At 71.9% G+C, this 86722-nt stretch carries 83 protein-coding genes and 1 pseudogene (1 of these 84 only partly in view); 45 read left to right on the forward strand and 39 right to left on the reverse strand.

What is annotated here, in order from left to right; translation table 11 throughout:
- A protein-coding gene (ppk2, locus tag ABZ880_RS24450; RefSeq protein ID WP_361266516.1) for a polyphosphate kinase 2 crosses the window boundary here: on the forward strand, positions 1 to 139 show its 3' end. The gene continues 665 nt to the left of window position 1, outside the view; the window shows 139 of its 804 coding nt (coding positions 666-804); its start codon lies beyond the left edge, outside the window; its stop codon occupies positions 137 to 139.
- Between the two features lie 5 nt (positions 140 to 144).
- Here the strand turns inward: ppk2 and ABZ880_RS24455 are convergent, their stop codons facing one another.
- Genes ABZ880_RS24455 through ABZ880_RS24465 form a run of 3 tightly spaced genes read right to left on the reverse strand, consistent with a single transcriptional unit; the run spans position 145 to position 2976 of the window.
- A complete protein-coding gene (locus ABZ880_RS24455) occupies positions 145 to 1026 on the reverse strand; it encodes a universal stress protein (RefSeq protein WP_361266518.1) in 882 nt (293 codons plus the stop codon).
- Positions 1023 to 2045: an alcohol dehydrogenase AdhP gene (gene adhP / locus ABZ880_RS24460; RefSeq protein WP_361266520.1), complete on the reverse strand. Its 1023-nt coding sequence runs from the start codon at positions 2043 to 2045 to the stop codon at positions 1023 to 1025. The genes ABZ880_RS24455 and adhP overlap by 4 nt, the downstream gene beginning before the upstream one ends.
- Before the next feature lie 25 nt (positions 2046 to 2070).
- A complete protein-coding gene (locus tag ABZ880_RS24465; RefSeq protein ID WP_361266522.1) occupies positions 2071 to 2976 on the reverse strand; it encodes a universal stress protein in 906 nt (301 codons plus the stop codon).
- A gap of 165 nt (positions 2977 to 3141) precedes the next feature.
- Here ABZ880_RS24465 and sulP point away from each other — a divergent pair, with 165 nt between their 5' ends.
- Positions 3142 to 4854, forward strand: a complete 1713-nt coding sequence (gene sulP / locus ABZ880_RS24470) for a sulfate permease (RefSeq protein ID WP_361266524.1) — start codon at positions 3142 to 3144, stop codon at positions 4852 to 4854.
- Between the two features lie 5 nt (positions 4855 to 4859).
- On the opposite strand, the gene ABZ880_RS24475 is transcribed toward sulP, so the two are convergent.
- Positions 4860 to 5072, reverse strand: coding sequence for a hypothetical protein (locus ABZ880_RS24475; protein WP_361266526.1), 213 nt, complete (start codon positions 5070 to 5072; stop codon positions 4860 to 4862).
- Between the two features lie 199 nt (positions 5073 to 5271).
- Here ABZ880_RS24475 and ABZ880_RS24480 point away from each other — a divergent pair, with 199 nt between their 5' ends.
- Entirely contained in the window at positions 5272 to 5736 is a 465-nt protein-coding gene (locus ABZ880_RS24480; protein WP_361266528.1) for a cyclic nucleotide-binding domain-containing protein, read from the forward strand.
- On the forward strand, positions 5733 to 6392 hold the full coding sequence (locus tag ABZ880_RS24485) for a CBS domain-containing protein (protein WP_361266530.1): 660 nt from the start codon (positions 5733 to 5735) through the stop codon (positions 6390 to 6392). Before ABZ880_RS24480 ends, ABZ880_RS24485 begins: the two co-directional genes overlap by 4 nt.
- Positions 6393 to 6402: 10 nt before the next feature.
- Here the strand turns inward: ABZ880_RS24485 and ABZ880_RS24490 are convergent, their stop codons facing one another.
- On the reverse strand, positions 6403 to 6999 hold the full coding sequence (locus tag ABZ880_RS24490; protein ID WP_361266532.1) for a hypothetical protein: 597 nt from the start codon (positions 6997 to 6999) through the stop codon (positions 6403 to 6405).
- A 203-nt stretch (positions 7000 to 7202) separates the two neighbouring features.
- Between ABZ880_RS24490 and ABZ880_RS24495 the strand changes: the two genes are divergently transcribed.
- The gene (locus ABZ880_RS24495) at positions 7203 to 7904 is read left to right on the forward strand and encodes a response regulator transcription factor (RefSeq protein WP_361266534.1); all 702 of its coding nucleotides are present in this window, start codon (positions 7203 to 7205) and stop codon (positions 7902 to 7904) included.
- 40 nt (positions 7905 to 7944) lie between these two features.
- On the opposite strand, the gene ABZ880_RS24500 is transcribed toward ABZ880_RS24495, so the two are convergent.
- Complete coding sequence (locus tag ABZ880_RS24500) at positions 7945 to 8739, reverse strand: universal stress protein (RefSeq protein WP_361266536.1); 795 nt, start codon at positions 8737 to 8739, stop codon at positions 7945 to 7947.
- Positions 8740 to 8752: 13 nt separating this feature from the next.
- The gene (locus tag ABZ880_RS24505) at positions 8753 to 9076 is read right to left on the reverse strand and encodes an Arc family DNA-binding protein (protein ID WP_361266538.1); all 324 of its coding nucleotides are present in this window, start codon (positions 9074 to 9076) and stop codon (positions 8753 to 8755) included.
- On the opposite strand from ABZ880_RS24505, the gene ABZ880_RS24510 reads away from it, so the two are divergent.
- Positions 8991 to 10304, forward strand: coding sequence for a transposase (locus ABZ880_RS24510; protein ID WP_361266540.1), 1314 nt, complete (start codon positions 8991 to 8993; stop codon positions 10302 to 10304). The two genes, ABZ880_RS24505 and ABZ880_RS24510, sit on opposite strands and share 86 nt — an antisense overlap.
- Positions 10305 to 10458: 154 nt before the next feature.
- Here ABZ880_RS24510 and ABZ880_RS24515 read toward each other — a convergent pair whose 3' ends face one another.
- The 3 genes from ABZ880_RS24515 to ABZ880_RS24525 all read right to left on the reverse strand — a co-directional run bounded on the left by ABZ880_RS24515 (position 10459) and on the right by ABZ880_RS24525 (position 14566).
- Positions 10459 to 12834 carry a glycosyl hydrolase family 65 protein gene (locus ABZ880_RS24515; protein WP_361266542.1) on the reverse strand — a complete coding sequence of 792 codons (2376 nt, stop codon included), beginning with the start codon at positions 12832 to 12834 and terminating at the stop codon, positions 10459 to 10461.
- 89 nt (positions 12835 to 12923) lie between these two features.
- Positions 12924 to 13799 (reverse strand): universal stress protein, encoded by an 876-nt coding sequence (locus ABZ880_RS24520; RefSeq protein ID WP_361266544.1) that lies wholly within the window; start codon positions 13797 to 13799, stop codon positions 12924 to 12926.
- A gap of 212 nt (positions 13800 to 14011) precedes the next feature.
- On the reverse strand, positions 14012 to 14566 hold the full coding sequence (locus tag ABZ880_RS24525; RefSeq protein ID WP_361266546.1) for a hydrogenase maturation protease: 555 nt from the start codon (positions 14564 to 14566) through the stop codon (positions 14012 to 14014).
- A gap of 278 nt (positions 14567 to 14844) precedes the next feature.
- Here ABZ880_RS24525 and ABZ880_RS24530 point away from each other — a divergent pair, with 278 nt between their 5' ends.
- Positions 14845 to 15696 carry a universal stress protein gene (locus tag ABZ880_RS24530; RefSeq protein WP_361266548.1) on the forward strand — a complete coding sequence of 284 codons (852 nt, stop codon included), beginning with the start codon at positions 14845 to 14847 and terminating at the stop codon, positions 15694 to 15696.
- Positions 15697 to 15711: 15 nt separating this feature from the next.
- Here the strand turns inward: ABZ880_RS24530 and ABZ880_RS24535 are convergent, their stop codons facing one another.
- The 4 genes from ABZ880_RS24535 to ABZ880_RS24550 form a co-directional block, all read right to left on the reverse strand.
- Positions 15712 to 16575 carry a thermonuclease family protein gene (locus ABZ880_RS24535; RefSeq protein WP_361266550.1) on the reverse strand — a complete coding sequence of 288 codons (864 nt, stop codon included), beginning with the start codon at positions 16573 to 16575 and terminating at the stop codon, positions 15712 to 15714.
- Positions 16576 to 16770: 195 nt separating this feature from the next.
- Positions 16771 to 18498: a GAF domain-containing protein gene (locus ABZ880_RS24540; RefSeq protein ID WP_361266551.1), complete on the reverse strand. Its 1728-nt coding sequence runs from the start codon at positions 18496 to 18498 to the stop codon at positions 16771 to 16773.
- Between the two features lie 120 nt (positions 18499 to 18618).
- Complete coding sequence (gene gap / locus ABZ880_RS24545; protein WP_361266552.1) at positions 18619 to 19647, reverse strand: type I glyceraldehyde-3-phosphate dehydrogenase; 1029 nt, start codon at positions 19645 to 19647, stop codon at positions 18619 to 18621.
- A gap of 121 nt (positions 19648 to 19768) precedes the next feature.
- On the reverse strand, positions 19769 to 20458 hold the full coding sequence (locus ABZ880_RS24550) for a response regulator transcription factor (RefSeq protein ID WP_361266554.1): 690 nt from the start codon (positions 20456 to 20458) through the stop codon (positions 19769 to 19771).
- Positions 20459 to 20718: 260 nt separating this feature from the next.
- On the opposite strand from ABZ880_RS24550, the gene ABZ880_RS24555 reads away from it, so the two are divergent.
- A complete protein-coding gene (locus ABZ880_RS24555) occupies positions 20719 to 21384 on the forward strand; it encodes a DUF4389 domain-containing protein (RefSeq protein ID WP_361266556.1) in 666 nt (221 codons plus the stop codon).
- On the opposite strand, the gene ABZ880_RS24560 is transcribed toward ABZ880_RS24555, so the two are convergent.
- Both ABZ880_RS24560 and ABZ880_RS24565 read right to left on the reverse strand, forming a co-directional pair.
- On the reverse strand, positions 21385 to 22299 hold the full coding sequence (locus tag ABZ880_RS24560; protein WP_361266558.1) for a universal stress protein: 915 nt from the start codon (positions 22297 to 22299) through the stop codon (positions 21385 to 21387).
- A 146-nt stretch (positions 22300 to 22445) separates the two neighbouring features.
- Complete coding sequence (locus tag ABZ880_RS24565) at positions 22446 to 23369, reverse strand: carbamate kinase (RefSeq protein WP_361266560.1); 924 nt, start codon at positions 23367 to 23369, stop codon at positions 22446 to 22448.
- Between the two features lie 255 nt (positions 23370 to 23624).
- On the opposite strand from ABZ880_RS24565, the gene ABZ880_RS24570 reads away from it, so the two are divergent.
- Positions 23625 to 23912 carry an SHOCT domain-containing protein gene (locus ABZ880_RS24570; RefSeq protein ID WP_361266693.1) on the forward strand — a complete coding sequence of 96 codons (288 nt, stop codon included), beginning with the start codon at positions 23625 to 23627 and terminating at the stop codon, positions 23910 to 23912.
- Between the two features lie 57 nt (positions 23913 to 23969).
- Here the strand turns inward: ABZ880_RS24570 and ABZ880_RS24575 are convergent, their stop codons facing one another.
- Positions 23970 to 24965, reverse strand: coding sequence for a nitroreductase family protein (locus tag ABZ880_RS24575; RefSeq protein WP_361266562.1), 996 nt, complete (start codon positions 24963 to 24965; stop codon positions 23970 to 23972).
- Between the two features lie 533 nt (positions 24966 to 25498).
- Between ABZ880_RS24575 and ABZ880_RS24580 the strand changes: the two genes are divergently transcribed.
- The 4 genes from ABZ880_RS24580 (at position 25499) to ABZ880_RS24595 (ending at position 29688) form a co-directional block, all read left to right on the forward strand.
- Positions 25499 to 26713: a globin domain-containing protein gene (locus tag ABZ880_RS24580; RefSeq protein ID WP_361266564.1), complete on the forward strand. Its 1215-nt coding sequence runs from the start codon at positions 25499 to 25501 to the stop codon at positions 26711 to 26713.
- A 32-nt stretch (positions 26714 to 26745) separates the two neighbouring features.
- Positions 26746 to 27123: a hypothetical protein gene (locus tag ABZ880_RS24585; protein WP_361266566.1), complete on the forward strand. Its 378-nt coding sequence runs from the start codon at positions 26746 to 26748 to the stop codon at positions 27121 to 27123.
- 139 nt (positions 27124 to 27262) lie between these two features.
- Positions 27263 to 28882 (forward strand): oleate hydratase, encoded by a 1620-nt coding sequence (locus tag ABZ880_RS24590; protein WP_361266568.1) that lies wholly within the window; start codon positions 27263 to 27265, stop codon positions 28880 to 28882.
- 383 nt (positions 28883 to 29265) lie between these two features.
- Entirely contained in the window at positions 29266 to 29688 is a 423-nt protein-coding gene (locus ABZ880_RS24595; RefSeq protein WP_361266570.1) for a pyridoxamine 5'-phosphate oxidase family protein, read from the forward strand.
- Between the two features lie 246 nt (positions 29689 to 29934).
- Here ABZ880_RS24595 and ABZ880_RS24600 read toward each other — a convergent pair whose 3' ends face one another.
- The 4 genes from ABZ880_RS24600 to ABZ880_RS24615 form a co-directional block, all read right to left on the reverse strand.
- Complete coding sequence (locus tag ABZ880_RS24600) at positions 29935 to 30375, reverse strand: pyridoxamine 5'-phosphate oxidase family protein (RefSeq protein WP_361266572.1); 441 nt, start codon at positions 30373 to 30375, stop codon at positions 29935 to 29937.
- Between the two features lie 215 nt (positions 30376 to 30590).
- On the reverse strand, positions 30591 to 30992 hold the full coding sequence (locus ABZ880_RS24605) for a DUF779 domain-containing protein (RefSeq protein ID WP_361266574.1): 402 nt from the start codon (positions 30990 to 30992) through the stop codon (positions 30591 to 30593).
- On the reverse strand, positions 30992 to 32509 hold the full coding sequence (gene adh / locus ABZ880_RS24610; RefSeq protein ID WP_361266575.1) for an aldehyde dehydrogenase: 1518 nt from the start codon (positions 32507 to 32509) through the stop codon (positions 30992 to 30994). Before adh ends, ABZ880_RS24605 begins: the two co-directional genes overlap by 1 nt.
- Before the next feature lie 108 nt (positions 32510 to 32617).
- The gene (locus ABZ880_RS24615) at positions 32618 to 33859 is read right to left on the reverse strand and encodes a GAF domain-containing protein (protein ID WP_361266577.1); all 1242 of its coding nucleotides are present in this window, start codon (positions 33857 to 33859) and stop codon (positions 32618 to 32620) included.
- Between the two features lie 210 nt (positions 33860 to 34069).
- Here ABZ880_RS24615 and ABZ880_RS24620 point away from each other — a divergent pair, with 210 nt between their 5' ends.
- From ABZ880_RS24620 to ABZ880_RS24630, 3 genes are read left to right on the forward strand one after another with little or no spacing between them, the layout of a single operon-like run.
- Positions 34070 to 35347: an iron-containing alcohol dehydrogenase gene (locus tag ABZ880_RS24620; RefSeq protein ID WP_361266579.1), complete on the forward strand. Its 1278-nt coding sequence runs from the start codon at positions 34070 to 34072 to the stop codon at positions 35345 to 35347.
- Between the two features lie 10 nt (positions 35348 to 35357).
- Complete coding sequence (locus tag ABZ880_RS24625; RefSeq protein WP_361266581.1) at positions 35358 to 36728, forward strand: histidine kinase; 1371 nt, start codon at positions 35358 to 35360, stop codon at positions 36726 to 36728.
- A gap of 37 nt (positions 36729 to 36765) precedes the next feature.
- A complete protein-coding gene (locus ABZ880_RS24630; protein ID WP_361266583.1) occupies positions 36766 to 37443 on the forward strand; it encodes a response regulator transcription factor in 678 nt (225 codons plus the stop codon).
- 18 nt (positions 37444 to 37461) lie between these two features.
- Here ABZ880_RS24630 and mftM read toward each other — a convergent pair whose 3' ends face one another.
- The 4 genes from mftM to mdo all read right to left on the reverse strand — a co-directional run bounded on the left by mftM (position 37462) and on the right by mdo (position 42450).
- A complete protein-coding gene (gene mftM / locus ABZ880_RS24635) occupies positions 37462 to 38370 on the reverse strand; it encodes a mycofactocin oligosaccharide methyltransferase MftM (protein WP_361266585.1) in 909 nt (302 codons plus the stop codon).
- Positions 38367 to 39875 carry a VWA domain-containing protein gene (locus ABZ880_RS24640; protein WP_361266587.1) on the reverse strand — a complete coding sequence of 503 codons (1509 nt, stop codon included), beginning with the start codon at positions 39873 to 39875 and terminating at the stop codon, positions 38367 to 38369. The genes mftM and ABZ880_RS24640 overlap by 4 nt, the downstream gene beginning before the upstream one ends.
- 29 nt (positions 39876 to 39904) lie before the next feature.
- Positions 39905 to 41080, reverse strand: a complete 1176-nt coding sequence (locus ABZ880_RS24645) for a MoxR family ATPase (protein WP_361266589.1) — start codon at positions 41078 to 41080, stop codon at positions 39905 to 39907.
- Between the two features lie 77 nt (positions 41081 to 41157).
- Positions 41158 to 42450, reverse strand: a complete 1293-nt coding sequence (gene mdo / locus ABZ880_RS24650; protein WP_361266591.1) for an NDMA-dependent methanol dehydrogenase — start codon at positions 42448 to 42450, stop codon at positions 41158 to 41160.
- Between the two features lie 303 nt (positions 42451 to 42753).
- Here mdo and mftA point away from each other — a divergent pair, with 303 nt between their 5' ends.
- The 11 genes from mftA (at position 42754) to ABZ880_RS24705 (ending at position 53195) form a co-directional block, all read left to right on the forward strand.
- Positions 42754 to 42867, forward strand: a complete 114-nt coding sequence (gene mftA / locus ABZ880_RS24655) for a mycofactocin precursor MftA (protein WP_361266593.1) — start codon at positions 42754 to 42756, stop codon at positions 42865 to 42867.
- Between the two features lie 7 nt (positions 42868 to 42874).
- The gene (mftB, locus tag ABZ880_RS24660) at positions 42875 to 43165 is read left to right on the forward strand and encodes a mycofactocin biosynthesis chaperone MftB (RefSeq protein WP_361266595.1); all 291 of its coding nucleotides are present in this window, start codon (positions 42875 to 42877) and stop codon (positions 43163 to 43165) included.
- Positions 43162 to 44421 carry a mycofactocin radical SAM maturase gene (mftC, locus tag ABZ880_RS24665; protein WP_361266597.1) on the forward strand — a complete coding sequence of 420 codons (1260 nt, stop codon included), beginning with the start codon at positions 43162 to 43164 and terminating at the stop codon, positions 44419 to 44421. Before mftB ends, mftC begins: the two co-directional genes overlap by 4 nt.
- The gene (mftD, locus tag ABZ880_RS24670; protein ID WP_361266599.1) at positions 44418 to 45608 is read left to right on the forward strand and encodes a pre-mycofactocin synthase MftD; all 1191 of its coding nucleotides are present in this window, start codon (positions 44418 to 44420) and stop codon (positions 45606 to 45608) included. Before mftC ends, mftD begins: the two co-directional genes overlap by 4 nt.
- 1 nt (position 45609) lies before the next feature.
- Complete coding sequence (gene mftE / locus ABZ880_RS24675) at positions 45610 to 46380, forward strand: mycofactocin biosynthesis peptidyl-dipeptidase MftE (protein WP_361266601.1); 771 nt, start codon at positions 45610 to 45612, stop codon at positions 46378 to 46380.
- Positions 46377 to 46610: a hypothetical protein gene (locus ABZ880_RS24680; protein WP_361266603.1), complete on the forward strand. Its 234-nt coding sequence runs from the start codon at positions 46377 to 46379 to the stop codon at positions 46608 to 46610. Before mftE ends, ABZ880_RS24680 begins: the two co-directional genes overlap by 4 nt.
- The gene (locus ABZ880_RS24685) at positions 46607 to 47392 is read left to right on the forward strand and encodes a mycofactocin-coupled SDR family oxidoreductase (RefSeq protein ID WP_361266605.1); all 786 of its coding nucleotides are present in this window, start codon (positions 46607 to 46609) and stop codon (positions 47390 to 47392) included. Before ABZ880_RS24680 ends, ABZ880_RS24685 begins: the two co-directional genes overlap by 4 nt.
- A complete protein-coding gene (gene mftF / locus ABZ880_RS24690) occupies positions 47389 to 48930 on the forward strand; it encodes a mycofactocin biosynthesis glycosyltransferase MftF (protein WP_361266607.1) in 1542 nt (513 codons plus the stop codon). Before ABZ880_RS24685 ends, mftF begins: the two co-directional genes overlap by 4 nt.
- 80 nt (positions 48931 to 49010) lie before the next feature.
- A complete protein-coding gene (gene acs / locus ABZ880_RS24695) occupies positions 49011 to 50996 on the forward strand; it encodes an acetate--CoA ligase (protein WP_361266609.1) in 1986 nt (661 codons plus the stop codon).
- Between the two features lie 144 nt (positions 50997 to 51140).
- Positions 51141 to 51731, forward strand: a complete 591-nt coding sequence (locus tag ABZ880_RS24700) for an adenylate kinase (RefSeq protein WP_361266610.1) — start codon at positions 51141 to 51143, stop codon at positions 51729 to 51731.
- Positions 51732 to 51923: 192 nt separating this feature from the next.
- Positions 51924 to 53195 carry an alpha/beta hydrolase-fold protein gene (locus ABZ880_RS24705; RefSeq protein ID WP_361266612.1) on the forward strand — a complete coding sequence of 424 codons (1272 nt, stop codon included), beginning with the start codon at positions 51924 to 51926 and terminating at the stop codon, positions 53193 to 53195.
- Between the two features lie 10 nt (positions 53196 to 53205).
- Here ABZ880_RS24705 and ABZ880_RS24710 read toward each other — a convergent pair whose 3' ends face one another.
- Entirely contained in the window at positions 53206 to 53412 is a 207-nt protein-coding gene (locus tag ABZ880_RS24710; RefSeq protein ID WP_361266614.1) for a hypothetical protein, read from the reverse strand.
- 452 nt (positions 53413 to 53864) lie between these two features.
- Between ABZ880_RS24710 and ABZ880_RS24715 the strand changes: the two genes are divergently transcribed.
- Entirely contained in the window at positions 53865 to 54287 is a 423-nt protein-coding gene (locus ABZ880_RS24715) for a pyridoxamine 5'-phosphate oxidase family protein (RefSeq protein ID WP_361266616.1), read from the forward strand.
- Positions 54288 to 54291: 4 nt separating this feature from the next.
- Here ABZ880_RS24715 and pflA read toward each other — a convergent pair whose 3' ends face one another.
- From pflA to ABZ880_RS24740, 5 genes and pseudogenes are all read right to left on the reverse strand, one after another.
- The gene (gene pflA, locus ABZ880_RS24720; RefSeq protein WP_361266618.1) at positions 54292 to 55038 is read right to left on the reverse strand and encodes a pyruvate formate-lyase-activating protein; all 747 of its coding nucleotides are present in this window, start codon (positions 55036 to 55038) and stop codon (positions 54292 to 54294) included.
- Positions 55035 to 57293 carry a formate C-acetyltransferase gene (pflB, locus tag ABZ880_RS24725; RefSeq protein WP_361266620.1) on the reverse strand — a complete coding sequence of 753 codons (2259 nt, stop codon included), beginning with the start codon at positions 57291 to 57293 and terminating at the stop codon, positions 55035 to 55037. The genes pflA and pflB overlap by 4 nt, the downstream gene beginning before the upstream one ends.
- Positions 57294 to 57603: 310 nt before the next feature.
- A pseudogene (locus ABZ880_RS24730) lies at positions 57604 to 57946 on the reverse strand (hypothetical protein); the annotation flags it as partial.
- A gap of 215 nt (positions 57947 to 58161) precedes the next feature.
- Complete coding sequence (locus tag ABZ880_RS24735; protein WP_361266622.1) at positions 58162 to 58788, reverse strand: DoxX family membrane protein; 627 nt, start codon at positions 58786 to 58788, stop codon at positions 58162 to 58164.
- Positions 58789 to 58979: 191 nt separating this feature from the next.
- On the reverse strand, positions 58980 to 59810 hold the full coding sequence (locus ABZ880_RS24740) for a universal stress protein (protein WP_361266624.1): 831 nt from the start codon (positions 59808 to 59810) through the stop codon (positions 58980 to 58982).
- A 241-nt stretch (positions 59811 to 60051) separates the two neighbouring features.
- On the opposite strand from ABZ880_RS24740, the gene ABZ880_RS24745 reads away from it, so the two are divergent.
- Positions 60052 to 60450: an STAS domain-containing protein gene (locus tag ABZ880_RS24745; protein WP_361266626.1), complete on the forward strand. Its 399-nt coding sequence runs from the start codon at positions 60052 to 60054 to the stop codon at positions 60448 to 60450.
- A gap of 20 nt (positions 60451 to 60470) precedes the next feature.
- Here ABZ880_RS24745 and ABZ880_RS24750 read toward each other — a convergent pair whose 3' ends face one another.
- A complete protein-coding gene (locus tag ABZ880_RS24750; protein WP_361266695.1) occupies positions 60471 to 61463 on the reverse strand; it encodes a nitroreductase family protein in 993 nt (330 codons plus the stop codon).
- 268 nt (positions 61464 to 61731) lie between these two features.
- Between ABZ880_RS24750 and ABZ880_RS24755 the strand changes: the two genes are divergently transcribed.
- The 3 genes from ABZ880_RS24755 (at position 61732) to ABZ880_RS24765 (ending at position 65457) form a co-directional block, all read left to right on the forward strand.
- On the forward strand, positions 61732 to 62301 hold the full coding sequence (locus ABZ880_RS24755; RefSeq protein WP_361266628.1) for a hypothetical protein: 570 nt from the start codon (positions 61732 to 61734) through the stop codon (positions 62299 to 62301).
- A 202-nt stretch (positions 62302 to 62503) separates the two neighbouring features.
- Positions 62504 to 65125, forward strand: a complete 2622-nt coding sequence (locus tag ABZ880_RS24760; RefSeq protein ID WP_361266630.1) for a LuxR C-terminal-related transcriptional regulator — start codon at positions 62504 to 62506, stop codon at positions 65123 to 65125.
- A 113-nt stretch (positions 65126 to 65238) separates the two neighbouring features.
- Entirely contained in the window at positions 65239 to 65457 is a 219-nt protein-coding gene (locus tag ABZ880_RS24765; protein ID WP_361266632.1) for a hypothetical protein, read from the forward strand.
- Positions 65458 to 65504: 47 nt separating this feature from the next.
- On the opposite strand, the gene ABZ880_RS24770 is transcribed toward ABZ880_RS24765, so the two are convergent.
- Complete coding sequence (locus ABZ880_RS24770) at positions 65505 to 66914, reverse strand: DUF2252 domain-containing protein (RefSeq protein ID WP_361266634.1); 1410 nt, start codon at positions 66912 to 66914, stop codon at positions 65505 to 65507.
- A 234-nt stretch (positions 66915 to 67148) separates the two neighbouring features.
- On the opposite strand from ABZ880_RS24770, the gene ABZ880_RS24775 reads away from it, so the two are divergent.
- The 8 genes from ABZ880_RS24775 (at position 67149) to ABZ880_RS24810 (ending at position 74395) form a co-directional block, all read left to right on the forward strand.
- A complete protein-coding gene (locus tag ABZ880_RS24775) occupies positions 67149 to 67844 on the forward strand; it encodes an HdeD family acid-resistance protein (protein WP_361266635.1) in 696 nt (231 codons plus the stop codon).
- A gap of 118 nt (positions 67845 to 67962) precedes the next feature.
- Positions 67963 to 68433, forward strand: coding sequence for an SHOCT domain-containing protein (locus ABZ880_RS24780; protein WP_361266637.1), 471 nt, complete (start codon positions 67963 to 67965; stop codon positions 68431 to 68433).
- Positions 68434 to 68466: 33 nt separating this feature from the next.
- A complete protein-coding gene (locus ABZ880_RS24785; RefSeq protein WP_361266639.1) occupies positions 68467 to 68913 on the forward strand; it encodes a hypothetical protein in 447 nt (148 codons plus the stop codon).
- Between the two features lie 89 nt (positions 68914 to 69002).
- Positions 69003 to 70397, forward strand: a complete 1395-nt coding sequence (locus ABZ880_RS24790) for a hypothetical protein (protein WP_361266641.1) — start codon at positions 69003 to 69005, stop codon at positions 70395 to 70397.
- Positions 70398 to 70593: 196 nt separating this feature from the next.
- Positions 70594 to 72216: a sulfatase-like hydrolase/transferase gene (locus ABZ880_RS24795; protein WP_361266643.1), complete on the forward strand. Its 1623-nt coding sequence runs from the start codon at positions 70594 to 70596 to the stop codon at positions 72214 to 72216.
- Positions 72217 to 72357: 141 nt separating this feature from the next.
- Positions 72358 to 73350, forward strand: coding sequence for a dihydroxyacetone kinase subunit DhaK (gene dhaK, locus ABZ880_RS24800; RefSeq protein WP_361266645.1), 993 nt, complete (start codon positions 72358 to 72360; stop codon positions 73348 to 73350).
- A 39-nt stretch (positions 73351 to 73389) separates the two neighbouring features.
- Positions 73390 to 73992, forward strand: a complete 603-nt coding sequence (gene dhaL, locus ABZ880_RS24805) for a dihydroxyacetone kinase subunit DhaL (protein ID WP_361266647.1) — start codon at positions 73390 to 73392, stop codon at positions 73990 to 73992.
- Positions 73985 to 74395 carry a PTS fructose transporter subunit IIA gene (locus ABZ880_RS24810; protein ID WP_361266649.1) on the forward strand — a complete coding sequence of 137 codons (411 nt, stop codon included), beginning with the start codon at positions 73985 to 73987 and terminating at the stop codon, positions 74393 to 74395. The genes dhaL and ABZ880_RS24810 overlap by 8 nt, the downstream gene beginning before the upstream one ends.
- A gap of 6 nt (positions 74396 to 74401) precedes the next feature.
- Here ABZ880_RS24810 and ABZ880_RS24815 read toward each other — a convergent pair whose 3' ends face one another.
- Positions 74402 to 75040 carry a TetR/AcrR family transcriptional regulator gene (locus ABZ880_RS24815; RefSeq protein WP_361266651.1) on the reverse strand — a complete coding sequence of 213 codons (639 nt, stop codon included), beginning with the start codon at positions 75038 to 75040 and terminating at the stop codon, positions 74402 to 74404.
- Between the two features lie 117 nt (positions 75041 to 75157).
- On the opposite strand from ABZ880_RS24815, the gene ABZ880_RS24820 reads away from it, so the two are divergent.
- Entirely contained in the window at positions 75158 to 75919 is a 762-nt protein-coding gene (locus tag ABZ880_RS24820) for a glucose 1-dehydrogenase (protein WP_361266653.1), read from the forward strand.
- Positions 75920 to 75929: 10 nt separating this feature from the next.
- On the opposite strand, the gene ABZ880_RS24825 is transcribed toward ABZ880_RS24820, so the two are convergent.
- Positions 75930 to 76625 (reverse strand): glycoside hydrolase family 75 protein, encoded by a 696-nt coding sequence (locus ABZ880_RS24825; RefSeq protein ID WP_361266655.1) that lies wholly within the window; start codon positions 76623 to 76625, stop codon positions 75930 to 75932.
- A gap of 413 nt (positions 76626 to 77038) precedes the next feature.
- Here ABZ880_RS24825 and ABZ880_RS24830 point away from each other — a divergent pair, with 413 nt between their 5' ends.
- Both ABZ880_RS24830 and ABZ880_RS24835 read left to right on the forward strand, forming a co-directional pair.
- Positions 77039 to 78010, forward strand: a complete 972-nt coding sequence (locus ABZ880_RS24830; RefSeq protein WP_361266657.1) for a fibronectin type III domain-containing protein — start codon at positions 77039 to 77041, stop codon at positions 78008 to 78010.
- Between the two features lie 168 nt (positions 78011 to 78178).
- On the forward strand, positions 78179 to 78733 hold the full coding sequence (locus tag ABZ880_RS24835; protein ID WP_361266659.1) for a hypothetical protein: 555 nt from the start codon (positions 78179 to 78181) through the stop codon (positions 78731 to 78733).
- A gap of 12 nt (positions 78734 to 78745) precedes the next feature.
- Here the strand turns inward: ABZ880_RS24835 and ABZ880_RS24840 are convergent, their stop codons facing one another.
- Positions 78746 to 79297 (reverse strand): PadR family transcriptional regulator, encoded by a 552-nt coding sequence (locus tag ABZ880_RS24840; protein WP_361266661.1) that lies wholly within the window; start codon positions 79295 to 79297, stop codon positions 78746 to 78748.
- Positions 79298 to 79538: 241 nt separating this feature from the next.
- Entirely contained in the window at positions 79539 to 81554 is a 2016-nt protein-coding gene (locus ABZ880_RS24845; RefSeq protein ID WP_361266663.1) for an NADPH-dependent 2,4-dienoyl-CoA reductase, read from the reverse strand.
- A 115-nt stretch (positions 81555 to 81669) separates the two neighbouring features.
- On the opposite strand from ABZ880_RS24845, the gene ABZ880_RS24850 reads away from it, so the two are divergent.
- Positions 81670 to 82857, forward strand: a complete 1188-nt coding sequence (locus ABZ880_RS24850; RefSeq protein ID WP_361266665.1) for a M20/M25/M40 family metallo-hydrolase — start codon at positions 81670 to 81672, stop codon at positions 82855 to 82857.
- A 56-nt stretch (positions 82858 to 82913) separates the two neighbouring features.
- Here the strand turns inward: ABZ880_RS24850 and ABZ880_RS24855 are convergent, their stop codons facing one another.
- Positions 82914 to 83282 (reverse strand): hypothetical protein, encoded by a 369-nt coding sequence (locus ABZ880_RS24855; RefSeq protein ID WP_361266667.1) that lies wholly within the window; start codon positions 83280 to 83282, stop codon positions 82914 to 82916.
- Between the two features lie 103 nt (positions 83283 to 83385).
- Positions 83386 to 84261, reverse strand: a complete 876-nt coding sequence (locus ABZ880_RS24860) for a hypothetical protein (protein ID WP_361266669.1) — start codon at positions 84259 to 84261, stop codon at positions 83386 to 83388.
- A gap of 281 nt (positions 84262 to 84542) precedes the next feature.
- On the opposite strand from ABZ880_RS24860, the gene ABZ880_RS24865 reads away from it, so the two are divergent.
- Positions 84543 to 86624 carry a SpoIIE family protein phosphatase gene (locus tag ABZ880_RS24865; RefSeq protein ID WP_361266671.1) on the forward strand — a complete coding sequence of 694 codons (2082 nt, stop codon included), beginning with the start codon at positions 84543 to 84545 and terminating at the stop codon, positions 86622 to 86624.
- The last annotated feature ends 98 nt before the right edge of the window (positions 86625 to 86722 follow it).

Genomic DNA, 86722 nt, shown 5'->3' on the forward strand with positions numbered 1-86722 from the left:
CCACCTGCTGAGCACCCTCCCCTATCACGAGGTGACACCGCCGGTGCTGAAGCTGCCACCGAGGCCGCCGTCGACCGGCTACGAGCGCCCGCCGCGCGATCTGCAGACCTACGTCCCCGATCACGCGGCGAGCCTGTAACCCGGTCACGCCCGCTGCGGTACGACGGCGACCGGGCAGGCGGAGTGGTGCAGCACCGCGTGGGCGACGCGGCCGAGCTGGAGCCCGAAGTGCCCGTCGCGCCGCTTGGCCCCGACGACCAGCAGATCGGCCCGGTGCGAGGCGTCCACCAGCACCCGTCGGGCGTGGCCCTCGACGGTGCTGCGGTGCACCTCGACGTCGGCCGGTAGGTCCTGCAGTGCCTCCTCCAGCGCCTCGACCGCCCGCTCGTGGTGCAGTCGGGCGGGTTCCCCGGCCATCAGCGGGTGATCGGTGCTTTCGTGCGCGGGGCACCGCCATGCCCGTACGGCTTCCAGGGGCACCCCGCGGCGCCTCGCCTCCTCGACCGCGAAGCGCACGGCCGGGGAGTCCTTCGCTTCCTCGCCGACGCCCACGAGGACGCGGCCGCGGGTCCCGGGCGTGGCCCGGTTGTCATGGCCGCCGCGCAGCACGATCACCGGGCAGTCGGCGTACGCGGCCACCGACAGGCTGACGGAGCCCAGCAGCCGTTCGGCGAGTCCGCTGCGGCCGCGGGTGCCCACCACCAGAGCGGAGGCACGGCGCCCCTCGCTCACCAACGCGTACTCGGGCTCCTCCGGCAGGACTTCGGCTGAGATCTTCAGGTCCGGGTGGCGGTCGCGCGCCCGCCGGGCGGCAGCCTCGACGATGTCGTCGGCCAGCACGTCCTCGGACGGCTTCGCGAGGTCTGCGGAAAGCGCGGTGCCCTCGTAGCGCTCCCACAAGGAGGCGTACACCACCCGCAGCGGCACCCCGCGCAGGGCGGCCTCGTCGGCCGCCCAGTCGACGGCCCGCAGGCTCGGCTCGGAACCGTCCGCGCCCACGACCAGCGGCTGGTCCATCGTCGTCATCCCTCCTGGCCGAACTCGAACACGATGCGGGCCTTGACCTGGCCGCGCAGCACCTCGTCGATGGACTCGTTGACGGCGGTGAGCGGACGGGTCTCGTGGATGACCTTGGTGCGGCCCGCCGCGTGCAGCTGGAAGACCTCGGCGAGGTCCTGCCGGGTGCCGACGATGGAGCCGATCACCGAGGTGCCGTTCAGGACGGTGTCGAAGATCGGGACCTGGATGGTGCCGTGCGCGGGCAGGGCCACCATGACCAGCTTCCCGCCGCGCCGCAGGCCGGAGTTGACGGCGCTGAACGCCGCCTCGTTCACAGCGAGGGCGATCGCTGCATGGGCGCCGCCGTGCTCCTTGAGCACCTGGCCGACGTCCTGCTTGCGGGCGTCGATGACGAGGTCGGCGCCGAGTTCCGCGGCGAGTTCGAGCTTCTCGTCGGTGACGTCGATCGCCGCGACGGTGGCTCCGGCGATCTTGGCGTACTGCAGCGCCAGGTGACCGAGCCCCCCGATGCCGGAGATCGCGACAAGCTGCGTGGGCTTGACGTCCGCGACCTTGAGCGCCTTGTAGGTGGTGACGCCGGCGCAGGTCAGCGGGGCGGCGTCGACGGCACTGACGCCGTCGGGGACCGGCTGGGCGAAGTCGGCCCAGGCGAGCATCTTCTCCGCGTAGCCGCCGTCGCAGCCGTATCCGGTGTTGATCTGCTGCTCGCACAGCGTCTCCCAGCCGGACAGGCAGTGCTCGCACCGCCCGCAGGCCCGGCCGAGCCACGGCACGGCGACCCGCTGTCCGACGGCGAAATGAGTGACGCCCTCGCCGAGCTTCTCGACGAGGCCGACGCCCTCGTGGCCGGGCACGAACGGCGGGTTCGGCTTGACGGGCCAGTCGCCGTGGGCGGCGTGGATGTCGGTGTGACACAGTCCGGAGGCCTCGAGACGGATGCGGACCTGGCCCGGGCCGGGCTCCGGGTCGGGGCGTTCCTCGATGACCAGGGGCTCACCGAAGGCTCGTACGACCGCTGCCTTCATGGGTTCAACTCCTCGGGAGTGGGCGTCAGTTGTGGGCGACGACCGCGACGGGGGCGGTGGCGTGGTGCAGTACGGCGTGGGTGACGGGACCGATGTGGGCGCCGAGCGGGCTGCGCCGGATGCGGCGGCCGACGACGACCAGCGAGGCCTCGTGCGAGGCGTAGACCAGGCGGTCGGCGCCGCTTCCGGCCCGGGACTCCTCCAGGACCTCGACGTCGGGGTACTTCCGGCGCCAGGGGCGCAGGGCCGCGGCGAGGGCGGCGGACTGCTCCCGGGTGATCTCGTCGTACAACTCCGGGTCGGCGGACAGGCCGTAGGCGTAGTACGGCGGCAGGTTCCAGCCGTGGACGGCCCGCAGGACGGCGGAACGACGGGCGGCCGCGTCGAACGCGAACTCGATCACCGAATCGTCCGGGCCGGCGGGGTCGAGGCCGAGTACGACGGGCCGGTACGGGGTGGCGGCCGACGGGATGCCCGCCGGGTCCTCCTGGTGCTCGTCCGCGGCCTGCTCACCGGCGCGGACCAGGACCACGGGGCGCTCGGTGTGGGCCACGACGGCGAGGCCGACGGAGCCGACCATGAACCCGCCGATGCCGCTGAGCCCGCGGGAGCCCAGGGCGAGCAGTTCGGCGTCCTCAGCGGCCTTGACCAGGATCTCGGCGGGTCGGCCGCTCGACTGCTCCATGGTCACCTCGACGCCGGGATGGCGCAGCCGGAGGCCCTCGAGGGTCTCGCGGGGAATACGTTCACTCCAGTGCTGCTGGGTCTCGGCGCCGAGCAGCGGGGCCTGGGCCATGGGCTCGGGCACGGGCTCCCACACGTGGACGATCTTCAACGGCAGGCCGCGCAGCTTCGCCTCGCGAGCCGCCCACTCCGCCGCGGCCCGGCTCTCCGACGAGCCGTCCAGCCCTGCGACAACAGTGCGCACCATGACATGCCTCCGAATCGGGTCTCTGCCTCCAGCCTCGGTGGCAGGGGGGCCGCTGTTGCAGGGGCCGCATGTCCCCGACCGCGGCCGACCGGCCCAACGCGGCGGCGCGGCGGGTCCGTCGCCGCAGGCGAGGGCATCCTTTGAGGAAGCGGCGAAAGGAGACCCATGTCCCACGGCTCCGGCGGGCACGCCTCGTGGTGGCGCCGTCTGACGCCCGGGATCGTCGCGCTGGCCGGTTACCGCCGCTCCTGGCTGCGCGGCGATCTGCTGGCGGGGGTGACGGTGGCCGCGTATCTCGTGCCGCAGGTCATGGCCTACGCAGGCGTTGCCGGTCTGCCGCCGGTCGCCGGGCTGTGGGCGATCCTGCCCGCGCTCGCCCTGTACGCGGTGTTCGGCTCGTCGCGTCTGCTGTCGGTGGGCCCGGAGTCGACCACCGCGCTGATGACGGCGGCCGTGGTGGGCCCGCTGGCCGGCGCGGACCCCGACCGCTACGCCTCGGTCGCCGCGGCCCTCGCCGTCACGGTGGGCCTGCTGTGCCTGGCGGCCCGGCTGCTGCGCCTGGGCTTCGTGGCCGACCTGCTCTCCCGCCCGGTCCTGATCGGCTATCTGGCGGGCGTGGCGCTGATCATGATCGTGGACCAGCTCCCCAAGCTCACCGGCGTGCCCATGACGGGTTCACGGTTCTTCCCCCAACTGTGGTCATTCGTACGGCACTTGGGGGACGCGCACCCGGCCACCGTGCTGTTCTCCGCCGTCACGCTCGCCTTCCTGTTCACGGTGGCGTGGCTGCAGCGCGCTGTCCCCGGCCCGCTGCTGGCAGTCGTGCTGGGCACCGGCGCCGTGGTCGCCCTCGACCTCGACGAGCGGTTCGACATCAAGGTGATCGGCGACGTCCCGGCTGGGCTGCCCGGCTTCGCGATGCCGGATCTCACCGAGCTGCCGCACCTGGTGCTGCCCGCGCTCGGCGTCCTGCTCGTCGCCTACACCGACTTCATCCTCACCGCACGGGCCTTCACCGGCGGCGACGACGAAGGCCCACCACTCGACGCCGACCAGGAGTTCCTGGCGCTTGGCGCGGCCAATCTGGGGGCGGGCTGTCTGCACGGATTCCCCGTGAGCAGCAGCGCCAGCCGCACCGCGCTCGCCTCGTCGACGGGCGCCCGCAGCCAGGGGTACTCGCTGGTGGCGGGCGTGGCGGTGCTCGCCGTCCTGCTCTTCCTCAGCCCCCTGCTGACGCGTACGCCGTCGGCCGTCCTGGGCGCCCTCGTCGTCTACGCGGCCGTCCGCATGATCGACCTCGCGGGCTTCCGCCGCCTGGCATCCTTCCGCCGGCGCGAACTGCTGCTGGCCCTCGGCTGCCTGGCCGGGGTGCTCACCCTGGACATCCTCTACGGCGTGATCGTCGCCGTCGGCCTGTCCGTGGCCGAGCTGCTGAGCCGGGTGGCCCGCCCGCACGACGCCGTCGAGGGGCTGGTGCCGGGCCTGGCCGGCATGCACGACGTCGACGACTACCCGAAAGCCCGCACCATCCCCGGCCTGCTCGTCTACCGCTACGACTCACCGCTGTTCTTCGCCAACGCCCAGGACTTCCACCGCCGCGCCCTGGCCGCGGTCGACGAACAGACCGAGCAGGTGCGCTGGTTCGTCCTCAACACCGAGGCGAACGTCGAGGTGGACATCACCGCCCTGGACGCGGTCGACGAACTCCGCCGCGAACTCACCCGCCGCGGCATCGTGTTCGCCCTCGCCCGGGTGAAGCAGGACCTGCTGGACGACCTGGAGGCGTACGGGCTTGCGCAGGCGGTGGGCAGGGACCTGATCTTTCCCACGCTGCCGACCGCCGTGACCGCGTACCGTCAGTGGGACGGCAAGGGATAGACCCTTCAGCTCTTCACGGGCGTGCGCACGACAGGCCGCTCCGGCAGTGGCGTGGCCCCCGGTGTCCCGGTGCCCGTCTGCCGCCGCGCGGCACGGCGCCACACCGAGCGCAAGTACAGCGCGTCGAGCGCCGCGCTGAGCACGAAGGTGACGGCCATCGCTGCCACCAGGAGGACGGCGAACTGCCGCCAGAACTCCGGAGTCAGGCTCGTACCCATGATGTTCCACCCCTTTCCGCTGCGCCGGATCGCTCTCTCACCATCATCGAACCGCGCTACGAGGGGTGGCACAGGGTGCCACAGGGGTGGAGCCGGCCGCCGGGTGGCCCGGCCGTGGGGCCGGGTGGCCCATGGCCCGTGCCCGGCCGCGCGCACACGCTGGGAGTGGCAGTTCCGTACGCCTTACTGGAGGCACGTCATGAACGCTCCCGCCACCACGAGCATGCCGCGGGCGCTGGCTGTCGAACAGCGGCAGCGGCTGATGGGGATCGCCCGGGAGGTTTCGTTCCCCGAGGGCACCCGGCTCTTCGAGGAGGGCGGCCGCGCCGACCGGTTCTGGATCATCCGTACCGGCACGGTGAACCTCGACATGCGTGTGCCCGGCCGCCGACCGGCCGTCATCGAGTCCCTCGGACACAACGAACTCATCGGCTGGTCCTGGCTGTTCGCCCCCTACACCTGGCACCTCGGCGCCGAGGCGGCTTCCCCGCTGCGGGCGTACGAGTTCGATGCCGCCGCCGTACGGGAGATCTGCCAGGAGGACCCCGAGTTCGGCCGGACCGTCGCCCGGTGGGTGGGCGAGGTCGTGGCCCACCGCCTGCAGGCGGCCCGCGTCCGGCTGCTGGACCTGTACGCCCCGTACGGCAGCGGGAGCCTGCGGTGAACGCTGCCCCGCACATCGTGAGCGACGTGATGACCCGCACCGTCGCCGCCGTCGACCGCGCCGCCGCCTTCAAGGACATCGTGCGGACCCTGCAGGACCGCAAGGTCAGCGCGGTCCCCGTGGTGGACGGCGGGGGGCGGGTCGTGGGGATCGTCTCCGAGGCGGATCTGCTCCCCAAGGAGGAGTTCCGCGACAGCGATCCCGACCGGTACACACAGCTGCGGCGGCTGTCCGACCTCGCCAAGGCCGGCTCGGTCACCGCCGGAGAGCTCATGACCGCCCCCGCCCTCACCGTCGGCGCGGACGCCACACTCGCGCAGGCCGCGCGGACCATGGCGCGGGCCCGGGTCAAGCGGCTGCCGGTCGTCGACGAGTCGGGGCGTCTGGAGGGCATCGTCAGCCGGGCGGACCTGCTCAAGGTGTTCCTGCGCGACGACGAGGAGATCGCCGAGGAGGTGCGGCGGGAGGTCGTGTCCTACCTCTTCCCGACGCCTTCGTCAACCGTGCTCGTGGAGGTGCGGGACGGCGTCGTGACGCTCGGCGGCCGGGTTCGCGACACCTCCCTCGTACCGGTGGCCGCACGCCTGGTCCGCGCCGTCGAGGGCGTCGTGGACGTGCGGTTCGCCCTGGACGGGCCGGACCGGACCGCAGAGTGACCTCCACGCCTCAGCCTGTCGTGTGCCCCCACCGCCGTCCGACCCGCTCCCACTCGGCGCCCCACCGCTCGGTGGCCCGCCGCTGCACGCGCAGCCGCACCATCTGACCGACGCCGAGCACGGTCATCCCGGCGACCAGCGCGACTCCGGTGCCGGCCAGCACCACACGGGTCATCGCCTCGGCACGGCCCACGGGTGCCGACACCAGCCGGCCGTGCCCGTCGGTCCACGCCGGCACCGTGCTGCCCGGCTTCGCCGTGGGCTTCACGTCGATCGTGCCTGTCCGCACGGTCGCCTTCCCGTCGCTGCGGTCCGTCCAGCGCACCGTCGCCAGCACCCTGTCGTACCTGATGCCGGTGACCACGTCCCGTCCGCTGCCGGGCACGGTCTTGACGAGCACCGCGGACACCGGCAGGCGCCCTGCCCGGTCGTGCTCCACCGCCCGCTGCGCCCCCTGCGCCCCGACGACCCCCGCGAGGACCGCGAGAACCGTGGCCGCCGTCCAGGCGAGCAGGACGATCCACGCCTCCACCACATCGCTGTGCCGCCGCAGCGGATTGCTGCGCCAGCGCCACCCCAGGACCTTCGCGTGTCTGGCCTTCCGCATCGGTCACACCCCCTCACGGGCGCAATGAGGACGGACACATATAAAAGGTCTCACCAAGGCCTCGCATTCGGGAGGGGCTACCGGTCCTCCGAGCGCACGAGTGGGGCCGGTCGGCCCTAGTGCGTCCCGCCCCGGCGAGTGATGATCGTCGTGACGCACGCCCGCAGTCCGTGCGCCATACATCCGGGGAACAAGGGGTCGACATGGCCGAGGCACGCACCTTCACCGCGCAGGACCCGATCCGCGTCTTCCTGCTCGACGACCACGAGGTCGTCCGACGGGGAATCGCGGACCTGCTGGAGGCCGAGCCGGACATCACGGTCGTCGGGGACGCCGAGAACGTGGAGCACGCGCTGGTGCGGGCTCCGGCGGTCCGGCCGCACGTGGCCGTTCTGGACGTACGGCTTCCGGACGGGGACGGCATCTCGGTCTGCCGCGAGCTGCGCAGCCGGATGCCGGAGCTGGCGGCGCTGATGCTGACGTCGTTCGACGACGAGGAGGCCCTGCTCGACGCCATCATGGCCGGGGCCTCGGGCTATGTACTCAAGCAGATCAAGGGCTCCGACCTGGTCTCCGCGGTGCGCACGGTCGCCTCGGGCCAGTCGATGCTGGACCCGGCGACGACGGCCCGGCTGATGCGCTCCCTGCGCGCCGAGCCCGCGGAAGTGCCCGCCGTCGCACCGGAGTTGGCGGGCCTGTCCCCGCGCGAGCGGGAGATCCTCGCGCTGATCGGGGACGGCCTCACCAACCGCGAGATCGGCAAACGGCTCTATCTGTCGGAGAAGACCGTCAAGAACCACATCTCCCGGCTGCTGGCCAAGCTGGGCGTCCAGCGCCGTGTGCAGGCGGCGGTCCTCGCCACGCACCTGGAGCAGCCCGAGCAGGGGGACCGTCCCGTGCGGTGATCCACGGCGTCCGGTGCTCACGCCTTCCTGGACGGGACGCTCACGCGTTCCTGGACGGGACCAGCGCGACAGGGCAGTGGGCGTGCCGCAGGATCGCCCGGCCGTCCGGGCCGGACAGTGCCGCCGTCGTGCCGTTGTGCCCCCGTACACCGACGACGACGAGCTGGGCGCCGACGCTCGCCTCCGCGAGGGCCCGGCGCCTGCGGCTCCGGGACGGCCAGGAGCGCACGGTGACGTCCGGGTACTTCGCACGCAGGCCAGCCAGGGAGCCGCCGGCCGAACGCCCGTCGTGCAGATGATGCAGGACCAGCAGATCCGCACCGCGCCCGGCGGCCTCGGCGAAGGCGAACTCGGCGGCTTCCCGCGCCGCCGTCGACGCGCCGTCCGCCAGGACGACCGGACCGGTCCGGCTCTGCCTGCCGCACACCACCAGCACCGGGCAGGAGCCGTGGACGCTCAGCCGTCCGGCGACCGAGCCGCGCAGCAGGCCGCGCAGGCCGCGCACCCGACGGCTGCCCACCACGGCCAGCGACGCGGCACGCGCCTCGGAGTTCAGCACCGACGCGGGTTCGCCGAGGAGGACTTCACGGGTGATGGCCAGCTGCGGTGCCACCTTGCGGGCCCGCCACTCGGCATCGGTCAGGGCCTCGTTCACTCGGTCCCGTACCCCCGCACCGGCCGGATCCCAGGGGGCCACGCCGGCCGGCACCGGCTCCGAGGACCAGGTCAGGGCATGCGTCAACTCCAGTCCCACCCCGCGCCGTTCGGCCTCCCGTGCCGCGGCCTCCACGGCCGCCAGACTCGACGGCGAGCCGTCCACCTCGGTTTGGGGCACGGTGCCCGGTCCTTCAAGGTCGGGGTGAATGCCCGCTCCCGCGTTGCGGGGCAGGGGTAGTCGAAACGCCGTCAGGACGATTCGGCGTTCCGGAAGGCGCGGTGCCGAGGCAGACCTCGATGAAGTGCAGGATCTCAGCGTTGAGGGACCGCCGGTCCGCGGTGGCCCGGGCGGTCAGCCGGGTGTGGAGGTCTTCCGGGAGTCGGAGGTTCAGCTTGATCATGAGACAAGAGTAGGGCCATAATGGGGCCATGGCCAGGTTTCGCATGTACCCGACGAGCGAGCAGGCGGGCATCATGCTCAGGCACTGCGAGCACGCCCGGTTCGTGTGGAACATGGCCGTTGAGCAGCACTCGCACTGGCGCAAGCACAAGGCGCACCACCGCCCGGACGGCAAGCAGCACGGAGCCCCCGGGTTCGCCGAGCAGTGCCGCCAGCTCACCGAGGCCCGGCGCGAGAACGAGTGGCTGCGCGAGGGCAACGCCGATGTAATGCAGCAGGCTCTCAAGGACTTCGCACGGGCCAAGAACGCCAAGTTCACGTCCGGGTTCGGTGCGCCGACCTGGCGCAAGCGGTTCAAGCACGAGGGCTTTCGGGTCATCGGTACCGACCGGGTGCCTGAGTTCGAGGCGGACGGCTCCCCGAAGCTGAACGCCAACGGCGCGCAGGTCATGGGCCGATCCGTGGTGGTACAGAAACTCAACCGCAGGTCGGCTCAGGTCAAGGTCCCCGGCTGCGGCTGGGTCCGCTTCCGCCTCACCCGCGCCGGCCTGCCCGAGGCCAAGACCTTCCGCGTCACCTTCCGAAACGGCCAGTGGCACATCGCCTTCGCCCTCATCCCCGACCCGATCCCCGCGCCTGGCACGGGGCAGGTCATCGGCATCGACCGGGGCGTGACCATCACGGCCGCCCTGTCGGACGGGCGCAAACTGAACTGCCCGCAGCTCACGACCAAGGACAGGGCGCAGATCCGCAAGCACCAGCGCCGCGCCGCACGCGCTCCCAAGGGCAGCGAGGCCAAGACCGTCGGGTACGCCAAGGTTGCAAAGATCAAGGCCAAGGAAGCCGACCGGCGCAAGGACTGGTGTGAGAAGACCTCAACCATGCTCGCCCGCACCCATGATCTGGTGCGGTTCGAGAAGCTGAACATCAAGAACATGACCCGCTCGGCAAAGGGCACGGTTGCCGAGCCGGGAAGCAACGTCCGGCAGAAGGCCGGACTGAACCGGGCAATCCTCGCCCAGGGCTGGGGCCTGCTCCGCCAGCGCACCGAACACAAAGCCCCCGGACGCGTCGAGGACATCCCTGCCCCCTATACGTCATTGCGGTGCAGCGCCTGCGGTTGGATCGAGAAGAACTCGCGCAAGAGCCAAGCCGAGTTCGTCTGCGTGTCCTGCGGGTTCACCTGCAACGCCGATGAGAACGCAGCACACAATGTCGCGGCAGGACAGGGCGGGATTCCCTGCCCCCGGCGCTCAGCCGGTGCCGGAGGGACGACAACGGCCATCGGCCGCTCGAGCGTCCGTGAACCTCAGCCCACCTGGGTTGGAATCCCCCTCTTCTAAAGAGGGGGAGGATGTCAATCCCACCACAACCGGACCCGTTCCCGTTCATGGCTGCCCTCCCTTCCAGGACTCCCTTCCTTCGCCCGCCGCTACCCCGCCGCACTGGGCCGTACGGGCCCCGAGGCCGCACCGACCGGCCCTTCGGGGCCGCCGTTCACCGTCCCTCTCCGAGCACCAGCCGGCCCGTCTCCCCCGGTTGCAGGCACACTGTCCGGTCCGGCAGCCGTACGTCGATCGGCGAACCGTCGGACGACGGCACCGCGATCTCCAGCAGGCCGCGCTCCAGCCTGAGTTGCACTCCCCAGTGGCCCTGGTAGCGAAGGGCGAATCCGTACGAGGACAGCTCCGGCAGGGGTACGGGATCGAGCCACAGCGCCCCGCCCCGTGTCTCCAGACCGGTGAGCCCGCGCTGGACGAGGTCCAGGGTGCCGGCCATGGCGCCCAGGTGGATTCCCTCACCGGTGGTGCCGCCCTGGACGTCGGCGATGTCGCCCTGGAGGGCCTCCTGGCAGAACGTCCACGCTTCCGCGCGCCGGGCGCGGGCCAGGACCCAGCCGTGGACCAGACCGCTGAGCGTGGACCCGTGGCTGGTGCGCCGCAGGTAGTGGTCGACGGTGCGCCGCCAGGTGTCCTCGTCCAGCCGCAGCCCCAATCGCCGGAACAGGCCCCGCAGTTCGGCCGGTGAGAAGAGGTACCCCAGCATCAGTACGTCGGCCTGCTTGGAGGCCCGGTAGCGGTTGACGGTGTCGCCCTCGGCCTCCAGGATCCGGTCCAGGCGCCGGATGTCGCCGTACCGTCGGCGGTAGCCCTCCCAGTCGAGCTCGGCGAGGTCGCCGTAGCCCGCGAACTGGCTGATGACGTCGTCGTGGAAGGGCACATGGAGGGTGCGGGAGACGTCCTCCCACTGTTCGAGTTCGCCGCCGTCCAGCCCTGCGCGCTCGACGAGTTCGCGTCGCCGGGGCTCGGGGAGGGTGCGCAGCAGTTCCAGTGTGCGGGCGAGGACCCAGGCGGCCGTGACGTTCGTGTACGCGTTGTCGTCGAGGCCGGGCTCCGGCGCGCCGGGGTAGGCGTCGTGGTACTCGTCGGGGCCCACCACGCCCTTGATGCGGTGGCGTCCGAGGGTGTCGTCGTAGACGGCCGAGTCGGCCCAGAAGCGGGCGATCTGCAGCAGCATCTCGGCGCCCTTGGTGTGCCGGAACTCGGTGTCGCCGCTCGCCTCGCAGTACTGCCACACGTTGTATGCGACGGCCGAGCCGACATGGTGCTGGAGCCGGGAGTGGTCGGGCAGCCAGCGTCCCGAGCGCGGGTTGAGGTGCAGTCGCTGGGTCTCCTCGCGCCCGTCGCTGCCGCTCTGCCAGGGGTACAGCGCACCGCGGCGGCCCAACTCCTGTGCGGCGGTGCAGGCTTGTTCGAGGCGTCGGTGGCGGTAGCGGAGCAGGGCGCGCGAGACTTCGGGGAAGTGCAGGTTGAGGTAGGGCAGGACGAAGAGTTCGTCCCAGAAGACGTGTCCGCGGTAGGCCTCGCCGTGCAGTCCGCGGGCGGGTACGCCGACGTCGAGGTCGGCGGTGTGCGGGGAGAGTGTCTGCAGGACGTGGAAGAGGTGCAGGCGCAGGATGGGTCCCGCCTCTCCGGCGACCTCGAGGTCGGCGCGGCGCCAGAGCTGGTCCCAGGCGGTGAGGTGCGACTCGAGGAGTTCGTCGAAGCCCGGCGCCCGGGTCACCCGGTCGACGGCGGCGAACAGCGGGTCGCTGATCGCCGGGTCGCGCGAGGTGTGCAGGGCGACGGTCTTGTCGACGGTGACGGTGCGGCCGGCCTCCAGGTCCAGCTGCAACTGCTGTGCGACGTGCGGGACTTCGTGCCGGACCGTGACGGTCGCGTCGGCACTGAGGCGGGCCGCGACGGCGATACGGATGTCCGACGTCCGGGTGCGGCAGCGCAGCCACGCGGTGTCCGGGGTGGCCGTACCGGTGTGCACATGGGTGAGGTGGCTGCCGTCGAGGTCGCGGTAGCGCGCGACTCCGGAGTTGGTGACGCCGCCGTCGAGGGCAGCCTCGACGTCGAGCCCGCCGGAGAAGCCTTCCGTCGTGAACTCGGTGCGCAGCGCGGCGAGATGGGGGTCCGGCATGTGCACGAACCGCTGCTGACGCACCGCCAGCAGCCGTCCTTCGCCGAGGTCGTAGCGCGTTCGTCGCTCCAGCAGCCCGGCGGACAGGTGCAGGGTCATACGGTGCTCGAGTACGGGCGCGGTGTCGGGGGTGAGCCACGGCTTGCCGGGAAGACGGAAGCGCAGCGGCAGCCAGTTCGGCACGTTGACCATGTCTTCGTTCTCGACCTGGTGGCCCGCCACGTCGGAGGTGAGGCGGTTGTAGCAGCCGGCCACATAGGTGCCCGGGTAGTGCACCTCGTCCGCGGCGCACTCGGGCAGTGCTCCGCGCGTGGCGAAGCAGCCGTTGCCCAGCGTGCACAGCGATTCCCTCAGGCGTTCGTCGGCGGGCTCGTAGCCCTCGTACTCCCAGGTCCAGCCCGTCACTTCTGCGCTCCTTGCACGAGGAGTTCTCCGTGCCCCGGCACCGGTGCGAGCGTGTCACGGAACGTGACAGGGGTGGGGGCGGCGCGCGGTCACGCCTGTTGCGGTACGACCGCCACCGGGCAGTCCGAGTGGTGCAGCAGTATGTGGGCCACCCGGCCGAGCTGGAGGCCGAAGTGGCCTGTCCTGCGCCGCGCTCCGACGATCAGCAGGTCCGCGGCGGCCGACCGGGCCAGCAGCACCTTGCGGGCCGGTCCTTCGACCGTGCTACGGCGCACCCGCACCCCCGGATGGTCCGCGATCGCGTCCTCCAGCAGGGAGTCGAGCAGGGCGGAGGCCCGTTCCTCGTGGTGGTGCGCCGGGTTCTGGGCCAGCCGCGGGTCGTCGGCGCCTTCGTGCGCGGGGCAGCGCCAGGCGCGTACGACGTCCAGGGTGCAGCCGCGTGCCTCGGCTTCGCGGAAGGCGAACCGCACCGCCTCACCGCCGGTCGCCGGGTCGCCCGCCCCGAGCACGATGCGCTCGTGGGTGGCCTGCAGTCCGGCCTTGTCGCCGCGGACCACGATGACGGGCCCGTGGGCACGGGCCGCCACGGCCAGTCCGACGGAGCCGAGCAGCAGGCCCGCGAGCTCGCCACGGCCACGCGAACCGGTCACCAGTACCGAGGCGTTGTGGCCCTCACGCAGGAGGGCGGCGACCGCTTCCTCGGGGATCACCTCTGCGGTGACCTTGACCTCCGGGTTGCGCAGCCGGGCGCGCTCCGCCGCGGAGGCGACGACGTGTTCGGCCAGCACCCGCTCCGAGGGGCGTTCAAGACTGTTGGACGGGACGTCGTCCTCGTAGCGCTCCCACAGCGAGGCGTGTACCAGGCGCAACGGCAGGCCGTGCCGGGCCGCCTCGTCCACGGCCCAGTCGACCGCGGTGAGACTCCCGTCCGATCCGTCGACGCCCACGACCAGGGGCAGCTCCATCTTCCCCACCGCCTTTCGTCGGTCCGTGCGGGAACCGGGCTCAGGGCTCCACTTCCACGGTGACACCCGCGACCGGGCGCCTGCAGAGGCGGTTCGGCCCCGGACGGGGACGTTCGGCCCTGGCCGGTTCCGGTGTCCGCGTGGTGTTCTGGTGGTGACGGGAAGGCCTCGAAACGGCGCGGGGAAACGGCCGACGGTCGTGCACCGCGCAATCAGGATCCGCGAGAAGCGGGTGGGGGCCTTCCCGCCCCTCCTGTCCACGCCGGACCGGAGGCGCTGCGCGCCGCCGCCACCCGGTGACGGACGATCTCCGCCTCGACGCATTCGGCCAGATGGCCGACGGTCGCGGCGACGGGGTCGGACAGCCCGCGGCCGAGCGAACTGTCCGCGCCGTCCACGGCGTAGGCCACCAGGTGGCCGGGCAGCCGCCCGAGGGCCCGGGCCACGTTGACGGCCGCGCCCAGGCCGTTGGGACGCATCGTGCCCGCCCGCCACAGCGCCGCGCCGTCGAGTTCGAGGCGGTAGATGCGTCCGGGGTGGCTCGGTCGGGCGTGGGCGGGCTCCAGCACGACGGCGAGCTCCGCGTTCTCCCACAGCCGGATCATCCGGGCCGGATCGTCGTCGCATGCGGCGAGCAACGTGCCCGGGGGCAGGGGGCGTTCGGCGGCACGCTCCCGCAGCCGGCAGAGCACCGCCCGGGCCACACCGTCGTCGTGCCGGTCCGGATCGCCGACGCCGATGACCGCTATGCGGGTGGAGACAGTCATGGTTCCTCTCCCTCCACTGCGTGTGCCTCCAGCTTCGACGGAGCGGAGGGTTCCGGTCACTGGGCCGAAGGGACTCGCAACAGCCCGGTCGGCCCTGGCGGCGCGGTCCGGGGTGCCGTTGGGCGGGTGCGCCGGACACCGCCCGGGCAGGGCGCGGAGGGCCGTTGGACCTGCTGTCCGGGCCACGCAGCCCCTGCCCGGCGCGAACCCTCGCATGGACGCTGGTGGTGCAGAGGTCCGCTGCGAGTGCGCGGATCCGGTCCGGGGAGGTGTCTGCCGTGCTGCGCCCCGTTGTCGTAGGACTTGACGGCTCGCCCGAGAGCCTGGCCGCCGCCGACTGGGCGGCCGGGGAGGCTTTGCGGCGCGGTCTGCCGCTGCGTCTGGTGCACGCGTGGGAGGGCCTGTCGCCCGACGCGTCGCCACTGCCCGAACTCGAGGCGCCGCGATACCGGGCGCGGCGGATTCTGCGCGGGGCCGTGGACCGGATCGAGGAACGCCGTCCGCAGGTGCGTCTGAGCGCGGAGCAGATCGCGCGGCCCGCGGCCGATGCACTGGTCGAGGCGGGCGCCGAGGGCGAGTTGCTGGTTCTGGGCAGCCGGGCGTTCAGCGGGTTCGGCGGCTTCATGGCCGGTTCGGTGGCGCTCGCGGTCGTGGCCCGCGCGACGCGGCCGGTCGTTCTCGTACGGGACACCGGGACCGCCGAGGCCGAGCATGTGCTGGACGAGGACGGCCGGCCGTCGACACACACGCCGTACCGCGACGTCGTGGTCGGTGTGGACACCGCCCAGGCGTGCCCGGAACTGCTCGCGTTCGCCTTCGACAGCGCGGCGCTGCGCTCGGCGCCGCTGCGTGTGGTGCACGCGTGGCACGTGCACCACGCCCAGGCCGCCGAGCAGGCGCTGGACGCCGCGCTGCGGCCGTGGCGGGAGAAGTACCCGACGGTGCAGGTCCGGAAGCTGGTGGACAACGGACGTCCCGCGCAGCATTTGCTCGACGCGGCGCAGGACGCCGGACTGCTGATCGTGGGCCGCAGGATCCGCCCGGCCGTTCTCGGCACGCACACCGGGTCGGTCACGCACGCCGTGATGCACCACGCGCACTGCCCGGTCGCGATCGTCCCGCACAGGTGAGGGACCGACCGGACCCTACTTCTCGTCGAAGACCAGGTCTTCCGGTGCCTGAGTGAGTCGTACGGTGTCACCGGTGACCTGGACGACGGAGTCGAAGCCCGTCCACTGGCCGTTGGAGAGGACGAGCAGCCGGTCGTCGCGCTGGGCCAGGTAGGCGGGGAAGCCGGCCAGTGAGGGGTCTCCGTCGCCCAGGACGAGGTAGTCGGCGAGACGGCGGAACAGCTTGGGCAGGAGCACCGCCGAATCGGTCAGCGAGCTCAGCCCCGTGATCTTCGCGCCGGTCTGTGTCACGTCGGCCGACCACAGGCCCATGCCTTTGTCGCGGGCCTGCTGCGCCACGGCCGTCATCTCCTCGCGCAGGTCCACGAACAGCTGGCGGTAGAAGGTGGGGTAGGCCATGCCCTCGGCGAGCTGATGGTGGTTCAGCGTCTCACGCAGGTGGGAGACCTCGAACTTGACGAGAGTGCCGCTGGAGCCCGGTGCCGTGCCGGCGCCCGCGAAGGCGATGCACCGCCCGTGCACGTCCGCGCTGCGGGTGAATATGTAGCCGGGCCGGGACTCGGGCGTGGCGGCGGTGACGATGCCGTGGTCGTTGCGCTGTACGTTCTGGAAGCCCAGCCGGTCGAGCAGTTCCTGGGCCGCCCGTCCCGCGTACGGCGCCGGCTGGTGGAGCTCGGGCCCGTGCGGCGGGCGGTAATGGGTCTCCAGGGTGTCGATGCCGTCCAGCCGCAGCTGGGCCCCGCCCGCCCGGTTGCGCCGGACCCGCCGGCCCCGCAGCAGGTCCCACTCGTTCGGGTCGTCCGGATAGAAGCGTACGGAGTCCCCGTCGGGGCTCGCTCCGACGATCTTGTAGACGCCCTTGATCAGCAGCATCGGCATGACGTCCCCCTTTCGGTCACGGTGAACTCACTGTGACCGGCCGCCCGTTGGACGGCACCGGTGCAAGCCGGGAAGCGGGCCAAAGGTCATGCATCCAACGGACAAGGCGCGCATTTGTGTCGTACGGCAGTCACTCCGCAGGACACGGACAACGACGAGCCCCCCGGCCGCCCTCGCCGCGGGAGTTGCGGCAGGCTACTTCGCGGCCAGCGGTGCGTGCCACACGAGCACGGTGCCGCCCGCGGGCGGGGTGCCGAGCTCGAGTGCTCCGCCCAACTGCCGGGCGCGTTCGGCCATGTTGTGCAGGCCGCTGCGCCGGCCCTGGGGCGGGATGCCCACGCCGTCGTCGGAGACGGTCAGCCGGATCTCGTGGCCGTCGGTCTCCAGGGCCACCTCGGCGCGACGGGCCCGGGCGTGCCGGGCGACGTTGGTGAGGGCCTCGGAGAGGACGGCGACGACGTGGTCGGCGACGTCCCGCGGCACTTCGGTGTCCAGCAGCCCTTCCATCCGCACGCTGGGGGCGAAGCCCAGCACCGGCGCCGCCTCCCCGACCACCCGCACCACACGGGCCCGCAGGCCGGTCCCGGCGCCGCCCTCACGGGCGCGCAGGCCGAAGATCGTCGACCTGATGATCTTGATGGTCTCGTCGAGGTCGTCGACCGCCCGTACCACCCGGTCCGCGGCCTCCTCGTGCTCGATGAAGCGGCCCGCGCTCTGCAGCGTCATGCCGGTGGCGAACAGCCGCTGGATCGCCAGGTCGTGCAGGTCCCGGGCGATCCGGTCGCGGTCCTTGAGCACCGCGACCTCCTCGGCGTCCCGACGGCGCTCCGCGAGCTCCATCGCGACGGCGGCCTGCGCGGCGAAGGCCTGCAGGGTCTCGGTCTCCGTCGCCGAGAACGGCTGCCGGCCGGCCTCCCGCGCCAGCAGGACCACACCCCGTGGACCCGCCTCGTCCGTACCGATGGGCACGGCCACGGCGGGTCCCAGTCCCCCGAAGCGCGGGGGTTCCAGAGTGATCCTTTTGTCGTGGCCCACGTCCACGCTGGTCACCGGTCCGGCGCCGGAGAAGGCCAGCCCCATCAGGCTGCGGTCCATGGGCAGGACGAGCCCGCGGTGCGCCTCGGCGTCCATCCCGACGGCGATCTCCACGGCGAGCGACCCGGTCTCCTCCATGGGCAACGCGACCGCCGCCAGCGCCGAGCCGGTGATCTCACCGGCCCGCTCGGCGATCAGGCCGAGCACGTCGGTGCGCGTACGGCCGGACATCAGGCTGTGGGTGATCTCCGCGTTGGCCTGCAGCCAGCGTTCGCGCAGCCGGGACTCCTCGTACAGGCGGGCGTTGTCGATCGCGACGCCGGCCGCGACGGCCAGGGTCGACAGCACCGACTCGTCCTCCTGGTCGAACTGCACTCCGCCCCTCTTCTCGGTCAGGTACAGGTTGCCGAAGACCTGGTCGCGCACCCGGATCGGGACGCCGAGGAAGGTGTTCATCGGCGGGTGGTGGGGCGGGAAGCCGTACGAGGAGGCGTGTTCGGAGATCTTCACCAGGCGCAGGGGCACGGGGTGGCTGATCAGTTCCCCGAGGATGCCGTGTCCCTCCGGGAAGGGACCGATGTGGGCGATCTGCTCCTCGGTGACGCCGACGGTGTGGAAGGCCGAGAGCCGCTTGCCGTCCGGTCCGATCACGCCGAGGGCGGCGTACTCCGCGTCGACCAGGGTGGCCGCGGCCTCCACGATGCTGTGCAGCACCTGCTCGAGGTCGAGCTCGCGGCCCACCGAGAGCACCGCCTCGAGGAGGCTGTGCACCCGGTCGCGAGTGCCGCGGGCCGCGTCGAGACGGGCCTGCAGCTCCTCGAGCAGGTCGTCCAGCCTCAGCTGCGGGAGCCTTGTACGCGCTTCCCGCGGCTCCTCAGAGCTTCCCACCGATGGTCCTCCAGGTCCCTGGCCGTGCTGTTGACCGAACACATGGGTCATGTGCCACGGTAACGGTCCTGGACAGGGGGCGTTAGGGGATCCGGCAGGTCGGACGGCCCTGGTCGCCGGTCAGCCGCGGGGCAGCCGGGTGGCGACGTACTCGGTGAGGTCGAGCAGGCGGTTGGTGTAGCCCCATTCGTTGTCGTACCAGCCGAAGACCTTGACGAGGTCGCCGTGCGCCTGGGTCAGCGGGGCGTCCAGGACGCACGAGGCCGGGTCGCCGACGACGTCGCGGGAGACGATCGGGGCGTCGCTGACCCGCAGGACGCCCTTCAGCGGCCCCGCGGCGGCCTCCCGGTACGCGGCGTTGATCTCGTCGGCGGACGCGGGCCGCTCCAGCACCACGCTCAGGTCGGTCAGCGAGCCGTCCTCCACGGGCACCCGGACGGCGATGCCGTCGAGGGTGCCGGCCAGCTGCGGCAGGACCAGGCCGACGGCGCGGGCGGCCCCGGTGCTGGTGGGGATGATGTTGACGGCGGCGCTGCGGCCGCGGCGCAGGTCCTTGTGCGGGCCGTCGAGGACGACCTGGTCGTTGGTGTAGCCGTGGATGGTGGTCATCAGACCCTTGACGATGCCGAAGTGCTCGTCGAGGACCTTGACCATGGGGGCCACGCAGTTGGTGGTGCAGGAGGCGTTGGAGACGACGTGGTCGGTCTCCGGGTCGTAGGTGCCCTCGTTGACGCCCATCACGACGGTCGCGTCGACGCCCTTGCCCGGCACCGACAGCAGCACCTTGCGGGCGCCGGCCTTCAGGTGCACTCCGGCCTGCTCGCGGGTGCGGAAGCGGCCGGTGGACTCGATCACGACGTCCACGCCGTACTCGCCCCAGGCGAGGGCGGCCGGGTCGCGTTCGGCGGTCACGGCGATGCGCCGGCCGTCGACGGTGAGGGAGGTGTCGTCGTGCTCGACGGTGCGGCCGATGCGGCCGTACGTCGAGTCGTAGGCCAGCAGATGGGCCAGGGCCGCGGGCGAGGTGATGTCGTTCACCGCCACGACCTCGACCGGTGTGCCGCTGCCGTTCTCCGCGCGCTCCAGCACACAGCGCAGGTAGTTGCGTCCGATACGGCCGAAGCCGTTGATGCCCACGCGCACGCTCATGTCCCTCGTCCTCCCCATCGGTCCCGGGCGGTGTCCGGGGTCTGCCGCCAGCCTGAGGGCGGTGCACCGGGCGGGGCTTGGGCCATGCGGGGGCGAGCCCGGGGACGTTCGGCCCGCGGTGTCAGTGCCCTTCCCGGCGGAGCCGGTCCTGGGCCTGGGTCGCGATGACGGCGGCCTGGATGCGCCGTTCCACGCCGAGTTTGGCCAGCAGCCGGGAGATGTGGTTCTTCACCGTCTTCTCGGCGAGGAAGAGCCGCCGGCCGATCTGCCGGTTGGTCAGGCCCTCGCCGATCAGGGCCAGGATCTCCCGCTCCCGGTCGGTCAGGCCGGGCAGGACGTCGGGCTCCTCCGGCTCCGGACCGCTGCGCAGCCGGGCCATCAGCTTGGTGGTGGCGCTCGGGTCGAGCAGCGACTGGCCGGCGGCCACCGTGCGCACGGCCGACACCAGGTCCGCACCCTGGATCTGCTTGAGGACGTATCCGGAGGCGCCCGCCATGATCGAGTCCAGCAGGGCCTCCTCGTCGTCGAACGAGGTCAGCATCAGACAGGCCAACTCGGGCATGTCCGAGCGCAGTTCCCGGCAGACGCTCACCCCGTCGCCGTCGGGCAGGCGCACGTCCAGCACCGCCACCTGCGGGCGCAGCGCCGGAACCCGCACCAGTGCCTGTGCGGCGGTGGCGGCCTCGCCGACCACGGTGATGTCCGGCTCGTCGTCGAGGAGATCACGCACCCCGCGCCGTACGACCTCGTGGTCGTCCAGCAGGAAGACCCGGATCGGGTCGTCGGATCCGGACCGCTCTCCGTCCGCCATCGGATGCTCCTTGTCGTACGGTCCGCGCCGGGTTGCGCATCCGGCGTCAAAAACAGGATCCTTCCCCTCTTCCGGGCCGGGAGACCAGGGCCGGTCGGCCCCGAAGCCCTGGCGGGAGTCCTCGCCGGCCCCCTCGGACCGGGACCGATGGCCCCGGAAAGGCGCCCAACGGCCCGCGCCCGGGCGGCCGTTCGACGGCCACGCTGGGCTTGGGCCCGAGTCGGCGCGCGCGGCGCCATGGGCCGGAGGAGTTGATCGCCATGACGACCCTCGCAGGAACGGCGGACCGCCCCGTACGGGTGAACGCGGTGCTCGACCTGCCGCTGTCCCGGTGGCTGTGGCTGGTGAAGTGGATCCTGGTCGTCCCCCACTACGTGGTGCTGTTCTTCCTCTGGATCGCCTTCACCGCGGTGAGCGTGATCGCGTTCTTCGCCATCCTGTTCACCGAGCGCTACCCGCGTTCCCTGTTCGACTTCAACCTCGGGGTGCTGCGCTGGAGTTGGCGGGTGGCCTACTACTCGTACGGCGCTCTGGGCACCGACCGGTATCCGCCGTTCAGCCTGGGCGAGGAACCCGACTATCCGGCGCGGCTGGACATCGCCTACCCCGAGCGGCTGTCCCGGGGGCTGGTGCTGGTGAAGTGGTGGCTGCTGGCGATCCCGCACTACATCGTCGTCGGGTTCTTCCTGGGCGGCTACCACCTCGGCTGGTGGGACGGCGGCCTGGTCGCCGTGCTGGCGGTGATCGCCGCCGTGGCCCTGGCCTTCACCGAGAAGTACCCCCGGGCTCTGTTCGACCTGATCCTGGGCCTGAACCGGTGGGTGCTGCGGGTCGCCGCGTACGCCGCCCTGATGACGGACGTCTATCCGCCCTTCCGTCTCGACATGGGCGGCATCGAGCCGGAGCGTCCTGAGGAACTGCCGTGATCAGTCGTGCGGGACGACCGCGACCGGCGCGGAGGCGTGCTGCAGTGCCGCGTGCGTGACCGGGCCGATGTGGCCCCCGATGAGCGCCCGGCGGTTTCGGCGGCCCACGACGAACAGGGCCGCGTCCCGGGAGGCGTGCACGAGGTGCCGGCCCGCGCTGCCGACCACGGCCTGCTCGCGCACGCGGACGCCGGGGAACTTGTCCTTCCACGGCTTCAGCACCTCTGCCAGGCGGTCGCGCACCTGCTCGGCCGGTTCGGCGTCGGGCCCGGCGTCGAAGGCCGCGCCGTAGCCGTGGGAGGGCGGCGGGCTCCAGCCGTGGAGCACCCGCAGGTCGGCCGCGCGCCGCTGGGCCGCCTCGAACGCGAACCCGAGGACGGCATCGGCGCAGTCCGCCAGGTCCAGGCCCAGGACGACGTCACGGTAGGGCGTGCCGGTGGACACGGATCCCGGGGCGTCCGTCCGGTGTTCGTCCGTGGCGTGCTCACCGGCACGCACGAGGACCACGGGCCGCTCGCTGCGGGCCACCGCGGCGAGCGCGACGGAGCCGACCAGGAATCCGGCCACTGCGCCGAGGCAGCGTGATCCGAGGACCAGCAGGTCGGCGTCCTCGGCGGCGGCGAGCAGTGCGGCGGCGGGCGGTCCCACGGTCTGCAGGGTGGTGATCCGCAGGCCGGGGTGGTGCTCGGCGAGCCGGGACTCGGCCTCGCGCAGCATGTGCCCGGCCCACGCGTGCTCCGTCTCGACGGAGGGCAGCGCGTAGGCGCCGGCCAGGGGTGCGTAGCTGCGGGGCTGGGGTTCCCAGGCGTGGACCAGACGCAGGGACGCCTCGCGCTGCTGTGCCTCGCGGGCGGCCCAGTCGGCCGCGGCGAGGCTCTGGGGCGAGCCGTCGAGACCGACGGTGAGGATGGGCATGTACGACCTCCTTCGGGGATGCGCTCCAGTCTCACGAGCCGGGCGTACGGGTCAGGAGGGGCCTGACGTCCCTGCCGGGGACCGAATGGCCCATGAGTCAGGCGCTTATGACGAGCCGTCACTTCCGTGGAGGCCCGCTCCGCCCGTCAGGCCGCCGGTATCTCCGGCCGCACGAGCGTCCCCGACCGGCCGTGCACGATCTCGTACGCCGCGTCGAGTGCGCCGATCGCGGCCAGGCCCCCGGTGCGTTCCACGAACCGGGCGGCGGCAGTGGCCTTGGGGCCCATCGAGCCCGCGGGGAAGCCACCGCGGCGCAGCACGGCGGGGGTGGCATCGAGGAGGGGCCGCTGTTTCGGGGTGCCGTAGTCGACGTAGATGTTCGGGACGTCGGTGAGGATGAGCAGGAAGTCGGCCTTGAGGTCCTCGGCGAGCAGCGCGGCCGTCAGATCCTTGTCGACGACGGCCTCGACCCCGCTCAGCGCACCGGTGTCCCTGTCGGCGGTCACGGGCACGCCCCCGCCGCCGGCGCAGATCACCAGCGTGCCGACGGTGAGCAGGTCGTGGATGGTGTCGGTCTCCACGATCCGCTCGGGCATGGGCGAGGGGACGACACGCCGCCATCCTGCGGTCTCCTGGGCGATGTGCCAGCCGCGCTCGCGGGCGAGGGAGCGGGCGGTGTCCCGGGGGTAGACCTGGCCGACGTACTTCGTGGGATGCCGGAACGCGGGGTCGTCGGCCCGCACGAGGGTGTGGGTGACCAGCGCGGCGATCCGGTGCCCGGGCAGGGTGTCGTACAGGGTGCGCACCAGGAGGGAGCCGATCATGCCCTGGGTCTGGGCGCCGAGCAGATCCAGCGGATACGGGGCGCTGAGGGCGGGGTCGGCGGCGCTCTCCATGGCGAGCAGGCCGATCTGGGGCCCGTTGCCGTGCGTGAGGACGACTTCGTGTTCGTGGGCGAGGGCGGCGATCGCGGTGGTGACCCGGTCGATGTTCGCCTGCTGCACGTCCGCGTCGGGGCGTTCGCCGCGGTGCAGCAGGGCGTTGCCGCCGAGGGCGATGACGATGCGCATGGTTCGGTCCTCCAGGCCGGCGACGTTCCGTGATCGATCCTTCTGCTCGGCCGCGGCCGCGGTGAGCGGCCACAAGTCCCCCGGGCGGACCCATTGGTCCCGAGTTCCTGAGCAGCACCGAGCGGCAGGGACCACCGTCCCGTCCGGAGGGCGATCCGGCCCCTGCATTCCTGTGAGGTACGGCGGGACCTTGGTAGTGGCCGGAGCGTGCAGCCGCATCCCGGCTCCGGTCCTCGCTGTCAGGAAGTGATCGCCATGATGTTCTGGTACGACCGCCACATGAGCGGCTGGGGGTGGTTCGGAGCATCCCTCGGCATGGTCGTCTTCTGGGGGCTGCTCATCGCCGCCTTCGTGCTGCTGCTGCGCGCCCTCGAGCGCCCACAGCCGACGGGACCGCACCGCACACCCTGGACACCCCCCGCGCCGGCCTCGCCCGAGCAGCTGCTCGCCGAGCGCTTCGCACGCGGCGAGATCGACGAGGAGGAGTACCGGCGCCGACTGCAGGTGCTCCGCGCCGAGGGCGCCGACCTCACAAAACACTGAGCCTCAGTGGACATTGAGCACACCGCCGGATCCCGCACGGTCCGGTCACCCGGCGTCTCACACGATGTCGAGCACGTCGGCCACCGGCCGGCGCGGCGTGGCCGGACCCCGGGGCCCGTAGCCGAGGCGCAGCACCATCTGCACCTGGCCCGTGCCCGACACCGGGTCGCGGGCCAGTCGGCGCAGGTCGGCGCTCTCCAGCGGATGGGAGGTCAGGGAGGTGGCCAGGTTGGCCAGCGTGGCTTCGAGCAGGACGCGCTCCAGAGCCTGTCCGGCGCGCAGCCAGTCGGCGGGCTCGTCGCCGGAGGTGCTCAGCAGCGCCAGATGAGGGGTGTGCTCGAAGGCGGTGCTGCCGCGGTCGGCCACCGGCCGACGGCCCGCGAAGTCCCGCAGAGGAGCCTTGCCGTCCCGCTTGCGCGGCCCAAACGCGTACTCGGGGACGCCGTCGACGGCGGTGTCCGCCTCCGGTCCGAGCCGGGTCCAGCGCTCGAGGTCCTTCCTGGCGCCGGCGTCCAGCGCGTCACGGCTCTCCGCGTCATGGACCAGGTCGAGCACCGTCTCGATGTGCCAGGGACGGGCGAAGAGCAGCATGGCGCCCTCCGCGGCCGCGGCCCGCTGCAGCCCGGCCTGTACGTCCTCGGGGACGTCCTTGTCCGCGAAGGGATGACGGCTGGTGTGCCGCTGCCGGATCGCGGGGTGCAGCCGTACGAGATCGTCCTCCACGCCCGGTGTTCCGCTGGGTCCGGCCAACTGGACGGCAGCCATCAGCAACGGGTCTCCCGGCTCCGGCAACAGCCGTGTCCGCGAGCTCAGTCCCGCGTGGGCGGCGGCCACGCGCAGGTTGAACACAGCCGCACCGCAGCCGATGTGCAGTGCCCGGTTGTCGGGGTCGGAGCCGGGCATGGCCCGCTCGGTATCGGCACGCACCAGGAGGACGCTTTCGGCGGTGTCGAAGCGAAAGCGCCAGGGCTGGGCGTTGTGCATGGACGGGGCCGCCGTGGCCTCGGCGACCAGTGCGGTGACCGTGCTCTCGTCGAGCTGTCGCTGTCGCATCGCGTCCTCCTCACCCCGGACACCTGCGAGCCCAACACGACGGCACCCTCGGTACAAGGCGCCGACCGGCCCCGGGGCGGGGCCGGTCGCCCCTCTTCAGGCCGCTGCCGACGCGTGATCATTGAATTGAGCGCGGACGCCGGGCACGGCATCCGCAGGGGTTCCCCCGTCCCCGTACCGGAAACGGCGTCCGCGCCAGGGGGGCGGCTTCAGGAGGGGCCGTGGCCGTACGTGGGTCGTCGGCCGCGTGCCCGCGCGATTCGCACCCGCGCGAGCGCGTCCCCCGCCCGGCCGACGCCTCGGTGGGCGGCGGCCGGACAGGGCCGAGAGGAGACTCCCGAGATGCCGTACGGCCCCAGGATGCGAACAGGCCGTTGGGCCGGTGCGCCCGAGTCGGTGGGCCGTCCGGCCCCCCCTTCGGCCCGCGGGCCCGAACAGCCCCCAAAACGCGGGCGGATGACTGCTACACAGAACACCGGCGCGCACCTTCGACGCGGCGCCCTTTCCCACCCACCCCCTGCCCGGGAGGTTCCATGCTGTCCGCAGAGTCCGCCGCCGTGGTCCGTGCCACCCTGCCCGCCGTGGGCGGAGCGCTCGACGAGATCACGACGCGCTTCTACGGCGCGATGTTCCGGGACCGGCCGGAACTGCTCGACGGAATGTTCAACCGCGGCAACCAGGCCAGCGGAGCCCAACGGCGGGCCCTGGCCGGGTCGATCGCCGCCTTCGCGAGCGCGCTGCTGGAGGATCCGGACAGCCGCCCGGACACGCTGCTGGACCGGATCGCGCACAAGCACGCGGCCGTCGGCGTCACCGACGACCAGTACACGCTCGTGCACAAGTACCTGTTCGGCGCGATAGCCGAGGTGCTCGGCGATGCCATCACCCCGGAGGTGGCGGCGGCCTGGGACGAGGTGTACTGGCTGATGGCCGGCGCCCTGATCGGCCGGGAGGCCCGCCTCTACCACGACGCGGGCGTCGAGCCGGGCTCGACCTGGCGGCAGTGGACGGTCGTCGAGCGTCGCACCGAGACCCCGGACACGGTGTCCTTCGTGCTCCGCCCCGCGGACGGCCGGCGGGCACCGCGGGCGCGGGCGGGCCAGTATGTGAGTGTGCGGGTCCAAATGGCCGACGGCGTACACCAGTTGCGTCAGTACAGCCTGTCCTCGGACCCGGGCAGGGACCTGCGGCGGATCACCGTGAAGCGGGTCGAAGGCACCGACTGCGCCCCGGACGGCGAGGTCTCCGACCTGCTGCACGAGCAGGTCCGCGAAGGACAGGAACTGACCCTCTCCGCGCCCTTCGGCGACGTCTTCCTCGACGGCCCGGCCGACAGCACCGACCCCCTGGTGCTGGTCTCGGCCGGCATCGGCTGCACCCCCATGACGAGCATCCTGGCCCACCTCGAAGCCATCGGCTCGACCCGCCCGGTGCTGGTCCTGCACGCCGACCGCTCCCCCGCCGACCATGCCCTGCGCGCCGAGACACACGATCTCGTCGATCAACTCCCGGGCGGCCGGGCCGTGTCCTGGTACGAGCGTCCCGGAGCGGAGGAACCCGACGCCCACGAAGGCCTGATGGACCTCTCCGAGGTCGAACTCCCCGTCGGCGCCACGGTGTTCCTGTGCGGGCCGCTGCCCTTCATGCGGGACGTCCGCGGACAGCTGCTGGACGCCGGGGTGCCGGCGCGCCGCATCCGGTACGAGGTCTTCGGGCCCGATCTGTGGCTGCCCGGCAGCGCGGCCTGAACGACCTTGTACCTCCCAGGAAAGGATTCACGATGACCAGCAACAGAGACCAGGCCGCGCCCGCGGTGCGGCTGCGTTTCGACGGCCCGGTGGACCAGGAAACTCTCGCCTACGCCCGTACGAAGATCGATGCCGTCGTCCGCCGGGCCGGCCTGCCCGCCGTCACCGGCGAGGTGCGCATCGTGCGGGCCGGCGCCCGCCACGCGGACCACCCCTGGCTGGCCACGGCCGACCTGCGCGTCGGCGGCCGGCAGGTGGTCGTCGTCGCCGAGGAGGCCACCGGCCGGGAGGTCGTCGACCAACTCCAGGACCGGCTGCGCCGCCGGACCGACAAGATCGCCCACATCCGGGACGACGCCCACCGGACGACGGCGCCGCCGTGGCGGGGAGGCGACCCGCAGTCGGCCTGACGCACCCCCTGAGCGCGGCCCGATCGGTGACGGTCCACCGGTCGGGCCGCCGTCGCGTGCTCCCGTCGTGAGACGCGGGCCGTCCGGACCGCGCACGTGACCAATGGCCCACTGACCGGACCCGCCTGCACAGGAAAGCGTGGGAGGCGCGGTTCCCGATCGGCGGGCGAGGACGAGGAGTTGTGAGATGGCGAAGGCGTATCTGGTGGGCAGCGGGATCGCGGCGCTGGCCGCGGCCGCGTTCCTGATCCGCGACGGAGGGTTCGACGGGGCCGACATCCATCTCTTCGAGGAACAGCGGCAGATCGGCGGCAGCCTGGACGCGGGCGGCACGCCGGAGACCGGCTACACCATGCGCGGCGGGCGGATGTTCGAGGCCGAGTTCCGCTGCACGTACGACCTGCTGTCCGGCATCCCCTCGCTCGACGACCCCGAAGTGTCCGTGACACAGGAAATCCTCGCCGGGCACGAGGAGTTCGCCTGGGACGACATCGCACGGCTGGTGGACGGGGACGGCAAGGTCGTCGACACGAAGTCGATGGGGTTCTCCGAGCGCGACCGGCTGGAACTGGTCCGCTGCCTGGCGACCCCCGAGGGACACCTCGACGGCAAGCGGATCACGGACTGCTTCGGCGAGCATTTCTTCACCACGAACTTCTGGTTCATGTGGTGCACCACGTTCGCCTTCCAGCCCTGGCACAGCGCCATCGAGTTCCGCCGCTACCTGCGCCGGTTCATCCACCTCTTCCCCGGGTTCGCCTCGATGTCGGGCATCCACCGGACCCGCTACAACCAGTACGACTCGATCGTGCGGCCCCTGACGGCCTGGCTGCGCGCACACGGCGTCACCGTGCACACCGGCAGCCGCGTCACCGATCTGGGGTTCACGCCAGGGCTCCGCAGCGGCACGGTCGAGACGCTGTACGTCACCCGGAGAGGCCGCGACGAGAAGATCGCCGTGGCCCCCGAGGACCTGGTCCTGGTCACCAACGGCTCCATGACCGATGCCTCCAGCCGCGGCACGCACACCGCTCCCCCGCCGCCGTCGTCCGGCCGCTCGGACGCCTGGCTGCTGTGGCACCGACTGGCCCGGGGGCGTGAGGAGTTCGGCAACCCGGCCGCGTTCGACAAGCACGTCAAGGAGTCCCGGTGGGAGTCGTTCACCGTCACCGCCAAGGACCCCGCTTTTCTCGACGCACTGGCAGAGTTCAGCGGACGTGAGACCGGCCGGGGCGGGCTGATGACCTTCACCGACTCCAACTGGCTGCTCACCGTCGTCGCCAACCGCCAGCCCGTCTACCGCGACCAGCCCGAGGGCGTCTCGGTCTGGTGGGGTTACGGTCTGTTCCCCGGCCGCGCGGGCAACCACACGCCCAAGCCGATGACCATGTGCTCCGGCCGGGAGATCCTCGAAGAGGTCCTGCACCATCTGCACTTCGACGAGCCGCTCAGGGCTCGCGTCCTGGAGACCTCCACCGTCGTGCCGTGCGTGATGCCGTACATCACCAGCCAGTTCCTGGCCCGCCGCCGCGAGGACCGGCCCCATGTCGTGCCCGCGGGTTCGGTCAACCTGGCCTTCATCGGTCAGTTCGCGGAGGTGCCCGACGACGTCGTCTTCACCGTCGAGTACTCGGTGCGCACCGCCTGGACGGCGGTGGCCCGGCTGCTGCGTCTCGACAAGCAGCCTCCGCCGGTCTACAGGGGCGACCACGACCCCCGGGTGCTGGCGGCCGCGCTGGAGACGATGCACCGCCGCTAGCCCAACGGCGACGAGTTGCCTGCGCGCCCGGACGCCCGCGGGTGCCGTCCCGCACGCCGGTGCCGGTGAGGGCCGGGACCGCGCGCCCGACCACGGCAGACAGCGCCGGCGCCCGCGCACACGAGCCGAGGGGGGTGGTACCCCGAGCCCATCACCGGCGGCTGCACGTACCCGCCCAGGCCGCCCGCGGCGCCGACCACGCCCGTGACCGGGCCGACCCTGTCCGCGCGGTCCGACAGCGCCTGGTGTATCCCCGCTGCTTCCGGTGGGCGGACCGCGCTCGGCAGCGGGCCGGCCGACCGAGTTGCAGCCCCGGGCCGGGCCCACGGAACAGGGCCGACCGGCCCTAACGACCGCGCGCCGCTCAGGTGGACGATGGCCTGATGTTCCACACCGACGGGTTTCGCGCACTCGACCGGCAGGAGTGCCTGCACCTGCTGGCCAAGGTGCCACTCGGCCGTGTCGTGTACACCCGGCACGCGCTGCCCGCCGTCCTGCCGGTCAACTTCTCCCTGGACACGGACGGCTCCGTGCTGATCCGCACCTCGGCGACTTCGGATCTCGTCCGCGCCATCGACGGAGTCGTGGTCGCCTTCGAGGCGGACGCCTTCGACGCCGAGGACGAGTCCGGCTGGAGCGTCGTCGTGACCGGCCGTGCCGAGGTGGTGACCGACCCCGCCGAGCACGACCGGCTGTCACGGTCCGGCCCGCGGTCGTGGATGCCCCTTCGGGACGCCGTCTTCGTACGGATCAAGGCGGAGATGATCACAGGGCGTGAGATCGGAGACGCGCGAGGCGCGGCCTGAGCGGATGCGCCGAGGCGCTCGACCGCTCCCGGTGCCGGGCGTCCCGGTCGAACATCCCGCCCGGCCGTACCTGGTCCACCGGCAGCCGCCCCCAGTTCGTTCGAGGTCCTGTGCCCTTCCGGCGCGCTGCCCGACCTGCCGGCGGATCACCGTGGCTGAGACTGACGTACGCCCTCCGCCCGCATCGGTCCTACCCGCGCGGCCGAGGGGATCGAGCTCATTCCCCTGCCTCCTGCCATGCCGCTGTCAGGACGACAGATCCACCCCGTACAGACTGCGTCCGCCCACGAGTTCCCGGCCGGTGACCAGCTCGGGCGCGATGCGGACGAAGACCTCTTCGGGCGAGGGCACCCAGGAGCGCGGTCCGGTCCGGACCAGACGCTCGTGCTCGTCCGGGTCGGTCACGACCGTCGCCGAGCCGGTGACGACGACGCTCCAGCCGGAGTGAGCGACCGCATCGACCTCGTCGACCTCGAAGGCGACGACCACGCCGTCGACGGCGCGGACCAGTTCCGAGGCCGCCGAGGTGCGCAGCACCACGGCACCGGCGGTGTCCAGACAGAAGTTGACGGGCAGCACCGCGGGCAGCGCCTGTCGTGTGTGCACGATGCGGCCGACGGGCACCTTGGCCAGCAGACGCAGGCACTCCTGCCGTTCGAGTTCGCGGAAACCGTCGTTCGGGTACATGGGCCAGTCCGTCTCTCACCTGGGTACAGCTCGGGAGCGTTGCCTCCAGCCTCCGCGGAGCGAGGGCCGCCGATAAGGGACCATCGGTCCCCGCCGAGCCGGAGAACGTCCCGGTTCGCTGGGCAGCGACGACTGTGCAACCGGCCCCACCGCGCGGCGGCAGGGCCGGACGTCGAATGTCCGGCCCCGCCTTCACCGCCCCGTCACAGTGGCCGTCAGGCGCTGTCCGCGCCGGTCGGCAGTGGCGGCTCCGTGGCGATGCGCTGCCACTCCTCGTCGGTGAGGACCCTGGAGCGGATCAGGAAGCGGACGCCCTCGGGAGCTTCGAGGGAGAAGCCGCTGCCGCGGCCGGGGGTCACGTCGACGGTGAGGTGGGTGTGCTGCCAGTACGCGTACTGCTTGGCGCTCATCCAGAACGGCGTGTCCCCCGCCACGTGACCGAGCAGGACGTCCGCGGCACCGACGCGGAAGTCGCCGCGCGGGTAGCACATGGGTGCGCTGCCGTCGCAGCAGCCGCCGGACTGGTGGAACATCAACGGGCCGTGGGTGTCCGTCAGTTGACGCACCAGCTGCTCCGCGGCGTCCGTGAACTCCACCCGCGTCACCCGGGTGCCCATCAGAAGAATCCGAGCTTCTGCTCCGAGTAGCTGACCAGCAGGTTCTTCGTCTGCTGGTAGTGGTCGAGCATCATCTTGTGGGTCTCGCGGCCGATGCCGGAGCCCTTGTAGCCGCCGAAGGCCGCGTGCGCCGGGTAGGCGTGGTAGCAGTTCGTCCACACCCGTCCGGCCTTGATCTCGCGGCCGAGGCGGTAGGCCAGGTTGCCGTTGCGGGACCACACGCCGGCGCCGAGGCCGTAGAGGGTGTCGTTGGCGATCTTCGCGGCCTCCTCCGGGGAGTCGAAGGTGGTGACCGAGACGACCGGGCCGAAGATCTCCTCCTGGAAGATCCGCATGTCGTTGGTGCCCTTGAAGACGGTCGGCTCGATGTAGAAGCCGCCCTCCAGGCCCGGGACGGTGCGGGGCGCGCCGCCGGTGAGCAGCTCTGCGCCCTCCTTCTTGCCGATGTCGATGTAGGAGAGGATCTTCTCGAACTGGTCGACGCTGGCCTGGGCGCCGATCATGGTCTCCGGGTCGAGTGGGTTGCCGCCCTTGATGGCCTTGGTGCGCTCCACGGCGCGGGCCATGAACTCGTCGTAGATCGAGGAGGCGATCAGGGCCCGGGAGGGGCAGGTGCACACCTCGCCCTGGTTGACCGCGAACATCACGAAGCCCTCGACGGCCTTGTCCAGGTAGGCGTCGTCGGCGTCCAGGACGTCGGGCAGGAAGATGTTGGGGCTCTTGCCGCCGAGTTCCAGGGTGACCGGGATGATGTTCTCGGACGCGTACTGCATGATCAGCCGGCCGGTGGTGGTCTCGCCGGTGAAGGCGATCTTGGCGATGCGCGAGCTGGAGGCCAGCGGCTTGCCGGCTTCGACACCGAAGCCGTTGACGATGTTGACCACTCCGGGCGGGAGCAGGTCGGCGATCAGGTCGATGACGACCAGGAGGCTGACCGGGGTCTGCTCGGCCGGCTTGATGATCACGCAGTTGCCTGCGGCGAGGGCCGGGGCGAGCTTCCAGGCGGCCATCAGGATCGGGAAGTTCCACGGGATGATCTGGCCGACCACGCCGAGCGGCTCGTGGAAGTGGTAGGCGATGGTGTCCTCGTCGATCTCGCCGATGGTGCCTTCCTGGCTGCGCACGACGCCCGCGAAGTAGCGGAAGTGGTCGACCGCAAGGGGGATGTCGACGTTGAGCGTCTCGCGGATGGGCTTGCCGTTCTCCCAGGTCTCGGCGACGGCGATCTTCTCGAGGTTCTCCTCGATGCGGTCCGCGATCCGGTTGAGGACGCGCGCCCGCTCGGCGACGGAGGTGCGGCCCCAGCGGTCCGCGGCGGCGTGGGCTGCGTCCAGCGCGAGGTCGACGTCGGCGGCGGAGGAGCGGGCGACCTCGCAGAAGGCCTTGCCGGTCACCGGCGACGGGTTCTCGAAGTACTTGCCGTCGACGGGGGCGACCCAGTCGCCGCCGATGAAGTTGTCGTAGCGGCGGGCGAATTCGACGATGCTGCCTGCGGTTCCTGGCTGCGCGTACACCATGGCGGCTCTCCTCGGAGGATGGTGGTACGGCGGCCCGTGCCGCCGTGACGCGGCCCACTGTGGGCCTCCGAGGTTGGCGCAAGGTTGGCGCCCGAGAGCGCGCTGCTTTCAGTCGCGCAGAGCGGTGCTGAGGCGACCGACCGCGATCGGGCGGCGCCGGTCGTGCGGGGCGAGCAGGCGCAGGGCGTGCTCGTGCACCTCGGCGTCGTACGGGGCGCGCTCGCCGTAGCGCAGGGCGTGCCCGGGATCGGTGCCGGCCAGCACGGCCTCCCGTACGGCGACCTCCAGTTGGGCCCGCCATTCGACGATGCCCGGCGCCTCGGATCGGGGCAGCAGGGGGCCGCGGTAGTGGCGCAGCGCGGTGCTGATGTCGCCGCGTTCCAGGGCGCGCAGCACATCGACGGCGTCGCAGGTGACGGGGGCGGTGAGGGTGTAGCGGCGGGGTGCGATGCCGCCGTCCAGGGCGCGGCGCAGGTGGGAGATCTCGGCCTTGAAGGTGGACGCGGTCACGGGCCGGTCGCCGTAGAGGGCCTCCCGCAGCCGCTCCGGGGTGAAGCCGTCCGGCTCCAGCGCGAGCAGCGTCAGGATCTCCAGCTGGCGCGGTCGCAGCAGGAGCGGGGTGCCCGCGCGGTCGGCGCTCTCGGCGCCCAGGCAGCGCAGCCGTACCGGGACGGCGTCGGCAGCTCGCTGTATCGGAACCTCCGTACGCAGTCTGCCCTCGATGGCCGAGACCAGGGTGCGCACCGTCGACATGGCCAGGGGGTGCGAGCGGTCCCAGGTGGTGGACAGGTCCAGGACGCCCAGCACCCTGCCGTCCGGGGCGTGCACCGGTGCGCAGTAGCAGACCCAGCCGTGCAGGGCCGACACCAGGTGCTCGGCGGAGAAGACGGTGCTGGGGCGGTCGGTGCGCAGAGCCAGGGAGAGGGCGTTGGTGCCCATGGCCGGCTCGTCCCAGCGGCCGCCGGGCGCGAAGTTGACCCGCTCCGCGCGCCGCCGCATGGTCTGCCCGCCGCGCGTGAACAGGATGGTGCCGGAGGCGTCGGTGACGGCGGTGACGAACCCGGCGTCGTCGGCGATGCTGTGCAGCTCGTCGGAGAGGTCGTCGAGCGGTCGGCGCAGCGGTGAGGCGGCCCAGCGCTCGGCCACCGAGCGGTCGTCCAGAGCCGGGGCGCTGTCCCGCTGCGGGTCGACACTGCTGAGAGAGCGTGCCCATGACTCGCTGACCTCGGGCCGCAGCGTCCGGCCGACCGACCGTCGCACGGTCGCCGGCTGCTTGAGCTGCGGGACCCAGCGGGACCACTCGTCCTCCAGCGTGGCCCTGCGCCGCCGGAGGTCACTGCGCTGTGACATGTCCTCCCCTGCCGTCGTACGGGGACGATCGCTCATTGTCCGTCACTAATGCGAGAAAAGCACCTGTCCGATCGGGCAGTAACCGCCGCCGGACGGACGGGTAGCGCACCCGCGCCCACCCGCCCTACCTTGAGCCTCGGGCCGACGACAGCATTTTTCCGCGTTCGACGCCAGCATTATTCGCCTTCAGGGACGGGCCGGGGAGGTCGCATGTCGCTCCCATCAGGCGTCATGACGACCGGCGGCGGTGAGCCGACCGCCGACTGGAGCCGTGACGAGTCCCCGTGCGAGCTCACGGGCCCGCAGCGGGCCGGGGCCGCCCCGCCCGTCGGCCAATCCACGCGGCTGGCCAAGTTCCACGTCCCCGAGGTCGTGTTCGGGCCGGGCTCGCTGGCCGAGCTCGGGCACTGCGCGCTCAGGCTCGGCGCCCGCAGACCGTTCCTCGTCACCGACCCCGGGCTGATCGAGGCGGGCTGGGTCGACGAGGCGGTCGGCCATCTGCGCCGGGTGGGCCTCAGGCCGGTGGTCTGGCACGACGTGACGCCCAACCCCAAGGACCGCGAGGTGGAGGCCGGCTTCCAGCGGTACGCCGACAGCGGCAGCGACGTCATCATCGGCGTCGGCGGCGGCTCCGTCATCGACGCGGCCAAGGGCGTGGCGATCCTCTCCGGCAACGGCGGACGCATCCTCGACTACGAGGGTGTGGACCAGGTCGTCCAGCCGATCCCGCCGACCGTGATGGTGCCCTCCACATCGGGCACCGGCGCGGACGTCTCGCAGTTCGCCGTGATCACCGACACCACCGAGCACATCAAGATCACCATTGTGAGCCGGACCCTGGTGCCGGAGATCTCCGTCATCGACCCGCGGCTGCTGACGACCATGCCGGACTGGCTGAACGCCGCCACCGGCCTGGACGCGCTCACCCACGCCATCGAGGCCTTCGTCTCCCGGGCGCACAACCCGCTGACCGACACCCACGCCCTGCACGCGGTTCGCCTGATCACCGGGAACCTGGTGCGCACCCAGCTGGAGCCCAAGGACTTCGGCGCCCGGCTGGCCATGGCGCAGGCGGCTCTGGAGGCCGGCATGGCCTTCACCAACGCGATCCTGGGCGCGACCCACGCCATGAGCCACCAGGTGGGCGGTCTGCTGGACGCCCCGCACGGCGTGGTCAACGGCGTCCTGCTGCCGCACGTCATCCGCTTCAACGCCGAGGCCTGGCCGCAGCGCTTCGTCGCGCTGGGCGAGGCGGCCGGCATCGCGACCGCGGGGGTGGAGCCGTACGAGGTGGCGGCGCGCCTCGCCGACCTGGTGCGCGCGCTGGCCGACGACGTCGGCGTGCCCAAGGGCCTGGCCAGCCTGGGCGTCGCCGACTCGGACGTGCCCGTGCTGGCCCGCACCACGCTCAAGGACGCCTGCCTGGCCACCAACCCGCGCGACGTGCAGATGCACGACGTCGAAGTGCTGTTCCGCGAGGCACTGTGAGGCGAGCTGCATGAGCGTGCCCGAACGGTCCCCGCACACCGCCGACTTGGGGGTTCTCACCGGTCTGCGTTCGGGCAAGCGGTCGTTCTACCCGGCGTATGTGCGCTCCACCGAGCGGCTGGAGCGCACGGTGGAGGCACTCGACGGGATCTCCCGCGCCCTGGTGCGCACCGCGGAGGGGCCGCGGGCCCTGGTCGAGGCGGTCGTACGGACCGCGGCCGATCATCTGCAGGCGCGCTGGCTGCTGCTGGCGGTGGCGGACGGTGCCCTGCGGGCGGCCCGGCCGCGGTTCCTGCTGTACGCCGACGACGTGCTGATCGACGACGAGACGCGGCTGCCCGCCGAGGTGCGGGCGCATCTGAAAGTGCTGCGTACCCGGCCGTGGGAGGCGGCGACCTCGGCGGAGGACCGGGCCTGGGTGCGAGCGCCCATGACCCTGGACGACGAGCCGGTCGGCGGGATCGCCGCGGAGCCCGGCGTGGGCGTCGAGGTGGCCGACACCGACCTCGCGATCCTGCGCGTGCTGGCCAACCAGGCAGCGGTCGCCCTGCACAACACCTACCTCTTCCACGCGGCCACTGCGCTGCGCGGCCGCACCGAGGAGCTGTCCGAGGCCGCCGAACGGCAGGCCCGGGACCTCGCCGCGCGCAGTGCCGAGCTGGCGCAGACCCAGGAGCGGCTGTTCGAGGCGATGCAGCGGCAGGCGCTCGACGACGAACGGCACCGCATCGCACGGGAGTTGCACGACAGCGTCGCCCAGTACGTGCTCAGCGCGGGCATGACCGTCGAGGTGTGCCGGGCCGAGCTGGAGGCCATGGGCGGAGCGGCGGCGGACATCGCCGGACAGCTCGCGGAGGCCAAGGACCTGAGCCGGCAGGCCGTCGAGCGGCTGCGCTCCTCGATCTACGCCCTCCATCACACCTCGAACGAGCCGACCGGACCGCTCCCGGTCATGCTCGAACGGCTCTCGACGGTGCACCTGCCGACCGCGCTGGACGTCCGCGTGACCGTGCAGGGCGGCCCGGTGCCGCTGCCTCCGCGGGCCGAGCAGTCGATCCTGCGGCTGGCCGGCGAGGCCCTGTTCAACTCCGCGACGCACGGCGCGGCCACCCGCGCCCTGATGCGGCTGCGGTATCTACCGGAGGCCGTCGTGCTGAGCGTGTCGGACGACGGCACCGGGGATCCCGCGCAGCTGCGGCGGGCGCTGCAACTCTCCCGGGCTGCCGACGTGTCGGGGCGCCACCGGGGCCTGGCGAACATGGTCGCCAGGGCGGAGGAGCTCGGCGGCGCCCTGTCCATCCGCCGCTCGGGCATGGGCGGCGTCCTGCTGCGGGTCCGCATCCCGCTGCCGGTACGCACCGATCAGGAGGCGGGCCGATGACTTCAGAAGGCAGCCGCTGGCCTCAGGGAGACAGCCGATGACCGCCGAACAGGGCACCGAGGCCCACACCGACGCCCCCGCGAACACCCTGCGGATCGTCCTGGTGGACGACCACGCCATCGTCCGCCACGGCTTGAAGTCGATCCTCGAGCGCGAGCGCGACCTGGAGGTGGTGGGCGAGGCGAGCACGGTCGCCGAGGCGGAGGCCGTCGTCGACCGGACCCGCCCGTCGATCGTGCTGCTCGACCTGAAGCTGTCCACCGGTGCCGACACCGAAGGCCTGGAACTCTGCGCGGAACTGACGCGACGACACCCGAAGCTGGCCGTCCTCGTCCTCACCACCTTCGTCGACGACAGCCTGGTGGTGGCCGCGATCCAGCACGGTGCACGCGGCTACGTCGTCAAGGACGTCGACACCACCGAACTCCTGCGCTCCATCCGCGCCGTGGCCCGCGACGAGAGCGCCTTCGACTCGCACGCGTCCGCCGCCATGGTCCGCTCGATGCGTGTGCAACCCGAACAACCCCGGTTCACTGAGCGGGAGTTGAAGGTCCTGCAGCTGCTCGCCCGCGGTCTGAGCAACCGCGACATCGGCGCCCAGCTGTACATCTCGGAGACCACGGTCAAGTTCCACGTCCGCAACATCATGCGCAAGATGGACGCCTCCACCCGGGCCGAAGTCGTCTACGAGGCCAGCAAGTTGGGTGTGATCTGAGCTCGCGGGGGCGTCGCCTCAGCCGGCGTCGATCACCAGCCATCCCCCGTGGTGGTCGCCGACCGTGAAGGGCAGCCCCGTGCCCCGGCCCAGAGCCGCGAGCGCGTCCGGGCCGAAGGTGCGCACATGCCCGTAGGCCGCGGTCGGCTCCTCCTCGTACGGCACCGCCACCACGACCCGGCGCCGGGCCAGCCGCACGGCCTCCCGTACGACCGTCTCGCCGTGCCCCGGATCCAGGTGCTCCAGCACGTGGATGACGGTGACGGTGTCCACCGAGCGGTCGGGCAGGGGCACCCGGGCGGCGTCGCAGGCGAGTGTGTCCAGCCGTACGCCCCACTCGTGGGCCACCGCGGCCAGCAGCCGCATCGTGCCCTGCGCGAGGTCGGAGGCGGTCACGGTGTGGTGCGGGCGCTCGGCGAGCAGCAGGGGCAGGAAGCCGAAGCAGGAGCCCATGTCGAGCACCGCGCCCGCGTCGACCAGGTCCAGGGTGCGGCGGTAGACGGGGGCGAATCCCGCGATCGACGAGTGCGCGGCTGCGGTGGGCCGACGCCAGGACTCCCGGATCCGGGTGAGCGTGTTGTCGTAGAACAGCACCCATGCGGGCAGGGCGCCGTCCACGCAGGAACGTACGACTCCGGTGAAGACCCGCTCGAAGATGTCGCTGCCCGACAACCAGCCGGGCGCGAACAGTTCGTCGGCGAGCAGGCCCGCCAGGTCGTTGTCCAGCTGGTCGGGGCGCAGCCAGTGGCCCACCTCGATGCGGCGGCCGCTGCGGCGCAGGCGGAAGTGTGCGGTGCGGACCAGCGGCGCGGCTGCCGTGGCGTCGTCGTCCGGGTGCTCCCGCAGCACGCGGATCACGTGGTCGGTGTACAGGCCCGGCGGGTGCGGGGCCAGTGGGTCGATGCGCTGGGTGGCGGCGGTGGTCATCGGCCGGTCGCCTCCGCCGTCATCCGCAGGGCCGTGCGTTCCAGGCCTGCGAGGTCGGAGACCACTTGGACGCGGTTGCAGTACTCGGCGTAGAGCGGCAGGTCGCAGGCGCCCAGGCCCCATGAGTAGCGGGGTTCGGGGGTGAGCCAGATCGTCTCCCGCACCCTGCGGGTCATCTCCTCGAAGGCGTGCAGGGCAGGCGGGTTGCCGTTGCCGCGCCCGTCGCCGAGCACCAGCAGGGTGGTGCGGCGGCCGAGGGCGGGGGCGTGTTCGGCGAGCAGCAGTTCGAAGGTGCGGCCGTAGTCGGAGTTGGCGTCGACGTCGAGCAGGCCGTCGGCCGGCAGGCCGTCGAAGACCAGGCCCAGCGCCCGCTCCAGGGGGTGTTCGGCGAACAGTTCGGTGATCTCGGTGGGTTCGTCGACGAAGGCGAACGAGCGGACCTGTCCGAACAGCGACTGCAGCCCGTGCACCAGGTGCAGGGTGAAGCGTGCCGTGGCCCGCACCGACAGTGACACGTCCACCAGGACCATCAGGCGCGGTCGGTCCTCGGCGCGGGTGATGGTGACCGGGCGGAACGGCACGCCGTCGTAGCGCATGTTGCGGCGCATGGTGCGGCCCGGGTGGACGCGTCCTCGCGGGGTGGCGCGTTTGCGGCTGGTCAGGGCGCCGTGCAGGGAGCGCCCGATCCGGCGCAACGCCTCTTCCAGTTGGGTGCGTTCGTCCTCGTCGACGGTCTCGACGCGGGCGCGTTCGGCGAGGCGGGCGGATTCGACGGCCACCGACTGGAGTTCGGCGAGGCGGTCGAGGTGACGTTTGAGGAGTTCGGGGAGGTTGTCGATGACCCCGGTCAACTGGCTTTGCGGGGAGTCGAGTTCGTCGTCCGGGTCGTCCGCGAGCCAACCCAGCAGCGCGTCCTGCTGAGCGACGGTCAGCTCCGTGTCGATGCGTTGACCGGTCGCGGCGGCCAACTGCCCCGGCACTCCGGCGCCGTGCAGCCGCTCGGTCTCCAACTGGACGGACGGGCCGCCCGTGGGATCGGTGCGCCCGTCCTTCGACAGGACGATCTCGTCGGTCATGGAGGCCAGGTCGAGCTTGTTGGCCTCCTGGTGGAGGTTGTACTGCTGGGCCAGGTCCTGCTGGTCGAAGTAGTCGCGGATGTCGGCCGGTTTGCCGTGGCTGTGGCCCTGCTGCGGGGTCTCGGACGGTTCGTCGGAGACGGTGTACGACTCCAACTCGCCAGTGTCGGACAGGTCGTCGTGCTCGTGACTGTGGCCGTGTTCGTCGTCCTGTCCGTTGACCGGGCGCAGGGAGAAGAACGCGGCGAACAGCTCGTCGAACAGCTCGTCGTCGCGGCGGTCCTTGACCAGGGTCAGGCGCAGCGCCTCGCGCAGCGTCGCGCGCCCGCCGAGCACGCCGGGCTGGGCTGCCGCGCGCATCGCGTCCATCGCCTCCGACACGGACACCCGCACCCCGAACAGCCGCAGTACACGCACGAATCGGTGCATACCCGCTTCCATGGCGATCCCCCCTCGATTCAGTCCGCCCGGCGGCGGGCGATGGCGGCGAAGGCGCGCGCCCCCTGCCCGGCCCCGGCCGCGGGGCGCTGTGTCGGGCCGGGGCCCGGTGCGCCGTAGTAGCCCTCGTCGTGGCGGCCCTGCTGGTCCATGGCCGCCCTGACCGCCTGCCCGTCCACCTCGTGGTCGTGGTGGTGCCCGTTGTGATGGTGGTGGTGCCCGTGGCCCTCGTGATGGTGGCCCGGTTCCGGCAGGACGCGGTTGGGGTCGACGAGCCGCGGCAGCACGTCCAGCGCGCGGTGCAGGTCGCGTTCGTACTTGAGTACGACGTTGGCCGTGTCGGCGAGCGCCTCGGGATCGAGCTCCTCGACGCCGAGGACGGCGAGGGTGCGGGCCCAGTCGACGGTCTCGGAGATGCTGGGGTTCTTGCGCAGCTGGAGTTCGCGGAGCCCGCGCACCACCTGCACCAGATGGCGGGCGGTCGCCTCGGACAGGCCGGTCTCCTTCGAGCGCAGGATCTCCAACTCCCGTTCCGCATCGGGGTAGTCGAGGAAAAGGTGCAGACAGCGGCGCTTGAGCGCGGCCGACAGATCACGGGTGTTGTTGGAGGTCAGGACGACGTACGGCGGGACCTTGGAGCTGTACGTGCCGATCTCCGGCACCGACACCTGGTACTCGGCCAGGCACTCAAGGAGTACGGCCTCCAGCGCCTCGTCGGCCCGGTCGACCTCGTCGATCAGCAGTACCGCGGGCTCCTCGCCGCGGATCGCGTCCAGCAGCGGGCGCGGCGCGAGGAAGCGGTCGGAGAAGAACACGCTGTCCTGCTCCTCGATGCGGCGGACCGCGGAGGCCAGGTCGGGTGCGTCGGCGGTCAGATCGCCGATCTTGTCGCGGAGCATCTGCGTGTACAGCAGCTGCTTGCCGTAGTCCCACTCGTACAGGGCGCGGCTCTCGTCCTGGCCCTCGTAGCACTGCAGGCGCAGCAGCCGGCGTCCGGTGGCCGCGGCGAGCGTCTTGGCGAGCTCGGTCTTGCCGACGCCGGCGGGACCCTCGAGAAGCACCGGTTTGTCCAGCCGGGTCAACAGGAACACGGTCGTGGCGAGGCGGCGGTCGGCGATGTAGCCGTGGCCGGCGAAGCGTTCGGTGACGTCCTCGACCGAGGCGAACGCGGCGGGGTTCTCGGGTGTGGCGGGCACGGGTCCTCCGTCGGGGAGTCGGGCGGGACGGGGGCGGGGGACGGCGCCGTGTCCGTCCCCCGCCGGCCGGGAAGGGTTCAGCCGAGCAGGTCGTCCAGGTCGCCGGTCATGGAGTGCTCGACGACGGGGCGGACCGTGTCGAACGTGCACTCCTTGGCGTTGCCCGGGGTGCAGGCGTCACCGAGGACGTGGTTGGTGATCCGGTCGACGTCGCCGGCATCGCCGGTGATCGTCTTGGCCTGCTCGTAGAACTTCGTCGGACCCTGGCCGAGCCGGTTCTTCGAGTACGTGTCCTGCGTGACTTCCGTGAACTTCTCCGGGATGCCGACGTCCCGCAGCAGCCGGATGCCCGCGGCGAGCGCCGCCTCTGCCGCCTTCACCTTGGTCATGCCGTGCGTGTCGACGCCCATCGCCTCGGCGATGTCCGCGAACCGCTCGTACTGCGCGGGCATGTTGAACGCCCACACCCGCGGCAGCGCGATCGCGTTGTTGAGGCCGTGGTGGGTGTCGTAGAACGCGCTGACCGCGTGCGAGATGGAGTGGATGATGCCCAGGCCACCGGAGTTGAAGGCCTGCGCCGCGATGTACTGCGCGTACATCATCCCCTCGCGCCCGGCCAGGTCCTGGCCGTTCCACACCGCCTGTCGCAGATGCCGCGCCGTCAGCTTGATGGCCTGCAGCGAATTGCCCAGCGAGGGCTGGAAGTTGAGCCGGGAGACGTACGGCTCGGAGGCGTGCGCGAGGACGTCGAAGCCGCATTGGGCGGTGTAGTCGAGCGGGCAGTCGTAGTACAGGGTCGGGTCGTCGATGGCGAGGGTGGCCACGGACGCGTCGTCGAACGCCACGTACTTGTGGGGGTTGTCGGGGTCGGTGGTCGTGTCGGTGATGACGTAGGCCCACGAGGTCTCCGAGCCCGTGCCGGCTGTCGTCGACACCGCGATGTGCGGCGGGTTCTTGGGGTTCTCGGACTTGTTGAAGCCCTCGAAGTCGTTGACGTTGCGGCCGTCGTGGGCCACCGAGACGCGGGCGCCCTTGCAGGCGTCGTGCGAGGAGCCGCCCCCGATGGAGACGAACGAGTCGCACTTGTTCTCCTGGTACAGCGTCACGGCGTCCATGACGTTGTAGTCCTTGGGGTTCGACTCGACCTTGTCGTACACGACGACCTCGAGCCCGTGGTACTTCATCGACTCGACGATCTTGTGCACGGTGTCACTGCCGCGCAGCCCCGTGGTCATCACCAGGGTCCGCCTGAACCCCAGCTTCTTGGCCTCCGGGCCGATCAGTTCGTGCGCGCCGGGGCCGAGCAGGGCCCGGGGGAAGGGGTGGAACTCCTTGATGGGGAACGGCTTGAGAAGTTCTTCGACCTGCATGATCGCGACTGTCCTCTCCGCACCGTGAGGCGCGTGGTCGGGAAGTTGGCGGCGTGCTTCACCTTCGGGGACGGGCTCGCACACCGACACCGGTCGCTCGGACGGCAGGCGGGCGCGGACGGAGGGGGCGCGCCCTGACCGATCGGAGGGGGCCGAGGCGTACCTGTCCGACCGGACGGGGCGAGGGCGGCCGAAAGCAGGGCGAGACGCGAAGGCGTGCGCCCTAGCGTCGAGTTGTGTACGGCACCGAGTGCCGAAACCCCTTGTGATCCCCGCCCCTTCAGCCCCTTCAGGAGGACTCCCATGCAGGACGAGACCCGCACCGTCGAGCAGGACGACACCGTCGCGGCGGACGAGGTGGTCGAGGAGGTCCTCGTCGAGGAGGTCTCCATCGACGGCATGTGCGGCGTGTACTGAGCCGGCCATGGCAATGCCTGCCTCGTTCGACGCGGCCCGCCCCTACCGCCTCAACCCCAGCGTCGCGCTGCGCCCCGAGCCGTTCGGGGCGCTGGCCTACCACTTCGGCAACCGCCGGCTGTCGTTCCTCAAGGCACCCGAACTGGTGGCGCTGGTACGGGACTTGAGCCGCCACGGCAGCGCACGCGAGGCCCTCGCCGAGGTTCCCGAGCGACGCCGGGACGCCTTCGGACGGGCCCTGGCCTCCCTGGCCGCCGCCGACATGATCGTCCCCACCGAAGCGGAGCCGCAGTCGTGACCGTCACCCAAGAAGCCCCCGCCGCCGTCCCCGCCCTGGTCGAGCAGTTCAAGGGCGGCCTGCACGCCCCGATCTGCCTGACCTGGGAGTGGACGTACGCCTGCAACCTCTCCTGCACGCACTGCCTGTCCTCGTCCGGCCGCCGCGACCCCCTCGAACTGTCCACGGACGAGATCAAGTCGGTGATCCGCGAACTGCAGCGCATGCAGGTCTTCTACGTCAATGTCGGCGGCGGCGAGCCCACCGTCCGCCCCGACTTCTGGGAATTGCTGGACTACGCGATCGCCCACCAGGTCGGCGTGAAGTTCTCCACCAACGGACTGCGGCTGACGCCGGATCGGGCTCGCAGACTGGCCGCGACGGACTACGTCGACGTGCAGATCTCCCTCGACGGCGCCACCCGCGAGGTCAATGACGCGGTGCGCGGCCGGGGTTCGTACGACATGGCGGTGCGCGCCATGGAGAACCTCACCGACGCGGGCTTCGCCGACTTCAAGATCTCGGTGGTGATGACCCGTCAGAACGTGCCGCAGCTCGACGACTTCGCCGCCCTGGCCGACCGCTACGGCGCCCAGCTGCGCATCACCCGCCTCCGTCCCTCCGGCCGCGGCGCCGACGTCTGGGACGAGCTGCACCCCACCGCCGAGCAGCAGCGCGAGCTGTACACCTGGCTCCTCGGCCACGGCGAGAAGGTCCTCACCGGCGACTCCTTCTTCCACCTCAATGCGCTCGGCTCGCAGCCACTTGCGGGCCTGAACCTGTGCGGGGCAGGGCGGGTGGTCTGCCTGATCGACCCGGTCGGTGACGTGTACGCCTGCCCGTTCGCCATCCACGACGCGTTCAAGGCGGGCAACATCCGCGCGCCGGGCGGCTTCCAGCGGGTGTGGCGGGACTCGGAGCTCTTCGCCGAGCTGCGCCGGCCCACCTCCGGCGGTGCCTGCTCCGGCTGCTCGGCGTACGACGCCTGCCAGGGCGGCTGCATGGCCGCGAAGTTCTTCACGGGGCTGCCGCTGGACGGCCCCGACCCGGAGTGCGTCAAGGGCCACGGCGCGGCCGCCCTCGCAGGGGCCGACCGTTCCGCGCTCCCGCCCCAGGGCAAGGACCACTCCCACCGCACCGTGCCCCTGGGCATGCCGACCGTCCGCACCCGCCGCCCGGACCGCTTCTGCGACGAAAGCCCGCTGGCCGGCGCCGGCTTGAGCGCCCCACTCGCCGAGACCTTGAGCACCCCACCCGCCGAGAAAGGAACGCCATGAGCAAGTGGATCGAGACGGTCGCCGAGGCTCAGCGGCGAGCGCGCAAGCGGCTGCCGAAGTCGGTCTACAGCGCGCTGCTGGCCGGCTCCGAGCAAGGCGTGTCCTACGACGACAACACCACCGCCTTCGGCGAGTTGGGCCTCGCCCCGCATGTGGCCGGACTGTCGGCCAAGCGCGACCAGGCCACCACCGTCCTGGGGCAGCAGATCGCCCTCCCGGTGATCATCTCCCCGACCGGGGTGCAGGCCGTGCACCCGGACGGCGAAGTGGCCGTCGCCCGTGCCGCAGCAGCCCGCGGCACCACGATCGGGCTCAGCTCCTTCGCCAGCAAGTCGCTGCCGGACGTGGTGGCGGTCAACCCGCAGACGTTCTTCCAGATGTACTGGATGGGCTCCAAGGACGCGATGACCCGGCGGATCGAGTATGCCCGTGATGCCGGGGCCAAGGCGCTGATCGTCACCCTCGACTGGTCCTTCTCCTACGGCCGGGACTGGGGCAGCCCCCGGATTCCCGAGCGGCTGACGCCGAAGGAGATGCTGCGCTTCGCGCCGGAGGCGCTGACCCGCCCGGCCTGGCTGTGGGACTTCTTGAAGTCGCGCAGCCTCCCGGACCTGAGCACACCGAACCTCGCCGAGCCGGGCCAGGACGCGCCCACGTTCTTCGGCGCCTACGGCGAGTGGATGCAGACGCCCCCGCCGTCCTGGGACGACGTGCGCTGGCTGCGCGAGCAGTGGGACGGGCCGTTCCTGCTCAAGGGGATCTGCCGGGTGGACGACGCGCTGCGTGCCGTCGACGCCGGGGTCACCGCGATCTCGGTGTCCAACCACGGCGGCAACAACCTCGATGCCACTCCGGCGCCGATCCGTGCCCTGCCCGCCATCGCGGACGCGGTCGGCGACCAGGTCGAGCTGGTGCTGGACGGCGGTGTCCGGCGCGGCACCGACGTGGTCAAGGCGCTCGCACTGGGCGCCAAGGCCGTGCTGATCGGCCGCGCCTATCTGTGGGGCCTGGCCGCGGGCGGCCAGGCCGGTGTGGAGAACGTCCTCGACATCCTCAACCGCGGCATCGACTCCGCCCTGCTCGGCCTCGGCCGCTCGTCCGTCCACGAACTGACCCGCGACGACGTGGTCGTCCCGCCCGGCTTCACCCGCACCCTGGGCGCGGCCCACCCCGTGGGGACGGCCTGACATGCGCCCCGAGGCCGTGGACCCGATCCGCCTCGCGGATCTGACCTGGCCGGACCTGGAGGGCCGCCGCCCGCTGGTGCTGCTACCGCTCGGCTCGTGCGAACAGCACGGCCCCCACCTGCCGTTGGACACCGACACCGTGGTGGCCACGGCAGTGGCCGAGCGGGCCGCGGCCCGCCTGACCGGCCAACTGGACCTGGTGATCGCACCGCCCCAGGCCTACGGCGCGAGCGGCGAACACGAGGGCTTCCCGGGCACGGTCTCCATCGGTCACGCCGCCCTGCGGCTGCTGCTCACCGAGACGGGCCGCTCCCTGCTGCGCTGGGCGGGCCGCCTGCTGGTGGTCAACGGTCACGGCGGCAACCTGGCGAGCCTGGCGGGCGCGGTCACCGGTCTGCGCGGCGAGAGCCGGGATGCGGCCTGGTGGCCGTGTGTGCCGCCAGGTTCCGACGCGCACGCGGGCCGCACCGAGACCTCGCTGATGCTGCGGCTGCGCCCCTCGGCCGTACGAACCGAGCGTGCCGTCGCCGGATCCACCGAGCCGGTGGAGCAGTTGATGGACCGACTGGTCGCCGAGTCGGTCCGGGGCGTCAGCCCGTTCGGGGTCCTCGGTGACCCGGCGGGTGCCGGTCCCGAGGAAGGCGAACGGCTCCTGGACCGGATGGCGGACCGACTCGCCTCCGACATCCTCGACTGGCGGGTCTCCGGGCAAGGGCGACTGGGCCTGCCCGTTCGACGCCTGGTCGCCGTCCGTGCGGGAGGCAGGCGATGACCGCCCGACGGGTCGCCGTGGACCGCCGCGCCGACGACCCCGCCGTACCGCACCCGTCCGGAGTCCTCGGCGACCCGGCCGGCGCCGAACGCGAGGAGGGCGAACGGCTCCTGGAGGCGATGGCGCACCGACTCGCCGCCGACACCCGTGCCTCGCGGCTCTCCCGGCGAGGCCGACTGGGCCTGCCGGTTGGATGCCTGGTCACCGCCCCTGCCGGAGCCGGGCAATGACCGCCCGCCGGGTCGCCGTCGTCACCGGCGCCGCCCGCGGCATCGGCGCCGCGACCGTGCGCCGACTGGCCCGCGACGGCTGGGCGGTCATCGCCATGGACCGCTGCGCCGACGACCCCGAGGTGCCGTACCCACTCGCCGAGCCGCACCAACTCGCGCTCCTGGCAAAGGAGTTCCCCCTGGTGCGTACGTTCCGGGCGGATGTCCGGGACGCGGTCGCACTGCAGGACGCCGTACGTCTGGCGGAGATCGACTTCGGTGGGCTCGACGCCGCCGTGGCCGGCGCGGCGGTCATGCTCGGCGGCGGGCCGATGTGGGAGCAGACGGACGCGCAGTGGCGCACGCTGCTCGATGTCGACGTGATGGGCGTGGCCAACCTGGCACGCGCCGCCGTACCGGCCCTGTTGCGCAGGCCGCAGCCGCGCACCGGCCGCTTCGTCGCCCTCGCCTCCGCCGCGGCGCACCGCGGGCTTTGGGGCCTGGGCGCCTACTGCGCCGCCAAGCACGCCGTGGTCGGCCTCGTCCGCGCCCTGGCGGTCGACCTGCGGGACACCGGGGTGAACGCGGTCGCCGTCTCGCCCGGCTCCACGCGCACGGACATGCTCCGGGCCACGGCCGACCTCTACGGCCTGCCCGGCGTCGACAAACTCGCCGACCAGCAGCTCACCGGGCGCCCGTTGGAGGCGGACGAGGTGGCCTCCGTGGTGGCCTGGGCCTGCTCGGCGGAGTCCTTCGCGGTCACCGGATCGGTGCTGCACGCGGACGGAGGGTTCACGGCATGACTTGGTTCGTACGGATCCCGCCCTCGACGGAGACGCTGCCGTCCCCGCCGGACGGCCGACTCCCGCACGGCTTCGCGGTCGAGCTCGCCGCCGACACCCACCGCTCGCACGACGGCCACCTGATGCTCGGCGGGTCTCCCCCGCGGCTGATGCGCGTCACGCCAACGGCCGTACGGCTCCTGGAAGATGGCGGCTTCGTGGTGACGGACGCGACGAGCGCGGCGCTCGCCCGCCGGCTCCTGGACGCGGGCGTCGCCCACCCCCGCCCGGAGCTCCAGCCCGTCCGGGACACCACCGTCGCGATCCCGGTGCGTGACCGCGCCGACCAACTCGACGCCCTGCTGGCCGCGTTGCGCGCCGACCCGCCCACCGCGGATCTGCCCGTGCTGGTGGTGGACGACGGCTCCCGGAACCCCGGCGCCCTCGCCCGGGTCGCCCGACGGCACGGCGCCCGCCTGCTGGTCCACGCACACAACCTCGGCCCCGCCGCGGCCCGCAACACCGCCCTGCGCCACGCCCGCACTGCGTTCGTGGCGTTCGTCGACTCCGACGTCGTGCCCGAACCGGGTTGGCTGACACCGCTGTTGGCGCACTTCGCCGATCCCGCGGTCGCGCTGGTCGCCCCTCGGGTGGTCGCCCTGCCGGTGCCCGCACCGGGGCTGTTCGACCGCTACGAGGAAGTCCGCTCCCCGCTGGACATGGGGGTGCGGGAGGGGCCGGTGGTGCCGGTGTCCATGCTCTCCTACGTGCCGAGCGCGACGATCGTGGTGCGCCGGGCGGCCGTCGGCGCCGGGTTCGCCCCGGGTATGCGGGTCGGCGAGGACGTCGACCTGTGCATGCGGCTGCACGCTGCGGGCTGGCGGCTGCGCTACGTCCCCTCCGCGCAGGTCGGCCACCGGCATCGCACCGACCTGCGCAGCTGGGTCGCCCAGCGGGCCGGGTACGGCACCGGCGCCGCCGACCTGGCCCTGCGTCATCCCGGCCGGGTACCGCCCCTGTACGCCGCGCCCTGGTCGCTCGCCGCCTGCGCCCTTCTCCTACGGGCCAAGCCGCTGCCGGCGGCCGCGGCGCTGGCCCTCACCGCGGCGACCGCCGTGAAGGTGACGCGCCGTATGCCGGACGCCGACCACCCCGCCCGCGCGGGCACCCTGCTTTCCCTCGCGGCCCTGCGCGGCACCGCCGAGCAACTGTTGCGCTGTGCCACCCGGCACCACTGGCCGGTGGCGGTGGCCGCTGCCGCCGTCAGCCGCCGGGCCCGGTACGTCCTGCTCGCCGCGGCCGTAGCGGAGGGGCTGGCCGACCACCGCCGCTCCCGCACCACGCTCGGGCCGCTCGCCCACACAGCGGTCCGGCGCCTGGACGACCTGGCCTACGGCTGGGGTGTCTGGCAGGGCGCCCTGCGCCGTCGTACCGCCGCGCCGCTGGTGCCGCGCCTCGCCCTGTCCACGCGCGGCCGCCCCGCACGGCGCCCCTGGGAGCCCCGGCCGGTGGCACCAACCTCGCGCCAACCCGTCCAGGCCACCGTGGAGCCCTGGTGACGGGCGAGCCGTGCCCGACGGCCTCCCGCACAGCCCGTCCGTCGCCCACCATCCGCACCCGTACCCGAGGAGGAACCCGCATGTCCCCGCGCTCCGATCTCCGCCCCTCCCCCGACAGCCCGCTCGCCGGAGCCGGAGCAGCGGTGCCCCGACCGGACGAGAGCGCGGAGGCGGACCGCCTGGCGTTCTGGGCGCGGCAGGCGGAACGCCTGGACTGGGAGACCGAGTGGTCCGAGGTGCTGGACTGGTCGGATGCGCCGTTCGCCCGCTGGTTCACCGGCGGGCGGCTGAACGTCGCCCACAACTGCGTCGACCGGCACGTCGAGGCCGGCCACGGCGGCCGCGTCGCGTTCCTCTGGGAGGGCGAGCCGGGCGACACCCGCACGATCACCTACGCGGAGCTGAAGCGCGAGGTCTGCAGGGCGGCCAACGCCCTGCTCTCGCTCGGTCTGCGCGCCGGTGACCGGGTCGCCATCCAGCTGCCGATGATCCCCGAGGCCGTGGTCGCCATGCTGGCCTGCGCCCGGCTCGGGCTGGTGCACAGCGTGGTCTTCGGCGGCTTCTCCCCCGCGGCCCTGCAGTCGCGCATCGAGGACGCCGGGGCCCGCCTGCTGATCACCTCGGACGGCCAGTACCGCCGCGGCCGGGCGGAACCGATGAAGGCGAACACCGACGAGGCGACGCGCCACACGCCGGGCGTCGAGCACGTCCTGGTGGTCCGGCGCACGGGCACGGCCGTGCCCTGGACCGAGGGCCGCGACCTGTGGTGGCACGAGCTGCTGGACGCCCAGTCCGACGAGCACCGGCCGGAGTCCTTCGACGCCGAGCACCCGCTGTTCATCCTCTACACCTCGGGCACAACCGGGAAGCCGAAGGGCATCCTCCACACCTCGGGCGGCTATCTCACCCAGGCCTCGTACACCCACCGCGCCGTCTTCGACCTCGACTCCGACAACGACGTCTACTGGTGCACCGCCGACATCGGCTGGATCACTGGGCACTCCTACATCGTCTACGGGCCGCTCACCAACCGCACCACCTCGGTCCTGTACGAGGGCACGCCCAACACCCCGCACGAGGGACGGCACTTCGAGATCATCGAGAGGTACGGGGTCTCCGTCTACTACAGCGCCCCCACTCTCATCCGCACGTTCATGAAGTGGGGCGAGCAGCTCCCGGCCCGCTACGACCTGTCGTCGATCCGTGTCCTCGGCAGCGTGGGCGAACCGATCAACCCCGAGGCGTGGCGCTGGTACCGCGAGCACATCGGCGCCGGCCGCGCTCCAGTGGTGGACACCTGGTGGCAGACCGAGACCGGCGCGGTCATGATCGCGCCTCTGCCCGGAGCGGCCCCGGCCAAGCCCGGCTCGGCGCGGACAGCGGTGCCCGGCATCTCGGCCAAGGTCGTGGACGACCAGGGCGAAGAGGTCGGCACGGGCGCGAGCGGCTACCTCGTGCTGGACCGGCCATGGCCCGCCATGCTGCGCGGAGTGTGGGGCGACAACGACCGCTACCGCGAGACCTATTGGACCCGGTTCGCCGACCGCGGGCACTACTTCGCCGGCGACGGGGCCCGCTACGACGAGGACGGCGACATCTGGCTGCTGGGCCGTGTCGACGACGTCATGAACATCTCCGGCCATCGGATCTCCACCGCCGAGGTCGAGTCGGCGCTCGTGTCGCACCCGACGGTGGCCGAGGCCGCCGTGGTGGGGGCGTCGGACGCGACGACCGGCCAGGCGATCGTCGCCTTCGTGATCCTGCGCTCGGGTGTCGCGGACGTCACGGACGCCGCGGGTGTCGCCGGCGCCGTCGGCGGGAACGGAGCGGATGTCACCGCGGCGCTGCGCGAGCACGTGGCCCAGGAGATCGGCCCCATCGCCAAGCCCCGCCGGATCCTGGTGGTTTCGGAGCTGCCCAAGACCCGCTCCGGGAAGATCATGCGGCGGCTGTTGCGTGACGTGGCGGAGAACCGCCAGGTCGGCGACGTCACGACACTCGCCGACGCCTCCGTGATGGACCTGATCAACGCCGGGCTCTCGGGCCGGCCCCAGCAGACCGGGTGACGGGATACGTACGGGAAAGAAGGGAGCGGACACGTCCCGGGCGATCCCGCCCACGGCCCCGTCAGCCCAGCCGCCCGCCCCGAGCACAGCAACGACAGGCCAATCGCACAGCGAAACCCGCGACAACTGGAAGGCACAGACCTGATGCGCATCGTCCTCATAGGCCCGCCCGGAGTGGGCAAGGGCACCCAGGCCGCTCTGCTCAGCCGGCGGCTAGGCATCCCTCACATCTCCACCGGGGACCTGTTCCGGGACCACGTCCGTCGGCGGACACCTCTGGGACGGGACGCGCAACGGTACCTGGACGCCGGGGAACTCGTGCCCGACCACGTCACCGCGGGCATGGTGCGACGTCGTCTGGAGGAGCCGGACACCGCGCGGGGCTTCCTGCTCGACGGCTTCCCCCGCACCGTCCGGCAGGCGCGCGAGCTCTCCGCCATCCTGGCCGAGACCGGAGCGGCCCTCGACGCCGTCCTGGAGCTCACCGCTCCGGAGGACGTGGTGGTGGCACGCCTGCGCGGCCGCGGTCGCCCCGACGACACAGAGGAGGTCATCCGTCACCGGCAGACGGTCTACCGCCGCCGGACGGCTCCCCTCCTGGCCCACTACGCGGTCCTGCTGCTGACGGTGAACGCCGTCGGAACGGTCGAGGACATCGGCGACCGCGCCCTGACAGCTCTCGCGGACCTGTCTGCGGGGGCCGCCGGGGCGGGTGCGGAGGACGGGGCGGCGTAAGGGAGAGGCCCGCGGCACCAGCTGCTGCCATCGAGTTCGGCTCGCGTCCCCGGGCCGGAGATCCGAGGTGCCGCATCGACTTGCCTCCGAGGATCGCCGCCATACGGGTGAGGAGTGGCACACAAGCGGACGGAACGCACCCGGCCCGTGAACCCTCTAGCCGTACGGAAGCCTGGCAGCAAGGGACGCACCATGAACCTCACCAGCTGGACGACGGTGTACGTACTGGCCGCTCTGACCACGGCGTTCGTTGCGCTCACGGTGTGGCAGTGGCCGCGCCTGGCCCGGCCCGGCTGGGCGGCGGTCACGGCACGGCTCGTCACCATCGGCGCGACACAGCTGGTGACGATCACCACGCTGTTCGCCGCCGTCAACGCCGACTACCAGTTCTACGGCTCCTGGAGCGACCTGTTCGGCAGCGACAGCACGGCACCGGCCGCGCTCACCGGTACCAACTCCTCCGGAGGGGTCACCGGCATCAGCAACACGCACACGGCCCTGATCCAGCCCGGCGACGCCTCGCTGCTGAACCACGTCTCCGGCGTACCGACCGGCCCGGCTGCGGTGAACGGCCGGGTCGAGTCGGTGCGGGTCGTCGGGCGCCGTACCGGCGCGATCGACCCCGCATTCGTCTACCTGCCACCCCAGTACTTCCAACGGGCGTATGCCCGCCAGCGCTTCCCCGTCATCGTGGCCATGAGCGGCTACCCGGGCAGCATCTACAACCTCGCCCAGCATCTGCGGGTCTGGCAGTACTCCCAGGCGCTGACGAAGGAGGGGAAGATGCAGCCGACCGTCATCGTCGAGATCCGTCCGACCATCGCGCCGCCCCGCGACACCGAGTGCGTGAACGTGCCCGGGGGACCGCAGACGGAGACGTTCCTCGCCAAGGACCTCCCGGAAGCCCTCAAGTCCGCCTATCGGGTGGGCCACAGCGCCACGGCCTGGGGCGCCCTCGGCTACTCCTCCGGCGGCACCTGCGCGCTGCAGCTCGCCATGCGCGACCCGCACGTCTACACCTCCGCGGCGGCCCTCTCCCCCGACTTCCAGGTCAAGGAGGATCCGACCACCGGCAACCTGTTCGGCAGTGGCATCGCCCGGCAGCGGCGGATCGACTCCCACAACTTGTTCTGGCGGCTGAAGCACCTGCCGGTCCCGCAGGTGTCGGTCCTGATCGCGGCGAGCAAGCACGGAGACGAGGACATCTACCCGAAGGCCCGGGAATTCCTGCGCCTGGCGAAGCCCCCGCTGCGCACGGCATCGATCAACCCGGACAACGGCGTGCACAACTTCAACACCTGGACGAGCGAGATGCCCGCCGCCCTCACCTGGCAGAGCCAGCAACTGATCTTCCCCCAGGACGTGCTGCCCCGTCGCACCACCAAGCCCGCACAGGGCAAACCGGCCGTCCGGGCGGAGGGTGAGCCGTCGCCGACCGCGACCGAGCGCCGGCCGACCCGGTAGGACCCTCGGCTCATGACTCCCGCTGTGCTCCGTGAGATTGAGCGGTCGGCGTCCGGCGGATGAGCGCGTGGCGCACGCCGGTTTCGGTGAAGGCCAGCGCTGCGGCCGCGACCGCGCCCAGCAGGATCAGGCCGATCGCGTACGAGCTGTGCGCACCGCACAGCGAGCCCATCACCAGCGGCGGGACGAAACCGCCCAGGCCGCCTGCCGCGCCCACGAGCTGAAACGAGGACAGCTCGAGGGTGTCCTCGAACCGGGGACCGAGCGGGCTGAGGAGCGCCCACGCCCAGAAGTCACGGCGAATCCGACGGTGGCCAGGGCCAGCATCAGCCAGGCCCTGCCGGGCAGCTGGACCATTTTGTCCCTCTCTTCTCTCTCACGGTGGCACTGCGGCTCGGGGAGCGCGGCCGAAGCGCAGGCGCCATGCCTGCGGGGCCGTGCTCCGCAGCCACTCTCTGCCTCAGGGCACCCGTGGGGCATGGGCCGACGGACCTGCGGCCGGGCAGACGGGCCCCGGGTTGAAAGCCGCACGCCTCTCCCGGCTGCTGCCCTACAGCGAGGTGGCTGCGCGGGCCCTGGGAAACAAAGGTCTGTGGTCCGGCCTCGCGGGGACGTGGAGGGGGCCGACCGGCCCTATCCCCTCGGGCCACCCACAGAGACGATGGACTGATGTTCCAGGACGACGCCTTTCGCGGACTCGACCGGCAGGAATGCCTGCGGCTGCTGGCCAAGGTGACGGTCGGCCGTGTCGTGTACACCCGTCAGGCGCTGCCCGCTGTCCTCCCGGTCAACTTCTCCCTGGACACCGACACCTCCGTCGTACTGTCCACCTCGGCGGGCTCCGATCTCGTCCGCGCCATCGACGGCGTCGTGGTCGCGTTCGAAGCCGACGATTTCACTGCGTCGACCCGGTCCGGCTGGAGCGTCGTCGTCACCGGCCGGGCGACCGTGGTGACCGACCCCGACGAGCACGAACGGCTGGTGCAGACCGGCCCGCGGTCCTGGATGCCGCTGGGGGACGCGGTCTTCGTACGCATCGAGTCGGAGATGGTCACCGGACGCGAACTCAGGGGCATGGTCGGCATGCAGTGAGGGATCAGTAGGCGTTCAGGCCCAGCTCTCGGAACTCTTCCCGGACCCGCCCGACCAGGTCGGGCCCTGGCGTCGGCGTGTTCCGCAGGCGGAAGGGCAGGCCGAGGGCGTCGTATTTCGCGGCGCCCAGCTTGTGGAAAGGCAGGACGTCGACACGGTCGACGTTGCCGAGGCCGGCCAGGAAGCGGGCGAGGCCGTAGATCGCTTCCGGTGAGTCCGTCCAGCCGGGGACCAGGACGTAGCGAATCCACGTCCGGACGCCGAGCCGGTCCAGGCGGGTGGCGAAGTTGAGGGTGGGCGCGAGTTCGCCGCCGGTCAGTTCGCGGTAGGTGCGGACGTCGAAGGACTTGATGTCGAGGAGGACCAGGTCGGTGTCGGCGAGGAGCTCGTCGGTGGCACGGGCGCCCAGGAAGCCGGAGGTGTCCAGGGCGGTGTGCAGACCGAGTTCCTTGCACCGGCGCAGCACGGCAGCCGTGAACGCGGGCTGGAGCAGTGCCTCGCCGCCGGTGATGGTCACCCCTCCGCCGGCGGTGGTGACGAAGGCCCGGTACTTCTCGATCTCGGCCATCACCTCGTCGACCGTGGCCTCCCGTCCGTCCCTCATGTGCCAGGTGTCGGGGTTGGCGCAGTACAGGCAGCGCAGCGGGCAGCCGCTGACGAAGAGCACGAACCGGGTCCCGGGACCGTCCACTCCCGTGGACAGGTCCCAGGAGTGGATCCGGCCCGTCACCGGCTCGACGATGGTGTTCACAGCGATCCGTGGAAGGTGCGGCTGATCACGTCGAGCTGCTGCTCGCGGGTCAGGCGGACGAAGTTGACGGCGTACCCGGAGACCCGGATCGTCAACTCCGGGTACTCCTCCGGGTGTTCCATGGCGTCCTCCAGGACGGCCCGGTTCAACACGTTGACGTTCATGTGGAACCCGCCGGCGGCCATGTACGCGTCGAGGATGCCGACCAGGTGACCCGCGCGTTCCTCGGGCATGTGGCCGAGGCCCTCGGGGGTGATCGTGGTGGTCAGCGAGATGCCGTCGCGGGCCTGCTCGTACGGCAGCTTGGCGACGGACAGCGCGGAGGCGGCCACACCGTGCCGGTCCCGGCCGTTCATCGGGTTGGCTCCGGGCGCAAAGGGCTGTCCGGCGCGCCGCCCGTCGGGGGTGTTGCCGGTGTGCTTGCCGTACACCACGTTGGAGGTGATGGTCAGCACCGACTGGGTGTGCTCGGCGTCCCGGTAGGTGGGGTGCTTGCGCACCTTCTCCATGAACGACTCCACCAGGTGGACGGCAAGGGCGTCGGCGCGGTCGTCGTTGTTCCCGTACATCGGGAATTCGCCCTCGGTCCGGAAGTCGACGGCCAGTCCGGTCCCGTCCCGGATGACCTTCACGCGCGCGTACTTCACGGCCGAGAGGCTGTCCGCCGCCACCGAGAGGCCGGCGATGCCGCAGGCCATGAAGCGATGCACGGGATGGTCGTGCAGGGCCATTTCGAGGCGCTCGTAGGCGTACTTGTCGTGCATGTAGTGGATGACGTTGAGCGTGTTGACGTACGTCTCCGCCAGCCAGTCCAGGACGCGGTCGTACGCCGCCGACAGCTCCTCGTAGTCCAGGCAGTCGCCCGTGAGGGCGGGCATCTCCGGGGTGACCTGGTCGCCGGTCATCTCGTCGCGGCCGCCGTTGACGGCGTACAGCAGGGCCTTGGCGAGGTTGACGCGGGCCCCGAAGAACTGCATCTGCTTGCCGACCGCCATGGCCGACACACAGCAGGCGATCGCGGTGTCGTCACCGGTGCGGGGGCGCATCAGATCGTCCGACTCGTACTGGACGGCACTGGTGTCGATCGAGACCTGTGCGCAGAACTCCTTGAAGCCGGACGGCAGTTGAGGCGACCACAGCACGGTCAGGTTGGGCTCGGGGGCGGGGCCGAGGTTGTAGAGGGTCTGCAGGAAGCGGAAGGAGGTGCGGGTGACCAGGGGGCGGCCGTCCGTGCCGATGCCGCCGATGGACTCCGTCACCCAGGTGGGGTCGCCGGAGAAGAGTGCGTCGTACTCGGGGGTGCGCAGGAACCGTACGATGCGCAGCTTGATGACGAAGTCGTCGATCAGTTCCTGGGTTCGGGTCTCGTCGATGATGCCCGCGTCCAGGTCGCGCTGGAGGTAGACGTCCAGGAAGGTGGAGGTGCGGCCCAGCGACATCGCGGCGCCGTTCTGCTCCTTCACGGCGGCCAGGTACCCGAGGTACAGCCACTGCACGGCCTCGTGCGCGGTGGCGGCGGGGCGGGAGACGTCGCAGCCGTACGTCGCCGCCATGCGGGTGAGCTCGCCCAGTGCCCGTGTCTGCTCGGCGAGTTCCTCTCGATCGCGGATGACGTCCGGGGTGGAGGTCTGTCCGTCGAGCCGGGCCCGTTCGGCCCGCTTGGCCTCGATCAGCCGGTCGGTGCCGTACAGCGCGACGCGCCGGTAGTCGCCGATGATCCGGCCGCGGCCGTAGGCGTCGGGCAGTCCGGTGATGATGCCGACCTTGCGGGCGGTGCGCATCGCGGGGGTGTAGGCGTCGAAGACGCCGTCGTTGTGGGTCTTGCGGTAGGTGCCGAAGACCTTGGTGACGAACGGGTCGGGCTCGTAGCCGTACGCGTTCAGGCCGTTCTCGACCATGCGCAGGCCGCCGTTCGGCATGATGGCGCGCCTGAGCGGGGCGTCGGTCTGCAGGCCGACGACGAGTTCCCGTTCGCGGTCGATGTAGCCGGGGGCGTGGGACGTGATCGTCGACGGGGTCGCGGTGTCCACGTCGAGGATGCCGCGCGCACGCTCCTCCGGGAACAGCGCGCTGACCTTCTCCCAGACGGCCCGGGTGCGGTCGGTGGGTCCGGTCAGGAAGGCCGCGTCGCCCTCGTACGGCGTGTAGTTGGCCTGGATGAAGTCCCGCACGTCGATGTGCTCGCGCCACCCCGTCCCGGCGAACTGCCGCCAGGCGTGGGCGGTTCCGGTACCGGCTGTCACGGTCGCGGTCATCACAGGTCCTCTCCTGAACGTGTCCCTCGTGGTTCATGCTCGTGGTCCGAGGCGATCGCTCGAAGTGCCGGACAGGGCACGCGCCGGTCCCGTCCGGCACCGGTGCAAGGGGACCTTCGGCCCTGCTCGCGCACGCCTGTTCCCCCGCCGCGTGGTCGGCTACAACAGGCTGCTCCACTACGGCCAGAAGCGGGTGAGCACGAGCACCCCGATCACCCCGTACCAGGCGGCGAGCAGCATCCCGTGCGTGTCCCGTACGAATGTGAGGACGCCCTGCGGCACCGGGAAGACCCCTCGATCCAGGCAGTGCAGGGTGAGGTACGGGCGAGTACGTGTACCAGGAGAACGACGCCCCGCGCGGGCAGTCGCGCGGTTCGTACTCGGGGCAGTCCGTGCCGATGGACGGGTAGTCGGTGGCCTGGTGCTCCCAGGTGATGATGCCGTCCTTGACGTACACCATCCACGAACAGGAACCGGTGCAGTTGACGCCGTGCGTGGAGCGCACCACCTTGTCGTGCGCCCAGCGGTCCCGGTAGAAGCCCTCCCACTTGCCGTCGGCCTCGCCGAACACGGCGCGTCAGCAGTCTCCCGGCGGCCGGCGGCCACCCTTCACCGGCGTGCGCCCGACGTCGTGGGTTCTGATCGTTCTCCATGGCCAGGAACGCCAAATGGCACGGATCCCGGCGCATCTGGGCTGGCGGTCCCTGCCCGACGGCCCTACGGCCCAATCCGGCAGGCCGCAACAGGGACCAATGGCCCCGGTGGCAGGGGCCGGTCAGGACGGCTGTGTCCTGTTGCGACACGGCCGGAAAAGCCGGGGCACCGCCGCATCGCTGCGGCGGTGCCCCGGTCGGGGACGTCATGTCCGTCAGAGCAGCCAGCGGTTGCGGCTGACGAAGGGCAGGCGTGCCCATGCCCTGCCCAGGCCCCAGGTGGCGCCGGCGCCCGCGGCCGCGAGGGCGACGAGGACGACGGCGTAGACGAGGTGGTAGTCGGCGAACGGGTTGGTCGACATGCTGGCCGACCCGTCGGACAGGTGCTTGGCGGGCGGCCATTCGGCAATCCACATCAGCACCATCATCGCGGTGCCGGCCACGGCGGCGATCCGCAGGCCGATGCCCGCGATCAGGGCGAGGCCGATGCCGAGCAGGCCGAGCATGAACAGCCAGTCCGCCCAGCCGGCGCCGGCCCAGTCGTGGAAGGTGGACTCCATCGGTCCGGCGGCGACCGAGCCGAGGAAGCCCTTGGTCGGCGAGCCGCCGTCGATCCAGCCCTTGCCGGACGGGGTGGCGTAGCCGAATCCGAAGGTCTTGTCGAGGAAGGCCCACAGGAAGACGAACCCGGTCAGGACGCGCAGTGTGGCAAGGACGTGCGCGCTGGTCGCCGTCATGACGAGAGGCGTGGTCGCCTCGGCGGGCTGATGGGCCGTCATGGGCCTGCGCATCGACGGGAGATGGAACCGCACATGCCGGTGCGGGTGGTCGTGGACTGCCATGGTCCTCATCCCTTTCAGGGGTGACACGCGGGGTGTTGACGACGCTCGTGGTGCTTCGGGTTCTCGTTGCGCTTTCAATGTCCCGCTTCGGCCGCCGGCGTCGGAGGGGCTGCGCGGCCCGTGCCGCAGGGCCGAACGTCCTTGCCGTACAGGCCTGTTCAGCCGCCGGCGGCGGGTGGCGGGGCCGCGCGTCAGGTCGGCACGACGACCACGGGGCAGTGCGAGCGGTGCAACAGCGTGTGAGCGACCGGCCCCAGGTGCGGGCCGCGCCGGTCCGTGCGGCGATGGGCGCCGATGACTACGACTGCGGCGTCTCGGGTGGCCTCCAGCAGCGCGTGTGCCGGCCCCGTGCGCACCGTGCGCGTCTCGACGCCGACCTCGGGGTGCCTCTCCCGCAGCCCGGCCAGGGAGAAGCGCGACACGGCGGCCTCGGTTGCGTCGCGCTGGGCCAGGTCCCGTTGTCCGGGGCTGGTCGCGGGTATCGGCGAGGGCATTTCGGGCGCGATGTGCCGGTGGGACCAGGAGTGCAGGACGCGCAGCGGGGCACCGCGCCGCTCGGCCTCCTGGAAGGCGTAGGCCGCCGCGTCCGCGTCGGTGTCGCCGCCCAGTCCCAGCAGGACCTCGCCGCCCTCGTCGCACCGGTGGTCGCCGCGCACCACCAGCAGGGGGCTGCTGTGGGTGTGCCCGGCCAGCCGCAGACTCACCGAGCCGAACAGCAGCCCGGTGATCCCGCCGAGCCCGCGGTTGCCCACGACGGTGAGGAGCGCGCCGTCGCTCTCGCGCAGCAGGGTCTCCACCGCGCCGCCCTCGGCCGGTGCGGTCACGACCGGCAGGCCGGGATGGCGCGCGCGGATCCGCGAGGCGGCCGATGCCAGCACGGGCCCGGCCTCGTCCAGGTCGGGGACGGCATGGACGAGGCGCAGGGCGGCGCCGCGCCTTTCCGCCTCTCGCGCCGCCCAGTCCAGGGCCCGTACGGCGGTCAGTGAGCCGTCCACTCCGACGACCACGTGCTGGGCAGTCATGTCGTGCTCCCTTCGGTGCTTCGGTACGGTCGGATCCGGACAGGGCCGGTGCGGGCGAAGGCCCACCCCTGATGCTGGGGCGGGCAGGTGGCCACGGAACGGGGCCATCGGTCCCGGTCGTACCGGAGAGCGACCCTCACTGCACGGTGTGCGATCGTGTGGAGCCGCCCGGTCCCGTCACCCCTCCACACAGGGCCGACCGGCCCTTCCGCCGGTTGCCGCACCCGGCTTTGCTCTGTATATGGCCGAAAAGCACACCAGGCCCGAGCTCTGCCACACGGAACGTGTCGTCGGCGGCGCAACCGTGGTGGAAGTGCGCGGCGAGATCGACATCCTGACGGCGTCGCCGCTCTCGGCGCGGATCGACGCCCTGACCGCCGTCCGGCGCCCCGACCTCGTGCTGGACCTGCGTCCCGTGACCTTCATCGACTGCAGCGGACTGCGGCTGCTGTGCCGGGCGAGAAACCGGGTGCTGGCCCGGGAGGGCCGACTGCGGCTCGTGAACCCCGACGGCCACTTCCTGGTCATGCTGCGGACCACGCGCCTGGGCGGTGTCTTCGAGATCCACCCCGATGTGCCCACTGCCCTCTTCGGCGACCGTGACGAGGACGCCGTCTCCGTCGCGGCGGGCCGACAGTGACCGCCCGCCGACGGGAAGGGCTAGGTGTTCGGCACTTCCGTGTCGAGCACCGCGCGCGGGGCACGGCGCGGGGTGGCCGGTCCCTCCGGGCCGTAGCCGAACCGGATCAGCATCTGCGGGTGTCCGGTGTGGTCGGGGTCCGGGCTGAGGAAGCGCCGCAGGTCGGGCCATTCCATCGGCTGGTGCAGCAGGGACGCGCGCAGGCCGAGGGCGGTGGCGACGAGCAGGACGTGTTCCAGTGCCTCCCCGGCGCGCAGCCAGTCCGTGCGGCGATCGTGCTCGGTACGGAGCAGGGCGATGGCCGGGGCGGTCTCGAAGTCCTTCGCCGACAGCCGCTCGGGGTGCCGCTCGGCGGTGAAGTCCCGCATGGGCAGGCGCTCCCGCGCGTCCTGCGGGCCCAGTGCGCTCTGCGGGAGGCCGGTGTCGTCGGGACCCCGGCGGACCCAGCGGCGGCTTTCCGTGCCCCGGTCGACGTCGGCCCGGTTGCGCTGCTCGGCCTGCGCGGTCACGCCCAGCAGACGTGCCGTCTCGGCTGCCCCGGGGAAGGTCAGCGAGGCGCCTTCGGTGTGGGCCGCCTCTGCGAGTTCGGCGCGCGCCTGCGGCGGCAGCGGCCTGCCGGTGAACGGGAGACGGCTGCTGTGCCTGCGCCAGATCGCCGGATAGAGGTCGCCGCGGTGCTCCGTGGTGGGCCGACGCACGGCTCCCGTGGGCCGGACGACGGCGAGCAGCCCGGGGTCCTCAGGGCGCGGCAGCAGGCGTACGACTGGAGTCCAGCCGAAGTGGGACACCGCGACGCGGAGGTTGAAGACGGAGGCACCCAGCGACAGGTGGAGGGCACGGCCGACGGGATCGGCATGGTGCAGGCTGCGCTCCGGGACCGCGCGCACCTCGAAGGTGACGGTCTCGGGGTCCAGCCGGAAGCGCCACGGCTGGGTGTTGAAGAACGAGGGTGCGGCGACGGCCGCAGCGATACAGGCTTCCAGGATCTCGGCGTCGAGAGGCTCGGATCGCATCATGCCCTCCTCCCGGACGGGTGGGAACCGGTGCTGTTGCCTTCCGAGGGTGGGAGCGCGGCGGCGACGCGGGTGAGGGGCCGTTGGTCCCTCGTCGGCGGCCGGTCAGGCCACCGTCGGCCGACGGGGCAAAGCCGGCCACGGAGCCGAACGGGCTGCGGGGTCTTGCGCTTGGTCCGATCGGCCCACTGCTCCGCCTGCCCGGCCCATACCGCCGGCAGATCCCGGATGCCACGGTCGTGAAAGTCACGCAGAGGAGGTGCTGGCGATGCGCGCAGGCGGGCGAAGGAGGAAGTGGCTGTGGCGATGGCGGGCCAACCCGCTGCGCCGCCGGGACGACGTTCTCGAGGCGTGGCTCGTGCTGGCCGTCTGGGTGCTGATCGCCGTGGGCGGCACGCTCGCCGGTGTGTTCACCGCCAGGGCCGCCGACGACGAGTTCGCGCAGCAGCGCGCCGAGCGCATCCCCGTGCACGCGGTCCTCCTCACGGGCGCGTCACGATCCGCGACGAAGGGCTACTCGGCGCTGGTGAAGGTCCGCTGGACACTCGCGGACGGCTCCACCCGCACCGACAAGACGCTGGTGGGCAGCGGTCGAAAGGCCGGTTCCACGGTCGTGGTCTGGACGGACCCGCAGGGGAACCTCACCACCCGGCCGCCGACCGGCACGGACGCGGCCGTCGAGGCTGGCTGCCTGGGCGCCGGGGCGGCGCTCGCCGTGACCGGAATGGCGTTCGGCGTCTACGGCGCCGCACGCTGGTGGCTGGACCGCCGACGCATCGACGAGTGGGGAAGGGAGTGGGATCTGGTCGGCCCCCGGTGGGGGCACAAGACGGGCTGATCACGCCGTCCGGGGTCCTCGGATCTCCGAGGCAGGAGCGTCCGGCCCTGCATAAAGGGGCCACTGGACCCTATATGTCTGGTTTATCGCCGGGAAGACTGTTTCAGAGCGAGGAGAGCGCTGCAAACGGCCTGACGCACAGCGGGTGGTGAGCGCAGTGGCTGCGATCGACGAGAACACTGCAGGAGCGACTGTCCCTGGCATGGATCCCCTCGGAGACCCCATTCTCCGCACCCGGTTCGCGCTGCCGATGCGGCCGGCCACGTTCCTTCGGCGGCAACGGCTGCTCCACCACCTCGACCAGGGGCTCAGGACGCCGTTGACCATGGTCAACGGAGCCGCCGGCGCGGGCAAGACCCTGCTGGTCGCCGACTGGGCCGCGGGCCTGGCGCATCCGGTGGCGTGGCTCACCGTGGAGGCGGAGGACCGGCGCCCGGGCGTGTTCTGGGCGTACGTCCTGCATGCTCTGCGTGCCTCCGGAGCGCCGGTCACCGACGAGGTCGGCTGCCCGGTGGACGCCGTCCGGGTGGACCGCCGGCTCCTGGCAGCGCTCGCAGCCGAGCTGAACAGTGCTCACCGGCCCACGACCGTGGTGCTCGACGAGTTCGACCGGGAAACGGCCCCGGAGGTCGCCGAACAGCTGGAGTTCGTCCTGCACCACGCGGGGCAGGGTCTGCACCTGGTCCTCGTCACCCGTACCGAGCCGATGCTGCCGTTGCACCGGTACCGGGCGGCCGGCGAGCTCACGGAGATCCGCGGTGCGGAGCTGGCCTTCACACCCGATGAGGCCGTCACGCTGCTCGAGCTGCACGGACTGCGCCTTCCCGTGGAGGCCGCGCGCGCCCTCGTGGACCGCACCCGGGGCTGGGCCGCCGGCCTGCGCCTGTGCGCGCTGGCGGCTCGGCAGACTTCGGACCCGGAGACGTATCTGAAGGAGTTCGAGGCCGGCCGGAGCACGGTCGCGGACTTCCTGCTGGCAGAGGTGCTCAAGCGGCAGCCGGAGCAGACACAGGACGTGCTGCTGCGCGTCAGCGTTCTGGAGCGTTTCTGTCCCGAGCTGGTCAACGCCCTGACCGGTCGGACCGATGCCGAGCCGATCCTGGCCCGGCTGCATCGCGCGAACGCATTCGTAGAGGACCTGGGGCACTCGTGGTACCGCCTCCACCCGCTGTTCGGGGAGATACTCCGAGCCCATCTGCGGGTGCGCTCCCCCGGGTTGGAACCCGAACTCCACCGGCGGGCGGCGCAGTGGCTGCGGCGTTCCGGTTCCCTGCCGGAGACCCTCGCGCACGGCGCCGCCGCGGGCGACTGGGAGTTCACGGCGGACGCCCTCGTCGACGACCTGGCGATCGGCGAGCTCTTCACCGGCCTGCGCTGCGCCGACCTGGACCGGCTGTTCTCCGGGATGGGACCGGAGGTCCACAGCGCCGCGACGGACGTGGTCCGGGCGGCCCGTGACCTGTCCGGGCGGGATCTCGACCACGGCCTGGCCCACCTGCACCACGCCGAGGAACGGCTGGCCTCGGGCGCGCCTGCGACGGCGCGGCTGAGCTGCACCCTGCTGGAGGCGTTGGCGGCCCGGCTGACCGGTTCTCCCGGGCAGGCGGAACAGGCCGCCGAGACCGCGGAGGAACTGCAGCGTGAGGTGCCCGCGCACCTCCTGGACAAACACCCCGAGCTCACCGCCCTCCTGCTGACCCACCTGGGCTCCACGCGTCTGTGGGCCGGACACTTCGAGGACGCGCGCAGGGCCCTGTCCGCGGCGACCGCCTCCCCCGGCGGAGCCTCGACCGTGTTCCTTCGCGAGGACTCCCTGGGCCATCTGGCGTTGATCGACTACCTGACCGGCTGGCCCGGCAGGGCGGAGAAGAAGGCCGCGGCGGCGCTGGCCGAAACGGAGCGCCACAGCCTGCCCCGGCCGTCCGGCTCCGGCATCGAACGGCTGGTCCTGGCCGCCGTGGCCGTCGAGCGCAACGAACTGGGCCGGGCCCAGACCCTCCTCGACGAGGTGGCCGCACTCCACTCCCCACCGCAGGATCCGGTCACGGCGGCGGTACGGGCCATCGTCACAGCGCGTCTCCTGCTGGCCCGGGGCGACACACGAGCCGCTGTCGACGCCGCGAACCCGGCCGTCTCCGCCGCCGTGACCTCACCGTGGGCGGAGAGCCACGAGGCACTGGTCGCCTCCGCCGCCGAGCTGGCGGCAGGGCATCCAGAGGAGGCCGCCGAGCTGCTGCGAGCCGTGCCCGACGACGAACCGACCTGCGCTGTGGAGGCCGCCCGCCTCCACCTCGCCACCGGCCGGCCCGATGCCGCGATCGATCTGCTCGACGGCGTCCACAGCGAGAGCCGGCCCGGACCGGCGGTGGACGTCCGGGCCGCACTGGTGCGGGCCCAGGTCGCGGAGCAGGCGGGCGACGCCGTCACCGCCTCCAGGCTCGTCGCGCACGCTCTCGTCGACGCCCGGCGCGAGCGGCTGCGCCGTCCCTTCCTCGAAACCGGGCCCTGGATCAGACCCCTCCTCGCCATGGCGCCGCTCCAGCAGCTGGCGAGGGGCTGGCTCACGCCGGCCGCACCATCAAGTGGTGACGGGCCCCAATCCCGGACAGGACCCTCCCCCCTGGTGGTGGTGGAGGGGCTGAGCGAGCGCGAGCGCGAGGTGCTGCGCCGGCTGGCTCAGCCGATGTCGACGCAGGAGATCGCCGCCGACCTGTTCGTATCGGTGAACACCGTGAAGACCCACCTCAAGAGCGTCTACCGGAAGCTGGCGGTGAACCGGCGCAACGACGCCGTGCGCCGCGCGCGCGACCTGCGGCTGCTGTGACCGCGCCGGGTCACCTCTACGGGGTGAGGTTCGGCGGGGCACCGCGGAGGACGATCGCAGAGAGAGAAGGGCGAAGTACGCCGGTCCGCACGCCGCCCACGGGAGAACAGCCCATGCGCTACGAGATCCGCGTCGATGGACACATGTCGGAGACGCTGACCAAGGCCTTCCCGGAGCTGGATCACGTGACGATGGCCGGTCAGACGGTCCTCTACGGCCATGTGGTCGACGAGGCACAGCTGTACGGGCTGCTGGCGCGCTGTCAGTCGTTGGGACTGCACGTCGTCGAGATGCGGCAACTGCCGGAGCGAACGGACGGGTTGGTTCAATGAACCAACCCGTCGTTCGAAGCCGCTCCTCAAACGTCTGAAGCCGCTCCTCAAAGCTCCTCCACGGTGACCCTGCCCGAGCGCGAGGCCGCACCCAATGCCGCGAAGTCCCGCTCGTTCTGATCGGCGTAGGCCTGGGCGAACACGGTGAGCGCCCGGTCGAAGCGGTCGCTGCCGCCCAGGTAGGTGGCGATGGCGACGGGGTCGCCGGAGCGGGCGTGCGCCCGGGCCAGGGAGGCCCCGCACAGCCGGGCGAAGAGGCGGAGCAGGTCCGGCCCCATGGTCTCCGGCCGGGCGATGCCCTTCCAGTCCCGCAGTTGTCGGACGTAGAAGTCCCGCTCGTGTCCGTCGAGGCCCACGACGTGGGTCCAGCCCAGGAAGATGTCACTGGTCGTCTGGATGAGGCGCTGTCCGCTCACCACCCGGCGGCCCTGGTTGTCGTAGCGCTCGCCGTGCGTGTGTGCGGCCAGCACCGACTCCTGGGCCTCCTTGGCCTGCAGCAGCAGGGGATCGTCGTCGTCCCTGCCGAGCAGCAGCAGGATCCAGCAGCGGGTGCCGACGCTGCCGACACCGACGACCTTGCGGGCGATGTCGACAAGTCGGTAGTGGCGCAGCAGATGCCTGCGTTCGGCCGACAGGGTGTGCGCATAGTCGTCCAGGATGACCTGCAGTTCCTTCTCCTGTTCCGCGGCGCCCGACTCGGCCGTCAGGTCCCTCAGCGGGGTGATCAGCGGCGGGTCCGGGGCGATGCGGCGCCCTTCGGCGGAGGCCTCGGTGAGTTTTGCGAAGGCCTGGAGATGGGTGCGGGTGCGGGCCTTCGCCGTCGCCTCGTCGGCGCGGCGCCTGGCTTCCTTGTCCATCGAGGAGGCGAGCAGCTTCCGCATGTGGTCGGTGTCGTCCTGGGCGTACCAGATGTCGAGGGTGCCCATGCCGGCGAATTCGCGCATCCGCTCCCGATAGGCCTGCACACACGTCTGCACCGCGCTGTTCTGCTCCTTGACCGGGAAGCCGTTGGCCCGGGCGGCGATCACGAAGCTGGCGGCGAGCCGCTTGACGTCCCATTCGAAGGGTCCGTCCAGCGTCTCGTCGAAGTCGTTGATGTCGAAGACCAGATGGCGTTCCGGCGAGGCGAGCAGCCGGAAGTTGAGCAGATGGGCGTCTCCGCACAACTGCACCCGCAGCCCGGTGTCCGGGAAGCGCCCCAGGTCCATGGCCATGATCGCCGCCGCGCCGCGGTAGAAGCGGAATGGCGACTCGAGCATGCGTCCGTAGCGGATGGGCACCAACTCCGGTACCCGGGTGGCGGACTGACGCTCGATCACGCCGATCGGATCGGGCCGGTCCCGCCCCGCCTCGAAGTGGCTGTGGTCCGAACGCGACACACGGTTGCGCGCGCTCCTTCCGTATGCCGCTCGTTCGGCCGCCGGCAGAAAGGCGGTGAAGATGTTCGGTTCGGTCATGGCTCGACCTCCTGGTGCGTGCGGGCAGCCGTCGGAACCGGCGGCAGGCCGGGGAGCGGCTCCGATTCCAGCGCACCGCCGCGGCGGTGCGGACGGATCACCCGTTGTGGGTGACCCGGCACCCGGGGCCGCGCGCGACGCTGGCCCGGTGAGATCCCCGTACACCACCTCCGGCGGTCCGGAGGCGACCGCTCGATCGCGCAGGGGGAAGCAGGGAGAACGCGAGGAGGAGCCATGACCCAGCCACGTGGACCGGCGCCGCGTCCCGGGCCGGACCGGATGTCCGACGGGGCGGCTCCGAGCCCCATGGGCGACCCCGCGGAGGCGCTGGCCCGGCTCGGCCGGTCCTGGACCTGGATACTGGCCTCGGCGGTGGCCACGCTCGTGCCGGGCATCCTGATCCTGGTCTGGCCGGACGAGACCCTGCACGTCCTGGCGGTCCTGATCGGTCTGTACCTCCTGCTGATGGGGGCGTTCCGGTTCGTCGGCGCCTTCTCCCGGCAGGGCCACGGCGAACGGATCCCCGGGCTGCTCATGGCGGTGCTGTACGTCCTGGCCGGGGTGCTGTGCCTGCGCAATCCGCTGCAGACCATCGCCGCGCTCTCGCTCGTCGTCGGCGTCGTCTGGCTGGTGTCCGGCATCCTCACCCTCTACACGGCCATCGCCATGAAGGACATGCCGCACCGCGGCGCCGTCCTGGGCGGGGCGATCCTCACCATCGTTGCGGGGATCGTGGTGCTGGCCCTGCCGACCGAGACCGCCCGTGCGCTGACCCGGCTGCTCGGCCTCTGGCTCGTGCTGCTCGGCCTGGCCGAGACGGCGGTCGCCCTCGCCTGGCGGTCCGCGCTGCGCCGCAGCGCCGGACAGATGTCGCTGCAGCCCTCGCCGTCCGGCACCGCGACGCCCGAATCCCGGGAAACAACGCCCTGACCCCGCACCCGGCGCACACGATCACCCTCAGCGGGTGAAGCCCGACCGAACTTGCCGTGCGCACGCTGAATCCGGCACAGAACGGCTGCCGGGCGAACGCCCGGGACGGAGGAGAGACATGAGCGCGCAGACATACCTCGCGTACGACTATCCGCTGCTGAGCGCCTTCTGGACCATGCTGATCTTCTTCCTGTGGATCATGTGGTTCGTCCTGCTCTTCCGGATCATCGTCGACATCTTCCGCGACGACGACATGAGCGGCTGGGCGAAGGCCGGCTGGCTGGTGTTCACCATCTGCCTGCCCTTCCTGGGCGTCTTCGTCTACGTGATCGCCCGCGGCAAGAACATGGGCAGGCGGGAGGCCGCGCAGGCGCGTGCGCAGCAGGAGGCGTTCGACTCCTACGTCCGTGAGACCGCGGGCGGGGGCACCCAGCGCAGCAGCGCCGACGAACTCGCCAAGCTCTCCGAGATCCGGGCCCGCGGCGACATCTCGGACGAGGAGTTCAGCAGGGCGAAGGAGCTGGTCCTCTCCGGTCACGGTGCGTCGGCAGAGCAATCGGCGTCCGTCCGCTCCACCTCCGGTCGCTGAGCACGCCCGGACCGAACGAAACGAGGCAGCAGCATGACCGCGACGCACACCCCCGAGGCGCACGCGACGAGGCAGGCATGGGCGGGCGGCGTGATGGCCTTCGGGGCCGTCATGCTCCTGCTCGCAAGCATGCTCGCCATCTTCCGGGGCATCATGGCGATCGCCAACGACAACGTCTTCGTCACCACGCGCAACTACGTCTTCGAGTTCGATCTCACCAGCTGGGGCTGGATCCATCTGGTGCTGGGCGCGATCGGCGTGGCCGTCAGCCTGGGGCTGTTCCAGGCAGCGACATGGGCGCGTGTCGCCGGCGTGGGCATTGCCGGACTCATGATCATCGCCAACTTCCTCTCCCTGCCGTACTACCCGGTCTGGTCGGTCGTCGTGATCGCGTTCTCGGGGTTCATCATCTGGGCCCTGTGCGTGGTCGACCGCAAGGCCTTCTACACCGCGTACGAGCGCCAGCCGCACGACGTGTGAGGGCGCGCCGACGGGCGGGGCCACCGGGTTGGAGCGCTCCCGCTCGTCCGCTTTCGCGCAGCCCTGCTCGACGAGGAGGGGAGTGCTCCATGGCGCCAGAGAACGCCACGGGCGAGTCGGGCGACGCCGGCGCGTCGAACACGAAAGAACTGGAGGAACTGCGCCGACGCGTGGGGCAGCTCGAGTCGGCGGCCGCGCCGCGACAGCGGCATCCCTTCCGGACCACCGGTTCGGTGCTGCTCGTCATCCTGGCGTCGATCCTGTCGATCCTGGCCGTGACGGCCGTGTGGGCGCGTGACCAGGTCACCGACACCGACCGGTTCGTCGCAACCATGGGGCCGCTCGCGAGCGACCCCGATGTGCAGAAGGCGATCTCCCGCAGGGTCACCGACGTCGTGATCCAGAAGATCGACGTCCAGTCCGTGGTCGACCAGCTCTCCCAGGCGGCACACCAGAAGGGCGTCCCGCCCCGCGCGGCCGACCTGATCGGCAACTTGAGCGGACCCATCGGCGACGGACTGGAGAGTCTCGTCGGGGCCGCCGCGGACAGAGTCGTGACCAGCGACGCCTTCGCGACCATATGGACGCGGGCCATCACGGCGGCACACACCACGATGGTGAAGGCCCTCACCGGCGAGGGCGGCGGAACGGTCCAGCTCTCCGGCGACAAGGTCACCATCGACATCGGACCGGTCGTCGACCAGGTGAAGAAACAGCTCACGGACTCGGGCTTCGCACTGGCCTCGAAGATCCCGCAGGTCCACACCAAGTTCACGGTGTACGCCGCTCCCCAGCTGGCGCAGGCCAGGACCTATGTGAGGCTGCTGCAGATCCTCGGAAACTGGCTTCCGGTGGTCGCGGTGCTGGTCGCGACGACGGGTGTCTACCTCGCCCACAACCGCCGACACGCCTTGATCGGCGCGGCGTCGGGGATCGCCGTGGCGATGCTGGTGTTCGGCATCGCCCTCGCAATCATGCGCACGTCCTTCCTCAACCATCTGCCGGCCGGTGTCTCCCCGGATGCGGCCGGGTCGGTCTACGACGCCCTGGTGCACTTCCTGCGGAAGACCCTGCGCACGGTGGGGATCCTGGCGGTGCTGGTCGCGCTCGGCGCGTTCTTCGTCGGCCCGTCCCGGGCCGCGACGACGACCCGTGCCGCGTGCACGACCGGGGTCGGCGGAGTCCGCCAGGTGGCCGACCAGGTGGGTTTCCGGGCCGGGCCGGTGGAGCCGTTCGTGCGGCGGTGGAAGCGGTGGATCGGGATCGTGATCCTGCTGGGCGCCTCGATCGTGTTCGCGTTCTGGAACCACCCGACGGGCCTGGTGGTGTTCTGGTTCGCCGTGGTGATCCTGGCTCTGTTCGGGGTGCGTGAGTTCCTCGCTCCCGGGCCGGGGCTCGCCGCGCTCGGGCGAACGCCGGGCGTCACGGGACCGCCTGGACCGTCCGGACCGGAGCCCGCGCCCGCAACCGGCACCTCCGCCTGAGCGCTCCGGCGCCGGCGGGCCGGCCGACGTACGACTCGGGGATCCCGTCACCCACCCGGCCCAGGACGGTCGTCTCCCGCACGCGGAGCGGCGGCCCCCGGCCTAGATTCGGACGCGGCGCACCCTTGCGTGGGCCCACATCCCGTTGCCCCCGGCGCCGGCGGGCACGCATGACCCCTCCGGAGGACAGGTGGCCATGACGCGTCGTCCCAACATCCTGCTGATCGTCACCGACGAGGAACGGGCCACCCTCCCCCGCCCGGAGGGCTACACCCTCCCGGCACGCGAGCGCCTCGCCGAGCGCGGCACCACCTTCCGGAACCACTACGCCGCCTCGGCCCAGTGCAGTTCCTCCCGGTCGGTGATCTACACCGGGCAGCATCTGCCGCTCACCGAGATCTACGACAACGACAACATGCCCTACATCCGCCCGCTCGCCCCTCAGCTGGGCACCCTCGGCACGATGCTCCGCTCGGCCGGTTACTACTGCACCTACCAGGGCAAGTGGCACCTCTCCAACCTCTACATCACCCCCCAGAACCCGGGCCCGACCACCGACGCCCTCGAGCCGTACGGCTTCAGCGAGTTCAACGACTGGGGCGACATCGACGGCGGTGCCTGGGCCGGGCTGAAGCTCGACCCGGTCATCGCCGGGCAGGCGGTGCGCTGGCTGCGCAACCGGGCCCCGGTGGTGGCCGCCGACAAACCGTGGTTCATGGCCGTGAACTTCGTGAACCCGCACGACATCATGAGCTTCGACTACGGCGGCTCCCCGCAGGTCCAGCTGCCGTTCGGCCTCGCCCACGCCGTGGTCACCCGTGCCGCGGCCGACATCCCCGTCTACCGGCGCCGTTGGGACTTCGACCTGCCCACGAGCCTGCACGACGACCTGTCCGGTGCGGCACCGGCAGTGGCGGAGTACGCGCGCATGCTCGACACGGTCTTCGGCCCGGTCGCCGACGACGGGCACTGGTACGACGGCCTGAACTTCTACCTCAACGCCCTGCGTGACGTCGACCGCAGCGTCGATCTCGTCCTCGACGCGCTGGAGGCCTCGGGACAGGCCGACCGCACCGTTGTGGTCTTCACCTCCGACCACGGCGAGATGGCGGCCTCGCACGGGCTGCGGCAGAAGGGCAACCTGGTCTACGACGAGAACTTCCACGTCCCGTTCATCCTGTCCCACCCCGATGTCTCCGGCGGAGACGTCACCGAGGCCCTCTCCTCCGCGGTCGACCTCGCACCGACCCTGCTCGCCTTCGCCGGCATCGACCGGTCACAGGCGGCCACCAGGTTCCCCGCGCTCAAGGGGCGCTCCCTGGCGCCGGTGCTGGAGGGCCGGCCGGTCCGCGAGGGCGTGCTCACCGCCGTCGAGTCGATCACGACCCTGGACGCCTCGTTCTGGTTCGAGTTCGCCGACCCCGAGGCGCCGAAGCGGATCGAGTCCGGATCTCTGCGCCCGGACTGGACCAAGCGCGGGTTCCTGCGCGGCTACACCGACGGCCGCTACACCTTCGGCCGCTACTTCGCCCCCCTCAACCCCAACCGCCCGGCCGGCACCGAGGAGCTCCTCGCCGACAACGACGTCGTGCTCTACGACCGCACCGAGGACCCGGCCGAGATGCGCAACCTCGCCGCCGACCCTGCCCACCGCGAGCTCCTCGCCCGCTACCACGCCCTGCTGGAAGCGCTCATCGACGCCGAGATCGGCACCGACACCCGCGCCTGGGTCACCGAGCGCCCCCGGTTGCTCGGCTGGCCCACCTGGCACGGTGACACCGATCAGCCCGCGGCCTCCGCGGCGGCGTCCGGTCGCTGAAACTCTCAAGGACCTGGATCCCCGGGCGACGCCCACGTGACCTTCGCCTGCGCACGGTCGATACTGCCGACAGCAGGGCTCCACCCGACGCAGATCTGTTCCACCTCAGGGCTCATCTGCAAGTGTCACCAGGAGGAATCCATGAAGATGCTGATCAACGTCCCGGAGTCCGTCGTCACGGACGCGCTCAGGGGCATGGCGGCCGCCCATCCCGAGCTGACCGTCGACGTGGAGAACCGAGTGATCGTACGGCGAGACGCCCCCGTGGCCGGGAAGGTCGCCCTGATCTCCGGCGGCGGCTCGGGGCACGAGCCGCTGCACGGCGGGTTCGTGGGTCCCGGGATGCTCTCGGCGGCCTGTCCGGGCGAGGTGTTCACCTCGCCGGTCCCCGACCAGATGGCACGCGCCGCGGCGGCCGTGGACAGCGGGGCCGGCGTGCTGTTCATCGTGAAGAACTACACGGGCGACGTGCTCAACTTCGACATGGCGGCCGAACTCGCCGAGGACGAGGGCATCCAGGTCGCCAAGGTGCTGGTCAACGACGACGTCGCGGTCACCGACAGCCTCTACACGGCAGGGCGGCGCGGCACCGGCGCGACCCTGTTCGTGGAGAAGATCGCGGGCGCGGCGGCGGACGAGGGTCAGCCGCTGGCGCAGGTGGAGGCGATCGGCCGGCAGGTCAACGAGAACTCGCGCAGCTTCGGCGTCGCGCTCAGCGCCTGCACCACACCAGCCAAGGGCAGCCCGACCTTCGATCTGCCGCCCGGCGAGCTGGAGTTGGGCATCGGCATCCACGGCGAGCCCGGCCGTGAGCGGCGGGCGATGATGACGTCGGGCGAGATCGCGGAGTTCGCGGTGAACGCGATCCTGGAGGACATGCCGCCGCGCAACCCGGTCCTCGTCCTGGTCAACGGCATGGGTGCGACCCCGCTGCTGGAGCTGTACGGCTTCAACGCCGAGGTGCAGCGGGTGCTCGCCGAACGTGGTGTCGCCGTCGCCCGCACCCTGGTCGGCAACTACGTCACCTCGCTCGACATGGCCGGCGCCTCGGTCACCCTGTGCCAGGTCGACGAGGAGCTGCTGCGGCTGTGGGACGCGCCGGTGAAGACGCCGGGGCTGCGCTGGGGTATGTAGGGCCGAGGTGGCAACGTACCTACCACGCAAGGAGATCCAGTGCTCGACGCCGACTTCTTCCGCCGTTGGATGACGGCGACCGCCGCTTCCGTGGACCGTGAGGCGGAGCGGCTGACCGCCCTCGACTCACCGATCGGGGACGCCGACCACGGCAGCAATCTGCAGCGCGGGTTCAGGGCCGTGACCGCGACCCTGGAGAAGGAGGCGCCGGCCACCCCCGGAGCCGTCCTCACACTCGCCGGACGGCAGCTGATCTCCACGGTCGGCGGCGCCTCGGGGCCCCTGTACGGCACGCTGCTGCGCCGTACCGGAAAGGCGCTCGGGGATGCCGGCGAGGTCAGTGAGGCGGAGTTCGCCGAGGCCCTGCGGGCCGGGGTGGACGCGGTCATGACGCTCGGCGGTGCCGCGCCGGGCGACAAGACCATGATCGACGCGCTGGTGCCGGCCGTGGACGCGCTCGGCGACGGCGGTTTCGCCGCGGCCCGCACCGCCGCCGAGGAGGGCGCGTTGGCGACGACACCGTTGCAGGCCCGCAAGGGCAGGGCCAGTTATCTCGGCGAGCGCAGCATCGGGCACCAGGATCCGGGGGCCACGTCGTCGGCGCTGCTGATCGCCGGTCTCGTGGAGGCCGACGGTGAGTGATGCCAGGCCGGTCGGGATCGTGCTGGTCTCGCACAGCGCCGAAGTGGCCGCCTCCGTGGCCGAGTTGGCCAAGGGGCTTGCGGGCGGCGGCACTTCGGTGCCGGTCGCCCCGGCCGGCGGCACCGAGGGGGGCGGGCTCGGCACCAGCGCGGAGCTGATCGCCGCCGCTGCCGCGTCGGTGGACCGGGGTGCCGGGGTCGCCGTGCTCACGGACCTCGGCAGTGCCGTGCTCACGGTGAAGGCGCTGCTCGCCGAGGGCGACGAACTCCCGGACAACACACGCCTGGTGGACGCGCCGTTCGTGGAGGGCGCGGTGGCCGCGGTCGTCACGGCGGCCACCGGCGCCGACCTCTCGGCGGTGGAGGCGGCGGCCGCGGAGGCGTACACCTACCGGAAGGTCTGAGGAGCCCTACCCGAGTCCCTCCGCCGCGACGGCGAGGGCCGAGCGCATGGTTGCCGTCAGCTCGGCCTCGGCCGTCGCCCGGTCGGTCTCCGCGTCGGCGTCGAGCCAGGCGTAGTGCTCCACCGCCGCGCGCAGGGCCGCGTTGAACATCGCCGCCTGGACGGTGGGCCGCAGGTGGTCGGCGGGCACCCCCGCACGCTCCGCCAGGGCACGGGCGAACGCCGGCTCCGCCTCGTCGTACGTCTGGAGCCAGACGGCGCGCAGACCCGGCTCGGTGCGGGTGAGCCGTACCAGTGCGCCGACGGTGGAACGGTCGGGCCCTGCGACGACACCGAGCTCCGTGGTGAGTTCCGGCGCGAAGATCTCTTCGAGCGGCCGGCCGGGCGCCCATTGCCGCAGGCGGGCGGCGAGCATGTCGATGCCCGCCGTGAACAGCGGCCGTACGCAGGCCTCCTTGCTCGGGAAGTAGCGCCACACGGTCCGCGCGGAGACACCGACCGCCTGCCCGATCTGCTCGCCGGTGGTGGCCGCGACGCCCTGGGTGACGAACAGGTCCACCGCAGCCCGGGCGATCTCCAGCCGGATCTCGGCCCTGCGTTCGTCGGTCAGGGGCGGTCGTCCAGTACGTCCGCGGGCGGCGGTCATGCGGTCCTCCGGCTTCCGGTGATCAGCTTCCCGGAATTCTCCCCCACCACTTTATGTCACTCGAAGACATTAAGTCGTATGGTGATCCCTCAGGAACCACGTGAACAGGAGCACCTCATGGCCAGTGGACTCGACGGACGCAGTGTCATCGTCACCGGAGCGGGCTCGGGCATCGGGCGGGCCGCCGCCGTGGCCTTCGCCGCCGAGGGGGCCAAGGTCGTGGTCGCCGATCTCAACGCCGAGGGCGCCAAGGGGGTCGCCGAGGAGATCGAGCAGGCGGGCGGCACCGCGGTCGCCGTCGTGGGCGACCTGAGCGAGCCGTCGGTCGTCGACCAGGTGGTCCAGGCGGCCGTGGACAGCTTCGGCGCGGTGGACGTCCTGGTGAACAACGCCGGGATCATGGACCGCATGTCGGCGCTGGCGGACGTGGACGACGCCGAGTGGGAGCGGGTCATCCGGGTCAACCTGACCGCGCCGTTCCTGCTCACGCGCGCGGTGCTGCCGCACATGCTGCAGGCGGGCCGCGGCGCGATAGTGAGCACGGCCTCCGAGGCGGGTCTGCGCGGCAGCGCGGCCGGCGCCGCGTACACGGCCTCCAAGCACGGGGTCGTGGGCCTCACCAAGTCGCTGGCGGTGATGTACCGCAAGCAGGGCATCCGCGCCAACGCCATCGCGCCGGGCGGCACGGCGACGGCCATCGTCGTGGACGCCGACCAGACCGCCCACGGTCCGGCCGCGCTCGGCCCGCACTTCGTCAACGTGGGGCGGATCGCCCAGCCGGAGGAGCAGGCCGCCGCGATCGTGTTCCTGGCCTCGGACGCGGCGAGCAACATCAACGGCGTGGTCCTGCCGGTCGACGACGGCTGGGCGGCCGTCTGACGGCGCGGGGCTATTTCCTGGCCTGGGTGAACTTCCGCGCGAGCCGCCGTCCGAGTCGGACGGCGGCGTCGTGGTCCTCCAGGGGCGCCACCTGCGAGTTCTTGAAGACGATGTACGTGACGCCGGAGGGCACGCCGCCGCCGCGCGGGTTCGTGGGGATGCCGAGGGCCTTGGCGGTGGCGTAGGAGGCCTCGCCGATGACGTTGCGCGGGCCGACGTCGCCGACGACCGCGTACCGCACGCGCTTCCGGTAGACGACGGCGGCGACGGATCCGCCGCGCACCCCGTGGTCGCGGTGGTTCCAGATGCGGCTGACTCCGGGGACGACGATGTACGGCAGGCGCTCGGCGCTCGGATAGCGGCGGTCGGACTGCTGGAAGGCGGTGGCGGCCACGAAGATCGGGTCGGTGCGGCGGTTGCAGCGCGGACCGGGCCGGCCGTCGCAGTCGATGTCCAGGTCGGCCTTCCAGAAGACGGCGTCCCGGGTGCCGCACACCGGGATGTCCGCGGGCCTGCCGTCGTCGCTGCGGTAGCGGCCGCGGGAGATCTGGGCACAGTTCCGCACCTTGGCCAGCAGGTCGGCGGCGGGGACCTCGCCCTCGCGCCACGCCACCGGTTCCTCCCGGCCGCGGAGCCCGGATTCGGGCAGCGTCGAGGCGAGCAGGGCGGCGGAGGCCACGGCCAGCGTCAGCAACGGGACACGCACGATAAGAGACCCTCTCCTGGCGGGGCACCGACGGGCGCTCGGTCCGTCCGGTGCCGTTCCGATCATGCGGACACCGTAGGCGGGCCGACCGGCGCGTCTCCCCAGCCGGGCATGGCGTGTCCCCGAACTCCGGGCAGGGGGCCGGGCGTCCGAGCCCGTGTCGGCTCCGGCCGCCCGGCCGCCCGCGTCCGGCGCGGGAACAGCGACGACAGCGGCCCGCGCCGACGGCATGAACTGCCCATCGCTCAAGGAGAGTTCAGCCGTGAGGAGGTTCAGCATACGTAACTCCCGCGGGCGGCCACGAACGGCGTCGGCCCACGACGGCCCTCTTGATGCGACCACGTCAGCCGCGCCATATTGGTCCGGACCATTTCCGTCCGTGCACTGTCCGTGCCGTCCGGGGAGGCAGAGCCGTGCGTCGCGTCGCCGTTCTCGCGTACCGGTCCCTCGCGCTCTGCGCGGTCCTGGCCCTGCTCGGTGCCTGCGGATTGGGCGGCAGCGACGAGGACGGGCCGCTGCCTGGGGCACCCATGGGCGTCACGGCGGCGGCGGGCAGCGCCACCAGCGTGCACGTCATGTGGAACGCCGTGACCGCCGACCCCCGGATCAGCGTCTACGAGGTGTATCGCGGCACCACCAAGGTCGAGGAAGCACCCGGTTCCGAGCACATGGTGGACGTCACCAGGCTCAGGCCGTCCACCGCGTACGTCTTCACCGTGCGGGCCCGCGACAGCGAGGGCAGGCTCGGCCCGCGCAGCCGGGAGGTACGGGCGACCACCCCGGCGGCCGTGGCGGCGGACGACAAGGCCCCCACCCGCCCGGGGACCACACGGGGCCGGGCGGTCGGCAGCCGGGCCGGGCAGCTGTCCTGGTCGGCCTCGACGGACGACCGGGGCGTGGTGTCGTACGACATCTACCAGGGCACGACGAAGATCCACAGTGTCGGCGGGAACCAGACGGCGACCGTGGTCACCGGGCTGCGGCCGGGAACCCGGTACGCCTTCACCGTCCGGGCCCGCGACGCCGCCGACAATCTCTCGCCTCCCGGCAACACCGTCCGCCTCACCACGCCGGGCTCCGACGACGGGCAGGCCACTGCGCCCACCGGCTTCCGCGCGACGAGCCACCGCGCCGACGGGGCGTACTACCTCGACCTCTCCTGGATCCCGCCGCGCACGGACGGCGTGGTCACGGAGTATCAGATCCGTCTCGACGGGCGGGCGGCCACCTCATTGGTGTACGGCGGCAAGGCCCCGCGCGGCCGGGCGACGTACAGCTTCTACGCCGGACGGGACGCCGGCGTGACCCACCGGGTGCGGATCCGGGCCAGGCTGCCCGACGGGACGTGGGGCGGGTACTCGGCGGAGCGCACGGTGACCACCTGACGAGGCCGCCGGCATGGGCCGGACGAAGGAATCCGTCACCTGGCCGGGGGCCGTCCGGGTGCGCGGCGGGCCGGGGCCACGTTGGCTGCCCCTGAGGCAGCACGGGCACCTCCCGATTCTCGGCGGCGCTAGGGATGTACCGCCAACCGTGCCGCTGGAGGCAGTCCAATGCGCAACTCTCAGCGTTTGCTCCGCACCGTTGTGACCACGGCAGCCGCCGCCGCGCTCCCGCTCGCCCTGGCCGCCGTGCCGGCGGCGGCCCAAGGGAACGGGATCTCCGTGAGCACCAGCGGGTCCACCGTCTCGGTGACGACCACCGCGTGCAACCAGACCAGCAGCAGCGGCAGTTGGGGCACCGCCTCGCTGCTCAACAGCAGCCAGGCGAACTTCGCCCAGGGGCGGCAGGTGTCGCTGTCGGGCACCACCGCGCTGCAGTCGGCGGCCTGGTCGAACGTGAGCCCCGGCACCTTCACCGTGATCGTGCAGTGCTCGTTCAACAACAGCACCGCCGGCAGGCAGTCCATCGTGGTCTCCGCGCCCTCCACCCCCACCATCTCCGCCACGTCCTCGCCCTCGCCCTCGCGCGGCGTGATGGGCGGTGTCGGCGGTGGCATCCAGGACTACGGCCCGCTGACGCTGGGCGTGGGCGGTGCGCTGGTCGGCGCGGGTGTCATCGCGACGGGCTGGTACCTGCGCCGGCGCAACAAGCCGCACCGGCTCTGAACGCGGCCGCGCTCACGCCGTCCCTGAATCCGGCAGTTCGGCGAACTCCTCCAGGGCGTGCGTGAGCCACCGTGTCCAGAAGGTCTCCAGGTCGATGCCCGCGCGCAGCACGAGGTGCCGCAGCCGGTCCTGGGGACCGTCCTTGTCGGGCGGGAAGTCGCGCTTCTCGATCTCCCGGTACTCGGCCAACTGCAGCCGGTGCAGGTCGAGATGGCGGCGCAGGTCCGCCTCGAGACCGGCGGTGCCCACCACGGCGGCCGCGCGCAGCCGCAGCAGCAACAGGTCGCGGTGCGGCTTGGGGTCCTGGGAGGCTGCGGTCCAGCGGGCCAGTTCGGCGCGGCCCGCGGGCAGGACCTCGTAGCTCTTCTTCTGCCCACGGGCCGGCTGCTCGGACGGCAGCGCCCGGATGTGCCCCTCGGCCTCCAGTTTTCCCAGCTCGCGATAGATCTGCTGATGCGTCGCCGACCAGAAGTAGCCGATCGACTTGTCGAACCGGCGGGTCAGCTCCAGCCCCGAGGACGGCTTCTCGAGCAGAGCGGTGAGGATCGCGTGCGGGAGTGACATGCAGTTCATCCTAGGGACGGGCCAAGCGGCTCCGGGGAAGTGCGGGTGCGTTCCCGCGCCCGCCGCGGCAGCGGCTGGTGTCGCAACCGGTGCGTGCTCCCGGCGTGCCGGACGAAGGTCCTCGCAGCGGAGCCACTTGGGCCTTTGGCCGGTCCGGCGAGTGCGGGCACCGCCCACACCCTCAAGGCAGCGGGGAGCATGCCGGGCGGCGCGGGGTGTGCCTGAACATCCCCGGGGCGGCTCAGAGGCCGGCCGCGACCTCGGTGCCCTGCTTGATGGCACGCTTGGCGTCCAGTTCGGCGGCCACGTCGGCGCCGCCGATCAGGTGCGTACTGCGGCCGGCGGCGAGCAGCTCCTCGTACAGGTCGCGGCGCGGTTCCTGGCCGGTGCACAGCACGATGGTGTCGACGGGCAGGACGGTGGACTCCTCGCCGACGGTGACGTGCAGTCCGGCGTCGTCGATGCGGTCGTAGCGCACACCCGGGACCATGGTGACGCCGCGGTGCTTGAGCTCGGCGCGGTGGATCCAGCCGGTGGTCTTGCCCAGGCCCGCGCCGACCTTGGTGGGCTTGCGCTGCAGCAGGTGCACGGTGCGCGGCGGGGCCGTCCGTTCGGGGGCGGCCAGGCCGCCCGGTGCCCGGTAGTCCATGTCGACGCCCCACTGGCGGAAGTACGTCTCCGGGTCCTCGCTGGCCTTGTCGCCGCCGTCGGTGAGGAACTCGGCCACGTCGAAGCCGATGCCGCCCGCGCCGAGGATGGCCACGCGGTCGCCGACGGGGACGTTGTCGCGCAGCACGTCGAGGTAGCCGACGACGCTCGGGTGGTCGACGCCCGGGATCTCGGGGGTGCGCGGGGTGACGCCGGTGGCGACGACGACCTCGTCGTAGTCCGCCAAGTCACCTGCCGCGACGGGCGTGTTGAGGCGTACGTCCACGCCGTGCGCGTCCAGCTGGTGGCGGAAGTAGCGGATGGTCTCGTCGAACTCCTGCTTGCCGGGGACCTTGCGGGCGACGTTGAGCTGTCCGCCGATCTCGCTCGCGGCGTCGAACAGCACGACGTCGTGGCCGCGTTCGGCCGCACTCACGGCGCAGGCGAGGCCGGCCGGACCCGCGCCGACGACGGCAACGCGCTTGCGCAGCCGGGTCGGCGAGAGCACCAGCTCGGTCTCGTGGCAGGCGCGCGGGTTGACCAGGCAGGAGGTGATCTTGAGGCTGAAGGTGTGGTCGAGGCAGGCCTGGTTGCAGCCGATGCAGGTGTTGATGGCCTCGGGCTTGCCGTCCGCGGCCTTGTTGACGAAGTCGGGGTCGGCGAGCATCGGGCGGGCCATGGAGACCATGTCCGCGTACCCCTCGGCGAGCAACTCCTCCGCCAGCTCAGGGGTGTTGATGCGGTTGGTGGTGACCAGCGGGACGGACACCTCGCCCATGAGCCGCTTCGTCACCCAGGTGTAGGCGCCGCGCGGCACGGAGGTCGCGATGGTGGGGATGCGGGCCTCGTGCCAGCCGATGCCGGTGTTGATGATGGTCGTCCCGGCCGCCTCGACGGCCTTGGCGAGCGTGATGACCTCGTCGAGGGTGGAGCCGCCGGGGACCAGGTCGAGCATGGACAGCCGGTAGATGATGACGAAGTCCTCGCCGACGGCCTCGCGCACCCGCCGGACGATCTCGACGGGGAAGCGCATGCGGTTCTCGTACGAGCCGCCCCAGCGGTCGGTGCGCTGGTTGGTCTGGGCGGCGATGAACTCGTTGATGAGGTAGCCCTCGGAGCCCATGATCTCGACGCCGTCGTAGCCGGCCTGCTTGGCGAGGCGGGCGGCGCGGGCGTAGTCGTCGATGGTCTGCTCGACCTCGGCGTCCGTCAGCTCACGGGGCGGGAAGGGGCTGATCGGCGCCTGCAGGGGGCTCGGGGCGACGAGGTCCTGGTGGTAGGCGTACCGGCCGAAGTGCAGGATCTGCATCGCGATCCGGCCGCCCTCGCGGTGCACGGCCTCGGTGATCGCCGTGTGCTGCTCGGCCTCCGCGTCGGTGGTGAGCTTCGCCCCGCCCTCGTAGGGCTGCCCGGCCTCGTTGGGCGCGATACCGCCGGTGACGATCAGGCCCACTCCCCCGCGCGCCCGCTCCGCGTAGAACGCCGCCATGCGCTCGAAGCCGCGCTCGGCCTCCTCCAGGCCGACGTGCATGGAGCCCATGAGGACGCGGTTGGGCAGCGTGGTGAAGCCCAGGTCGAGCGGGTTCAGCAGATGCGGGTAACGGCTCATCGGGCCCCTCCGTCGCGGTGTCGTGCCTCTGTTGTAGAGGACCGCGAACGCTTAGTGCAACTAGTTGCACAACCGGAGAGGAGTGACTCCGGCCACCGTCGGGCACAGTGGCCCCATGACCGAGGAGATCGTCGACCTGGCCCAGGAACTGATCCGCCGCCCGAGCCGGGCCCGCATCGACGACTACGGGCCCGTCCTCGCCACCCTGGAGGACTGGCTCGGCGCCCGTGACCTGCCGCGTCGACGGCTCCACGACGACGGGGGCCGGCCGGTGGCGCTGCTCGTGGAGGTCGCGTGCGGCAGGCCAGGACCGTGGTGGGCACTGGACGCCTGCGTGGACACCGCCCCGTACGGCGACGAGGGCGCCTGGTCCTTCCCGCCGGACTGCGGGGACGTCGTGGACGGCTGGCTGCGGGGGCGGGGAGCGGCCGACTCCAAGCTGGCGGCGGCGATGTTCTGCCGGATCGCGGCGGAGGTGCACGCCCGCGCCGCCGAACTGCGCGGCGGCCTCGCCGTCCTGCTCGACGCCGACGAGCACACCGGCGGCTTCGGCGGCGCCCGCGCCTATCTCGCGGACACGGCGGCGGCCCGCCCGGCCGGGGTGATGATCGGCTACCCCGGGCGCGACGAGGTCGTGGTCGGCGGGCGGGGCCTGTGGCGGGCCACGATCGCGGTGCACGCGGCCTCCGGCCACTCCGGGTCGAGCCGCAGGACGGTCGGCGCCGTCTCCCGCGCGGCGCGGCTGGTCCAGCTGCTGGAGGAGGCCGAACTCCCGGGCGCCGTGGGCGATTTCCCACTGCCGCCGAAGCTGACGGTCACGTCCTGCCACGGCGGCGAGGGCTTCTCGGTGGTTCCCGACCGGTGCGAACTGGGCGTCGACGTCCGCACCACACCGACCTTCGACGCGGACGCAGCGGAGGCCTGGGTGCGCAGAGCGGTCGCCGACCTCGACGCACAGCTCCCAACTCCGAGGCCGACCGCGATCACCCCGGTGGCCACCTGGCCGCCGTACCGCCTGAGCGAGACTCAGCAGCCCGCCGCCGCGCTACTGGACGCAGCCGCCCACGAGGGCCTCACAGTCACGGCGAAGACCGCGGGCCCGTCAAACATCGGCAACCTACTGGCGGCGGAAGGCATCCCGACGACGGCAGGCTTCGGCGTCCGCTACGAGGGCCTGCACGGCACGGACGAACGAGCCCGCCTCGCGGACCTCCCCAAAGTCCACGCCGTCTACAAGCAAGCCGTGCTGCGCCTACTGGCCGACGGCTCTGCCCCGCCGCAAAGGGGCGCCGGGCTGTATTGATTTGCGGCTCCACCGCGTGGGCGCGACCAGCCCACACGGCGTCGCAGACGACAAACTCACCGACTCTCAAGAATGACGTGCAACTCCCGCTCCTGATCTCCCGACGCCGAGGAAAGATCACGCACCGTGAACAGGGGATCCAACGTGCTGCGCAACCGCTCGATCGCCCAGTACCCACCCTGCGCGTCCACCTCGACGGAGGACGACAGCCGACCCGGCGCCGGGCACTCATGCGCGTCGGTGACCTCGAACGTGCCGAGCCACACCATCGGACGGGTCTCGTGGAGCTGCTGCGGCACCTCGTCCGGGCCCCGGTCGGACTCGAAGCACGCACACAGCGTGTCGAACACGATCCGGGCGTCCTCTTTGCTGCATCCGCTGATCTCGAGGGAGACCGGCTCCTCGTGCGAGCGCTGACGATCCATCGTGATCGCTCCTCTCGTGGCTGTGGCGCGGTACCGCGAGTTCCCCGCGAACCGCGCCACACCCCAAGAAAAGCACCACTGGCCGCACCGGACCAGCGAGGGCTCAGCTCCGCTTGAAGCGGTAGGTCTTGCTGTCCGTCAGCACACAGAAGCCGGGCGACACGACGATCACCCGCAGGGTGCCGTCCCGGCGGTCGTAGTCGATGCCCTCCACCTCGAAGGTGCCCGAGCAGGAGCTCTTCAGCGGCAGCTGCTGCAGCGCGGTGACGTGGCCGGTCACGTCGGACGTGCCGTTCGCCGCGGCGGACAGGTCGACCTGCAGGAGCGGCTTGGTGACGCCGAACAGCGTGCCGGCCGGATCGTCCGAGGAGCACAGCAGCTGGGTGGCGTTCACGAAGTCGCAGCCCTGCACGTCGCGGACGGCGTGGTCGAGGTTGACGGTGGAGACCTGCGGGAGGTTCGCCGAGGGCGAGGTGCTCGCGTTGACGCCCGGGGTCGGGAAGACCAGGAAGCGGCTCATGGTGCCGTACTCGCCGGAGAGCATCCACTGGCCGTCGGGCGAGATCGCCACCCAGGAGTTGTTCAGCGCCTCCCCGGAGCTCAGCGTGTGGACGTACTCCGACCAGGCCCCGCCCGGCGCCTGCACCCGGTACATCTTCGCGCTGCCCGAGTCGGCCTGGTACGGCTCGACGTAATAGCCGTTGTACGAGGCGTCGGGGTCGCCGACGTGGTTCCAGCCGCGGCTGGAGACGGAGACCGGAATGGTGCCGATGCCGGTGTAGTGGTTGGGGCTGTTGGCCGGGACCTCGACGGAGGTCAGGCCCTGGCTCTCGGTCAGCGGGTCGGCGCGGTCGGAGCCCAGCTCGGTCCAGGCGGCGGCGGCCGACGCGGGCGGGGCGGCGGACAGGACGGCGGCGGTGGTGAGGGCGACCACAGCGGTCAGCGCCGCGTGACAACGTTGCCAGGCGCGCAGGGGCATGGGAGGACTCCTCCATGGGGGGTGGTGGCGGGGCGTGCTCGGCGGACAGTCTGGCCGGACTCGGTGGTCATGTACAGACCAAATCGGTAACCGGGGGTTGTCGGCCGGTCAACAGTGCGTGCCGGGTACTGTCGTCACCACTTCGGGGGACGCCCCGGCCGTGTTGAGGGATGGTGGAGGTGGGCGACGGAGGCGTCACAGGGACGGTTGAGCGCGGTAGAACATGGGGAGTCGGCACGGGGGACGGCGTGCCGCGTGATCGGGCGAAGGCGGTGCGTGGAATGAGTGCACCTGGGTTTCCGGTGGCCGAGGGCGACGAGTCGGTGCGGCCGAGCGGTCTGCTCGACGTGCTGGGCGTGGCCTCGGTGGTGCTGGACGCCAAAGGGCACATCGTGCTGTGGAGCCCCCAGGCGGAGGAGCTGTTCGGCTACCCGGCGCGGGAGGCGCTCGGGCAGTACGCGGCCCGGATCATGGTGCACGAGCAGCATCTCGACCTGGTGATCAAGCTGTTCGCGGACGTCATGCTCACCGGCCAGAGCTGGGCCGGGGCCTTCCCGATCCGCCGCAAGGACGGCAGCACCCGCCTGGTGGAGTTCCGCAACATGCGGTTGCTGGACGACCACGGCGAGGTCTACGCGCTGGGGCTGTGCGCCGACCAGTCGACCGTACGGCGGCTGGAGCGGGACGTGGCGCTGTCCACGCGGATGATCGCGCAGTCGCCGATCGGGCTGGCCGTCCTGGACACCGATCTGCGATACGTGTCGGTCAACCCGGCACTGGAACGGCTCAACGGCATGCCGGCCAAGGACCACATCGGCCGGTCGATCCGCGAGGTCCTGCCGCACCTCGACGTAGACGCCATCGAGGCGGCGGCGCGGCAGGTGCTGGAGACCGGCCAACCCCTTGTCGACCAGCAGACGGTCGGCCGGACCCCGGCCGACCCGGACGACGAGCGCGCCTGGTCGCTCTCGCTCTACCGGCTGGACGACGCCGTCGGAACCGTGCTCGGCCTGGCCGGTTCGGTCGTGGACATCACCGAACAGCACCGGGCGGGCGTCGAGGCGGAGGCCGCGCGGCGGCGGCTGCAGGTCATCGCGGACGCCTCCGCGCGTATCGGCACCACGCTGGAACTCGACCGCACCGCACGCGAGTTGGCCGATGTGGCCGTGCCGGAGCTCGCCGACGTCGCCGCCGTGGACCTGCTCGAGGCGGTGGTGGACGGCCGGCGCAGCAGCCTGGGTCCCGCGGAGTCGGCGGTGATCCGAGCCCTGGCCGTGCAGGCGGACCATGCGCCGCAGGCGCTGCGGGCGGCCGACCAGCCCGGGGAGGTGGCCCGGTACGGTCCCGACCGCCTGGTCACCGAGTGCGTCCGCACGGGCCGGCCCGTGATGGTGGCGCAGGTCGAGCCCGCGGACCTGCCCCGGATCGCCCGCTCCCCGGAGGCTGCGGAGCTGCTGGCCGGTGCGGGAGTCCACTCGTATCTGGCCGTCCCGCTGATCGCACGCGGCGAGGTGCTCGGCGCCCTCGATCTCAAGCGCACGCACAACCCGCTGCCGTTCAGCGAGGACGACCTGCTGCTCGCCCGGGAGCTGGCGGCCCGCGCCGCCGTGCAGATCGACAACGCCCGCTGGTACCAGAACGCCCGCGACACCGCCCTCACCCTGCAGCGCAGCCTGCTGCCCAGCCATCCGCCGGTGACCGGCGGCCTGGAGGTGGCCTCCCGCTACCAGCCCGCGGGCGCCACCAGCGAGGTCGGCGGCGACTGGTTCGACGTGATCCCCCTGGACGGCGGGAAGACGGCGCTCGTGGTGGGCGACGTGATGGGCAGCGGCATCAACGCGGCGGCCACCATGGGCCGTCTGCGCACCGCGACCAACACGCTGGCCTCCCTCGACCTCGACCCGGCCCGGCTCCTGGAGCATCTCGACAAGATCACCGAGGGCCTGGACCACTCCATCGCGACCTGTGTCTACGCCGTCCACGATCCGCAGCTGCGGCAGTGCCGGATCGCCAACGCCGGCCACCTGCCGCCGGCCCGGCTGCGCGCCGGGCACCCGCCCGAACTGCTCGAACTGCCCACCGGGGCACCGCTGGGGGTGGGCGGGGTCGCCTTCTCCACCACGACCGTCGATCTCGACCCCGGCGACCGTCTCGTGTTCTACACCGACGGCCTGGTCGAGACCCGGCAGCATCCGCTCGACGAGCGCCTGGACGCACTCCTGGCCCTGCTCGAAGGCCCCGACCGCCCCCTGGAGGAGGTCTGCGACCTGCTGCTGCGCACGCTGCACCAGCCGGACAACTCCGATGACGTGGCGCTGCTGATCGCCCGGGTGCAGAAGGCGGAGTCAACTGCGCGGCCGTGAACGCAATGCCGCGTAGTTAAGCCGTGAGGTCGTGCGTCAACTGCCCTGTTTCTGCTGTTGGGTGTGTGGGGGCGAGCCACTGGGGGTGCAGTGTGTAG

This window comes from Streptomyces sp. NPDC047043, from assembly GCF_040644055.1.
Lineage (GTDB): Bacteria > Actinomycetota > Actinomycetes > Streptomycetales > Streptomycetaceae > Streptomyces.

Coding starts and splice junctions, on each gene's coding strand:
- ABZ880_RS24455 (WP_361266518.1), bottom strand. CDS start 1,026: ATGACGACGATGGACCAGCCGCTGGTCGTGGGCGCGGACGGTTCCGAG.
- adhP (WP_361266520.1), bottom strand. CDS start 2,045: ATGAAGGCAGCGGTCGTACGAGCCTTCGGTGAGCCCCTGGTCATCGAG.
- ABZ880_RS24465 (WP_361266522.1), bottom strand. CDS start 2,976: ATGGTGCGCACTGTTGTCGCAGGGCTGGACGGCTCGTCGGAGAGCCGG.
- sulP (WP_361266524.1), top strand. CDS start 3,142: ATGTCCCACGGCTCCGGCGGGCACGCCTCGTGGTGGCGCCGTCTGACG.
- ABZ880_RS24475 (WP_361266526.1), bottom strand. CDS start 5,072: ATGGGTACGAGCCTGACTCCGGAGTTCTGGCGGCAGTTCGCCGTCCTC.
- ABZ880_RS24480 (WP_361266528.1), top strand. CDS start 5,272: ATGAACGCTCCCGCCACCACGAGCATGCCGCGGGCGCTGGCTGTCGAA.
- ABZ880_RS24490 (WP_361266532.1), bottom strand. CDS start 6,999: ATGCGGAAGGCCAGACACGCGAAGGTCCTGGGGTGGCGCTGGCGCAGC.
- ABZ880_RS24495 (WP_361266534.1), top strand. CDS start 7,203: ATGGCCGAGGCACGCACCTTCACCGCGCAGGACCCGATCCGCGTCTTC.
- ABZ880_RS24510 (WP_361266540.1), top strand. CDS start 8,991: ATGGCCAGGTTTCGCATGTACCCGACGAGCGAGCAGGCGGGCATCATG.
- ABZ880_RS24505 (WP_361266538.1), bottom strand. CDS start 9,076: ATGTTCCACACGAACCGGGCGTGCTCGCAGTGCCTGAGCATGATGCCC.
- ABZ880_RS24520 (WP_361266544.1), bottom strand. CDS start 13,799: ATGGAGCTGCCCCTGGTCGTGGGCGTCGACGGATCGGACGGGAGTCTC.
- ABZ880_RS24525 (WP_361266546.1), bottom strand. CDS start 14,566: ATGACTGTCTCCACCCGCATAGCGGTCATCGGCGTCGGCGATCCGGAC.
- ABZ880_RS24535 (WP_361266550.1), bottom strand. CDS start 16,575: ATGCCGATGCTGCTGATCAAGGGCGTCTACAAGATCGTCGGAGCGAGC.
- gap (WP_361266552.1), bottom strand. CDS start 19,647: ATGAGCGTGCGCGTGGGCATCAACGGCTTCGGCCGTATCGGACGCAAC.
- ABZ880_RS24550 (WP_361266554.1), bottom strand. CDS start 20,458: ATGGCGGACGGAGAGCGGTCCGGATCCGACGACCCGATCCGGGTCTTC.
- ABZ880_RS24555 (WP_361266556.1), top strand. CDS start 20,719: ATGACGACCCTCGCAGGAACGGCGGACCGCCCCGTACGGGTGAACGCG.
- ABZ880_RS24560 (WP_361266558.1), bottom strand. CDS start 22,299: ATGCCCATCCTCACCGTCGGTCTCGACGGCTCGCCCCAGAGCCTCGCC.
- ABZ880_RS24565 (WP_361266560.1), bottom strand. CDS start 23,369: ATGCGCATCGTCATCGCCCTCGGCGGCAACGCCCTGCTGCACCGCGGC.
- ABZ880_RS24570 (WP_361266693.1), top strand. CDS start 23,625: ATGATGTTCTGGTACGACCGCCACATGAGCGGCTGGGGGTGGTTCGGA.
- ABZ880_RS24575 (WP_361266562.1), bottom strand. CDS start 24,965: ATGCGACAGCGACAGCTCGACGAGAGCACGGTCACCGCACTGGTCGCC.
- ABZ880_RS24580 (WP_361266564.1), top strand. CDS start 25,499: ATGCTGTCCGCAGAGTCCGCCGCCGTGGTCCGTGCCACCCTGCCCGCC.
- ABZ880_RS24585 (WP_361266566.1), top strand. CDS start 26,746: ATGACCAGCAACAGAGACCAGGCCGCGCCCGCGGTGCGGCTGCGTTTC.
- ABZ880_RS24595 (WP_361266570.1), top strand. CDS start 29,266: ATGTTCCACACCGACGGGTTTCGCGCACTCGACCGGCAGGAGTGCCTG.
- ABZ880_RS24600 (WP_361266572.1), bottom strand. CDS start 30,375: ATGTACCCGAACGACGGTTTCCGCGAACTCGAACGGCAGGAGTGCCTG.
- ABZ880_RS24605 (WP_361266574.1), bottom strand. CDS start 30,992: ATGGGCACCCGGGTGACGCGGGTGGAGTTCACGGACGCCGCGGAGCAG.
- adh (WP_361266575.1), bottom strand. CDS start 32,509: ATGGTGTACGCGCAGCCAGGAACCGCAGGCAGCATCGTCGAATTCGCC.
- ABZ880_RS24615 (WP_361266577.1), bottom strand. CDS start 33,859: ATGTCACAGCGCAGTGACCTCCGGCGGCGCAGGGCCACGCTGGAGGAC.
- ABZ880_RS24620 (WP_361266579.1), top strand. CDS start 34,070: ATGTCGCTCCCATCAGGCGTCATGACGACCGGCGGCGGTGAGCCGACC.
- ABZ880_RS24625 (WP_361266581.1), top strand. CDS start 35,358: ATGAGCGTGCCCGAACGGTCCCCGCACACCGCCGACTTGGGGGTTCTC.
- ABZ880_RS24630 (WP_361266583.1), top strand. CDS start 36,766: ATGACCGCCGAACAGGGCACCGAGGCCCACACCGACGCCCCCGCGAAC.
- mftM (WP_361266585.1), bottom strand. CDS start 38,370: ATGACCACCGCCGCCACCCAGCGCATCGACCCACTGGCCCCGCACCCG.
- ABZ880_RS24640 (WP_361266587.1), bottom strand. CDS start 39,875: ATGCACCGATTCGTGCGTGTACTGCGGCTGTTCGGGGTGCGGGTGTCC.
- mdo (WP_361266591.1), bottom strand. CDS start 42,450: ATGCAGGTCGAAGAACTTCTCAAGCCGTTCCCCATCAAGGAGTTCCAC.
- mftA (WP_361266593.1), top strand. CDS start 42,754: ATGCAGGACGAGACCCGCACCGTCGAGCAGGACGACACCGTCGCGGCG.
- mftB (WP_361266595.1), top strand. CDS start 42,875: ATGGCAATGCCTGCCTCGTTCGACGCGGCCCGCCCCTACCGCCTCAAC.
- mftD (WP_361266599.1), top strand. CDS start 44,418: ATGAGCAAGTGGATCGAGACGGTCGCCGAGGCTCAGCGGCGAGCGCGC.
- mftE (WP_361266601.1), top strand. CDS start 45,610: ATGCGCCCCGAGGCCGTGGACCCGATCCGCCTCGCGGATCTGACCTGG.
- ABZ880_RS24680 (WP_361266603.1), top strand. CDS start 46,377: ATGACCGCCCGACGGGTCGCCGTGGACCGCCGCGCCGACGACCCCGCC.
- ABZ880_RS24685 (WP_361266605.1), top strand. CDS start 46,607: ATGACCGCCCGCCGGGTCGCCGTCGTCACCGGCGCCGCCCGCGGCATC.
- mftF (WP_361266607.1), top strand. CDS start 47,389: ATGACTTGGTTCGTACGGATCCCGCCCTCGACGGAGACGCTGCCGTCC.
- acs (WP_361266609.1), top strand. CDS start 49,011: ATGTCCCCGCGCTCCGATCTCCGCCCCTCCCCCGACAGCCCGCTCGCC.
- ABZ880_RS24700 (WP_361266610.1), top strand. CDS start 51,141: ATGCGCATCGTCCTCATAGGCCCGCCCGGAGTGGGCAAGGGCACCCAG.
- ABZ880_RS24705 (WP_361266612.1), top strand. CDS start 51,924: ATGAACCTCACCAGCTGGACGACGGTGTACGTACTGGCCGCTCTGACC.
- ABZ880_RS24715 (WP_361266616.1), top strand. CDS start 53,865: ATGTTCCAGGACGACGCCTTTCGCGGACTCGACCGGCAGGAATGCCTG.
- pflB (WP_361266620.1), bottom strand. CDS start 57,293: ATGACCGCGACCGTGACAGCCGGTACCGGAACCGCCCACGCCTGGCGG.
- ABZ880_RS24735 (WP_361266622.1), bottom strand. CDS start 58,788: ATGGCAGTCCACGACCACCCGCACCGGCATGTGCGGTTCCATCTCCCG.
- ABZ880_RS24740 (WP_361266624.1), bottom strand. CDS start 59,810: ATGACTGCCCAGCACGTGGTCGTCGGAGTGGACGGCTCACTGACCGCC.
- ABZ880_RS24745 (WP_361266626.1), top strand. CDS start 60,052: ATGGCCGAAAAGCACACCAGGCCCGAGCTCTGCCACACGGAACGTGTC.
- ABZ880_RS24750 (WP_361266695.1), bottom strand. CDS start 61,463: ATGCGATCCGAGCCTCTCGACGCCGAGATCCTGGAAGCCTGTATCGCT.
- ABZ880_RS24755 (WP_361266628.1), top strand. CDS start 61,732: ATGCGCGCAGGCGGGCGAAGGAGGAAGTGGCTGTGGCGATGGCGGGCC.
- ABZ880_RS24760 (WP_361266630.1), top strand. CDS start 62,504: ATGGATCCCCTCGGAGACCCCATTCTCCGCACCCGGTTCGCGCTGCCG.
- ABZ880_RS24765 (WP_361266632.1), top strand. CDS start 65,239: ATGCGCTACGAGATCCGCGTCGATGGACACATGTCGGAGACGCTGACC.
- ABZ880_RS24770 (WP_361266634.1), bottom strand. CDS start 66,914: ATGACCGAACCGAACATCTTCACCGCCTTTCTGCCGGCGGCCGAACGA.
- ABZ880_RS24775 (WP_361266635.1), top strand. CDS start 67,149: ATGACCCAGCCACGTGGACCGGCGCCGCGTCCCGGGCCGGACCGGATG.
- ABZ880_RS24780 (WP_361266637.1), top strand. CDS start 67,963: ATGAGCGCGCAGACATACCTCGCGTACGACTATCCGCTGCTGAGCGCC.
- ABZ880_RS24785 (WP_361266639.1), top strand. CDS start 68,467: ATGACCGCGACGCACACCCCCGAGGCGCACGCGACGAGGCAGGCATGG.
- ABZ880_RS24790 (WP_361266641.1), top strand. CDS start 69,003: ATGGCGCCAGAGAACGCCACGGGCGAGTCGGGCGACGCCGGCGCGTCG.
- ABZ880_RS24795 (WP_361266643.1), top strand. CDS start 70,594: ATGACGCGTCGTCCCAACATCCTGCTGATCGTCACCGACGAGGAACGG.
- dhaK (WP_361266645.1), top strand. CDS start 72,358: ATGAAGATGCTGATCAACGTCCCGGAGTCCGTCGTCACGGACGCGCTC.
- ABZ880_RS24815 (WP_361266651.1), bottom strand. CDS start 75,040: ATGACCGCCGCCCGCGGACGTACTGGACGACCGCCCCTGACCGACGAA.
- ABZ880_RS24820 (WP_361266653.1), top strand. CDS start 75,158: ATGGCCAGTGGACTCGACGGACGCAGTGTCATCGTCACCGGAGCGGGC.
- ABZ880_RS24835 (WP_361266659.1), top strand. CDS start 78,179: ATGCGCAACTCTCAGCGTTTGCTCCGCACCGTTGTGACCACGGCAGCC.
- ABZ880_RS24840 (WP_361266661.1), bottom strand. CDS start 79,297: ATGTCACTCCCGCACGCGATCCTCACCGCTCTGCTCGAGAAGCCGTCC.
- ABZ880_RS24845 (WP_361266663.1), bottom strand. CDS start 81,554: ATGAGCCGTTACCCGCATCTGCTGAACCCGCTCGACCTGGGCTTCACC.
- ABZ880_RS24850 (WP_361266665.1), top strand. CDS start 81,670: ATGACCGAGGAGATCGTCGACCTGGCCCAGGAACTGATCCGCCGCCCG.
- ABZ880_RS24855 (WP_361266667.1), bottom strand. CDS start 83,282: ATGGATCGTCAGCGCTCGCACGAGGAGCCGGTCTCCCTCGAGATCAGC.
- ABZ880_RS24860 (WP_361266669.1), bottom strand. CDS start 84,261: ATGCCCCTGCGCGCCTGGCAACGTTGTCACGCGGCGCTGACCGCTGTG.
- ABZ880_RS24865 (WP_361266671.1), top strand. CDS start 84,543: ATGAGTGCACCTGGGTTTCCGGTGGCCGAGGGCGACGAGTCGGTGCGG.